98 protein-coding genes and 1 riboswitch (1 of these 99 running past the window's edge) are annotated in these 115,343 nt (G+C 42.1%); of the genes, 62 read left to right on the forward strand and 36 right to left on the reverse strand.

Annotated elements, in window-relative coordinates; all coding sequences use genetic code 11:
• Nucleotides 1-6: 6 nt before the first annotated feature.
• The 5 genes from OCU30_RS12405 to pdxH all read left to right on the forward strand — a co-directional run bounded on the left by OCU30_RS12405 (nucleotide 7) and on the right by pdxH (nucleotide 7,030).
• A complete protein-coding gene (locus OCU30_RS12405) occupies nucleotides 7-1,224 on the forward strand; it encodes a ParA family protein (protein ID WP_077314729.1) in 1,218 nt (405 codons plus the stop codon).
• A 6-nt stretch (nucleotides 1,225-1,230) separates the two neighbouring features.
• Entirely contained in the window at nucleotides 1,231-2,202 is a 972-nt protein-coding gene (locus OCU30_RS12410; protein WP_077314728.1) for a ParB/RepB/Spo0J family partition protein, read from the forward strand.
• Between the two features lie 145 nt (nucleotides 2,203-2,347).
• On the forward strand, nucleotides 2,348-4,363 hold the full coding sequence (locus OCU30_RS12415) for a GNAT family N-acetyltransferase (protein WP_159439139.1): 2,016 nt from the start codon (nucleotides 2,348-2,350) through the stop codon (nucleotides 4,361-4,363).
• 222 nt (nucleotides 4,364-4,585) lie between these two features.
• Nucleotides 4,586-6,277 (forward strand): DUF342 domain-containing protein, encoded by a 1,692-nt coding sequence (locus OCU30_RS12420; RefSeq protein WP_077314726.1) that lies wholly within the window; start codon nucleotides 4,586-4,588, stop codon nucleotides 6,275-6,277.
• A gap of 117 nt (nucleotides 6,278-6,394) precedes the next feature.
• Nucleotides 6,395-7,030, forward strand: a complete 636-nt coding sequence (gene pdxH, locus OCU30_RS12425) for a pyridoxamine 5'-phosphate oxidase (RefSeq protein WP_077314725.1) — start codon at nucleotides 6,395-6,397, stop codon at nucleotides 7,028-7,030.
• 293 nt (nucleotides 7,031-7,323) lie between these two features.
• Here the strand turns inward: pdxH and OCU30_RS12430 are convergent, their stop codons facing one another.
• A complete protein-coding gene (locus OCU30_RS12430; protein WP_077314724.1) occupies nucleotides 7,324-9,150 on the reverse strand; it encodes a formylglycine-generating enzyme family protein in 1,827 nt (608 codons plus the stop codon).
• 149 nt (nucleotides 9,151-9,299) lie between these two features.
• Nucleotides 9,300-10,406, reverse strand: coding sequence for a PEGA domain-containing protein (locus tag OCU30_RS12435; RefSeq protein WP_077314723.1), 1,107 nt, complete (start codon nucleotides 10,404-10,406; stop codon nucleotides 9,300-9,302).
• A gap of 443 nt (nucleotides 10,407-10,849) precedes the next feature.
• Between OCU30_RS12435 and OCU30_RS12440 the strand changes: the two genes are divergently transcribed.
• From OCU30_RS12440 to ribB, 6 genes are all read left to right on the forward strand, one after another.
• Nucleotides 10,850-11,665, forward strand: a complete 816-nt coding sequence (locus OCU30_RS12440; RefSeq protein WP_077314722.1) for an AraC family transcriptional regulator — start codon at nucleotides 10,850-10,852, stop codon at nucleotides 11,663-11,665.
• 180 nt (nucleotides 11,666-11,845) lie between these two features.
• Nucleotides 11,846-14,965, forward strand: a complete 3,120-nt coding sequence (putA, locus tag OCU30_RS12445) for a bifunctional proline dehydrogenase/L-glutamate gamma-semialdehyde dehydrogenase PutA (RefSeq protein WP_077314721.1) — start codon at nucleotides 11,846-11,848, stop codon at nucleotides 14,963-14,965.
• 12 nt (nucleotides 14,966-14,977) lie between these two features.
• Nucleotides 14,978-15,679: a 1-pyrroline-5-carboxylate dehydrogenase gene (locus OCU30_RS12450; RefSeq protein ID WP_077314720.1), complete on the forward strand. Its 702-nt coding sequence runs from the start codon at nucleotides 14,978-14,980 to the stop codon at nucleotides 15,677-15,679.
• Between the two features lie 74 nt (nucleotides 15,680-15,753).
• Nucleotides 15,754-17,253: a sodium/proline symporter PutP gene (gene putP / locus OCU30_RS12455; RefSeq protein ID WP_077314719.1), complete on the forward strand. Its 1,500-nt coding sequence runs from the start codon at nucleotides 15,754-15,756 to the stop codon at nucleotides 17,251-17,253.
• A gap of 317 nt (nucleotides 17,254-17,570) precedes the next feature.
• A complete protein-coding gene (locus OCU30_RS12460) occupies nucleotides 17,571-19,460 on the forward strand; it encodes a methyl-accepting chemotaxis protein (RefSeq protein ID WP_077314718.1) in 1,890 nt (629 codons plus the stop codon).
• Between the two features lie 193 nt (nucleotides 19,461-19,653).
• Nucleotides 19,654-19,792: riboswitch (FMN riboswitch) on the forward strand.
• A gap of 89 nt (nucleotides 19,793-19,881) precedes the next feature.
• Entirely contained in the window at nucleotides 19,882-20,538 is a 657-nt protein-coding gene (ribB, locus tag OCU30_RS12465; protein WP_077314717.1) for a 3,4-dihydroxy-2-butanone-4-phosphate synthase, read from the forward strand.
• Between the two features lie 95 nt (nucleotides 20,539-20,633).
• On the opposite strand, the gene phaC is transcribed toward ribB, so the two are convergent.
• The 4 genes from phaC to OCU30_RS12485 form a co-directional block, all read right to left on the reverse strand.
• Nucleotides 20,634-22,430, reverse strand: coding sequence for a class I poly(R)-hydroxyalkanoic acid synthase (gene phaC, locus OCU30_RS12470; protein WP_077314716.1), 1,797 nt, complete (start codon nucleotides 22,428-22,430; stop codon nucleotides 20,634-20,636).
• A gap of 78 nt (nucleotides 22,431-22,508) precedes the next feature.
• Nucleotides 22,509-22,859 carry a phasin family protein gene (locus OCU30_RS12475; RefSeq protein ID WP_077314715.1) on the reverse strand — a complete coding sequence of 117 codons (351 nt, stop codon included), beginning with the start codon at nucleotides 22,857-22,859 and terminating at the stop codon, nucleotides 22,509-22,511.
• A 36-nt stretch (nucleotides 22,860-22,895) separates the two neighbouring features.
• Nucleotides 22,896-24,104: an acetyl-CoA C-acetyltransferase gene (locus tag OCU30_RS12480; RefSeq protein WP_077314714.1), complete on the reverse strand. Its 1,209-nt coding sequence runs from the start codon at nucleotides 24,102-24,104 to the stop codon at nucleotides 22,896-22,898.
• Between the two features lie 13 nt (nucleotides 24,105-24,117).
• Complete coding sequence (locus OCU30_RS12485; RefSeq protein WP_077314713.1) at nucleotides 24,118-24,858, reverse strand: SDR family oxidoreductase; 741 nt, start codon at nucleotides 24,856-24,858, stop codon at nucleotides 24,118-24,120.
• 825 nt (nucleotides 24,859-25,683) lie between these two features.
• Between OCU30_RS12485 and OCU30_RS12490 the strand changes: the two genes are divergently transcribed.
• Complete coding sequence (locus OCU30_RS12490; protein WP_077314712.1) at nucleotides 25,684-26,634, forward strand: M23 family metallopeptidase; 951 nt, start codon at nucleotides 25,684-25,686, stop codon at nucleotides 26,632-26,634.
• A gap of 8 nt (nucleotides 26,635-26,642) precedes the next feature.
• Nucleotides 26,643-26,975, forward strand: coding sequence for a bactofilin family protein (locus tag OCU30_RS12495; protein ID WP_235861872.1), 333 nt, complete (start codon nucleotides 26,643-26,645; stop codon nucleotides 26,973-26,975).
• Nucleotides 26,976-26,997: 22 nt separating this feature from the next.
• Here OCU30_RS12495 and nagB read toward each other — a convergent pair whose 3' ends face one another.
• Complete coding sequence (gene nagB, locus OCU30_RS12500) at nucleotides 26,998-27,798, reverse strand: glucosamine-6-phosphate deaminase (RefSeq protein ID WP_077314710.1); 801 nt, start codon at nucleotides 27,796-27,798, stop codon at nucleotides 26,998-27,000.
• Nucleotides 27,799-28,020: 222 nt separating this feature from the next.
• Here nagB and OCU30_RS12505 point away from each other — a divergent pair, with 222 nt between their 5' ends.
• Entirely contained in the window at nucleotides 28,021-28,278 is a 258-nt protein-coding gene (locus OCU30_RS12505) for a DUF3081 domain-containing protein (protein ID WP_077314709.1), read from the forward strand.
• Between the two features lie 75 nt (nucleotides 28,279-28,353).
• Here OCU30_RS12505 and OCU30_RS12510 read toward each other — a convergent pair whose 3' ends face one another.
• Nucleotides 28,354-28,731 (reverse strand): MaoP family protein, encoded by a 378-nt coding sequence (locus OCU30_RS12510; protein WP_077314708.1) that lies wholly within the window; start codon nucleotides 28,729-28,731, stop codon nucleotides 28,354-28,356.
• A 144-nt stretch (nucleotides 28,732-28,875) separates the two neighbouring features.
• Here OCU30_RS12510 and OCU30_RS12515 point away from each other — a divergent pair, with 144 nt between their 5' ends.
• Nucleotides 28,876-29,775, forward strand: a complete 900-nt coding sequence (locus OCU30_RS12515; RefSeq protein ID WP_077314707.1) for a LysR family transcriptional regulator — start codon at nucleotides 28,876-28,878, stop codon at nucleotides 29,773-29,775.
• A gap of 40 nt (nucleotides 29,776-29,815) precedes the next feature.
• On the opposite strand, the gene OCU30_RS12520 is transcribed toward OCU30_RS12515, so the two are convergent.
• Both OCU30_RS12520 and nhaD read right to left on the reverse strand, forming a co-directional pair.
• A complete protein-coding gene (locus tag OCU30_RS12520) occupies nucleotides 29,816-30,253 on the reverse strand; it encodes a DoxX family protein (RefSeq protein ID WP_077314706.1) in 438 nt (145 codons plus the stop codon).
• A gap of 334 nt (nucleotides 30,254-30,587) precedes the next feature.
• Entirely contained in the window at nucleotides 30,588-32,024 is a 1,437-nt protein-coding gene (nhaD, locus tag OCU30_RS12525) for a sodium:proton antiporter NhaD (protein ID WP_077314705.1), read from the reverse strand.
• Between the two features lie 298 nt (nucleotides 32,025-32,322).
• On the opposite strand from nhaD, the gene poxB reads away from it, so the two are divergent.
• From poxB to OCU30_RS12560, 7 genes are all read left to right on the forward strand, one after another.
• Complete coding sequence (gene poxB / locus OCU30_RS12530; RefSeq protein WP_077314704.1) at nucleotides 32,323-34,050, forward strand: ubiquinone-dependent pyruvate dehydrogenase; 1,728 nt, start codon at nucleotides 32,323-32,325, stop codon at nucleotides 34,048-34,050.
• A gap of 78 nt (nucleotides 34,051-34,128) precedes the next feature.
• Entirely contained in the window at nucleotides 34,129-34,746 is a 618-nt protein-coding gene (locus OCU30_RS12535; protein ID WP_077314703.1) for an esterase/lipase family protein, read from the forward strand.
• Nucleotides 34,747-34,898: 152 nt separating this feature from the next.
• Nucleotides 34,899-36,404 (forward strand): EAL domain-containing protein, encoded by a 1,506-nt coding sequence (locus OCU30_RS12540; RefSeq protein ID WP_077314702.1) that lies wholly within the window; start codon nucleotides 34,899-34,901, stop codon nucleotides 36,402-36,404.
• A gap of 118 nt (nucleotides 36,405-36,522) precedes the next feature.
• Nucleotides 36,523-36,978 carry a transcriptional regulator SlyA gene (gene slyA, locus OCU30_RS12545; RefSeq protein WP_077314701.1) on the forward strand — a complete coding sequence of 152 codons (456 nt, stop codon included), beginning with the start codon at nucleotides 36,523-36,525 and terminating at the stop codon, nucleotides 36,976-36,978.
• Nucleotides 36,979-37,006: 28 nt separating this feature from the next.
• Entirely contained in the window at nucleotides 37,007-38,068 is a 1,062-nt protein-coding gene (locus tag OCU30_RS12550) for an HlyD family secretion protein (protein ID WP_077314700.1), read from the forward strand.
• Nucleotides 38,069-38,080: 12 nt separating this feature from the next.
• Complete coding sequence (locus OCU30_RS12555; protein ID WP_077314699.1) at nucleotides 38,081-39,118, forward strand: DUF2955 domain-containing protein; 1,038 nt, start codon at nucleotides 38,081-38,083, stop codon at nucleotides 39,116-39,118.
• Nucleotides 39,119-39,244: 126 nt separating this feature from the next.
• Nucleotides 39,245-40,555, forward strand: coding sequence for an alpha/beta fold hydrolase (locus OCU30_RS12560; RefSeq protein WP_077314698.1), 1,311 nt, complete (start codon nucleotides 39,245-39,247; stop codon nucleotides 40,553-40,555).
• 87 nt (nucleotides 40,556-40,642) lie between these two features.
• Here OCU30_RS12560 and OCU30_RS12565 read toward each other — a convergent pair whose 3' ends face one another.
• The 5 genes from OCU30_RS12565 to OCU30_RS12585 form a co-directional block, all read right to left on the reverse strand.
• The gene (locus tag OCU30_RS12565; RefSeq protein ID WP_077314697.1) at nucleotides 40,643-40,963 is read right to left on the reverse strand and encodes a hypothetical protein; all 321 of its coding nucleotides are present in this window, start codon (nucleotides 40,961-40,963) and stop codon (nucleotides 40,643-40,645) included.
• A gap of 359 nt (nucleotides 40,964-41,322) precedes the next feature.
• Nucleotides 41,323-41,652 (reverse strand): hypothetical protein, encoded by a 330-nt coding sequence (locus tag OCU30_RS12570; RefSeq protein WP_077314696.1) that lies wholly within the window; start codon nucleotides 41,650-41,652, stop codon nucleotides 41,323-41,325.
• A gap of 46 nt (nucleotides 41,653-41,698) precedes the next feature.
• The gene (locus OCU30_RS12575; RefSeq protein ID WP_077314695.1) at nucleotides 41,699-42,034 is read right to left on the reverse strand and encodes a hypothetical protein; all 336 of its coding nucleotides are present in this window, start codon (nucleotides 42,032-42,034) and stop codon (nucleotides 41,699-41,701) included.
• Nucleotides 42,035-42,594: 560 nt separating this feature from the next.
• A complete protein-coding gene (locus OCU30_RS12580) occupies nucleotides 42,595-43,890 on the reverse strand; it encodes a hypothetical protein (RefSeq protein WP_077314694.1) in 1,296 nt (431 codons plus the stop codon).
• Between the two features lie 151 nt (nucleotides 43,891-44,041).
• Complete coding sequence (locus OCU30_RS12585; protein ID WP_077314693.1) at nucleotides 44,042-44,758, reverse strand: NUDIX hydrolase; 717 nt, start codon at nucleotides 44,756-44,758, stop codon at nucleotides 44,042-44,044.
• Between the two features lie 294 nt (nucleotides 44,759-45,052).
• On the opposite strand from OCU30_RS12585, the gene pncB reads away from it, so the two are divergent.
• Nucleotides 45,053-46,360 (forward strand): nicotinate phosphoribosyltransferase, encoded by a 1,308-nt coding sequence (gene pncB / locus OCU30_RS12590; RefSeq protein WP_077314692.1) that lies wholly within the window; start codon nucleotides 45,053-45,055, stop codon nucleotides 46,358-46,360.
• Between the two features lie 221 nt (nucleotides 46,361-46,581).
• The gene (locus OCU30_RS12595) at nucleotides 46,582-47,619 is read left to right on the forward strand and encodes an oxidoreductase (RefSeq protein ID WP_077314691.1); all 1,038 of its coding nucleotides are present in this window, start codon (nucleotides 46,582-46,584) and stop codon (nucleotides 47,617-47,619) included.
• 69 nt (nucleotides 47,620-47,688) lie between these two features.
• Here the strand turns inward: OCU30_RS12595 and OCU30_RS12600 are convergent, their stop codons facing one another.
• The 5 genes from OCU30_RS12600 to OCU30_RS12620 all read right to left on the reverse strand — a co-directional run bounded on the left by OCU30_RS12600 (nucleotide 47,689) and on the right by OCU30_RS12620 (nucleotide 52,577).
• Nucleotides 47,689-48,342 (reverse strand): HAD family hydrolase, encoded by a 654-nt coding sequence (locus OCU30_RS12600; protein WP_077314690.1) that lies wholly within the window; start codon nucleotides 48,340-48,342, stop codon nucleotides 47,689-47,691.
• 125 nt (nucleotides 48,343-48,467) lie between these two features.
• Complete coding sequence (locus OCU30_RS12605) at nucleotides 48,468-49,088, reverse strand: glutathione S-transferase family protein (protein WP_077314689.1); 621 nt, start codon at nucleotides 49,086-49,088, stop codon at nucleotides 48,468-48,470.
• Nucleotides 49,089-49,090: 2 nt separating this feature from the next.
• The gene (locus OCU30_RS12610) at nucleotides 49,091-50,128 is read right to left on the reverse strand and encodes an NADP-dependent oxidoreductase (protein WP_077314688.1); all 1,038 of its coding nucleotides are present in this window, start codon (nucleotides 50,126-50,128) and stop codon (nucleotides 49,091-49,093) included.
• An 83-nt stretch (nucleotides 50,129-50,211) separates the two neighbouring features.
• Nucleotides 50,212-50,808 carry a TetR/AcrR family transcriptional regulator gene (locus tag OCU30_RS12615; RefSeq protein WP_077314687.1) on the reverse strand — a complete coding sequence of 199 codons (597 nt, stop codon included), beginning with the start codon at nucleotides 50,806-50,808 and terminating at the stop codon, nucleotides 50,212-50,214.
• An 80-nt stretch (nucleotides 50,809-50,888) separates the two neighbouring features.
• Complete coding sequence (locus OCU30_RS12620) at nucleotides 50,889-52,577, reverse strand: RluA family pseudouridine synthase (RefSeq protein ID WP_077314686.1); 1,689 nt, start codon at nucleotides 52,575-52,577, stop codon at nucleotides 50,889-50,891.
• A 1,028-nt stretch (nucleotides 52,578-53,605) separates the two neighbouring features.
• On the opposite strand from OCU30_RS12620, the gene OCU30_RS12625 reads away from it, so the two are divergent.
• The 21 genes from OCU30_RS12625 to OCU30_RS12725 all read left to right on the forward strand — a co-directional run bounded on the left by OCU30_RS12625 (nucleotide 53,606) and on the right by OCU30_RS12725 (nucleotide 84,661).
• Nucleotides 53,606-54,640, forward strand: a complete 1,035-nt coding sequence (locus OCU30_RS12625; RefSeq protein WP_235861871.1) for an SEL1-like repeat protein — start codon at nucleotides 53,606-53,608, stop codon at nucleotides 54,638-54,640.
• Between the two features lie 197 nt (nucleotides 54,641-54,837).
• On the forward strand, nucleotides 54,838-55,335 hold the full coding sequence (tssB, locus tag OCU30_RS12630; protein WP_077314685.1) for a type VI secretion system contractile sheath small subunit: 498 nt from the start codon (nucleotides 54,838-54,840) through the stop codon (nucleotides 55,333-55,335).
• Between the two features lie 58 nt (nucleotides 55,336-55,393).
• Nucleotides 55,394-56,869, forward strand: a complete 1,476-nt coding sequence (tssC, locus tag OCU30_RS12635; RefSeq protein WP_077314684.1) for a type VI secretion system contractile sheath large subunit — start codon at nucleotides 55,394-55,396, stop codon at nucleotides 56,867-56,869.
• Nucleotides 56,870-56,871: 2 nt separating this feature from the next.
• Entirely contained in the window at nucleotides 56,872-57,309 is a 438-nt protein-coding gene (tssE, locus tag OCU30_RS12640) for a type VI secretion system baseplate subunit TssE (RefSeq protein ID WP_077314683.1), read from the forward strand.
• Nucleotides 57,310-57,314: 5 nt separating this feature from the next.
• Nucleotides 57,315-59,084 carry a type VI secretion system baseplate subunit TssF gene (gene tssF, locus OCU30_RS12645; RefSeq protein WP_077314682.1) on the forward strand — a complete coding sequence of 590 codons (1,770 nt, stop codon included), beginning with the start codon at nucleotides 57,315-57,317 and terminating at the stop codon, nucleotides 59,082-59,084.
• The gene (tssG, locus tag OCU30_RS12650; protein ID WP_077314681.1) at nucleotides 59,048-60,064 is read left to right on the forward strand and encodes a type VI secretion system baseplate subunit TssG; all 1,017 of its coding nucleotides are present in this window, start codon (nucleotides 59,048-59,050) and stop codon (nucleotides 60,062-60,064) included. The genes tssF and tssG overlap by 37 nt, the downstream gene beginning before the upstream one ends.
• 2 nt (nucleotides 60,065-60,066) lie before the next feature.
• Nucleotides 60,067-61,560, forward strand: a complete 1,494-nt coding sequence (gene tagH, locus OCU30_RS12655) for a type VI secretion system-associated FHA domain protein TagH (RefSeq protein WP_077314680.1) — start codon at nucleotides 60,067-60,069, stop codon at nucleotides 61,558-61,560.
• A 2-nt stretch (nucleotides 61,561-61,562) separates the two neighbouring features.
• Nucleotides 61,563-62,060, forward strand: a complete 498-nt coding sequence (gene tssJ, locus OCU30_RS12660; RefSeq protein WP_077314679.1) for a type VI secretion system lipoprotein TssJ — start codon at nucleotides 61,563-61,565, stop codon at nucleotides 62,058-62,060.
• A gap of 6 nt (nucleotides 62,061-62,066) precedes the next feature.
• On the forward strand, nucleotides 62,067-63,401 hold the full coding sequence (tssK, locus tag OCU30_RS12665; RefSeq protein ID WP_077314678.1) for a type VI secretion system baseplate subunit TssK: 1,335 nt from the start codon (nucleotides 62,067-62,069) through the stop codon (nucleotides 63,399-63,401).
• A 2-nt stretch (nucleotides 63,402-63,403) separates the two neighbouring features.
• The gene (icmH, locus tag OCU30_RS12670; RefSeq protein ID WP_077314677.1) at nucleotides 63,404-64,177 is read left to right on the forward strand and encodes a type IVB secretion system protein IcmH/DotU; all 774 of its coding nucleotides are present in this window, start codon (nucleotides 63,404-63,406) and stop codon (nucleotides 64,175-64,177) included.
• A 26-nt stretch (nucleotides 64,178-64,203) separates the two neighbouring features.
• Nucleotides 64,204-66,816: a type VI secretion system ATPase TssH gene (tssH, locus tag OCU30_RS12675; protein ID WP_077314676.1), complete on the forward strand. Its 2,613-nt coding sequence runs from the start codon at nucleotides 64,204-64,206 to the stop codon at nucleotides 66,814-66,816.
• A 2-nt stretch (nucleotides 66,817-66,818) separates the two neighbouring features.
• The gene (locus OCU30_RS12680) at nucleotides 66,819-68,405 is read left to right on the forward strand and encodes a sigma-54 interaction domain-containing protein (RefSeq protein ID WP_077314675.1); all 1,587 of its coding nucleotides are present in this window, start codon (nucleotides 66,819-66,821) and stop codon (nucleotides 68,403-68,405) included.
• Nucleotides 68,405-69,088 carry a type VI secretion system-associated protein VasI gene (vasI, locus tag OCU30_RS12685; protein ID WP_235861870.1) on the forward strand — a complete coding sequence of 228 codons (684 nt, stop codon included), beginning with the start codon at nucleotides 68,405-68,407 and terminating at the stop codon, nucleotides 69,086-69,088. Before OCU30_RS12680 ends, vasI begins: the two co-directional genes overlap by 1 nt.
• Nucleotides 69,089-69,096: 8 nt before the next feature.
• Nucleotides 69,097-70,509 (forward strand): type VI secretion system protein TssA, encoded by a 1,413-nt coding sequence (gene tssA / locus OCU30_RS12690; RefSeq protein WP_077314673.1) that lies wholly within the window; start codon nucleotides 69,097-69,099, stop codon nucleotides 70,507-70,509.
• Between the two features lie 16 nt (nucleotides 70,510-70,525).
• The gene (gene tssM, locus OCU30_RS12695) at nucleotides 70,526-74,068 is read left to right on the forward strand and encodes a type VI secretion system membrane subunit TssM (RefSeq protein ID WP_077314672.1); all 3,543 of its coding nucleotides are present in this window, start codon (nucleotides 70,526-70,528) and stop codon (nucleotides 74,066-74,068) included.
• 51 nt (nucleotides 74,069-74,119) lie between these two features.
• Nucleotides 74,120-75,412: a type VI secretion system ImpA family N-terminal domain-containing protein gene (locus OCU30_RS12700; RefSeq protein WP_077314671.1), complete on the forward strand. Its 1,293-nt coding sequence runs from the start codon at nucleotides 74,120-74,122 to the stop codon at nucleotides 75,410-75,412.
• A 268-nt stretch (nucleotides 75,413-75,680) separates the two neighbouring features.
• Entirely contained in the window at nucleotides 75,681-77,753 is a 2,073-nt protein-coding gene (locus OCU30_RS12705) for a type VI secretion system Vgr family protein (RefSeq protein ID WP_077314670.1), read from the forward strand.
• A complete protein-coding gene (locus tag OCU30_RS12710) occupies nucleotides 77,741-78,466 on the forward strand; it encodes a DUF4123 domain-containing protein (RefSeq protein WP_077314669.1) in 726 nt (241 codons plus the stop codon). Before OCU30_RS12705 ends, OCU30_RS12710 begins: the two co-directional genes overlap by 13 nt.
• Entirely contained in the window at nucleotides 78,466-83,346 is a 4,881-nt protein-coding gene (locus tag OCU30_RS12715; protein ID WP_077314668.1) for an RHS repeat-associated core domain-containing protein, read from the forward strand. The genes OCU30_RS12710 and OCU30_RS12715 overlap by 1 nt, the downstream gene beginning before the upstream one ends.
• Nucleotides 83,347-83,348: 2 nt before the next feature.
• Nucleotides 83,349-84,137, forward strand: coding sequence for a hypothetical protein (locus tag OCU30_RS12720; RefSeq protein ID WP_077314667.1), 789 nt, complete (start codon nucleotides 83,349-83,351; stop codon nucleotides 84,135-84,137).
• Between the two features lie 8 nt (nucleotides 84,138-84,145).
• The gene (locus OCU30_RS12725; RefSeq protein ID WP_077314666.1) at nucleotides 84,146-84,661 is read left to right on the forward strand and encodes an endonuclease V; all 516 of its coding nucleotides are present in this window, start codon (nucleotides 84,146-84,148) and stop codon (nucleotides 84,659-84,661) included.
• A gap of 100 nt (nucleotides 84,662-84,761) precedes the next feature.
• Here the strand turns inward: OCU30_RS12725 and OCU30_RS12730 are convergent, their stop codons facing one another.
• Complete coding sequence (locus tag OCU30_RS12730; RefSeq protein ID WP_235861869.1) at nucleotides 84,762-84,980, reverse strand: hypothetical protein; 219 nt, start codon at nucleotides 84,978-84,980, stop codon at nucleotides 84,762-84,764.
• 15 nt (nucleotides 84,981-84,995) lie between these two features.
• Between OCU30_RS12730 and OCU30_RS12735 the strand changes: the two genes are divergently transcribed.
• The 8 genes from OCU30_RS12735 to OCU30_RS12770 all read left to right on the forward strand — a co-directional run bounded on the left by OCU30_RS12735 (nucleotide 84,996) and on the right by OCU30_RS12770 (nucleotide 91,084).
• Complete coding sequence (locus tag OCU30_RS12735; protein ID WP_476756245.1) at nucleotides 84,996-85,301, forward strand: hypothetical protein; 306 nt, start codon at nucleotides 84,996-84,998, stop codon at nucleotides 85,299-85,301.
• Between the two features lie 129 nt (nucleotides 85,302-85,430).
• On the forward strand, nucleotides 85,431-85,679 hold the full coding sequence (locus tag OCU30_RS12740; RefSeq protein WP_159439138.1) for an RHS repeat domain-containing protein: 249 nt from the start codon (nucleotides 85,431-85,433) through the stop codon (nucleotides 85,677-85,679).
• A 108-nt stretch (nucleotides 85,680-85,787) separates the two neighbouring features.
• Complete coding sequence (locus OCU30_RS12745; RefSeq protein ID WP_077314663.1) at nucleotides 85,788-85,946, forward strand: hypothetical protein; 159 nt, start codon at nucleotides 85,788-85,790, stop codon at nucleotides 85,944-85,946.
• 490 nt (nucleotides 85,947-86,436) lie between these two features.
• A complete protein-coding gene (gene kduI / locus OCU30_RS12750) occupies nucleotides 86,437-87,276 on the forward strand; it encodes a 5-dehydro-4-deoxy-D-glucuronate isomerase (protein WP_077314662.1) in 840 nt (279 codons plus the stop codon).
• A 22-nt stretch (nucleotides 87,277-87,298) separates the two neighbouring features.
• A complete protein-coding gene (locus OCU30_RS12755; RefSeq protein WP_077314661.1) occupies nucleotides 87,299-88,288 on the forward strand; it encodes a TRAP transporter substrate-binding protein in 990 nt (329 codons plus the stop codon).
• A gap of 59 nt (nucleotides 88,289-88,347) precedes the next feature.
• Entirely contained in the window at nucleotides 88,348-88,881 is a 534-nt protein-coding gene (locus tag OCU30_RS12760) for a TRAP transporter small permease (protein WP_077314660.1), read from the forward strand.
• 2 nt (nucleotides 88,882-88,883) lie between these two features.
• Nucleotides 88,884-90,191 (forward strand): TRAP transporter large permease, encoded by a 1,308-nt coding sequence (locus OCU30_RS12765; RefSeq protein ID WP_077314659.1) that lies wholly within the window; start codon nucleotides 88,884-88,886, stop codon nucleotides 90,189-90,191.
• Nucleotides 90,192-90,319: 128 nt separating this feature from the next.
• Nucleotides 90,320-91,084, forward strand: coding sequence for an IclR family transcriptional regulator (locus tag OCU30_RS12770; RefSeq protein ID WP_077314658.1), 765 nt, complete (start codon nucleotides 90,320-90,322; stop codon nucleotides 91,082-91,084).
• A gap of 571 nt (nucleotides 91,085-91,655) precedes the next feature.
• On the opposite strand, the gene OCU30_RS12775 is transcribed toward OCU30_RS12770, so the two are convergent.
• The 5 genes from OCU30_RS12775 to OCU30_RS12795 form a co-directional block, all read right to left on the reverse strand.
• Nucleotides 91,656-92,450 carry a hypothetical protein gene (locus OCU30_RS12775; RefSeq protein ID WP_077314657.1) on the reverse strand — a complete coding sequence of 265 codons (795 nt, stop codon included), beginning with the start codon at nucleotides 92,448-92,450 and terminating at the stop codon, nucleotides 91,656-91,658.
• Nucleotides 92,451-92,723: 273 nt separating this feature from the next.
• Nucleotides 92,724-93,047, reverse strand: coding sequence for a hypothetical protein (locus OCU30_RS12780; protein ID WP_077314656.1), 324 nt, complete (start codon nucleotides 93,045-93,047; stop codon nucleotides 92,724-92,726).
• Between the two features lie 213 nt (nucleotides 93,048-93,260).
• Nucleotides 93,261-93,845, reverse strand: coding sequence for a tetratricopeptide repeat protein (locus OCU30_RS12785; protein WP_077314655.1), 585 nt, complete (start codon nucleotides 93,843-93,845; stop codon nucleotides 93,261-93,263).
• Between the two features lie 240 nt (nucleotides 93,846-94,085).
• Nucleotides 94,086-94,946 carry a toxin-antitoxin system YwqK family antitoxin gene (locus OCU30_RS12790; protein ID WP_077314654.1) on the reverse strand — a complete coding sequence of 287 codons (861 nt, stop codon included), beginning with the start codon at nucleotides 94,944-94,946 and terminating at the stop codon, nucleotides 94,086-94,088.
• Nucleotides 94,895-95,446 (reverse strand): hypothetical protein, encoded by a 552-nt coding sequence (locus OCU30_RS12795; protein WP_077314653.1) that lies wholly within the window; start codon nucleotides 95,444-95,446, stop codon nucleotides 94,895-94,897. Before OCU30_RS12795 ends, OCU30_RS12790 begins: the two co-directional genes overlap by 52 nt.
• Nucleotides 95,447-96,052: 606 nt before the next feature.
• Between OCU30_RS12795 and OCU30_RS12800 the strand changes: the two genes are divergently transcribed.
• Nucleotides 96,053-97,252, forward strand: a complete 1,200-nt coding sequence (locus OCU30_RS12800; protein ID WP_077314652.1) for an aldose 1-epimerase family protein — start codon at nucleotides 96,053-96,055, stop codon at nucleotides 97,250-97,252.
• A gap of 118 nt (nucleotides 97,253-97,370) precedes the next feature.
• Here the strand turns inward: OCU30_RS12800 and OCU30_RS12805 are convergent, their stop codons facing one another.
• From OCU30_RS12805 to OCU30_RS12815, 3 genes are all read right to left on the reverse strand, one after another.
• On the reverse strand, nucleotides 97,371-97,715 hold the full coding sequence (locus OCU30_RS12805; RefSeq protein WP_077314651.1) for a carboxymuconolactone decarboxylase family protein: 345 nt from the start codon (nucleotides 97,713-97,715) through the stop codon (nucleotides 97,371-97,373).
• Between the two features lie 201 nt (nucleotides 97,716-97,916).
• Nucleotides 97,917-99,083 carry an oligogalacturonate lyase family protein gene (locus OCU30_RS12810; RefSeq protein WP_077314650.1) on the reverse strand — a complete coding sequence of 389 codons (1,167 nt, stop codon included), beginning with the start codon at nucleotides 99,081-99,083 and terminating at the stop codon, nucleotides 97,917-97,919.
• A gap of 92 nt (nucleotides 99,084-99,175) precedes the next feature.
• Complete coding sequence (locus OCU30_RS12815; protein ID WP_077314649.1) at nucleotides 99,176-100,942, reverse strand: sodium:solute symporter family transporter; 1,767 nt, start codon at nucleotides 100,940-100,942, stop codon at nucleotides 99,176-99,178.
• 602 nt (nucleotides 100,943-101,544) lie between these two features.
• Between OCU30_RS12815 and OCU30_RS12820 the strand changes: the two genes are divergently transcribed.
• The 3 genes from OCU30_RS12820 to OCU30_RS12830 all read left to right on the forward strand — a co-directional run bounded on the left by OCU30_RS12820 (nucleotide 101,545) and on the right by OCU30_RS12830 (nucleotide 105,083).
• Nucleotides 101,545-102,288 carry an oligogalacturonate-specific porin KdgM family protein gene (locus tag OCU30_RS12820; RefSeq protein ID WP_077314648.1) on the forward strand — a complete coding sequence of 248 codons (744 nt, stop codon included), beginning with the start codon at nucleotides 101,545-101,547 and terminating at the stop codon, nucleotides 102,286-102,288.
• A 73-nt stretch (nucleotides 102,289-102,361) separates the two neighbouring features.
• The gene (locus OCU30_RS12825) at nucleotides 102,362-104,593 is read left to right on the forward strand and encodes a right-handed parallel beta-helix repeat-containing protein (RefSeq protein WP_077314647.1); all 2,232 of its coding nucleotides are present in this window, start codon (nucleotides 102,362-102,364) and stop codon (nucleotides 104,591-104,593) included.
• A gap of 154 nt (nucleotides 104,594-104,747) precedes the next feature.
• Nucleotides 104,748-105,083, forward strand: a complete 336-nt coding sequence (locus tag OCU30_RS12830) for a zinc ribbon domain-containing protein YjdM (RefSeq protein ID WP_077314646.1) — start codon at nucleotides 104,748-104,750, stop codon at nucleotides 105,081-105,083.
• Nucleotides 105,084-105,169: 86 nt separating this feature from the next.
• On the opposite strand, the gene OCU30_RS12835 is transcribed toward OCU30_RS12830, so the two are convergent.
• The 6 genes from OCU30_RS12835 to kduD all read right to left on the reverse strand — a co-directional run bounded on the left by OCU30_RS12835 (nucleotide 105,170) and on the right by kduD (nucleotide 109,300).
• Nucleotides 105,170-105,793 carry a bifunctional 4-hydroxy-2-oxoglutarate aldolase/2-dehydro-3-deoxy-phosphogluconate aldolase gene (locus OCU30_RS12835; protein WP_077314645.1) on the reverse strand — a complete coding sequence of 208 codons (624 nt, stop codon included), beginning with the start codon at nucleotides 105,791-105,793 and terminating at the stop codon, nucleotides 105,170-105,172.
• A gap of 12 nt (nucleotides 105,794-105,805) precedes the next feature.
• Complete coding sequence (kdgK, locus tag OCU30_RS12840; protein ID WP_077314644.1) at nucleotides 105,806-106,732, reverse strand: 2-dehydro-3-deoxygluconokinase; 927 nt, start codon at nucleotides 106,730-106,732, stop codon at nucleotides 105,806-105,808.
• A 239-nt stretch (nucleotides 106,733-106,971) separates the two neighbouring features.
• The gene (locus OCU30_RS12845) at nucleotides 106,972-107,610 is read right to left on the reverse strand and encodes an RpiB/LacA/LacB family sugar-phosphate isomerase (protein ID WP_077314643.1); all 639 of its coding nucleotides are present in this window, start codon (nucleotides 107,608-107,610) and stop codon (nucleotides 106,972-106,974) included.
• Between the two features lie 50 nt (nucleotides 107,611-107,660).
• Nucleotides 107,661-107,984: a cupin domain-containing protein gene (locus tag OCU30_RS12850; protein ID WP_077314642.1), complete on the reverse strand. Its 324-nt coding sequence runs from the start codon at nucleotides 107,982-107,984 to the stop codon at nucleotides 107,661-107,663.
• 19 nt (nucleotides 107,985-108,003) lie between these two features.
• Nucleotides 108,004-108,561 carry a YgjV family protein gene (locus tag OCU30_RS12855; protein WP_077314641.1) on the reverse strand — a complete coding sequence of 186 codons (558 nt, stop codon included), beginning with the start codon at nucleotides 108,559-108,561 and terminating at the stop codon, nucleotides 108,004-108,006.
• Nucleotides 108,539-109,300: a 2-dehydro-3-deoxy-D-gluconate 5-dehydrogenase KduD gene (kduD, locus tag OCU30_RS12860; RefSeq protein WP_077314640.1), complete on the reverse strand. Its 762-nt coding sequence runs from the start codon at nucleotides 109,298-109,300 to the stop codon at nucleotides 108,539-108,541. Before kduD ends, OCU30_RS12855 begins: the two co-directional genes overlap by 23 nt.
• A gap of 241 nt (nucleotides 109,301-109,541) precedes the next feature.
• Between kduD and kdgR the strand changes: the two genes are divergently transcribed.
• The 4 genes from kdgR (at nucleotide 109,542) to OCU30_RS12880 (ending at nucleotide 113,393) form a co-directional block, all read left to right on the forward strand.
• On the forward strand, nucleotides 109,542-110,324 hold the full coding sequence (gene kdgR / locus OCU30_RS12865; protein ID WP_077314639.1) for a DNA-binding transcriptional regulator KdgR: 783 nt from the start codon (nucleotides 109,542-109,544) through the stop codon (nucleotides 110,322-110,324).
• Between the two features lie 86 nt (nucleotides 110,325-110,410).
• Nucleotides 110,411-112,285: a DUF294 nucleotidyltransferase-like domain-containing protein gene (locus OCU30_RS12870; RefSeq protein ID WP_077315101.1), complete on the forward strand. Its 1,875-nt coding sequence runs from the start codon at nucleotides 110,411-110,413 to the stop codon at nucleotides 112,283-112,285.
• A 5-nt stretch (nucleotides 112,286-112,290) separates the two neighbouring features.
• Complete coding sequence (locus OCU30_RS12875; protein WP_077314638.1) at nucleotides 112,291-113,001, forward strand: exonuclease domain-containing protein; 711 nt, start codon at nucleotides 112,291-112,293, stop codon at nucleotides 112,999-113,001.
• Between the two features lie 95 nt (nucleotides 113,002-113,096).
• Nucleotides 113,097-113,393, forward strand: coding sequence for a hypothetical protein (locus OCU30_RS12880; RefSeq protein WP_077314637.1), 297 nt, complete (start codon nucleotides 113,097-113,099; stop codon nucleotides 113,391-113,393).
• Between the two features lie 25 nt (nucleotides 113,394-113,418).
• Here OCU30_RS12880 and OCU30_RS12885 read toward each other — a convergent pair whose 3' ends face one another.
• A complete protein-coding gene (locus OCU30_RS12885) occupies nucleotides 113,419-114,327 on the reverse strand; it encodes a LysR family transcriptional regulator (protein ID WP_077314636.1) in 909 nt (302 codons plus the stop codon).
• A 123-nt stretch (nucleotides 114,328-114,450) separates the two neighbouring features.
• Here OCU30_RS12885 and OCU30_RS12890 point away from each other — a divergent pair, with 123 nt between their 5' ends.
• Nucleotides 114,451-115,343, forward strand: partial view of a M20 family metallopeptidase gene (locus OCU30_RS12890; protein WP_077314635.1) — the 5' portion only. 502 nt of this gene lie beyond the right edge of the window; only the first 893 of its 1,395 coding nucleotides appear in the window; its start codon is at nucleotides 114,451-114,453; its stop codon lies beyond the right edge, outside the window.

Consider the following 115,343-nt stretch of genomic DNA (forward strand, 5'->3'; position numbering starts at 1 on the left):
CTGGCAATGAAACGAGAAAACACGATTGAAAATCTCTACCAGCTCGCAGAGCAAACTCAGCAAGTACAAGCTGATCGAATTGAGATAGTTTTAGAAGAGCGACGTGATGAACACTTTCCTCCGATGTCTAAGGCATTAATGGAGACCCGTTCGGGACTAACACGGCGTAAACTTGATGATGCGATAGCTAAGCTAGAAGCGGCTGGGCATCAATTTACTAAAAATAATGCCAATCATTATTCGATTTCTCTTGCCGAAGCTCACATGCTTATGGATGCAGCTGGCGTCCCTAAATTTCATGAACGTAAAAAAAGTGGTGATAACAAGCCTTGGATTGTTAACGTTCAGAACCAGAAGGGTGGTACTGGTAAGTCGATGACTGCTGTGCATTTAGCTGCGTGTCTTGCGTTGAATTTAGATAAGCGTTATCGCATTTGTTTGATAGATTTGGATCCTCAAGGGTCATTGCGTTTGTTCTTGAACCCGCAAGTTAGCTTAAGTGAAAATGCAAACATTTACTCAGCGGTTGACGTTATGCTAGATAATGTGCCTGAAGGCACGGTTGTGGATAGCGAGTTTTTAGATAAAAACGTTTTGTTGCCGACTCAGTACCCTAATTTACGGACAATTTCAGCGTTCCCAGAAGATGCGATGTTTAATGCCGAAGCATGGCAGCACTTATCGCAAAATCAATCGTTAGATATTGTACGTTTATTGAAGCAAAAGCTTATTGATAAGATTTCAGACGATTTCGATATAATTATGATAGATACTGGCCCACATGTGGACCCGTTGGTATGGAATGCGATGTATGCATCTAACGCGTTGTTGATTCCATGTGCAGCTAAGCGGTTGGATTGGGCGTCAACAGTCAACTTTTTCCAACACTTACCGACCGTTTATGAGATGTTCCCTGACGACTGGCAAGGGCTTGAATTCGTACGTTTGATGCCAACCATGTTTGAAGATGATAATAAAAAGCAGGTGTCCGTCTTAACGGAGATGAACTATTTATTAGGGGACCAAGTGATGATGGCAACTATTCCCCGTAGTCGTGCTTTTGAAACGTGTGCCGATACGTATAGTACCGTATTTGATCTCACTTCTGCTGATTTTGAAGGTGGTAAGAAGACGCTAGCCACGGCTCAGGATGCAGTACAAAAAAGCTCGTTAGAATTAGAGCGTGTTCTTCATAGTAATTGGTCTTCCTTGAATCTGGGGTAATAGAAAATGGCATTAAAAACATCTGAGCTAAATGCTAAGTTATTTGGTAAGGCTGACAAACGTCGTGCGACAACGCCGATGGAGGCACATACGGCTGCGAAAGAGCAAGCTCAAATGATTGAATTAGCGGTTGCTGGTGAGCAACAAGTAATATTTGAATTGATGAGTATTCCGGCTGAAGAAGTTCAAACTGCGACGGTCGTATTTGCTGAAAATGCCCGAGAACAAGCGTTTTTAAATGAGCATGCTTTATCAGACGTCCTCACCACTTTACGTGACAAAGGGCAGCAATATCCAGCGGTCGGTCGTAGAACATCAGACGGAAAAATAGAAGTTCTCGATGGTAGTCGTCGTCGTATGTCTTGTATTTTGGCCAATAAGCCGTTTCTTATTTATGTCGCTAACGACATCAATACAGAGCACGCGAAGTTTCTTTCTGATGTCGCTAACGCTCACAAACCCTTATCACTATATGAACGTGGTAAAGAAATGCAGGCGAAAATAGACGCTGGTGAAGCGGACGATCAAAAAGCGTTAGCACGTATGTTCCAATGTAGCGAAGCATTAGTGAGTGGGGCATTGAAAGCCGCCGCATTACCGCTAGAATTGTTAAAAGCGTACCCAAATGTGGTTGAGCTTGGCAGACCTACGATCGTCAAACTACATAAGCAGTTTAGCGAACTTGATAGTGACAAACAGCAACAGTTGGTTGCTCGTTGTCATGATAATGGTATGTATGTATGGCAGCGCTGTGATGCTCAAGGTGTTTCTCGTATAACAAAAGAAGTTACCGAAACGTTAGAAGGCTGGATTAAAGAATTAGAGCCTCCAAAACAAAAAGACAGTGCAAGAGTCGATCTTATCAAAGGTCGTGCTAGTTATGTTCGCAAAGGGTCTAACTTGTCATTGAACATGAAAAAAGTTGATGATGACATGATGCAAGACATACTGGCGTTTATTGAGAATAAGTTGCAGTAGCTCGGATAAATCAGAACCAAAACCCGCTTAGGCGGGTTTTTTTATATCTGTAGAACGTTGGCAATGATGATTGGATTCAGTAATCACAACGCGTTACTTTCTGTCTGTGTTAACATAAATGTGTATATTCGGACGAAAGAACACTATGAATACTGACATTACATTTTTACAAAAACTACATGGTATTGCTAAACAGCAGTATTGTCGCTTCGGCATTGTGGCAAGTGGGTCGACTCAATGGGAAACGTATTTTTGTCAAGATAGCATTGATTACTGGCCTACATATCAACGTATTTTTTGCTTTGGTTTTGATGGCGGAGAGCGGTGTCAGAATCTGATGACACATCAAGGTCAACAAGTGTTAGGACAAGAATGTCATCTTTTGATTTGGAATTTATCCGAGCCTTGGGACGCGAATAGTTTTAGTGCCGCTATTGGGACATTGTCCGGTGGAGGAGTGCTAATCTTTGTCGGTCAATTACAAGAATCACACGCGGCGAATCAATGGTTGAACGACAAGCTCGCCCAGCTTTTGATAGTAACTCCTGATAATCATTCACCTCTACCAGTTGTTCCGTGTTCTGATAGTGATGAATCGTCTTTCACTGAACAGTTGATGGCAATCGATGCAATTAAACATGTTGTTACTGGCCATCGTAAGCGACCTTTAATTTTGACGGCTGAGCGTGGAAGAGGAAAAACCAGCGCATTAGGTATTGCTAGCGCAGATTTGATGTACGCAAATAACAAAATTAATATCGCGGTAACGGCTCCCTCAAAGCGAGCATTACAACCGCTTTATTCTCATTTACTCCGTTGTTTACCTCAGGCCTCACAAGAAAAAGACACCGTTTATTTTGGTAATGCGACACTCCGTTTTGTAGCGTTGGATTGCTTATTACGTACTGACGAAAAGTGGGATCTCGTATTAGTCGATGAGGCAGCTGCATTTCCTGTGCCTATGTTGCAATCTTTAGTTGAGCGCTGTCATCGTACGATATTTTCAACCACGATTAACGGTTATGAAGGGTGTGGCCGAGGATTTACCTTAACGTTTCAAAACTGGCTCATGGCACACAGACCAGGCACTCGCCATATGCATATGTCTCTGCCGATTCGCTGGCAGAAAAATGATCCATTAGAAAAGTGGTACCGCGAAGCACTATTACTCAATCACCATCTCCCGAATCTCATGTCTCATTCGTATCATAAGATTCGCTTATTAACGCCTAAACAGTTGGTCGCAGAGCCTAATTTATTGCAACAATTATTTACTTTACTCGTCAGTGCTCATTATCAAACGTCACCGAATGATGTCTTTCAAATTCTTAATGACAGTGCGATTCAGATAGTCGCGACGTTTCGTGAGGATGATATCGTCGGCTGCGCATTATTAGTGGCGGAAGGGGAGCTTAGTAACGAACTGATTCAAGATATTTGTTTAGGGAAACGACGCCCGAAAGGGCAGCTCGGCACGATCACGTTAGCTAACCAACTTGGTATTACTTGCGCTGCACGCCAACGAAGTTTACGTATTATGCGTATTGCGGTTCATCCGGATGTTCAGGGGCTGGGCATTGGTAGTGAGATGATAAAATTCGTCAATGAGCATTTGGTGTTTGATTTCCTATCGACGAGTTTTGGCTGCACACCTTCATTATTGGCTTTTTGGAAGAAGAGTGGCTTTGTTGCTATAAAGCTCGGTTCAAAGCGCGACCAATCGAGTGGTTGTCATTCTGCGTTTATGGTTCACGCGCAAAGTTGCAGCTGGTTAGAAGACGCTTTAGAGCAGTTTCGTACACAGTTATTGTTCGAGTTGAATGATGCGTTCTGTAATACGGATGTTGATATTCTCAAGTTACTTGTCGCTGAGTCGTTACTCACTATTGAGATTACAGTTTCTGCTAGAACTGTATCATTGGTAGAATATTACGCATTAGGCGGAAGTAATTATGAGTCGGTAGCTGCGAACCTTCACCAGGTTGTATTACGTAGATTGGTATGTTGTCAGTCAGTATCTGGTTTACTATTTAGTAAAGTGGTTCAAAAGTTATCTTGGTCAGAATGTGCGGTGCGCTATAAATGTTCTGGTAAAAAGCAAGTTGAAAAAGCACTACGTGAAGAAGTGTTATCATGGTTACGAGATTTACAGTGTAAATAACAGTATTGTCTTTGGTCAATTTACACTGTAAATACCATATAACAGTATATTAGTTTACAGTGTAAATTAAGGTGCTAAATCCAGTAATTGTTGGATTTACACTGTAAATAGAAAGAACCCAATGGATTAGCGATCTATTCGCGTTTTTGTGGTTAACCAGCTTTGTTAGAGCATTAAAGTTAGGTAAACTGAATATCTATAAATTACTTCAGGTTAGGTTATATGTGGAAAGACTTTATCAAGCTTGATAATGAAAATTCAAAAGTAATTGCAAGAATGAGCGAAGAGCAAACATTCGATTCGGCTTTAGATAAACGAGCACTAAAAGATGCATTGCAGGAACTTGAAGTTGCCGATTATTGCCCATTAGATGACGGCATTGAAAAGTTTATTAACGCTGGCCTAGCCGGAGATGCAGGTGTCTACCAAGGATTTGTTGTTGCAGAAAAACGCAATGCTACTTTTGAAATTACAATCTCACCTAATCAGATGCAAGCGAGTATGACAGTGACAGGTGCATACGGTGGAAGTGCATTAGTTGCAGATGAAATGGTTAAAGCTATTTCTGCAGTAGGCATAAAAAAAGGAATTCACAAACCAAGTCTAAAAAAAATTCTTATCGCGAGTAAGTCCCTTAAACCCGGGGCTACATTTACTCAACCTTTTGCCCAAGGCAAGAAAGTAGAAGATGGGAAAAATGCCTACTTAAAACCATTAATTAAAGACGTCATGAAGCGGGTACTTGCCCCAAAAGATAATGATGCCTTTAAAATCGATATGCGCGATTTTGGCAGTACGATTACCGTGGAAGAAAATGATCCTGTTATGGAACGTTTATCTGCAACGCCTGGTCATGAGGGGTTTAATGTATTAGGTGAGATTCTCTCACCAACCCCTGGTGACGATGTAATATTAGAAGCGGGTAACGGTACACACATCTCTCCTGATAATCCCAATATCTTACTTGCGAGTACATCGGGCATGCCAATTATTCGCAATAATACGGTCGATGTTGAACAAGCCTTATGCTTGAACAATGTGAGTGTAGCAACAGGTCACGTTAAGTTTAAAGGTTCGGTCATTGTCGCTGGCGATGTAGAACCAGGGATGATTGTACGAGCAACAGGGGATGTGACGATAGGTGGATTTATCGAGTCTGCTGATGTTCAAGCGCAAGGCAGTATTACCGTCGTGAAAGGTATCATTGGTCATTCTGATAAAGACGATGGCAGTAAAACATGTGTGGTTAAAGCTGGCGGCGCCATAAAAGCTAATTACGCACAATATGCAGAATTACAAGCGAACCATGATATTTACTTAACGGTTCACTCAATGGGTAATGATATAAAATGTGGTGATAATCTCTATGTAACCGATGAACAAGGTACGCAAGGTACATTAAGTGGTGGAGTTGCAAAAGTGGGCGGAAAAGTCGTTTGCTATCAACTTGGCGTTGAAGGTGATACGGCGACAGCGCTAGAAGCATATGCAAAATTTTCTGTGCAGAAAGCTCGTCTCGCAAAGCAGAAGGCTATGTACGTTAAAGCTCAAGAGGCGACGATGGAAGCCGTTCGCAAAGAATTAGTTGTAAAAAAGCGTGATAAGAGTGAACGTTCCCAAGAAGAAGTAGAACGAATAGAGCACGAGAAAAAAATCGCGAATGAACAAATGGAAAAAGCAAAATTAGCGGTTGATACCACGAATGAACAACTCGATGCGTTATTAAAAGAGAATACCGTAGAGATCACCAATAAAGTGTTTACTCATGTGACGATCTATTTTGGTGGTGAAAAAGTAACGACTAAGCGTGTTCATGGCCCCTCTATTTTTTACTTTAATCAATATGAAATACAATGCGAAGCAAAAATGAATACCGATGATATCCCTGAGGGTGAAGAGAGTATTTCTATCTAGAATAGATACTAAGATAATGTCGTCGTTTGCTGAGGTATAGTAAGAAGCGATTATTAGGTACGACAATTCTTCGATTTTAAAGAGAGTGGAGCGTTGATAGATAAAGCGAGAGATAAAATGGAACTTTCAGATATACGCCGTGAATATACTCGAGGCGGTTTAAGACGAGATAACTTACTTAGTGATCCTATTGAGCAGTTTAATCTTTGGTTATCTCAGGCGGTAGAAGCGAAGTTAATAGACCCGACGGCAATGACTGTAGCCACTGTGGACCAGTATGGTCAGCCTTTTCAACGGATTGTGCTGCTTAAAAATGTTGAAAAAAATGGGTTTGTTTTTTACACCAATTTAGGCAGCCGTAAAGCCCAGCATATTGAGCACAATCACCGAGTCAGTTTGCATTTCCCTTGGCACAATTTAGAGCGACAAGTGCATATTACGGGCGTTGCCGAAAAACTGACTGCGACAGAAAACATGAAGTATTTCACCTCGCGGCCCAAAGAAAGTCAGATCGCGGCGATCGCAAGTCATCAAAGTAGCCGAATTTCTGCACGCGGTATTCTGGAAGGAAAGTTTTTAGAATTAAAACAAAAGTTCGCTAATGGCGAAATTCCGGTTCCAAGCTTTTGGGGTGGCTACCGTATTCGACCAACAAGTATTGAATTTTGGCAAGGCGGAGAAAATAGACTGCATGATCGCTTTATCTATTTAAAAGAGAGCGATGAATGGTCAATAGACCGTTTGGCTCCTTAATAAGCTTGCTGTTAGAAGCGAAACAGTGGTGTTGTGCTTAGCTAGTGCCTTTAATCCTCCTGTAGGCTTTTTTAAGGAGTGTTTTATTGTAATTGATAGCGAAGGCTAGGTGATTAGCTTTGTGTTGCTTATCGTGGCTTACAGGAAGTCAATTTTGACATGACGATCTCAAAATTACCGTGAAATATTGAAAAATTGACCGATGCAATCGCGACTAAGGCATTAATGAGAAAAATTTCAGGTAAGATGAATCAATTATAAATAATAAAAAAGGGAGCAATCGCTCCCTTTTTTTACTTATGAATCTCTCTAACTACTCTAAAGCCGACATAGTTGGCTGCAGTATCTGGCGCAATAAACAGATGATTATCAGCTTTAGCTGCACTTGGAGAAAAACTCCATGCTCCGCCACGGGCCATACCGCGTTCATCATTTGTCCATTCCCAAACATTCCCTATGACGTCATAAAAACCTAAATTATTCGCATCAAATGACTTCACCGGCGAGGTACTTTTGTTGGACCACTGACTACCAGACCAACCAGTATTGGCATTATCAGCGCCAAAGTCGTCTCCCCATGGGTAATCACTTTGACTACCAGAGCGAGCGGCTATTTCCCACTCATTAGGTGTTGGTAAGCGATACGTGAAGCCGGTTTGTTTTGATAGCCACGCTGCATAAGCTTTAGCATCATTTTGGCTGACACAGGTAACAGGATGCGTTGCTGTTTGTTTAAATCCTGGATTACGCCAATAGCTATCTGAAATAGGGGTGATTTCGGTGTCGTGAACCGCAATACACAGATGTTTCAGTTCGGCATCTGTTTGATAGTTGGTTTGATTAATAAAGGTTGCAAACTGTCCGACTGTCACAGGTGTCGCGCCTAACGCGAAAGCATGATCAAGGCTGATCTTGTGACTGGCGTGTTCTCCAATCAAATATTCTCCACGGATCATGGTAATCATTTCAGGTGCTTTTACGCCACCTTTCAATGAATCGGCAAATTTGTGTCCTGCTTTTAGTATATTGGCTTGTTCTTTCAAAACCGCACGAAAGGTGTAATTAGAACGAATATTAACGGTTTTAGTAAAATCGTGATAACCCTCTTTGGTTACGGTAATCTCGTGTTTGCCAACGGGAAGCATGATATCGATGGGTGTACTGCCATAATTGACGTCATCCACTTTGATATGATCATGATATTTGTTGGAATGAACAGTAAGGCTGACCCAAGCGACTTCTTTATTTTTTTGTTTTTGTGCTGCTTTTTGTGGATCAACGCAATCTGATTTATTCAGGCTTAGCAATTGGCAAGCCACGACGTCATCTGGACGAGCTTCGAGCTTGGCCAAAATAACCGATTGGTACTGGTTATTATTGTTAAACCCTGATTTAAGCATGCGATGCTTCAATAAGTGGATGTTTAAAGAGGCGTTATCGGCATGCTGTTTGATCAATTTGCTTTCCGTGGCATTACTTAACAACCATTGTTGATATTGATTGACCGCTTTTTGTAAACCCAGCTCTTTGGTTTGCTCGGCACATTGGGCGATAGTCATCGTATTGCTACAACGGTTCGTGAAACTGATTTTTTGTTCATGGGTCTGCGAGAGTTCACGTTGTAATCGCTGTGCACGTGCTTGACGTTTTTCGATATTAAGTTCATTCACCGCACGGGTCAGTAGCTCGACGTGCTGTTGCTGTTGCTCTAATGTCGTTTTCTGTTCGTCTAGCGCTTGTTGAGCGTTTAAGCGTGCGGTCTGGTTCGCTTTGACTTTTGCCCACGCTTGCTGATATTCCGCTTTTACTGAGCTGATATCCGTATCAGGGCTTGTCAACATCGAATCATAAGACTTATCCAAAGCAACTTTCGCCGCTTTTAACTGCTGAGACAGCTCGTTCGCTTTCTTTTCGAGTTGACGCAGTGCTTCCTGCTTCACTTGGTAAGCATCTTTTTGAGTCTGTGTCTTTGTTTGTGCATCCTGCAACTCTGTCTTTTTATTCAATAGAGCGTCATTGATGGCGCTGACAGAAGACAAATTGTCGTCTGCTGCATCAGCCGTTGTGACGACTAAACAAGGAGAGAGTGCTAATAACAGAGCGGGGAAACCGTATCGCATTATTATCTACTTTAATTAGCTAATGAAAATGTTCTCGCTATTGTAAACGAAAACGTCATCTTGTAAGAAGCCATCTTTCAATAACTTAGTAACAAAATGACGTCTAGCGAGCAGTGTATGAGCCAAAAAGTTTAATGTTTATGACTTAATTAAGATTCACTCTTTTTGTTCGGGTGTAATTTAACCCAAACTGTGTCATTACCATTTATCGTGATAACCCTATTATAGGTTTCAAACCCTTTTTTGGCGACAGTGACTTGATGGCGGCCTACCGGGAGTACGATCTCGATCGGCGTACTGCCATAGTTAATACCATTAATTGTCACAGAGTCAGCATATTGATCTGAGCGTACAGTGACCGTTGCCCATTGTTTATCATGACGCTTTTGTTTATTCGTGGAGCCCTTCAAACAATAACGAGTCGATACGTTTAACAGTTTACATGCCGCTACGGTTTCTGGCTTCGCTTGTATTTGAGCGCGAATTTGTGTGAAGTAATCATTGCTACCTTCAAACCCACTACGAATGACTTGTGAATCTTGAACCGTAATATTGAGCTCAACTCCCTTCGTATATTGTTTTGCTAACGAAGACTCAGTCAGTTGATTGAGTAATTGAGACCGAAATGTTTTGACCGCTTTTTGTTTCGTTAGATGTTTACCTTGGCTTGCGCATTCGCCGAGCGTCATCGTAGTTGAACAATTGGTTTTATAGCTCGTTTCAATCGCGCTACTTTCTCGAAGTTCTGCTTCTAAACGCTTAACGCGCGCATCAATGCGGCTTTCTTGAAGGTTAGAAAACTCAGTTTTAACCCGCGCAAGCTTTTGTTTCTTGCGAGATAACGCCATTTCATTTTCAGTAATAGCTTGCTGTTTATCAAGTTGTGCGGATTGGTTGGATTTAACCGCATCCCAAGCCTTTTGGTAAGCTTTTTGAAAGCTAACCAAATCTGTATCTGGATCTTCTAATAATATCTGATACTGCTTATCAAGCGCTGACTTGGCTCTATTCTTTTTCGTTTGTAGCTCTTCTCCTTCGCGCTTTAGCTTGGCCAATTCATTTTTTTGTTGCTGTAGTTGACTGGCTTGCTGATTATACTCAGAAGAGAGTGCATCAATATCACTCTGTTTGTTTGTTAATTTTTTATCGATAGACGCTACTTGATCAACGGGTTTGACCTCATTAGCTTGTACCGATGTGGTTACCCAAATTGGGCTTAGCGCAAGTAATAGCGCTGGGATGCGATGTTTGATCATAGGTCCCTGCAACAATTTTACGTTTTACCACCGAAATAGTGGGAAAGACAATCTTATGACAGCATAAATACAACGCTGACTCTTATAGTAACTATTCACCTGAACTAGGCTATAAAAATATTTTTATAAACTAGATCACTGATTTTTTAACTTTTATAAATATGCAATTTTACATTTTGAGCTGTTAAATAAAATATGCAAGCTTATTATGACATATACGACCGTATTTTAGAATTGAATAGACATTGACCGTAATTAATGTGCACTTGATCATTGTTCCGAGTCGAGTAATTCGTGTTCAGTAATGAATATAGCAGAGTTTTCAGGGGGCTGTGATCTGGTTGCATCGCTTTCTAAGTTCATTGTGATAGACTCAGGATGGTTTGGCTTTGCTGACGAGTTTGTTATCGTATCAAAGGTGTTTAACGAAGGAACGTTACGGTATGGAAGGTTTTTACACACAATCTTGGCTTGATGAAGGCCAGGGGGATACAGCGTTTTTAAAGCCGGCGGAATTGGTCAGCTTACCGGCTGAAATGGCTCGCCATGAACATGAACATACACAAATTGTGATTGGTTTAAATGGTCAAATGGAATTTGAAGTGAGCGGCATTGGTAACATTGTGCATCCGGGACAAGGGTGTGTGGTGACCTGCGGAGCGGGTCATGCCTTTGGCGGCATTAGTCAGCAATCGGATATTTTAGTCCTTAATATGCCCACGCCACAAGATAACGAACCTTTATTGATGACTCAACTCAATGAACTTGCCAACCATGATACTTATTTTCAGTTAGATAGCCAAATCCAAAAATTGATTCAGATTTTAACTCATGAAATGCAAGCGAATCCTGAGAGTTGGCAATTGAAGCGAGCATGCAATGATACTTTGCTGGCTGTATTGCAACGTCATGTTTGCGCATTTCAACTGCAATGGCGAGAGTCTCGCTTCGATATTGATGTAATCGATCGTTATATCGAAAAGCATATTGCCTATCCAATCACCGTCGCCCAATTAGCAGGCGCAGTATTTCTGGGTGAAAGTCAGTTTTATGAACGATTTAAACAAGCAACTAAGATAACGCCCCACCAGTATCTTGTGAAAAAACGCCTTGATAAAGCCAAGAAAATGCTAGAAGAAGGGCGGTTTACCATTAGTCAAATTTCTGACGCTACGGGCTTTTCAAGCGCTAGTGTATTTAGCCATATATTCTCTCGCCAAGTTGGGTGCTCTCCTTCTCAGTACCGTAAACGTAGTTAATCATTGTGACTGTCAGGGATGTTACTCGTGATCCCTACAGGTGTATCAAATCTGTTAATAAGCCGAGTTTTTAACAAAAAACTCGGAGTTTTTAACAAGTATTCTTCTCATACTCAAAATACACTGCCAAGCTAATGTATGGAATTTCCGGAAACGAACACCGGACATGGAGGATAATGCATGTTTAACGCTATGGATGTATTACAACCTGAGTATATCGATCAACCGCTCGAGACACTTTGGGCTGAAATCTCACCTTTGTATATGGTTGATGAGTCACAATGGCTACAGCAACTCTTACCGCTTGCTACCCCAACCGAGCAAGAAAAAGCCCAAATTAGTACCAATACAACTGAGTTGATCCGCGCTATCCGTGATGACAAACGATCAGTACAAATGATTGATGCGCTATTGCTTGAGTATAGTTTAGACACTCAAGAAGGGATCTTATTGATGTGTTTAGCGGAAGCATTGATGCGTATTCCGGATACAGAAACGGCCGATGCTTTCATTCGAGATCGTTTGAGTGTCGCGGATTGGAAGTCACATCTTAATCATTCCGAATCGGTATTTGTAAATGCTTCTACTTGGGGATTAATGCTAACTGGAAAAGTTGTCGGATTGAAAAATCCCGATAAAACCAGCCCTAATCAAGCGTTAAATCGTTTAGTTAATAAGTTATCTGAGCCGGTTATTCGTAAAGCGATGCAGCAAGCCATGAAGATTATGGGACACCAGTTTGTTCTGGGACGTTCCATGAAAGAAGCACAAAAGAATGGCAAGCCTCTAAGAGAAAAAGGCTTTACTTATTCGTTTGATATGCTTGGAGAAGCGGCGTTAACATCGGCAGATTCTAATGTGTATTACCAAGATTATCTCATGGCGATTGAAGCGGTTGGCAAGAATCAATCTGATAGTACAGTCAGTCCAGCTGCTTCAGTATCGATTAAGTTATCCGCTATTCATCCTCGTTATGAAGTTGCTAATTATGATCGCGTCGTCGATGAATTATATCAGCGTATGTTGTCTTTACTCGAGTATGCCATTCAATACGATGTCGCGATTACCATTGATGCTGAAGAAGCCGATCGCCTAGAGATATCGTTGCAGCTCTTCGAGAAGTTGTATCGTCATGAAAGTGTCCGCGGCTGGGGTAAGTTTGGCTTAGTTATCCAAGCGTATTCAAAACGTGCGTTGCCGACACTCGTGTGGTTAACCGCATTAGCAAAAGAACTTGGTGATGTTATTCCGATGCGTCTGGTAAAAGGTGCTTACTGGGATAGCGAGATTAAATGGTCGCAGCAAAGTGGTTATGACAATTATCCAGTGTTTACGCGTAAAGAAGCAACCGATGTTTCTTATTTAGCGTGTGCCCGTTTTCTATTAAGCGAACATGTGAAAGGGCATTTATACCCTCAATTTGCAGGGCATAACGCGCAAACGGTCAGTTCTATTGCTGTTATGGCAGCCCACCAAGAATTTGAATTTCAACGCTTGCACGGTATGGGCGAAGCACTTTTTAATCAAGTACTTAAGAAATATGGGCAAGATGTTCGTATTTATGCACCAGTCGGCAGTCATAAAGATCTCTTGCCTTATTTGGTCCGCCGTTTACTTGAAAACGGCGCGAATAGCTCTTTCGTTCATCGCCTCATTGATGCGCGCTGTCCGATTGAAGAGCTCACTCAACACCCTGTTGATATGCTACTTGCACAGCCTTCATTACATAATGAGCGTATAACACTACCTCCTAATATTTACCCCCAGCGGCGTAATTCTCGCGGCGTGAATGTGGATATTGAAAGCGAAGCACTTCCTTTTAATCAAGCGGTTAATCAATGGCTAAGTCATCAGTGGTCGGGAGCTCCTGTGATCACTGATGGAGAAACTAACGAAAGCATGATCATCCATGATCATGCTTCCGAAACTGTAACCGCACCGTTTGATCGTCGCATTACTGTTGGTCATATGATTTACGCTGACCTTGATCATGTTTCCAAAGCGATTGCGGGAGCTCAAGCCGCTTTACCTAATTGGCAAGCACTGGCATACCGAGAGCGTGCTAATAAGTTAGATGCATTAGCTGATTGTTTGGAAGAAAATCTTGTTGAACTGGTGGCTCTTTGCCATATGGAAGCGGGAAAAACGATTCACGATAGTATTGATGAAGTTCGTGAAGCGGTCGATTTTTGTCGCTTTTATGCGAAGCAATCAGAGGTATTTAATCCGCAAACCTTGACAGATTTTAACGGTCAGTCGTTTACTTATCAGAGAGGCGGGCTGGGAGTTATTGCTTGTATTAGCCCTTGGAACTTTCCACTCGCTATATTCTTAGGCCAAATTGTTGCTGCTGCGGTAAGTGGTAATACGGTCGTGGCGAAACCGGCGGAGCAAACGTCTCTTATTGCTTGTCGAGCGGTGGAGCTTATCAAAGAATCTGGATTTCCAGCAGGAGTTGTACAGCTTGTGCCGGGTATTGGTGCTGATATTGGACAGAAACTAACCAGTGATGAGCGCATTGCAGGCGTCGCCTTTACTGGCTCAACACTCACAGCACAGAAGATCAACCAAACGTTAGCTTATCGTGATAGTGATCCCGTTCCGATGATCGCAGAGACGGGTGGGCAAAACACGATGATCGTCGATAGTACCGCGCTTCCAGAGCAGGTGGTTAGAGATGTGTTACGCTCGGCTTTTGCTTCCGCTGGGCAGCGCTGTTCTGCATTACGGGTATTGTTTGTTCAAGAGGATGTTGCTGATCGAATCATTACTTTGATTAAAGGGGCGATGCAGGAATTACGTTTGGGTTTACCATACGAACATTCGACGGATGTTGGTCCTGTGATTGATACAAAAGCACGCGATAAACTGAATGCTCATATCGCTCATATGAAAGCCACACAGACGCTTGTTACTGAGTTAGCCATCCCGGAATCGTGTCAACATGGAGATTTTGTGCCGCCATGCGCATTTGAAATCGACTCAATTAACGTGTTACAAGAAGAACACTTCGGGCCGATATTGCATATTGTGCGTTATCAAGCGAGTGATTTGCCACAAGTTCTAAAAAGTATTAACGATACTGGGTTTGGCTTAACTTTGGGTGTACACAGTCGAAATGAAACGACTTATCGTTGGATTGAAGCGCATGCTCGTGTGGGGAACTGTTATATCAACCGTGATCAAGTTGGCGCGGTGGTAGGCGTGCAGCCATTTGGTGGTCAAGGATTATCAGGAACTGGCCCTAAAGCTGGCGGGCCTCATTATTTATACCGTTTTACTCAAGCACAGTACGATTAGAGGGGAATGTCGATGGTAGTACATCCGAGTGCGCGTTTTGCAGATGCTGAATCTGCTTGGGATAATTGGCAACAAACGCGCTTTGATTATAAAAAAGAAGCCTTACTCTCTTGGCAACAACAGCTTTATCCATTTAGGATCGAGCTTGCTCAAGTTATGCAATATCAATTGACGCACAGCGAAAACACAGTCGCCAAAATTCACCACTTAGTCGGACCAACAGGTGAAACGAACGAATTATATACAACTGGTCGTGGCGTTACCCTATTGATTCAAAAAGATGTGAGTGAAAATGCGCAAAAAGCGACGGTTGCTCAGTGTACTGCAGCGTTAAGTGCCGGGAATTGTGTCATTATATGCAGCGATGACATTGAGTTTCTTAACCAACTAAATGAAACTTATGAGCAATCGATGTTACCGTCCAATTTGCTGATCACTCTACCGTTTGAGAGCTATGATTCGGTACTCGAATCGGATGTCCGTAACGTTGGATTGATTGGGAATAAAGAGATGGAAGTGGCACTAAATCGAGCGCTTGCAGAGCGTTCTGGTGCGATGGTGAGTTTAGTCTGTGAAACCGATCTAACCGAGTTACCAGTGACTCGAGATCCCAATTTAGTTTTGCGCTTCATTACTGAACGTACACGCACCATTAATATTACCGCAGTGGGTGGTAATGCTAATCTTTTAGAGCTTGGCAGTAGCACACACTAAATGAACTACTCCGTTAGTCTCCTCGCAAGTTCGACAAGACAGGGAAAAACGTGAGTTATAAAGAGGATATGTATATGGATACAAGTAGCATAGCGATAACAGGCACTTTCGTTGTCTATTTGGTTCTGATGTTAGCGATAGGATTATACGCGTATCAACGAACCAAAAGCTCATCGGATTATTTTTTAGGTGGACGCTCGCTAGGCCCTTGGCCATCTGCGTTATCGGCAGGTGCATCTGATATGAGTGGTTGGTTACTGCTTGGCTTACCTGGTTACGCGTATGCATCGGGTTTTGAAGCGACCTGGTTAGCGGGAGGTTTGCTGTTCGGCTCCTGGTTGAACTGGCTGATTGCTGCCAAGCGTTTACGTACCTATAGTATTACGACCGACTCACTGACATTACCGCAATTTTTTGCCCGTCGGTTTAATGATAATTCATCTATGCTTCAGAGTATTTCTGCCTTTTTCATCTTGCTGTTTTTCTTATTTTATACCAGTGCAGGCTTGGTAGCCGGCGGCAAGCTGTTTGAGACCGTGTTTGGCTTAGACTACCGTTATGCTGTTGTCATAGGTACCGCGTGTGTGGTGTCTTACACTTTGTTTGGTGGTTTTTTAGCGGTTGCATGGACTGATTTAGTCCAGGGTCTGTTAATGTCGGCGGCATTAATTGCGGTGCCACTCGTGGCGTTAGACGGTGAAGGTGGTATTAGTACCTTTCAAGCGCAAATGACCGATATTAACCCAGAATTATTAACGTTTTGGAACTCGATAGACGGTAAACCACTTGGTGCTATTGCCATCATATCGTTGGTCGCTTGGGGATTAGGTTATTTTGGCCAGCCACATATTTTGGCACGTTTCAAAGCAACACGCTCAAATAAAGACATTAAAACGGCTCGCCGTATTGCTTTGGTTTGGACTGCACTGTCTATGTGTGGTGCTTTACTTGCCGGTATGGTGGGATTGCTTTATGTACAAAACAACCCGGGTATTGCACTCGATGATGGTGAAAAAGTCTTCATGTTACTGGTCAACGCGATGTTCCACCCAGTGGTTGCGGGTATTTTGTTAGCGGCGATATTAGCCGCGATTATGAGTACAGCTGACTCTCAGTTATTAGTGTCGTCATCGGCATTTTCTGAAGATCTCTATAAACAAATAATCAATAAAGACGCGACATCGAAGCAAGTGGTGATGATGGGACGTGTAGGTGTCATTGTTATTTCTCTCATTGCATTGAGCTTGGCGATGAATCCAGATAGCTCGGTATTAGGATTGGTTTCCTATGCATGGGCGGGCTTTGGCGCAGCATTTGGTCCAGCTTTGCTAATTAGCTTGTATTGGTCGAAAATGACGCGTTATGGCGCTCTAGCCGGTATTATTGTCGGTGGTGCGACTATTGTTTGGTGGAAACAGCAAACTGGCGGCTTGTTTGATGTGTATGAGTTGGTTCCTGGATTTATTTTCTCGACAATCGCGATTATTGTAGTGAGTAAATTGGGGGATGGGCCGGAAGAGTCTGTTGCCCAGCAGCATAAAACCTACTTAAATCAATTAGAAACGCTGGATTAATCCACGTGTTTTCCTAAAGAAGCCTCGCACAACGCGAGGCTTTTTTGATTGTACTAACATTCTTACAATATAAAGTTTTCCCAAATCAGTGTGCGTAGATAATTGTATGCTTCGATTGAATCTTCCTATCCTTTCCTGTTTGCACCAATGCATAACTGATTTTTGTGTTGTAAGTCACGATTTTATCTATTTTTTTAAACAAGTTTAACAGTTAGCCGTTATATAGAGCGGAGTTATACGTTCTCATAATAAGCCAACATATGTGCAAAAAACTGAGTATCAACTTACAACAAGAATGAGTTCCAAGGAGCATATAAATGCAACTTACCTTAAAGAGAAAAATGGTTTTCTCTGTCGTTTTAGCGATCACTTTGACGGCAGGCGCGTTGTTAATCGCGGGTTATCAAGCTTTTAAAGCTGAAACTTGGCGTTATATTGAAAGTGAAAGTATTAATACACTTAACGCTCATGCGAAGGGAATTAGTGATTGGATTGAAACGAAGCAAGCGACGATTCATGGCCTAGCACAAGAGGTAGCATCTAACCCTGAGGCGGACGTGGTTCCTTTTTTACGCCAAGCTTATACGTCTGGTGCCTTTGGGTTAACATATTATGGTGAAGAAAACGGCGACATGCATCGTCAAGATCCTTCACTTAATAAAGCTGGTTATGATCCCCGAGCTCGTGGGTGGTATAAATTAGCGAAAGCACAAGGCAAAGCGGTGACGACTGAACCTTATGTAAGTGTGACTATGCAAGCGTTAGTCGTCACTTTGGCAGAGCCGATAATGGAGAATGGACAACTGATTGGTGTGGCGGCCTCGAATTTGTCTCTCGATAAAATTATTCGTGATGTACTGGCCATTAAAGTGCCTGGTAACGGTTATGCCATTTTGGTGAGTGATAACGGCACTATTATCGCTCATCCAAATAAAGATATGATTCTTAAAAATATCAATGATATTGCTCCTCAGCTGACCATGCAAAAGTTAGCAATGGCCATTCAAGACCACGATCAGCTTGAGGAAAATATTGGTGGGAAGTCATCAATTATGATGGCAAGTGATATTTCGAATACCGATTGGAATCTCGTTATGGTGATGAATAAATCGGTATTAGAGCAGCCTTTGAATCAGATGCTTATCACCCAGTTATTGATAGGATTCGCGATTCTCGTCATTATGGGGGTTGTAACGTCGTGGTTTGTGGCACTTCAGCTACGTGGATTGACTAATATTACCAATGCTTTAACAGATATTGCCGAAGGTGATGGCGATTTAACTCGTCGTTTAGAGGTGAATAGTTCTGATGAGGTAGGGATTCTTGCTGATAAATTCAATAAATTTGTTAGTCGCTTACATAACATGGTGGTGAATGTAAAAGCGGTCAGTACACACTTAAATGAAGGGGCAAATAGTTCGGCCACCGCTGCTAACCAGCGTCGAGAACGTATTCAGCAACAGCAAAATGAAATTACAATGGTTGCTACTGCCGTAACGGAAATGGCCTCGGCAACGGCAGAGATCGCTGGTAATGCGGATAATACGGCAAGTAATGCCAATCAATCCGTAGAATTGGGAGATCAAAGTTATCAACAAATGCAGCAAAGCAAACAATCGATTGATCAGCTCGCGGCAGAGTTAACCAGTGCGGTTGCGATTATTGGTGAACTTGAAGTCAACGCAAACGAAATCTCAACAATTCTTTCGACCATTCGTGGTATTGCAGAGCAGACCAATTTGCTCGCGCTGAATGCAGCGATCGAAGCGGCGCGCGCCGGGGAGCAAGGACGCGGATTTGCAGTAGTAGCGGATGAGGTGCGCGTGTTGTCACAACGAACTCATGCGTCAACCGAAGAGATCCAAACCAAGATTTCTAGCTTACAAAGTGTCACAAAAAATGCAGTGACGGCAATGACGGACAGCCATAACTTAGTGGAAACCAGCGTAGGTGATGTCAACCAAACCGCGGAAAGTTTACAAGCGATTAGTAATGCGATCCGTTCTATTAGTGATATGGCGACGCAAATAGCAGCAGCGGCAGAAGAGCAGTCATTAGTGACCTCCGATATTAATACTAATACTGAATCTGTTCGTGAAGTCAGTGAACAACTTGCAAGTGATGCGGTTGCGGCAGTGGATAAAGCGAAAGAGTTGCATGAGTTGGCAAATCAATTAGAGCAAGAGATATCACGCTTTAAGTTATAGCTGATCTCGGTACGTATTTTGTTTGTCTTAACAACGAGCACCGGAAGGTGCTCTTTTTTATGCCGGGTGATTATTCAACGTTGTGTTTTTTTATTGCCATGACTTTTTTCTATTCAAATTGAGAGGATTGCAGCTTTTCATTATCGCAAGGAAGCGCTAATATTGGCTCTCATTTTATATCTAAATATACAAATTTTATTCTCAGGGCGGGGTGTAATTCCCCACCGGTGGTAGGCCGCAAGGTAAGCCCACGAGCGCTCGATACGTCGAGGTCAGCAGATCTGGTCAAAGTCCAGAGCCGACGGTAATAGTCCGGATGAGAGAGAATGATAAACAGGCTGCACTTCGATTTTTTCGATGTGCGGCTTTGTGATTTTTGTCCCTCAAAGCCCTGGTTCTGGTATTCGTTAGGAGTTTAACCATGAATCAGTCATCATTACTTGCCGGTTTCGGCGATTCTTTTACCCGTGTCGATAACGCACTCACAGCATTGCGTGAAGGACGTGGCGTACTATTACTAGACGATGAACATCGTGAAAATGAAGGCGATCTGATCTATTCTGTCGACCATTTAACTGATGCGCAAATGGCTCTCATGATTCGTGAGGGGAGTGGTATTGTGTGTGTTTGTATGAGTGATGAACATGCCACGAAGTTAAATTTAACCCCGATGGTAGCGATGAATGACAGCGCTAATCAAACCGCGTTTACCATTTCTATAGAAGCAAAACATGGGGTTACCACCGGTGTTTCTGCGAAAGATCGCGTGACGACTATCAAAGCAGCAGGGCGTTTAGATGCGAAACCTGAAGACTTATGTCACCCAGGACATGTTTTCCCTCTGAGAGCCCGTACAGGTGGTGTAATGACCCGCCGTGGACATACTGAAGGTACCGTTGATTTAATGCAAATGGCAGGTTTATCGCCGTTTGGCGTATTGTGTGAAGTCACTAATGAAGATGGTACGATGGCGACGACGCCAGAGATTGTTAAATTTGGCTATGCTCATGACATGCCAGTATTGACGATTGAAGATTTAGTTATTTATCGTCAAGAAAAAATGCAGCAACTTGCTTAAGATGTAAGGGTGATTAACGTGGCCCATATTTACAGTGTAAACGAGATAAAAAAGCGGCTTCAGCCGCTTTTTTTTATCTGCAAAGATTGATTAAGTTACGCTTCTTTTTCCACTTCTTTTTCCGCTTCTACAGGAAGAGTGACTTTGACATACTCTCCAGGTGCTTCCATCAAGATTGGATACTGCTCTGAGCCGGTAGTATAAGGTATAACTTGCTCGTCCTGGTTATGTTGTGCAACCCAATCATTCCAGTGTGTCCACCAAGACCCGTTTTCATGGTTGGCCTCCTTGAGCCAAGTATTGGCATCATCACTCAACGTATCATTGACCCAAAAGCCATATTTATTTCTCGAAGGATGATTGACAATACCCGCAATATGACCGGATTCACCAAGTACAAAGGTTTTATTACCACCAATATGTACCGCGCCTTTATAGGTTCCTTGCCATAGAGCAATGTGGTCTTCTTTCGTTGATACAAAATAGGTTGGAATATTGATCTTTTTCAAATCAATCCAAACTCCACCGACCTTTACGCCTTTATTCTGTACTAGTTTATTATTGAGGTACAAATCTCTCAGCATAAAGTTGCTGGTGGCTGCGCTTAAGTTGGTACCATCACTGTTCCAGTATAAAAGATCAAAATCGACAGGGTCATTACCTTTTAAGTAATGCTCTACATAGTAATTCCAGTACAATGAATTCTCTCTCAGCAAGCTGAAAGTCACATTCATCAATCGACCATCCATGTAACCACGAAGGTTATTTTGAATTTCGACGGCATCAATAATGGGCTTATTGATGTATACCCCGATATCTCCCGGCTGTTCAAAGTCGAGGATAGTCGTTAGAAATGTTGCAGATTTTATGCGTTTTTTCATTCGCTTAGCTGCGTAATATGCAACTGTGGATGCGAGTACAGTCCCACCGATACAATAGCCAATCGCATTGACCTGTTCTCGGCCAGTAATGCCTTCAATCGCGCTGACCGCTTTCATAACACCGTCAGTGACATAGTCACCAAATTCAACACCACTTTGTTCTTGGCCTGGATTTCTCCACGACATCATAAACACGGTATGGCCTTGCTCAACAAGCCAACGAACCATAGAGTTTTTTTCTCTTAAATCAAGAATATAGTATTTATTAATGTAAGGTGGAACGATAAGCAGCGGCGTTGCATTTACTTGTTCGGTCATGGGCTTATATTGAATAAGCTCGAAAAGATCATTGCGATAAACAACATCACCAGGCGTCGTTGCAATGTCTTGCCCAATGCGGAAAGCTTTTTGATTCGTCATCCGAATTTTCAAGATTTCAGCGCTCGACTCAACATCCTGTTTTAATTGCTCTAACCCTACCATCAGATTAGCGCCATTTTTATCTATGGTGAGCTGGCGTAATTCAGGGTTAGTGGCAATGAAATTTGATGGCGAAAGTGCGTTAATCGTTTGTCTTGAGAAGAACATTAAACGTTCTTTTGCTTTGTCATCCAAACCTTCAATTGAATTAATGGTGTCTAAATATGTTTTACTAAACAACATGTACGATTGTTTAATAAAATTGGATACCATGTCGGATTGCCAAGCTTCATTTGCAAAGCGTTTATCGCCTTTCTCTGGTTCAATACTGCCTGCGTTTTGCGGATCGAGAAATACATTTTGCCAAATCTCTAACTGTTTTTCCCACCACTGGGATTGCAGCTTTACAATTGCTTGAGGTTGGTTTGCCGCATGTTCTAGCAGTTTCGCTGTATCATCAAAGTTGACTTCTCGTAACGCATTATTAACTGGTGAGTTTAATACTTGTTTATTCGTTTCTAAACTTTTCCACCAATGGGCATTGGCTTCTTGTACTTTAACTAAGTACTCAGAAAAAAAGTTTTGATACATGTTAAGACTCCTGTCTTCAGAAAATACGCCGCCTCCCTTAGGACGGCGGCGTGAACTCTAGCTAGGTGTGATTTTTCCTTAACTTGCCGGAGTTGCTGTTTTTAAGTTTTCTGTAGAAAGTTTGTCAAAGTCGTCTTTAAACTCTTTAGCAATCGCTTGGATTTTATTACTGTCATCCGTCATTTGCTGAGAGAGTTTAGAAAATACTGACATTTGTTCACTGTTGAACTTGGTCATAGTAGTGACGTCTTTTACTTCACTGGCTGCTTTTACTTGATTCAAACCCATTTCGCTGTATGTTTTAATCGCGTTAAGTTGCATTTCAGTCAGTGTTTCTACGTTTTTTGCCATTAATTGGTTAAATTTTACGTAAGGTTCAAGACCTTTTTCTGCTTGATCGGTAAATGTTTTGAAAAACTCGGTATACATAGTTACTCTCCTAATCGTGAATGATTTTCCGTTAATTTATTCGATTGATTTGACTATCACTGCAGTGCCCATGCCTCCACCAACACATAGTGATGCCACACCATATTGACTTGAGCGCTTGCGCATCTCATAAATCAAGCTCACCAAAATTCGGTTGCCTGATGCTCCTAATGGGTGTCCTAATGCGATTGCACCTCCGTTTACATTTGCTTTTTCAACGATGTTAGATGCCGGTAGTTGATGTTTATCTGATAACTGCTTAATCACGCCTAATGCTTGTGCTGCAAAAGCTTCATTAAGTTCAAATAAATCGATGTCGCTGAGTTTTAATCTGGCTTTTGTTAGTGCTTTAGTCACCGCACCAACAGGTCCTAACCCCATAACTTTGGGGTCGACACCATCTTGTGCATAGCCGACCACTTCAACTAAGGGAGTTAAGTTATATTGTTTAATCGCTGATTCTGAGGCGAGCATAACGGCACTGGAACCATCGTTAATGCCTGAGGCATTACCCGCTGTTACAGTTCCCTCTCGATCGAAAGCTGGACGCAACTTCGATAGGCTTTCTATCGTAGTATTTGCTTTTGGGTATTCGTCGGTATCAAAAACAATTGTTTCTTTACGGCTTTTAATTTCAACAGGTGTAATTTCATCTTTGAATCGTCCTGCTTCTATAGCCGCGATCGCTTTACGTTGGCTGTTTAATGCAAATTCATCTTGAGTTTGACGTGGAATACCCATTTCTTTTGCGATATTTTCGGCTGTCACGCCCATATGATATTGATTAAATACATCCGTGAGGCCGTCATGAATCATCAGATCGGTAAGCTCGGTATGACCCATTTTATGCCCATTACGGATTGACCCAGAAATGGTATAAGGTATGGCCGACATGACCTCTACACCACCTGCGATGACGACTTGCGCGTCGCCACTCAGGATATGTGAAACCCCATCCATAACAGTTTTCATACCACTACCACAGACCATATTTACGGTATAAGCAGGGGTGGTGACAGGTAGTCCAGCATGCAACGCATTTTGACGCCCAATATTCATGCCTTGTCCTGCACCAATCACATTGCCCATAATGACTTCATCAACGTGAGCACCGTTTAATTGTGTCTCATCTAAAAGCGCACGAATAGCGTAGGCACCGAGATCACCAGCTGTTATATTTTTCAATGATCCACCGAACGAGCCTAATGCGGTACGTTTTGCTGCAACAATAAACACTTTTTCCATAACGTTAAGTCCCTTAATGCATGTGCAAACCGCCGTTGACAGACAAGGTTTCGCCCGTGATGTACCCGCCAGATTCACCGACAAGGTACGATACAGCTCCTGCAATATCTTCAGGGGTCGCCAAACGTTTCATCGGAATTTGTGCTTTAATGGCATCTAATACTTCTTCACGCATTTGTGAGACCATGGGAGTTGCAGTATAACCAGGAGCAACAGCATTGACGGTGACACCAGCTTTTGCTCCTTCCAGTGCCAATGCTTTGGTAAAGCCAATCATGCCGGCTTTAGCTGCAGAATAATTAGTTTGACCAAATTGACCTTTTATACCGTTGACGGAAGTGATATTAACGATACGGCCGCTGCCTCGTTCTAGCATAGATGGAAAGATAGGATGAGTGACGTTGAAAACACTATTTAAGTTTGTGTTAATCACCGCATTCCAGTCGGCTGCTGTCATTTTCTTAAATACAGCATCACGGGTTATACCGGCTGTATTGACGATGACATCAATGTGTTTCTCCTCGTCTAACAATTTTGTCAGTACTTCTTGGCAATGCTCAGTTTTCGTTACATCTAATTCCAATAACCGAATTTCGTCTTCGCTTAATCCTTTTTCTTTTACCCAGTCGAGAGTTTGCTGACCAGTGTCGTTTAAATATGTACCGATGACTTTAAACCCATCTTTGATTAATTGCATAGTGATAGCAGAACCGATGCCGCCTGACGCGCCCGTAATTAAAGCGACTTTTTTCATAAAAAAGACTCCGTTAAATCCATTAACTGGTGATGTGAAAAAGATGACTACGACATATACGTTTAGTTTAGGTGCAATATGAAATAAGTCATCGTCTTTTGAGCGGATGAATTCCCAAAAGTATGATAATAGTCATTAATTAGATAAATCATAACATTACTTTAAATATATGAAATTTACTGGGTATTTCAAATTCAAAACGATTTTTTTAGTGTTTTTTTTAAACTTATGATTTATATAGGATTTATTTATTAATTACATTTAAAGTGTATATAAAAATAAGTCTATTTTTATATAACTATAAGTGATAATGATTATGCTTTTAAATTCTTATTGTCAATATTTTTATGTTTTTATGATAATTGGCAATTAAAAATTAATTTTTAATTGCCAATTATCATAATAAGTAAGTGTTTGGTTTTAATTTGGCAATGTTTTTTTATTTTTAAAATAAACTTACTTGTTATAAAAATACTCAAAATCAATAGGTTGTATTTTTAATGCGCTCACTATTAGGATTGTAAAACATGATGAGTGAATTTTATTCGATGATTTTACAGTTATGAGGCAAGTATTAGAATAAAATAGTATTAGACAAAAACGTATTTTAGGCTATGTAAAGCCTTATGTTATCGTGGGAATATTTTTCGAAGAGCAACGAAAATAGGGGGAAGTGTGGAGGTGCCTATAGGTGTAGGAACAAGATTTCTAACGGTTTCATGTACCTCTAATGAGTTATTTATTATAAATACTCTGTCTGTGAGTTTTTTGCTAAGTAGTAAACTGATACTATCGTGAGTAGAGGACAAATGGTTTTGTGAACGAATGAAAGAAAGCTTAGTAATTTCAATATCCACTATCGGTGGAACTCGACATTTTCATGTCGGTAAATGGTATCGTCATTTTTGGAAAGGATTTAGTTATTTTTTTGTTTTTGGGTTGCTCACTTTAGCCGGCGTTATTTACTACTTATCAAGTGAAGTTGATTTTGCCAAACTCAAACAAAAAGAACTAGAGACCGAATCACTGTCTTTAAATGAAGAGGTCACTTCTCTAAAAGCACTGCAAGAAGAATTACAGAATGATGTTCTAGAACGTGAAGAAAAAATGCAGATTGTTTCTGACCGTTTAGGCGATTTAGAAAAAGTACTTGGAGTCGATGATTCCCAGCAAACAGCGCTTGAAGATCGCCTTGATATTGCCGCCATTAATTCTTCAGTGAGAGTTGTGATGTTAAACTCTATTCCTAATGGCCGACCGGTAAAAGTGGGTCGTCTGTCTTCAGAGTATGGGAAACGCGTTCACCCTATTACTGGAAAAGTTAAATTTCATCGTGGACAAGATTTCGCTGTGAAAAAAGGGACGCCGATTTATGCTCCGGCTGATGGGGTTGTCGAGGTGACTCGTCCAAGTCATAAAGGGTCGGGTAATTATATGCGGCTAGAACATGCGTTTGGGTTTACTAGTTCATACTCTCATATGAGTAAATTTAATCTTCGTATGGGAGATTTTGTACAAAAAGGGGATATCATTGGTTATTCAGGTAATACCGGTTTATCTTCTGGACCACATTTACACTATGAAGTGCGGTTTGTTGGTCGCTCACTAAACCCTAAACCATTTGTTGAATGGGGTTTAAATGATTTTGATACCATATTTACGAAAATAGAGGGTATACGATGGGAATCTTTAGTCAACAACGTAGAACAGCGAGTCAGCGCTCAATTACAACTCTCATTGCAAAAGGATGCGCAATCAGTGGACAAATCAAAGTAGAAAATAACATGCAGGTTGATGGTGATATTGATGGCCATACGCATGTGGACAAGAAATTAGTGATAAGTGAAACTGGTTGTGTAAAAGGTGATGTTTATGCTGAGCACTTTATCGTTAACGGCGAATTTGATGGAACATGTTACGCGGATAAGGTGGAAATTTTAGCAAAAGGTGATGTCACGGGCACTATTTATAGTGACGATTTAAGTATAGAGGCTGGTGGGCGATTTAATGGCTCTACTGCTCCTGCTCCAGAAAAGCAAGTAGTTGAACTAAGCGATATTAAAGAAACGAAAACCTCTGCTGAACGCCAAAAAGTTCAGCAGAGTAGTAGCAAATAATTTGACACGCTAAGGGGTTGAATTAGTACCCAGCGATATTCGGTGCTTCAAGTTGCGAGAAATATTTAACCGTTTTTACTTTGAGCTCTTGTGTTGCTGGTTCATCACAAATAATAATCGCTTTATTATGCAATTGCAGAGCTGATACCGTCCACATATGATTAACAGGACCTTCGACAGCCGCTTGTAACGCTAATGCTTTATTATGACCCACAACCAACGTCATGACTTCTTTGGCATCAAGTAAAGTGCCGACACCAATCGTCAAGGCATACTTAGGTACCTGTGCTACGTCCCCACCAAAGAATCGAGAATTAGCGATTCTCGTATCTTCTGTTAGCGTTTTAATGCGCGTTCGAGAAGATAAAGAAGACGCAGGTTCATTAAATGCGATATGCCCATCCGTACCGACTCCACCCATGAACAAATGGATTTTACCGTAAGAGGCAATTTTATCTTCATAACGTTGGCATTCAGCGTCATGGTCGTTGGTCGAGCCATCCAATAAATTAATATTATGTTCTTGGATATCGATATGATCAAAAAAGTGGCTATACATAAATGAGCGATAAGATTCAGGGTGCTCTGCTGGGATACCGACGTATTCATCCATATTGAATGTCACGACATGCTTAAAACTGACTTCTTGGTTTTGATATCGCTTTATCAATGCCTTATACGTCGCAAGCGGTGTGCCTCCTGTTGGTAATCCTAAAACAAAAGGGCGTATTTCACTTGGTGCAAAGGCATTAATACGACGTACAATATGGTCGGCAGCCCATTCGCCAACTTGCTCAGCATTGTGTAAGGGAATCAGTCTCATCAATTTTTCCTCAGTAGTAACAGGATAGCATTTATTTTTTAGTGTAAAATAAGATGCCATTATAAGCGAGTTTTTTGTGATAAAAATTAGATTTAATGAGTTTCTATAAGCGTTTTATGAGTTGTTATTTTTTTTTGTAAAATAAGTGAGATTATTCTGCCCCTTGTTGTCTTATAGGTTGGCCCCCATACTAATACTAAACTCAACTGAGGAGTCGTTCAGATGAAAAACGATATTGAACAAATGAAAATATTACATGTTTACGAGAGTATCATGGAACATGGAACTCCCACGGAGTTTGGTAAAATCTATGAAGGTATCGAAGCGTATTCTGATTATGACGGCTACAGTGTCTATCTAAGAGGGAATGGGGTGGAGCTATCAATTGGCTTTCATAACACTTATAACCTCGATTACCAACAAGAGCATCAGAAGGAAGCATTTCTCAAGAAGATTGATGCGATACTAGCAAAAGAGTAGAAATAGGAAAGACCAAAGCCTTAAATCCATAGAGAGTTTAAGGCTTTTCTTTATTTTGAATTCATTAAGCAGGCTTTAGCTTGCTTCTTGATGAGATAAGATAGCATCATTATCGGCATCAGTATCGACATAATCACTGGCATCATCAGGTTTATTGTGACCATGTAGTGTGTGGAAGCTTTTACGGCCTCTTGCCAATCTTACGTATTTTATCCAAACTTTTTCTAGCTTGGTTTTAGCAAGATCTGGGTTTATTAATACATTGATAAATTGAGCTTCTTCTTGTGTTTCTGCTGTTAATGTTCCCAGTTCTAAGCCAAGCATTGTTTCACCATAAACTGTTAGGATATTCTCCTCAGCTAGGGTAAAGTCTCCGGATTTTGCGAATCCACGAGAGAATTTTTTGTTGTCGTAAAAATGTTTCTTTCCTTGACGAAATGCAGTCTCTAACATATCAACCTCGTTAATGATGCTATTGGTGTGTGCCATTGCTTAAGGCGAAAATTAGGCGTAATTTCGGTAAAAGGAAAACAAAATTTTTTTGTTGTTGTGATTAATTGTGTTAATTAATCGTATTAAATAGCGTTGAGATTGTCTATGGATGTCAAAGTGTTTCGCACTTTCTTAGAACTAGCGAAAGTCCGCCATTTTGGGCGTGCGGCTGAAAATTTGTACTTAACTCAAGCTGCTGTTAGTGCTCGTATTAAACAGCTCGAGAGCTTTTTTGATACGCAATTATTTACCCGTGACCGTAATAATATTAAATTAACTTCTGCTGGTGAACGGTTGATTAGCTATGCTGAAGTGATGGTCAATACCTTGCAGCAGGCAAAGTATGAACTCACATTGGAAGATGCTAAAGCATTACAATTGACATTAAGTGGCACGCCTAATATTTGGGATGGCTATTTGCAGCATTGCTTGAGCATGGTCACCGATGCCTTCGAAGGTTATGGCTTTATGGCCGAAGTGATGCCAAGAGAGCATTTGGTGCGGCAGTTATCTGAACGTACTTTGGATATGGCCTTTGCTTTTGATCCTATCAAAAGTGATGAATTCGAATGTAAGCAAGTAGCAGAAATGCAGTTAGTACTCGTTTCTACCCGACCATTGCCACTCAGTCAGGTTTTTTCTCATCACTATGTTTATGTCGACTGGGGAGCTCGTTTTTCCTCTGAGCATGCGTCGAGACATCCAAATGTACCTGCGCCGTATTTACGAACATCGACGGCTCGTATTGCATTAGATTTTATATTGGAGAAATCAGGCGCGGCTTACTTACCCGTATCAGTAGTCGAGCCATTTTTGGCGACGTCTCAGTTATATGCTGTTGAAGGAGTTGATGATTGGATGAGACCCGTATTTTTGAGCTACCGAAAAAACAGTTCGTCATTAGAGGCAATTACACAGGTTGAAGAATTAGTGAAAAGTATTGATCCGCTGACGGCTTACAGTTTACAGAAAGCAGGTGAATTAACCCAAAAGAGACAAGCTTGATGCTTGTCTCTTTTGCTACTTAGACTAGGCAGAGCTTAGTTTATTTGGTTGCGCTAAGTGTATTATCAAGGGCACATTTACCGCCACCGCTGATTATCAATGAGATGGATGCCGCGAAAAGTGCGAGGGCGTATTCAAAACCACCGTTTGACAAAAATAGTCCATGTTGAATATGAACACTAAAAATAGCAACGAGCATAGTGAACGCGGTCACTGTCGCTGCTGGGCGGGTAAGCAGTCCAAGTAGTACCAATAATCCACCAAAGAACTCACCGCCACCAGCTAGAGCTGCCATGAGCATACCAGGCTCCAATCCCATTGATGCCATGAACTTACCTGTTCCTTCTAACCCGTAACCGCCGAACCAGCCGAAAAGTTTTTGGCTACCATGAGCCATAAAAATGATTCCTACGGGGATACGAAGCGCTAAAGGTGCGAAGTTTTGATGGGTTGCTAATAGTCGTTTTACTAGGCTCATAGTATGTGTTTCCTGATTGATTCATTAGACGCACAATGCGTGTTAGGCGCTTAGTTTATGGGATATGAATTTTATTCGTAATGAGTTAATTCTGATATACTTGTTCAATATTTTCGAACTTGTTTTTTATGGGACATCGTAATTAACAGAAGGATATGAGTGAAAATAAATCAATTATCATTAAAATTTAAAGGTTTATTTGCTTATTTTTTTGTTTAGTCTTTACTTAATAAGAATATTTTAATTTTAATGTTCAATATATTAAAATGACATATAACACTCATTGTCATGCCTTCATTTCAGTCGGGGCGTGGACATAAAGAAGGCGTGTTGTTTAGAAAACGGATTGATTAAGCAACATATGGCAAGCAATACTTGCAAAGTAGCCGAGCAGTATGACTGGCGTCCATTTTAAATGCCCCCCAAAGGTATAACGTCCCTGAGAGGCGCCCATCAATGCGACGCCTGCTGCAGAGCCAATAGATAGCAAACTCCCTCCGACACCTGCGGTTAATGTCACTAATAGCCAATGACCGAGAGGCATTATGGGATCCATAGTGAGCACCGCATACATGACAGGAATATTATCGACAATCGACGATAAGACACCGACCATGATGTTGGCAGAGGTTGGATCCCATTGAGAATACATGATGTTAGAAGCTAGAGATAAGTAGCCGAGTAAGCTTAATCCGCCGACGCACATCACGACGCCATAAAAGAATAAGAGAGTGTCCCATTCAGAGCGCGCAATGCGTTGAAATACATCAAATGGCACGAGTGTGCCCATAGAATCGAGCGTGACTTGGTCTTGTTCTTGTTGTGCTTGGCTTTTACGTTTAGCAACGGCGCGATTAAAGGTGATTCTGAGATAAAAACCGTAAAACTGCAGATAAGCGAGGCCTAACATCATGCCAATGACAGGGGGGAAGCTAAATAAAGAATGAAAAGTGACTGATGTCAGTACCGTTAATAAAAATAAACCGACAATGACTAAGCCGCCTCGCTTAACCTCATAGGTATGATGCTGCGTTATTGGATGTTCGTTGGGAAGGAAAAAAGTCATGATAATTGCAGGTATTAAAAAGTTGATCAATGAGGGAATAAATAACATAAAGAACTGACTAAATTGAACATCGCCAGCTTGCCAAACCATTAATGTGGTGATATCTCCAAATGGACTGAATGCCCCACCAGCATTGGCGGCAACCACAATGTTAATACACGATAAATTAATGAAACGTGGGTTATTACTGCCTAATTTCATGACAACAGCGCACATTAATAGTGCGGTGGTTAAATTATCGGCGATAGGCGAAATAATAAAGGCGAGCCCACCGGTGACCCAAAATAGAGTTCTCAAACGAAAGTGTTTTTTTAACATCCAAGATTGTAAACCATCGAAGACACCACGTTCTTCCATTGCGTTAATGTAGGTCATGGCGACGAGCAGAAACAGTAAGAGCTCTGCATATTCGAGTAGGTTATGTTCGATCGCTTGTTCGACAACGTCTGATTGACCATATTGCGTATATACCCAACCAATCATTCCCCAAATTAATCCAGCTGCGAGTAAAACGGGCTTGGATTTATGTAACTTGAGCTTTTCTTCACACATAACCGCAGCGTAAGCGATTACAAAAATAGCAATAGCAATATATCCATAGAAACTATGAGTAAGCGGTGGGATCGGCGTAGAGTCGGCGGCATAGCAATACTGGGGGAGTAATGCGCCGATAATAATGCTTATTCGATAAGTCTTTAGCGTCATCGATTTAACTCCATTATTTCATATTTACTAGAAATATTAGGAGCTTTCTTTGATGGGTAACCTGAACTAAATCAATTAAAGCGATCTTTTTTGGGTGATTATTTGCCATTCATTGATTGCATTTATGGACTTCAGTAGAAATAGGGCAGAATAAGGAGGGGCAAAACTTTCTGAGTCGTGTGGCTTGAAGGTCGTCTTGTGTAAGCGCAATATACGAGTTTGTTAGGCGACAAAATAAGCAAAGATACGCTTATTCTGTGGTTATATACCTAGAGAAGCAAAAAGTGGAGAGCGATCGATGAGTAATCAAACCATTGCATCTTTTGTGGCAGATACATTGCGCCAAGCAGGAGTTCAACGAATTTGGGGAGTCACAGGAGATTCTTTAAATGGGATCAGTGATAGCTTACGTAAGGTGGATGAAATTGAGTGGTTAGGAACACGTCATGAGGAAGCGGCTGCTTTTGCTGCCGGCGCTGAATCACATATGTCTGGGAAGCTTTCGGTGTGCGCTGGATCGTGTGGGCCTGGCAATATGCATTTGATTAATGGGCTTTATGACTGCCATCGTAATAAGGTTCCTGTACTCGCCATTGCCGCTCATATTCCATCAGCAGAAATTGGCTCTCACTTTTTCCAAGAGACTCACCCACAGGAATTATTTAAGGATTGCAGTGTTTTCTGTGAGTTAGTTTCAAACCCAGAGCAAATGCCGTATATGTTGGAAACTGCGATGCGCCAGGCGATATTACACAATGATGTCGCGGTTTTGGTATTGCCTGGTGATATAGCGCTACAACCAATGCCTGAGGGGGGTGAGCGTCAATGGACAGTACCACGCCCTGCAATTCAGTATCCGCAGCAACCTGATGTACAGCAGCTAGCAGCGCTGCTCAATAAGGGTAAAAAAGTGACTCTTTTGTGTGGGGCCGGTGTAAAAGGGGCTCACGACGACATTGTTGAGCTGGCGAAAGTATTACAAGCGCCTATTGTGCATGCGTTACGCGGCAAAGAATACCTAGAATATGATAACCCTTATGATGTGGGTATGACGGGGTTAATTGGATTTGCTTCTGGTTATTATGCGATGGAAGAAGCGGACACGTTACTGATGGTAGGGACGAGTTTTCCTTATCGAGCATTTTATCCAAGTGAAGCAAAGATTTTACAGATTGATAATAATCCCTCTTCATTCGGGCGTCATACTCAAATAGATTTTGGTGTGATGGGAGATACGCAACCGACCATCCAAGCTTTGATGCCTTTACTGGAGGGTGAGCGCTCTGCTACGCACCTTAATCGTTGCCTCGATAATTATAAAGAGGCACGCCAAACGCTTGACGATAAGGCTACGGGAAATTCAAAGCAAGGTCTTATCCACCCTCAGTATCTTACTCGTTTAATCAGTGAGATGGCTGCGGAAGACGCCATTTTTACTTGTGATGTCGGTACTCCAACAGTATGGGCGGCTCGTTACCTCAAAATGAATGGTCAGCGACGACTCATTGGATCTTTTAGTCATGGTTCAATGGCAAATGCCATGTCTCAAGCGATGGGAGCTCAGGCAATTGATCGGCAACGACAAGTTGTCGCTATGTGCGGTGATGGTGGATTTTCCATGCTGATGGGAGATTTACTGTCCTTGAAACAACTAAACTTACCCATAAAAATCATTGTATTTAATAACCGCTCCCTAGGATTTGTAGCTATGGAGATGAAATCAGCAGGTTATTTATCTGACGACACCGATCTGGATAACCCCAGCTTCGCTAATATTGCCAAAGCATGTGGTCTCAAAGGCATTCATGTGACGGATCCAGAGGAGCTGAGAGATGCACTTCACGACACCTTCAATAGTAATGGGCCGGTGATATTAGAAGTCGATACGGCGAAACAAGAGCTGGCGATGCCGCCTAAAGTACAATTAGAGCAAGCGAAAGGTTTTAGCTTATATATGCTTAAAGCGATCATTAATGGCCAGGGTAATGAAATTATTGAGTTAAGCAAAACCAATTGGTTACGCTAAACTTAGGCGTAATGTATATAGCGTCTCCTTGTGTGGAGGCGCTTTCATAGAAGAGCGATCAGCACTGTCGGAGTTTAAATGAATATTGTGATTTTACATGGGCTATATATGAGCTCGATGGTGATGAAGCCGTTGGGAGAGCGCCTATCTGCATTAGGTCATACCACGCATTTAATGAATTACAGTACGACGAATATCGATGCTGATAAATTGTTCAGAGAAATGGATGATGCTTTACAAGAGACTCACAATGTATTGGTTGGACATAGTCTAGGTGGATTAATGATTCAGCGTTACTTGCTTTCTCGCGATATTAGCGCTGAGCAAGCGTCGCACGTTGTGACTCTCGGCTCTCCAATGCAGGGTGCTTCTATTGTAAAGATTATAGAAAAAATCGGAATGCGCGGCATTCTTGGTAATTCTGTCGATTTTGGTTTAGAGCCTATGGACAATATTTGGGGACTCCCACAAAAGTTAGGTTGCATCGCGGGTAAGATAAAAGTTGGGTTCTTGCCGCTGTTTCATGGCTTAAAAGAAGCATCTGATGGCACGGTTTCCGTTGATGAAACTCGCATTCAAGGTATGCAAGATCATGTAATTACGTCAAATACCCATTTAAGCTTATTATACAGTGATGACGTTGTTTCTTGTATAGACTACTTTATTAATCATGATCATTTTGAACACCCAGAATAAACGACCACTCAGGTAGGTCAGCTGTCCACACTCTAGTAGCGAGAATTAGTGCTCGTTTTGTTTTAGCATAATTCATCCCCTTTTTTGTAGGCTATAATAGGTTAAGAATCTCATGACTTTTCTTAGCTTATCTATATACTTGGAGGCTTTCTTTGGGCAGAGCGTTAAACACTCAATATAAGATAATTATAGGAGTTATTTCATTTATTTTATCGATTAATGCGGTGGGTGGCTTACTTCTTGTTGCTCGCTCTCATTATATGCTCAATCAATACGCTGCCTCTCATTCTCGTGCTATATCATTAGATGTTAATTTACTATTTGAAAATATTCTTACCGACTACTATATCAAATTAGATAATTATCGAGTCACATGTCGAGATTTTTTACCTAGAGCACAGCAATTTGTACTGTCTAACCCCTATATTCGCTCTGTTTCGCTAACGAATCAAGAGTCTATTTATTGCAGTACAATCAGCCAAAATAAAAAAATCCCCTATACACCTAATCACGTTGGGCAGAGGGTGTCGATTGAATATATTAATTCGAGTCCATTAGTAAAAAATTCCGATGTTTTTCTGCTTAGCTTGAAAACATGGAAGGATAGTGTGAAATTCGGAATTAATAGTCTGATTATTCAAGATCTTCTGCACACAGAAATGAATTACTACACGCCAACATTTGTACTAGGTGAGTATCAAGTGTCTCTTTCGGGGATAAAAAAGGTAGGAGATTTAAATCCGGATGGATACTATATATCTAATAATCAGTATCTTAAAGTTTATTATACCATCAGTTCAAATAACTATAACAACTACTTTTTAATTCATTATTCGTATTATTTTATCTTTCTACTGATTCTATCTTTTGTATTAGGATTGATGATTTATGGGTACTTGATGCGGATTGATTGGATAGTCATTGGGCTCAAAGGTGGATTAAAGCGCGATGAATTTGTGCCTTTTTTACAACCTATTTTCCATCAAGATGGTCGACTTGCTGGTTCTGAAGTTCTCGTACGCTGGAAACATCATAAAAAAGGTTTAATTCCGCCGAATGAATTCATCTATAGCGCAGAAAAAAGTGGGCAAATTAATGCCATATTTAATCGCTTAGTGCATAAGCTAGTGCCACCATTGTGTTTGTGCCAACGTCAATTACCTGAAGATTTCCATATTGCATTTAATGTCTGTGCACCGCAATTGATTGATCCCAGTTTGCTGCGTGATTGTTCTTTCGTCCAAGCTCGCTTAAAACATTGTAAGTTAGTCATTGAACTAACCGAGCGTGTGCAAATTCCAGATGATGAAAGATTCTTTGATGAGATTGATAGATTGAAAGCAATGGGTATTAAAGTGGCTTTAGATGATTTTGGTATTGGTCACTCCTCATTGTCGTATCTTAAAAGTATTCAATTTGACGTATTAAAAATTGATAAAAGCTTTATTGATATGATCGATGAAAATTATTCTAACGCCCATATTGTGGCGAATGTTTTAGATCTCGCGCAACGTATCGGCGTGCCCACCGTCGCCGAGGGGATAGAGTCTGATTTTCAAGCTCAGTACTTGAAAGAGCATAATGTTGAATTTTTCCAAGGTTACTATTTTGGACAACCTATGCCTGTTGATGAGTTCATTTCTCAATACTGTCGTTAAATGCTTTCATTGTTTACTCTCTGATCTAAAGGTGAGGTTGTGATTTTGCTCACAACTTATTTACTTAGCATGCTAACCAATTTATACTAATGGTTCACTAAGCTAATAGGGCACACCAATGATTCATGACTCTGATGTTTTTCTCCAACTCTCTCTTGCCGAACAATTACTTAAGGTGTCGCGAGTATGGAAAATGGCGGCAGATAAAGAGTTAGCACCTTTGGGATTGACTCATCCGCGCTGGACCGCATTGTGGAAGATTCGTCGGCTGGGCGATAGTGTGGGACAAAAGCGGTTGGCATGTGCATTAGAAATTGAATTACCTTCTTTAATGAGAACATTAAGTCATCTAGAGGAGCAGTCTTTGATTGTTCGTCATCCGTGTGAACATGATAAACGCAGTCGCTTGGTTTGTTTAACTGACGAAGGCAAACAACTTCTCACAAAAATGGAAGCTCGAATACTACAAGTTCGCAGCGATATATTGGCGGGTATTTCGGCTAAAGAAGTGGAAAAATTATCTCTCCTATTAAATACCATGACTGGTAACGCTCTAAACACGCTTAGTGAATAAGTCAACTTTTCCAACATGAGAGACGGTTATGACCCCTGATCAGAAATTTGCGCGCTGGATTAAAATATCTAGCGCGATATTTGTCGTTATTTTTGCCTATTTTTTAATTGCGGACTTTACAATCCCTTTAACGCCGCAGTCTATGGTTACACGTGTCGTTACTAAAGTATCAACACAAGTGAATGGGCAGATTACTTCAATTAATGTCCACAATAACCAAGTAGTACAGAAAGGTGATGTATTATTCGAGGTGGATCCTCAGCCTTATGAGTTAGCAGTAGAAAAAGCCAAAATTAACTTAGACTTGGTCAAACAGAAAAATGCGCAACTCGACTCTTCGATTATGGCATCTAAAGCAACCGTTAAAGCGCAACGTGTTGTTATGGAGCAAAAACAACGTGAAGCTGACAGGCTAAGTCGTTTATTTAAGCGCAGTGGCACATCTCGTCAGCAATTTGATGATGCGAATAGTGTTGCTATTGCGGCGCAAGCTAACCTACAAGTCGCTCAATCTAACCTTAAAGAGCTACAAGTATCGCGTGGTGCATTAGATGACGATAAAAATGTCAGTATCCTTGCTGCGCGTAATCAGTTAGAACAAGCCCAATTGAATTTAAAATATACCACTGTCGTCGCCGATCATGATGGTGTTGTGACTAACTTACAGCTAGAACCAGGCACTTATGCGACAGTCGGAACACCGTTGATAGCGTTAGTTGCGGACAAAATGGATATAATTGCAGACTTTCGCGAGAAAAGTTTACGTCATTATGCCGTTGGCGATAAAGCCGAAGTATCATTTGATAGTAAACCTGGGCAAATATTCAAAGCGCGGATTGTTTCTATTGACGCAGGTGTAAGCGCTGGACAATTTGATGCTAATGGTCGTCTTGCCACACCAAGCTCTTCCAATCGTTGGGTTCGCGATGCGCAAAGAATGCGAATACATTTAGCGCTTGTTGATAACAATAATATGCACTTCAATACGGGGGCAAAAGCAACCGTGCAGTTAGTTCCGGATAATAGTTTGGTGGCGTTGTTAGCTAGAGCACAAATCCGCTTTATTAGTGTTCTTCACTATATCTATTAATTGGGTGATGTGATGAAGCTATGGGATCACTCAATGTCTGAAAATGATTTCAGGCAGTGTTTAAGAATCGCCACTGGAGCCAGCCTAGGTTTTACCTTTTGCAAAGTGTTTGGGTGGAGTAACGGCGTCTTTTTTACTGTCACCCCAGTACTGTTATTAGGTATGTTGCCAACGATGACGATGCATGCTGCGAGACAAATGGTGGCGTCTGCTGTGGTATGTGCGCTCGAAGTCGGGTTGATTGCAGGTTTTTTTGGTAGTCATCCTGGTATGATGACCATACTGGCGTTCTTAATGTTTTTGTTTAACTTTGCCTGTATGTCTCGAGGTAAGTTGTTCCTGTTTGGCGCAAATAGCGTTCTAAGCTTAAGTGTTATGTTACACTTTGCTAGTTTTCAAACGACAGATATAAACGGTTTTATCATCAGTTTAATTGTGGCCAATATTACCTCGGTCATGATTGCCTTTTTGATGATGTGGTTGATCCCGGATGTCGAGGTTAGAAATCCGCCTCCTCCTCCAGGTGTTGCTAAAAAATCCCATCGTATGCGTCATGAAGCGCTACTTGGCGCAACCATTGCGACTCTGTCTTTTTTAGTGTTCCAAACAATGGATTTAAAAGACTCGATGTCAGCGCAGGCAACGACCATTTTGCTGATGTTTCCTATGCATTGGAATGGTGCAATGGGGTATGCCCGTAAGCGTGCTATGGGAACAATTATGGGCGTCACATTTGGTATTTTGGTTCAAGTAATTCTTTATGATTGGTCTGATATGCTGATCTTTGTCGTGCCTTTACTCTGGATTGGCGCGATGATTTTTGGATTTATGCATGTCAAAGAATCGAGTGGTTCTGGCGCTGGATTTGGTGGATTGACCACGTTAGGAATTCTCTTTGGTCAATATTTAACACCAGGTGGTGATTTGATATTTAGCGCGTTATATCGCGTTAGCAGTATTTTAGGCGCTATTGTGATTACGTTGTTACTGACCTACGTGGTTCATGTGATATTAAATCGGTTTGAAGCGACCCGCTTTACTAACGAGTAATCATAAAAAGGTCTTCCATGAAGGCCTTTTTTATTATGTATTTCATCATGTCTTGAGCTTAACCCAGTATATGATAACTTAAGTGTTTTGATTTGATGTGGCTCTTGCCAAGGAAGTACAAAACCAATGACTACTGACAGCTTTGTAAATGATGGAATTCGCTATACAGGCTACTATTTCTCTCTCCCATTAGATTATCAAGCCCCTAAGCACGGCACTGTGCAAGTATTCGCTAGAGCAGTAGAATTTGCAGCAGAGACGGAATCGAATAAACCGTGGTTGGTATTTTTTCAAGGCGGGCCAGGTTTTCCATCGCCTCGCATGGATGCCAACCAAGGTTGGATGAAACGTGCATTACAACAATTTCGTATTTTACTTCTTGACCAGCGCGGTACTGGCCTCAGTACACCGATTACTCATGAAACGTTGAGCCCATTGACAAGTGAGCAGCAGGCAACGTATCTAAGCCATTTTCGAGCTGACAATATTGTACGCGACGCAGAGTCCATTCGTCAGCAGTGGGGCGTTAAACAGTGGGCAATATTAGGGCAAAGCTTTGGGGGCTTTTGTTCATTAACGTATTTATCGATGTTCCCTGATTCTTTGTTACGTAGCTATATCACTGGTGGCGTTCCCTCTATATATCGTGATGCTGATGATGTCTATCGAGCAACTTATAAGAACACTCAACGTAAAAACCAAGCCTTCTTTCAACGCTTTCCACAAGCTCAACGTCTGTGCCAGAAAATTGCTGATCATTTGTTATCGAATGCAGTTTATTTACCTAATGGGCAACGCTTTACCGTTGAGCAGTTTCAACAGATTGGCATATGTTTTGGGGTAAGTGACAGCTTTTTACCTACGTACTATATGTTAGAAAGTGCCTTTGTTACTATCGATGAACAACCCGTATTGAGCTACGCATTTCTCAACCACATGCTGATGGCACAAGCTTATCAACCGAATCCAATTTACGCGATTTTGCATGAATCTATTTATTGCCAGCATACTGCTTCACGTTGGTCTGCTCATCGTATACGCGATGAATACCCACAATTCCATTATCAGCCTGGGCAGCAATTTTTGTTTACAGGGGAAATGGTGTATCCGTGGATGTTTGAACAATACGCATGTTTACAGCCTTTGCAGAAAGCGGCTGAGCAATTAGCTAAAAAGACTGACTGGCCAAGTCTATATTCAGAAGAAGTACTGAAACGTAATCGCGTTCCTGTAAGTTGTGCTGTCTATGCCGATGATATGTTCGTCGATATGGAGTTAACCAAAGAGACTCTTGATGTGATGGCGAATGCAAAAGCGTGGATAACTAATGAGTATGAACATAATGGATTGAGAGCGGATGGTGAAAGAGTATTAGAGACTCTGATTAACCTCGGGGAGCAAACTGCAGCCGAGTTAGGTCAAACGTTACTGAAATAGCGTCTAACTAATCCGGCTTAACGTATGGTTAAGCCGGTTGAAATACCACTAAATAAAGTGAGAAAACTTGTATTATTTATTAAATATTTACTCGTTATATCCTAAAAAAATGTTACTTTTAACTTCTTCGCCATTTTCATCTTTCACAATAAAAGTTACAGTTTTTGATGTACTGTCGTTATTGTAGATAGTGACAGAACCATCCTGCCCCGTTTTGTTTTCTTTAACCATTAAGCCTTTGACTGAAAAAGGATAATCTTTAAGTGGTTTTCCACCTTCAGTCACTGTGATATTTGCTTGATTAGCATGAGATGTTACATCGATGGAGATATCTGACGCTTGTGCTGCAGATGCAGTAGCACTAATAAATAAAGCTGCGGTCGTTAGAACTGTTAAAATAAATTTCATGATATTGATTCCTATTAAGTTCGATGATTTCTAAGTATAGATAAATATTAGTAGATCTGTCTTCTTTTATCGAGTTTATTATTTAAATGAGATCAACAAATAATTTGAATGAGTGTTATAAAAAATAGCGGATCTTAATTATCGTAACTAATTTTGTGCCGATTTTTACTGCTAGCGTGTATAAAGAAATACTGGTTTACTCGTTATGAGTATTGAGGAAGATGTTTTTGTGTATTTTTATAAAATGGTCGAGAAAAATTTATTTTTAAATAAAAATGGCTTAACAGTAAGTTAAGCCATTTACATATCTACAGCGGAATCCATTTCCATAATCACAGTCCTTAAATGTCGATTCCGGCTTAGCTTTCACGCGCTATAAAGCGTTGCTTGACTATAGTTTTTCCATGAGTATCTTCAACAATAAATGACACTCTTTCTGGCTGACTCGTGCGATTCTGTATCGTAAAAGAGCCTTGATCAGATGTGACTTTATTCATTGTATTGTTGATGCCTTTAACTTTTACAGGATAGCCTTTGGCTGGATCTCCATTCTTCGTTAAGGTTACGGTTGCTCTGTTTGCAACAGTAGTAATATTTAATTTCATATTGTCACTGTCTGTGTTTGCAGCTGATGCGGCAGCGGATGCCGTTAATAGCGTAGCCGCAAGTATTGCTGTTAGTTTTTTCATGTTTCCTCCAAATTCTGCAATTACTAGTGATTTATGGTTTATGAGTCTAGCTCTGACGACCGATAAAACGTTGTGTAGTCAATTTTTCACCATTTTTACCTTCGACTACAATCGTCATTGTCTGAGAATGACTGCTGCGGTTATGAAATGTCAACGAGCCATCATCTGAGGTTTGTAGGTGATTGGTACGTAAACTCTTCACTGTCACAGGATAGTTTTTCAACGGTTGACCCGATTCGGTTAGCTGGATAGTTGCCTCGTTAGCGTGAGACGACACTTTCATTGATATATCTGATGCATTAACTTCTGAGGTATTGGCTGCTGAAGCCGTAAAGCTCATTGATAGTGCGGCAGCTGCGATAGCGGTAGCGATATATTTCATATGTTTTTCCTCATTATTGCTAAATCGTTATGTTGTTAACTTGGAAACAATAATAAACCTTGTTTTATGTGAACTCGATCATGTTTTTTAAATCAAAATCATCAAAAAAATTGAAGGATAAGATATTCAACGGCTTCTGATGTTGTTTAGGTCGAGTACATTTACACAAAATGTCACATGTTTTAACCATATTATTGCAACGTATTCTGGTGATCACGACACGACGTGACCAAGTCGTTATCCCTAACTAGGTCGGTGTTGTTACTCCATTACTCCCTGTGCGAATACGACGTTTAATATCGATCACCAAGCTATTGGCGAAAACTATATCACTGTGATGCTTATCACGTTTGAAAAATCATATAAATTCATATTTTTATATCTTTATATTTATTTAATATTAATAATCATGTGGTTATATAAATAATATAGTCGATAGTAGAAGAGTGATTTGATAACTTTAGATTTTATGATTGAGTCGTATATTCAATTTGGCATGAGTGATAGTCACTAAGATACGAAACTTGCGTGGTATGAAGCTAGGTAGTTAGGCGAGTAAACTAAGCGTTAAGGTGGGCGTAAACCGATAGCGTCATGACACAGACGCCATACATGAATAAAACATAACGCCAATTATGTTTAAACAATTCGTAACTAGAAATGTGGTAGCGGGATTGAATACTGAGTTGAACGCCAGAAAACGGGGATAGCGTAATACCGAGCGACCAGCCCATGAGCAATGTGAGCCCTAGTAAGTTAGGATCGGTGACTGATGGGGCAAGAATACTACCTGCAATGACGACACTCGTGACAGGATGCATACCAGTGACGGCCAGAATAATCAGTATCAAGAGAGTGATGACTGCTGCCATCGCACCAAAATGCTGTGGAGCTAGTTTTAAATCTAAAGAGGATAACAAAGTGGCAACGCCTGCGGCTAGCATAGCGGCAGAGGCAAATAACGTCACTTCACCAGCAGAGCGAGCTATCCCTGAATGAATATGATCTTTGGTGATAGTTATCGCCTGTCTGCCTTCGTTTAATGCCAGCCAAAGACCAATAAAAACGAGAGATGTCAGCGAGACTAACGATAATACACTAATGTTTGGCCAAATAAGGTGAGCAACAATGACAATGGTTGCAAGCAGGGCAGGCATCCACAGAGAATAAATATTAATAGGGTAACCTGCTAATTTATCAACATTGGGTTGCCGGACTATATCCCACGCACTGAGAAACAACGCAGCAATGCTGGTTGGAATTCCATACATTATTAGGGTACTTAATTGTGCGCCAGGTGCATTAGTCAGCGCCATCCCCATCGCAGCAAAGAAGGGCGACCAGAATGCACAAATGGCAAAACCACGTAATAATGTGACTCCTTGAGTCACCGTAACTGGGCCGCGATGAGCTAATTTGTCACCCACAATCAGAACTGATGACATATTGAGTACAGAGCCGAACAAATGAACACCGACTAAGGTTTTTATTAGTGAGCGCTTACCAATTGGTAAAGGCTTTTCTGTCATTGTTGGCTCGGTTGCAAATAACTTTAAAAACCCTACACCGACTAACATGGTAACGACCATTTGATTGGCGGCTATCGCGCGCAATACGTACTCAGTATTAAGCTGATGGAAGCTGCCATATACAAGGCCGATAATGCCAAGAGACAACAGTAAAATGACTTGTTTTTTTTGTGAAGATTTGAGATGAGGAAAGAAGAGAAACGTTGCGAGCCAGATGGGAATGCCGGCCCAATAGCTGTCGAATAAGTGACCTATTGCAGACAATAAAGACATTGCCAAACTCAATAATAATAGGTATCCACTAAACGTCGCGGTCAGCCGTTTCATAATTGTCCATGATTCGAATCAGTGAGAAACAGAGTAAACAAGGAGCGCTTGCTTGCAACTATTCATACCATCTTTCCTTGTTAGTGTAACCGAATAAAAACGATGCAAGCAAGATGAGCGTGTACGCAAACGACGCATCGAATTAAGGTGGTTAACCACGCAAGCAGGTCTGGAAGTAAGTCACTTGATTTTTTGCTAACCGATAGACATTAGCCGGTTTTCCTCCGCGGCCTTTACTCGAAGAGGCCAATTTATTGGCACTGACAATAACGCCTGTTTCGATTAAACGGCGTTTAACTGTCATTCGACTCACCTCAACGCCAAATTTTGCGTATGCATCGATGATATCTGCAACCAAAAATTCTTTTTCTAATGAAAACAAAACGACCGAGGTATATTCCACAGCTGCACGTAGTTTGCTCCACGCATGTTTTATTTGTGAAGTGTGGTCAAATGCTAGACTCATACTCCCTTGCATAAGATCGGTCAGCGCAAACCAATCAGCGCGTTCTGCGTCCATACCAGACTCTTCAATTTGCTTAACATTAGATGGATTCAATAACGCATAGTGAGAAATACTAATACTCCAACCATCAGGATCGCGCTTAGGGTTACCATTGACAATCGGGTCACTGATAAAATTAGGAAACGTATGTACTTTTTGACGACAAATTCTCCTGCGTGCGGATTCAAAATCGTCGTCTGCGGGCTCTCCGCCTGAATTTGACCAGTCCTCATCATAGACTAAGCCCCCAGGAATAGCCCACTTTCCACAATCGGGACGGTTAGGATTTTGGCGTTTTACGAGTAGTACTTTTATTCCTTGTGAAGTAAGACGTAAACAGACTAAATCAATCGAGACAATCATAGAGTATTCCTAATTAATGATGGGCTCATTCTAGGCAAGCTGTTCATTATGGTCAATTGTAAATAACAGATTGTGACAAACTAAATTTATCTTACTGTTTATAAAGTAATTGCTTAAAGAATGGTTTGAAAGTGTTGTGAAGCTTGGAGGCGAGTGTAGGAGATATCCGTAAATAAGTTAGGAAATTGGTTTGTCACATAAGTTGACAAACTAATAAACATCTTTTATTGTCCCCTTAAAGTTAGCAACATAATGTTACTAACGAGACTTTACCTGTTATGAAGGAAGGCATTTATGAACTCTGGCCTGTTTTCCCCAACAATTATTCGCAGTTTGCTAGATTTAGATGCATATAAGATCAGCATGATGCAGGCGATACATTCATTGTATCCTGATGTCCAAGTTCGCTATGAGCTGATTGTTCGTAGCGATGAAGACATATCTGAATTGTTAGATGAAATCCGCCACGAAATTTCGCAGCTTGGCTCTTTGCGTTTCTCTGACGCTGATATGGTGTACTTGGGGGAAAGTTCACCTCACTTAACCTCTGCCTTTCTTCAATCTCTGCGGTATTTCCATTTTCAACCTGAGCGCCAAGTGCATTTAGGCGTGATTAAGCATGACGGTAAAAAACAACTGCGTATTGGTATTGAAGGCACATGGCGTGACACCATTCTTTATGAAACTATTATTATGTCGATTGTGTCAGAAGTACGCAGTCGCTTATGTTGGAATGATGTGCCAGAATCGTTACCTCAAACGGTTCTACGCCAGAACGTGGCGCACTTAAAAGCAGAAATCGCTCGTCGTGGTATTACTAATTTTACCCTTACGGAAATGGGGACTCGCCGTCGTTTTTCAGGACAAATCCAGCGCGATGTTATTGCTTACTTACACGAAACCATGCCAGAACTGTTGCTCGGCACTAGCAACTATCATTTTGCGCGTGAATTTGGTTTGCGTCCTATTGGTACCATCGCCCATGAATGGTTTATGGGGCACCAAGCCCTGGTTAATACCAAGGACTCACAGCGTGTGGCACTAGAGCAATGGTTGAAAGTATTTGGTGGTAAATTGTCTATCGCCCCGACGGATACACTAACCTTAGATGCCTTTCAGACTGACTTTAATCATCATCTTGCTAAAGCTTATGATGGTATTCGCCATGATTCAGGTAACCCTTACGTTTGGGGTGACCGAATGATTGAGCATTATCAAGCAATGGGCGTCGATCCAAAAGAAAAAGTATTTATTTTCTCTGATGGGTTAGATTTTGATGAAGCGCTGGATATTTGTGAGTATTTTGAAGGTCGTATTCAAGTCTCATTCGGAATTGGAACGTTTTTGACCAATAATCTATCGGGTTGGCAAAATGAGCAGGGTATTGAATATAAGCCCCTTTCTATTGTCATTAAACTTACCGAGTGTAATGGTCTTCCGGTGGCAAAAATCAGTGATGAACCTGAAAAAGCGATGTGTGAAGATCCGATTTTTTTAGCGAACTTAAAGCGACGTTTTGATATTGATATTGATATTGAGGCATTGATTTCTGAATTAAAGCGTATAAAAAAAAGTAAGCGCCAATATATCGCTGCCGCGTAAATTAAGATAGACCTCATAAATGACCGTTATTAGCCTTGATCTTCTTGATTAAGGCTTTTTTCGTTTTGTACTTACAAAGTCTTAATTATCATTCTCTATGTTGTCCATTTAAGTGAGCTCACAGAATCCGAGACCTTCTCTTGCTGATGAGAGGAGGAAAGTCATAATAGGTATACCGTTGATACTGCATTGAGTATCATTGTATTTTAAGGAATGATTTGATGTCGAGTATCCCTATTAAAGTTGCCATTGTGGGTTATGGCTATTCAGCAAAAACCTTTCACTTGCCTTTTATTTTGTCTCTTTCTCAGTTTGAATGGGTCGCAGTCAGCTCAAGCCAATCGGCATATCTGAATCAGCATTATCCTAAAGTGGAATGTTACTCCGACCCTTACGAGATGTTAGCGCAAACAGAAGCTGAATTAGTCATTATTACCTCTCCCAATAATGTGCACTTTGCGTTAGCAAAAGCCGCTTTAGAGAATGGTAAGCATGTTATTTTAGAGAAGCCCTTTGTCACAAAGAGCACAGAAGGCGAGGCTCTTATAGAAATCGCAGAGCAAGTAGGGTGCTTGTTAAGTGTCTTTCAAAATCGTCGTTGGGATGGTGACTTTATGACGCTAAGGGACGTGATCGCCACAGGGCAACTGGGCGAGGTTAAATATTTTGAATCACACTTTGATCGTTATCGACCCGAAGTACGCCAGCGCTGGCGTGAATTGGCTCAAGATGGTGGTGGCATATTATTTGATTTAGGGCCTCATTTACTCGATCAAGCTCTGTGCTTATTTGGCATGCCAAACGCGGTAACAGCCCAGTGCCGAATCATGAGACCAAACGCAACGACTATCGATTACGTCAATATCGTTCTCGATTATAAAGAGACAATAGTGAACTTACATGCCAACCTCTATAGCCCGGAGCCTAATATACGTTTTAACGTATTGGGAACCAAAGCAAAATACGTAAAATATGGTCTAGACGATCAAGAACGCCATTTAAAAGCAGGTGTGATACCACTCAGTGAGCACTGGTATAGTAGCTTAGTTGAGCAAGCTGGAATCGTATATCAAGAGGGAGAGAAGCCTTACGAGGTTATAGGTCAGCAAGGAACCTACCAAGCTTACTTTGAGCAAGTCGCGGCTGCGATCCATGGAGACCGAGCCATACCGGTGCCTGCGCATGAGGCATTAGAATCTATCCGCCTGATTGAAGCAGCATTGGAAAGTAGCCAGTTGGGGCAACGAATTACACTGTAAATTATCGGTAGCATACCGAATAAAAGAAGCTTTCATGCTTCTTTTATTCGGGTACGACAGCCGACTCGTTTATTGTGTTTTCAGATGGCGTAAAACATCATGTAGGCTCGGCAGTATTGTGTGTCCCAACTGTTTTACGTCGTTACTTGGTTCAACAAGATCGGGAATTTGATAAGTTTGCATATGCGCGGCAATAGCGGAGCGGACACCGTTATTAGAATCTTCAAAAGCTAGGCAGTCTTTAGGGTGTTGGTTCAGCCTTTGCGCAGCGAGGAGGTAAATTTCTGGATCTGGTTTGCCATTAGTTACTTCACAGCCAGTTGCATAGCAATCGAAAAAGCGATCTAATCCAGATAAGCGTAGTTTAATCTCGGCAATATCACGTTGGGTGGACGTTGCTACCGCAATGGGAACATTCTGTTCATTAAGCCAAGTTAAAAGTTCGACCACCCCTTCTTTGACGGGAATCGCTTGTTGTGTCACAACTGCGTTATAACGCGAGCGCCAAGCATCATGAAGCATTGGATAATCAAGTGTATTACCATAACCAGCTTTCAAAGCCTCTTCTATCCCTGCGGCATTACGTCCAATAATACCTAAATATACGTCCTTCAAAAACGGGATATTGACGGCCTGACAGGCTTGTTCAAAAATGGACATACATACGCGTTCGGTATCGAGTAGCAATCCATCCATATCAAATATAGCGGCTTTAAAATTCATAAATACCATTAAAAACTATTGGAATGAAAGGCTATTGAAGCACAATCTCTCAATTGGGAACAAGGTTTATCGGTAACAAAAAGCCCTAACTATGATTCGTCATACATAGGGCTCATTACGCTAGGCTAAGCGGTTTGGTGTGCTTTTTCTAACTCATTGGCTTTTTGAAAAGCAGGGTGAGTTAGTAGTGTTTGATAGTAGCGCTTAATATTTGGATAAGTCTCTAGCTGTTGTAGCATCGCGAGAACTTCAGGGATAAACGACATCATGATATCGGCCCCTGATAGCTGTTCATCGATAAGGTAGGTTTTATCGCTAAGCACATCATCAAAGTAAGACATCACTTTCGTTAACTCGGCACCTGCATATGAGGCTAAAAACTCAGTATTTACTGGCTCCTTACTAACAAATAAAGTCAGCAGCGCCGGCAGCATGGCAGAGCTTTCCGCAAAATGCAGCCACTGTAAATATTCGGCATAGCTGGCGGACTCTTTTGCAGGCATGAGATGTAAGCCATGACGTTCAATCAAATATTCAGTGATCGCACCAGATTCGGTAATGACTTGCCCGTTGTCTTCAATGACTGGCGATTTACCTAATGGATGAATTTCTTTCAGTTCCGGTGGCGCTAGATTAGTTACGGCATCGCGCTGATAAGCATGAATACGGTAGTCCAAACTAAGTTCTTCTAATAGCCAAATAATTCGTTTAGAACGCGATTGGTTTAGATGGTGTAGAGTAATCATATTTATTGCTCCAATGGGTCATTAATATGCACAACAAGCTTACCGAAGTTCTTACCTTCTAAGAGCCCTTTAAAGGCATCTGGAGCGCTTTCAAGGCCTTCTACCATTTGTTCACGATATTGAATTTTATCTTCAGATACCCACTGCGCCATTTGGTCTGCAAACTCGTGGTAACGATGGCCATAATCATCAAAGATAATAAAGCCTTGCATGCGAATACGTTTGGTTAAACAAAGTCCCATCAATTGAGAAAGGCGATCAGGCCCGTCTGGTAAAGCCGTATTATTGTATTGAGAAACCAATCCACAGACAGGAATACGCGCACTTGAATTAAGTAGAGGCATCATAGCGTCAAATACTTTGCCACCGACATTTTCGAAATAGACATCCACACCGTCTGGACATGCTTTCGCGAGTTGCTCGGCAAAGTTATCCGATTTGTGGTCGATACAAGCATCAAAGCCCAGAGTGTCTACCGCATAACGACATTTTTCTTCGCCGCCAGCAATACCAACGACTCGGCAACCTTTGATTTTACCTATTTGTCCGACAGTTGCGCCTACTGGCCCAGTCGCTGCTGCCACGGCGATAGTTTCACCTGGCTGAGGGTTACCAATATCGAGTAATCCCATATAGGCGGTAAAACCAGGCATGCCTGATACGCCGAGCGCGTGAGAAGGCTTATCAGGGTTCATGCCTAACTTCAGTAATCCTTCACCATCAGAAATGGCATAGCTTTGCCAGCCAGTAAAGCCAACAACCCACTCTCCGACTTTAAAATCGGGATTGGAGGATTGCTCTACTTGCGATACTGTTCCGCCTACCATCACATCGTCGATTTCAACCGATGCCGCGTAAGATTTCGCTGCACTCATGCGTCCGCGCATGTAAGGGTCAAGAGACAAATAAATGGTTCTCAGTAATATTTCGCCGTCTTTTAATGATGGCATAGCTACAGTTTCTAAACGAAAGTTCTCTTGAGTTGGCGCGCCGTGTGGGCGAGAAGCTAACACAAAACGTTGATTTTGAATTGTTGTCATGGAAGGTCTCCTTTTTATTAGACCGGTCGTCTAGTCGTTTGTGATAAAAAACCGCTCGCCGAGCGGGTATTTCTATCATCTTATTAAATGGTGCTATTGCCTTTTAGCAGCTGCTCCGTTCTTGCAAGCGCTCGCTGCAAGCTGACATCGTCTTGGCGAATCTTATTCATTAAACATGAGCCCAACCAATATTCGTATAGATATTCAGCCAGAGCTTGACTGTCATTGACTTGAATATCTCCAGCTTGTTTGCCCTTCTCAATACAAGCAGCAATTAATTGTATTGCTTGGTGAGTCCCGTTAACCATGACTTGCCGCATTGCTTCGGAAAGATCACTTACCTCGCTTGCAAGTTTGACTACCAAACATTGCCCAGACTCACAAAGATAACGGTTGTTTTCAACCCAATATTGCCAGAATCGCATCAAATTTTGGTAATAATTACCGTCACTACTCTTAAATAAGGACTCTACTCTGGCTAAATAGTCGTCAAAATATCGTTGTAGTAAGGTTTCACCAAATTGTTCTTTTGATTGGAAATAATGGTAAAATGATCCCTTGGGTATACCTGCAGCCTTTAATAGCTCAGACAATCCCATTCCGGTAAATCCTTTCTTTGCAACAATTTGATAACCCACATCTAAGATGTGCTGTTTAGTATCTAAAGATTTCATATTTATTAAACTAACTTAAATTAGACCAGTCGTCTAGCGGTGGTGTGAGCTCATTATTATTTGTGTGAGCGTATCCGATTGAGCCACTAAAAAGGCGCAGACACTTCAAAGCATAGCTTTTCATGCGTATATGGGTGCTCAAAGCTTAACTGTTCGGCATGAAGGTGAAGGCGCTGGTTTTGCTTGCCATACAGATCATCGCCTTTTATTGCCAAGTTTAATCCATCATGATGGGCGCAATGAACGCGTAATTGATGGGTTCGGCCCGTATGAGGATAAAGGTAAATACGGCTTTCACCTTGTGCATTGGTTGATATGTTTGTCCATGTGGTTTTGGCACTTTTACCATCGATATGACAGACACACTGCCTAGGTCGATCTTCTAAGTCGGCTCTTAGAGGTAAACGTATCTCACCAGAGTCAGCGCTTACTTTTCCTTCAAGGACAGCCACGTAACGTTTTTCAATTTGACGAGTGATAAATTGTTTCTGTAGATTTTTATTAGCCCGTCGCGTAAACGCGAACACGAGTAAACCTGATGTCGACATATCTAAGCGATGTAGCACAAAGACACCCTCACGATCTTGATACTCGGTTTGTAAGCGTGTTAATACGGAGTCTTTTACATGAACACCAGGAACTGATAAGAGTTCTGAGGGTTTATTGATAACGATGATGGCCTCATCTTGATATACCACTTCAATATTAAGGTGTTCGGCTTGATTCACTTGCAGCGGATTATTATCCATAGGGATGTCAGCGAGCATATAATTAAGAATCGGATAGCATTTGGCTTGGCACGCCGGATAATACTTCTTATGTTGACGAATTGATGATTTTAATGATTTTCCCCACCAAAATTCTGCCATGCATACTGGCTTAAGATTATGTTGGAATGCATATTGTAACATTTTAGGCGCTGCACATTCACCGGAACCCGCAGGTGGTACGCTATCAGGGTAAGCGCTAAAAATATCGATTAGTGAGCGCGACTCACCGTGACAGTTAAGCATGTGATAGTGGTTAAATAGAAAACGTTGCACTTCTGCCGAGTGCTCACGACGTTCTTCTTTGAGTTGTGTAATACGTTGTTCAAACGTTTCGATTTGTGCGTCGACTTGCGCTTGTTGTGTTAGCCAGTGTTGCTTTAATGCTTTTTGATCGCGTTTTTCTTTGACACTTTGTTGCCCGAGCTCGTATAAACGTTTGTCGATCTCTTCACTGGAGTATAGTGTTTGCAGTAGACGTTGTCTTTCTGCTTTGCGCCACTGCCTTTGTTCAATGATTGTTTGTCGTAGCGCACCTTGTTCCTCTGATGATTGTTGACTGAGCCGATCTTTTTGTTTGTGTAATTGAGCTAACTCTGCAGAGTTTTCTAACTGATTCACCTGCGCATTAAGTGATGCAATATAATCAGATTTTTGCTTAAAGGTGGCCGAGTATCCGACACGATCAAAGACAGGAGGCACAAATCCTGGTTGGTGTAGAGAGCCTGCGAGCAAACCTGAAAAACCACACAGATAACCAAGTTCATCTGCGGAGTTTTTGACTACAAGCACACCAAACATCTTACCATGGTCGCCGTCGGTCGTGTGTTCAATACCAAACGGATGATGCCAATCTGTTTGGTCTGTTAAATGGGCTTGCAAGTCTTGCACGGCCGCTTCACATAATGGATGAGGCTCATAACAGAAGGGATAAGTAAACGTATCCGGCACTGATAAGCCATCAATACAAGTCTGGAAGTAATGAAAATAAGCCGCCGAGTCTAACATGTGTGAGTATACCTGATATGTAATGTGCTGAGGATTGTACTCATGGCTAGCCGTGATGTCAGCAGTAGACTAAAGACAAAGGTTATATTTGCCCTATAAATCTAGTGTGGAGTAGATACCCACTTAGGTAGGATTGACGACTCAGAGTTGGTAACAATGTATGAAATAGTATTTATGCCATCGACTTTATATAAAATGATAGACGGTATCTTGTCATGGTCGAATAAAGTCTTACTATTTTTAAGTGATTATTTATACATGGGTTCTTATATCGTCTCTAATACCGTATAAATTGTCTTAATTTATTTAACGAATGTTTCTGATATTAAATTTACATAAAGAAAATTTTTGTGATATTGCTCCAATAATGTTGGGGGTTTATGTCAAGGAAAAGTTAGCAGTGTGAATTTGTGTCAAAAGATTTCGCGTGTTGAAGACATCATTCAAACTATCCTTTAGTATCATTGCTATTGGCAGTGAATTATTGCGATGATAACGAATAATTTGGAAACAGTCAGGATAATGAAGATTGTAGTTAAAACAATCATTTCTGACATAACCATAACAAAGTCAGTAAAATGTAATAATTTAGGGTTTAAGTATTTTTGGAATCTCTATCTCAAAAGCACTAAGAATAGCTTACTGATAAGATTATTTTGAATACACTCTTTGTCACGAATTATAAGTCATTGATGACTGAGGTTGGCTAGGCTTCAGTGATCTCAAAAATTAGTTACCTTTTTAGATAATGCTTAGATTACAGGCTCGGATATTTATAATGAAGGCTTACGGAGTATGGAAATGAGCATTAATAATCAACAAGATAACCTAAAAAGTAATATTTTTTTACTTATATAAAGTCAGAAAATAATGAGTTTGACGTTTTACCTAAGGTAATTTTGCAGGGTGAATCAGCAAACCTTTAGATACTAGCCTAATGCTCTGTTTGAGTGATGTAATTGTTTCGAGCACGTCTGTTGTCGTGTTAGAGAAAAATGTCAGTTCGGTGGTTTATCTAAGGGGTTGCAGTGTTTAATTCAGCGAAAAAAGCAGCATCAATCAGTATGTTCATTGCAATGGTAACTTTGCCGTGTGGAGTGCATGCAGCAGACAACGACAGCAATGATCTAAACGCTTATGATTTACAAAAACTCACTGCTCATCAAGCATATATTGAGGGGCGAAATCTTCGTGCTCAATTCAAAAATAACCGAGCGCGTACCTATCTGAAATATGCAGCAGACAAAGGCGATACACAAGCGGCTTACTTGTACGCAATGGAACTGTCCAATTATAAAACCACTATTCGAACCCCGGCAAAAGCACGTGATTATCTTTTATTAGCTGCTCATAATGGCAACATTCGAGCAATGAAAAGCCTTTATCAAGGTGGAGAATGGTTACGCTTACGTGAAAGGCAGTATTGGGAAAGAGAGTATTTCAATGCCGTTGTCACTTTAGGGCAAAGCCATCCAACGCGTGCGCTGTTTGAATTATCTGAATATTATAAAAAATCCAAACCAGAGCTATCAGATTACTATCTAGATCAGGCTGTTGAACGTCATTATCCGCGAGCCTTAATGGTAAAAGCACAACAAATTAGCCAAGGTAAGGGAAGCTATTGGGCGCCTGGTAGCCGAGAAAAAGCTGAATATCAATTGTACACCGATGCGGCCAAACAAGGATACATTCCAGCGATTCGAAAATATATTCAACTACTTGAAAATGAAGGTAAGTTTAAACAAGCTCTGCAATGGCGTAAGCAAGCAATTAAAGAGGGCGATTTAACCTCTTTGGCCGCTGTCGCTATGATTTTAAGTGGTTATAGTTCTAATTATCAGTTTGTTGAAAAAGATTTGGCGACTGCGAAAGCCTATTTTGATGTGTACTTAGATACCGCAGGGAATGATCGCTTGGACGAGCTGTATAAAAATATTGAGCAGCATTATTCAGACGTAATGAAAATTATTTCACCGGATGAATTAAAAGCATCAAAAAATATTGAAAAAAAATTAAAAGAAAAACAGCGATTTTATAATCACGACTTATATTGGGATGTGTGATTATTTATTTTAAATATAGATTTATCTCGACTTAATGCGAGCGAGTAAGTCTTAGGCAATGTTAGTGAAGAAATTGTTTTTTGTAGAGTAAACGTATTTTTCTACATGAAAATAATTAATTAGGTAACAGTAAAGTAGTATTTTTAATGATTATTTTTACTGTTTACAATAATCGGCATAGGTAGTGGAGACAGATCATGTCTAAAGAAGGAAGTGTCGCTCCAAAAGAGCGTATTAATATCAAATATGTACCCGCCACTGGCGATCAGCAGGCAGAAATTGAATTACCGTTGAAAACCCTTGTAGTCGGTGATTTTAAAGGTCATGCAGAAGACACACCATTAGAAGAGCGCGGCACAGTTTCTGTTGATAAAAACAACTTTGAATCTGTGATGCGTGAAAGCAATCTGCAACTGAGCACAACAGTTAAAAACAAGCTGTCTGATGAAGAAAACGCAGAGATGGCGGTGGATCTCAATTTTGCTTCTTTAGCTGATTTTTCCCCAGATTCTGTTGCATCACAAGTCCCTGAATTAAAGAAGCTTGTCGAGCTGCGTGAAGCACTCGTTGCTCTTAAAGGTCCACTAGGCAATATTCCAGCATTCCGTGATCGTCTTCAAGAGTTACTGACTTCTGAAGATTCGCGCGAGAAACTGCTTGCGGAACTGAACCTAGTTAATCCAGATAACGAGTGATAGCCACTCGGCTAACTTGACGATTTTGCCAAAACATAAATAATTAGGAACAAAGCTGATGTCTACAACTGAATCTTTGCAAGAGAACACACAACTCGCTGAAGGCGGCCTTCTAGATGAAATCATGTCGCAAACTCGTATTGCGCCAAGTGAAGAAGGCTATGATGTGGCGAAAAAAGGTGTGGCTGCCTTTATCGAGAATCTAATAGGTTCCGATCAAACTGAAGAACCGGTTAATAAATCTCTCGTTGATCAAATGTTGGTTGAGCTAGATAAAAAAATCAGTTCACAGATGGATGAGATTCTTCATGATGAATCATATCAACAAATGGAATCTTCTTGGCGTGGTCTAAAGTTGTTTGTTGATCGCACTGATTTCCGCGAGAATAACAAAGTAGACATCCTACATGTGACTAAAGATGAGCTATTAGACGATTTTGAATTTGCTCCAGAGACATCTCAATCAGGTCTCTACAAGCATGTTTATTCATCTGGTTATGGTCAGTTTGGTGGTGAGCCAACAGGCGCAATCATTGGTAACTATGCATTTACGCCATCAACACCGGACATGAAACTCCTTCAATATATGGGTGCATTGGGTGCAATGGCACACGCTCCATTTATTTCTAGTGTTGGTCCAGAATTTTTTGGTATTGACTCATTTGAAGAATTACCAAACATCAAAGATGTTAAATCTATTTTCGAAAGCCCTAAGTACACAAAATGGCGTGCATTGCGTGATTCAGAAGATGCTCGTTATCTTGGCCTAACTGCGCCGCGTTTCTTGCTGCGTGTGCCTTATGACCCAACAGAAAACCCGATTAAAACGTTTAACTATTCAGAGAACGTTAGCGATTCTCATGAGCATTACTTATGGGGTAATACTGCCTTTGCTTTTGCTACTCGTCTGACAGATAGCTTTGCGAAATACCGTTGGTGTCCAAACATTATTGGCCCACAAAGCGGTGGTGCAGTCGAAGATCTACCGGTTCACGTATTTGAATCTATGGGTACGCTACAATCGAAAATTCCTACTGAAGTGCTAGTCACCGACCGTAAAGAATTTGAACTCGCTGAAGAAGGTTTCATTGCTCTAACAATGCGTAAAGGTAGCGATAACGCTGCGTTCTTCTCTGCAAACTCAATTCAAAAGCCAAAAGTATTCCCTAATACGAAAGAAGGCAAAGAAGCGGAAACGAACTATAAGTTGGGTACTCAGTTACCGTACATGATGATCATCAACCGTCTTGCTCACTACGTTAAAGTACTGCAGCGTGAACAGATTGGCTCTTGGAAAGAGCGTCAAGATCTTGAGCGTGAGTTGAATGGTTGGATTAAGCAATATGTTGCCGATCAAGAAAACCCACCAGCAGACGTACGTAGCCGTCGTCCTTTACGCGCCGCTAAAATCGAAGTAACGGATGTTGAAGGCAATCCTGGTTGGTACCAAGTCTCTCTTGCTGTTCGTCCTCACTTTAAATATATGGGTGCGAACTTCGAGTTGTCATTAGTTGGCCGTCTGGATCAAGCATAATTATGACTTATATTGCACCTGAAGAGAGTGCATTTGGCGTCGGCTTCTTTGAACGTTTAGAAGCCGGTTCCAAGCCCATGTCTCTGACCCAAGGGCCAGAGGCATGGGATGTGCTCGAGTCTGTAAAGCGTAACGTCTCTAATATTTTAAATTCCCGAGTTGGTGGTGCAGAAAGTTCACCAAAATTAGGGCTCATTGATTTTAATGACGCGACGTTAGAAACCATGGACTTATCATTACGAATTCGTTTGGCTATTCAGCACTGTTTGAAAACATACGAACCGCGTTTGGTCAATATTCAGGTACGCTCAGAGATGAATGAGCATGATCCACTGACACTACGATTTCATATTGTAGCCACACTGAATAGCGAAGCATTACATGACAAGATTCAGTTCAATTTATTGCTGGATCAGAATCGACAATACCGAGTGTACTAATTTATATGACTCAAGATAAGTACTTCAGAGAAGAACTCGCCTTTCTTAAAGAGCAAGGACAAGAATTTACTGAAATTCATCCGCAGCTTGCAAGGTTTCTGCACGGTCGTAATACCGACCCAGATGTTGAGCGCTTACTAGAAGGTTTTGCTTTTTTAACGGGACGTCTACGTGAAAAAGTGGAAGATGAATTTCCTGAGTTAACTCACTCAATTATTAATATGCTGTGGCCGAACTATTTGCGCCCAGTTCCTAGCATGAGTGTCGTTGCTTTCGATCCAGACAAAAGTGTCAGCGAAAAGCAAACAGTTGAACGTGATACTCAGCTTGATAGTAAACCTGTCTTTGGGACTAAATGTCATTTTCGTACTTGTCGTGATGTTAATTTATATCCACTCCAAATGACGGATATCAATGCCGAGCATTCACGCCAAGCCAGTGTTATCCGGCTTGATATGTGCCTAAACGGTGACATCAGTGCGGGAGAAGCCGGACTCGATGATTTACGTTTTTATCTTGGTGGTGATAAATACAGCTCTCAGATGTTGTACTTATGGCTAAACCACTACTTACACAAAATTAGTGTTGAGGTAAATGGTGTTGAATTTGCGCTGCCACACGATGCTTTTTCAACAGTAGGTTTTGATGCCAATCAGTCGTTGCTGCCATATCCTAAAAACGTGTATGAAGGCTATCGTATATTACAAGAATACTTGTCATTCCCAGAGGCCTTTCATTTCATCGATGTAGCAGGGCTAGATAAAGCGTTGCCGAAGTCAGTACACGGCGATTTTACGCTGAAGATCAGTTTTTCGAAAACGCTGCCAACCGATGTACGTGTCCGTCGTGATAACTTTCAGCTGTACTGTACACCGGTGATCAACTTATTCGAACATGATGCTGATCCTATTGACTTAACTGGTAAAAAATCTGAATACCGAATTATGCCATCAAGCCGCTACCCCTCTCATTACGAGGTGTTCAGTGTTGACTCAGTGACAGGTTGGCAAGATTCAACTCAAGCGGGACGTCGAGTGCGTGGTGAAAAGCGAGTGTATTCAGCATTTGAAAGTTTTCAACATGAAGTGGAACGGGTACGTGGACGTAAAGCATTGTATTTCCGTACACGCACTAAAGATAGTATCCGTGGTGATGGGTTCGATACTTTCGTCTCCTTTGTACGCAGCGATGAAACGGTATCGACAGATGTGGATGAAGCCGTGTCGGTCAAGTTAACGTGTACCAATCGTTTACTGCCATTAGAGCTGGGTGTTGGTGATATCTGTGAGCCTACGGATACCTCTCCACCTTATGCGACGTTTCGTAACATTACTGTACCCACTCAGTCGCTTCGCCCAGTACTTGATGGCAGTTTGTTATGGACTTTAATCTCTAACTTATCGTTAAACTATTTATCACTGCTATCTAAAGATGCATTGAGCAGTGTATTACGCGCTTATGATTTTAGGGCGTTGGTTGATCGCCAAGCAGAGCGAGTAGGGAAGCAGCGTTTGGAAGGCATCCAACGCATTGACTCTAAGCCAGTGGATAAAATATTACGGGGATTACCCGTAAGAGGCTTACAAAGCACGATGCATATCGATCAAGATAAGTTTGGCTCAGAAGGAGACCTGTTTTTGTTTGGAACGGTCTTGAGTCATTTCTTTTCATTGTATGCCAGCATTAACTCATTTCATGAGTTAATCATTCTCAATGTTACTAACCAAGAGAAATACACATGGGGAACACAGACCGGAATGCAACCGTTGATTTAGAAGTCAACCACGAGCAGGCATCCCCAGTGAAATTACCGGACAATGTGCGCTCTTACAACTTTTATCAATTGGTTGAGTTGCTACAAAAAGTTAAAGGTATTAATCCTGAATCGGAAGATTGGGAGCGTCAATGTCGGCTGGTTTTTAGCGCTAACCCAAGTTTGGGGTTCTCACCATCCGATGTGTCTGCATTAGATGATCGTGATGATGACCGTTTGGTGATGTTGACCAATTTTTTTGGTCTTTCGGGCGCTCAATCCCCACTGCCGGGATTTATTACAGAGCAACTCGCGACGGAAGAACCGGGTGGTTTTAAGCAGCCGTTCTTTGATTTTTTTAGTAATCGTTTAATCAATTTAGTGTATCGAGTGTGGCGTAAATATCGTTATCACATTCGTTTTCAGCCAGATGCGCAAGATGATTTTTCTGCGCAACTGTTTGCCTTGGTTGGCTTGGGTGATCCTGACCTACGTGGTGATACACCGATTAACTGGTGCAAGATGCTGGCGTATGCCGGCACACTAGCAGGTCGAAGTCGTTCGCCTCAGGTTGTCGCAGGTATTATTGCTCACTGTTTTGATTTGCCTGACGTCAGTATTCAACAATGGGTAAGACGTAAGGTCGATATTGACCCTGGACAGCAAATGGCATTGGGTATGCAAAACGCTCAGCTTGGTGTCAATACAATGGTTGGTGAGACGGTGATGGATTGCAACGGTAAGTTCATTATCAAAATAGGCCAGTTAAGTCGTGCTCGGTTTGCTGATTTCTTACCGTCAGGTAAAGAGCATCAATCACTGATTAAATTAGTCGAATTTATTTTAAGAGAACAAATGGCTTACGACTTAGAGCTTACTATGGCTGAGGACGAAGCCCCACCAATGCAATTGAACTCGCAAAGTTCGGTAGCACTCGGTTGGACCTCTTTTCTTGGAGAGGATGTTCAAGATCAACATGTATTAATTCAAGTGAGGCAATAACCATGATTTCAGCAAACGACACCTCGCTCACGCTACTTGTGACCAATGTTCAATTACTTGAATCAGGCTTGACGGCCCAATCTAAGTGGACATCAGAAGGTGGAACAATCGGTGCTGATAGCTTCTCAACTTGGCATCTGAAAGACACGCAAGGCAAAGTCCATCCCGTACATTGTGAAGTCGTGACCATCGATGGCGCTTATTGCTTACGCGATCGTTGTGGTGAAACTTATGTCAATGGGTCGCACATGCCATTGGGCATGAATCAATTAGCGCAGTTAGAGCATAAAGATGAAATCAGTGTCGGGCCATATCGTATACGAGTACTGGTTGGCGCAGCAGAGGACGACCCATCTAATGGTCCTTTAGAGCTCATGTTTTCATCGAATCAAGTGGATTTGCTCGCCGATGCGTCTGACGAAGAAAAAGATGAACACCATAATGATGATGTCAAAATTGATGCGGATCCATTACTGGCTTTAGACGCGTCTGCCGGTACTGGAGAAGACACAGAATCTTTGATTGACGATCCAATCACGAACGTACTGGAAGAGCCTAGCTCTCTTGTACCAGAAGACAATTTAGTACTGAATGATTTGGATTATACCCCCCAAGCTGACAGTGAGTACGAAATGACATCATCTATCCGTTTAAAGCGCATTTTGGGCTTTGGAAGTAAGAAAAAACACAGTGAAGAGACGCAAGCGGTATCGCAGCCATCGTCTCAAGCACCACGCTATACACATAATAACGACACGACGACAAACAACGTATCAGAGGGCACTCCAATGGATGAAAAAGTATTAGATTTGCTTGAAGAAGAAGTGGCGAAAAGTATTCAGCCTGAGCAGGCTGATGACTATTCTGCACAAAGTACACCCCAATCCGGCTCGGGAAGTCAGCACTTACTAACTGGACCTATGCTGCAAGGGTTAGGCGTCGATATCTCTGATGATAGTGACATGCAACGTATGCATCTCTTATCGCAAGAACTCGGTGAGTCACTACAAGCATGTATTAAGGGGCTACTTGAGCTTAACCAACAAGCCAGTGATGGTCGCTTTAGCACGATGAACCGTAACTTACAGCCGATTGAAGACAACCCGCTGCGTTTAGGTATGTCGTATGAAGACACAATCCATACTATGTATGACGCCAAGAAAAGTTTGGTGCATTTGTCTGCCCCAGCTGCAATTGCAGAAAGCTTAAAAAATGTCAGTGATCATAACGAAGCGATGCAATTTGCAACGTCAGAAGCTTTAGCGCAAATTCTTGCCGCTTTTTCTCCCCAAGTCCTGCTACGCCGTTTTCAGCATTACAAACGCAATACAGATAATAATCATGGCGATAATGATCAAGCGTGGGCGTGGGACATGTATTGCAATTACTATGATGAATTAACGTCTAATCGTCAGCGTGGCTTTGAAAAACTGTTCTGGGAAATTTTTGAACAAGCTTACGATAAAAAAATTCGTGAAAAACAAATGGAGTTGTAATCGTGAAAAAACTGCTGTTGTTGCTGTTTCCATTGCTGGTGCTGACCGCGTGTAGTAGTGGCTCTTCTGAAAGTGAATCAGAACAAGCTAACAACCCAGCGAAACAGCAAACCAAAGTCACGTTTAGCTTAGTTGCAGACGAAGGGGTTAACCCAAGTATTTGGGGTGAAGCCTCACCTATAGAGATTCAAGTCTTTGAATTACAAGATGATTCAATGTTTATGTCGGCCGATTACGACCAGTTAAAAAATGACTATGAAGATGCTCTGAAAAGCAACTATGTGAAAAGCTATGACTATGTACTCATGCCGGGGCAATTTAAGTTTGTGGATTCCATCCCAATCAGTAAAGAGACGCACTATATTGGTGTCGTTGCACACTTTGCAGACCCAGAGCTGAGTGAGTGGAAGAAAGCGGTAAAAGTCATCAATAAAGGTCGTGTATACCATTTATTGATGTTGTTTAAAGACTATAACGTCAAATTAAAACGGGTGGAATAATAGACCATGTTTGCACGTAATCGCGTTATTTGGAATGAAGGGCTGTTTATTAAGCCACAACATTTCCAGCAACAACAACGCTACACGGAATATTACATTGATGAGCGCATCAGCGCGGCGAGTCGTTACTTATACGGCGTGGCCGAGTTATCGCTTAACCCAGAATATTTGTCTTTTGGTCGTATCGCGATCGAACGAGCTGTCGGTATTATGCCTGATGGTACAGCGTTCCGTATTCCTCAAGAAGACAATCTGCCAGATGCGCTAGAAATTGAGGATGCGTCGCTTGCTAACCAGTTAATCTATTTGGCTGTACCGCTACGCAGTGAGTCGTTGATGGAAGTGAACTGGCCAGAAGAGAAAGGGACCGGACGTTATGAAAGTCGTCGTTTAGATGTGCGTGATGTTCATACTCCGCAAGGGGATACCACCACGTTAGACGTGTCGCCGATTAAAATGCAGCTCATGCTAGAGCGTGATGACCGTAGTGCCTATGCATCGATTGCTATCGCACGTATTTTGGAAAAGCGTCCAGATGGGAGTGTAGTTCTCGACCCAGATTTTATGCCTTGTCATTACAATGTGGTTGGGCATACCAATTTGCACCGTTTCATCAATGAAATGTCGGGGTTAATGAGAGAGCGTGCAAAAAATATCGCACAACGCATTTCTGCGCCTTCACAAGGTGGGGTTGCGGATGTGTCGGATTTCATGCTGCTGCAATCACTTAACCGTTTGCAACCACAGATGCAACATTTAGCCGAGCTACGTAGTTTACATCCTGAGCGTTTGTTTGAATGTTTGTCATCAGTGTGTGGTGAGTTGTCGACCTTTACGTCTGAAAGTCGTATCCCGCCAACCTTACCCACTTACAATCATGACATGCCTGGTGAGTCGTTTGGTCCATTGATCCGCAACTTACGCCAGAGCTTAAGTGTGGTATTGGAACCTCGAGCGGTTGCTATCCAGTTAGATAAACGTAAATTTGGTCTGATGGTGGCCCCTGTACACGATCCGCAATTGATGGACAGTGCAGAATTTATTATTGCCGTCAAAGCGCGGATGCCACAAGAAGAATTGCGTCGTTTATTTACTCAGCAAACCAAAGTCTCTTCAGTTGAGAAAATACGCGAGCTCATTTCATTACAGTTACCAGGTATCCCTTTGATATCCCTACCTGTGGCACCTCGTCAGTTGCCATATCACGCCGGTTATACCTACTACCAGTTGGATAAATCGAGCCAAGCGTGGGGAATGTTGAAAAATTCTAGTGGATTCGCTTTCCACGTTGCAGCGGCATTTGAAGACCTTGATCTGCAATTTTGGGCAATTAGGAGCTAAGCATGGCGTCAGGAAAAAGAGACCAAAAATACAGTGACTTATTGTTTGATGACGTTGATCAAATTAACTACGACCAAGATTATTGGTTTCAGTTACGTGGGGATAACCCGAATGCTTTGATTGACGCAGCAACACCATTATTTGGTCTGTCGTTACGAGTTCGTTCTTTAACGGACTGCGACAATATTGAACAAATCTATCAACAAACGATTGAAGAGATTAAGGCCATTGAAATTGAACTCTCAGAGCAAGGCTATGAGCATGCAATTTTGATGGCTTATCGTTACATCCTGTGTGCGTTTTTAGATGAAGCCGTGATGGGAACAGAGTGGGGAGCATCCAGTGTTTGGGCTGAACATTCGATGTTGTCACGTTTTCATAATGAAACTTGGGGTGGTGAAAAAGTCTTTACGATTTTGGGGCGTCTTGAAGACGAACCAAAGCGTTACAAAACGCTACTTGAGTTCATTTATCACTGTTTAGTGCTGGGATTTGAAGGTAAATATCGAGTCATGGAGGGTGGGCATGTAGAACGTGAGCGTGTGATCACTCGTCTTTATGAATTGATTCAAGGCTTAGATGACAAGCCAGCTGGGGCGCTAACCAGTGCCACCGACCATGTGGTGCAATCGCGGTATAAGTTGAGTCATCAACTGCCCATCTGGTCAATATTCGTCGGTTTTGCGCTACTTTGGGTTGGCGTGTTTTTAGGCTATACCGTCGTACTTCATGAAAAAACGTCAGATGTTGTTAATCAACTCAATCAATTACTTTAATAATAACTATAGGCTAGGGGTTCGCTGTGATCCGAATTGAATTACCCACTCTCATCGCAAAATTAAACGCGCAAAGCAAACTTGCGCTTGAGCAGGCTGCATCACTCTGTATTGAACGCCAACACCCAGAAGTGACACTAGAGCATTATCTGGATGTGTTGACGGATAATCCGTTATCAGATGTGCGTTTAATCTTGAAGCAAGCTGGTATTGAACTCGATAGTGTGAAGCAAGCGTTGGCAGCAAGTTATGCACGCGAACAAAGTTTAGACACCTATCCTGCGTTCTCACCATTGCTCGTTGAAGTATTACAAGAAGCGTGGCTGCTCTCAACCACAACGTTAGAACAGACAGAGCTGCGCTCTGGCGCGGTATTTTTGGCGGCTCTCACTCGTTCAGACCGCTATTTACCACTAAAACTGATTAAGCTGCTTGAAGGTATTAATCGTGAAAATTTAACTAAGCATTTCGCGACCATTTTGTCAGAGTCAGCAGAAACGGCGGTTGAGAAAGAGGCAAAAGCGTCAGGCCAAGCGTCGGTACTTAATGGTGACTCATCACCACTACATAAATACTGTACCAATATCACTCAGCAAGCACGTGATGGTGAGTTAGACCCTGTACTAAGCCGTGAAACGGAACTTAATCAAATGATCGACATTCTATGTCGTCGTCGTAAAAACAATCCGATTGTGGTCGGTGATGCTGGTGTCGGTAAAAGTGCGATTGTTGAAGGTTTGGCTTTGCGAGTTGTGGCGGGCAATGTACCAACGCAATTGAGCAATATCGACTTATACTCTCTTGATCTGGGCTTGCTTCAAGCTGGAGCCTCAGTAAAAGGTGAATTTGAAAAACGCCTGAAAGGCGTCATTGATGGCATCAAAAATTCTCCTAAGCCTATTATTCTCTTTATTGATGAAGCGCATACCTTGATTGGTTCAGGTAATCAAGAAGGCGGAAGCGATGCGGCAAACTTGTTAAAACCTGCGTTAGCGCGAGGTGAATTAAGTACAATTGCGGCAACGACTTGGAAAGAATATAAAAAGTACTTTGAAAAAGATCCGGCATTAACGCGTCGCTTCCAGTTAGTGAAGCTGGACGAGCCGAGTATCAACCAAGCGGTTGATATTCTGCGTGGATTGAACAGTGTGTATGAAAAAGCCCATAACGTATTGATTTCTGATGACGCATTGAAAGCGGCAGCAGAGCTATCTGCACGCTATATCTCAGGCCGTCAATTGCCAGACAAAGCCATCGATGTATTGGATACGGCTTGTGCGCGTATTGCTATTAATATGACCACACCACCGACGCGTATTAGCTTGTTGGAAACAGAATGCCATCAGCGCAAGCTTGAGATCAATATGTTAGAGCGTGCGACGTATCTTGGACAAGACGTTAATACAACTCGCCTTGAAGAGTTACGCGAACTCGAAGATCACGCTGAAACAGAAGCGGCGACGTTAACTGATGCTTGGAACATGCAGCGCGGTGTGGTTGAAGCGATTGTGGACTTACGCGCTGAGCTTATGGAAGCGGCCGATGCTGAGGAAGTTGATGCAGAGAAAATCGAAACATTGACAGCGGATTTGAAAGCAAAATATGTAGAGCTAGAAGCGGTTCCTCATAAAGAACGCTTAATGTACCCGCAAGTGGATGCCGAACAAATTGCCGATGTGATTGCTGATTGGACTGGCGTGCCAGTTGATCAAATGAACTCTGACGAACTGCATAAGATTACCCATTTAACTGAAATCTTGGGTAAATCAATCAAAGGCCAAGATACTGCGATTCAACGTGTTCATCGTCATCTATTGACTGCCCGTGCCGACTTACGTCGACCTGGCCGTCCGAAAGGTGCATTTCTATTAGTGGGTCCAAGTGGTGTGGGTAAAACAGAAACCGTCGTACAGCTTGCTGAGCAGTTGTATGGTGGACAGCAGTTTTTAACCACTATCAATATGTCTGAATACCAAGAGAAGCATACCGTATCTCGTCTTATTGGTTCACCTCCAGGTTATGTTGGTTATGGTGAAGGTGGGGTTCTAACCGAGGCTATTCGCAAAATGCCTTACTCGGTTGTCTTGCTCGATGAAGTCGAAAAAGCGCACCCAGAAGTATTAAATATCTTTTATCAAGCGTTTGATAAAGGTGAACTAAATGATGGTGAAGGTCGTAAGATTGATTGTCAAAATGTAGTGTTTTTCCTGACGTCGAATCTAGGTTTTCAGACGATTGTCGACCATGCTGACAATATTCCAGAGCTTGATGATGCATTGTATCCAGAGCTGGCTGATTTCTTTAAACCTGCGCTGTTGGCACGTATGGAAGTCATTCCTTACATGCCATTAGATAGTGATGTTCTTAAAGAAATCGTCAAAGGTAAGTTAACTCGCCTAGAAACGTTATTTACGCAACGCTATGGTGCCGAAGTGGTAGTCGAAGAGGCGCTGATCGAAGAAATTCTGAGCCGAGCGACGCGCGCGGAAAACGGCGCACGGATGCTAGAAGCGATTATTGAAGGGCAGATGTTACCGCCGATTTCTTTAGCATTACTCAATAAACTTGCAGCTCAAGAACCGGTTACCCGGATTGTGCTATCGGCGTCCGACGGTGAATTCATCGGAGAGGTTGAATAACCATGAGTAACTGGCTAGCTTTCGCGACCGATCTTGTAGGATTGAGAAAGCCCCAACAGCTTGTGACACGCTTTGTCGATTTAGTGTCACAAGAACTCGGACTCTCAAACTGCATGTTGCTGGTGCCGTCATCGGACGGACGCCAGCTTATTTCGCAGAATGCGACTGCATCGTATGCGTGGGCAGTAACGGATTTTGATAACCCGTTTGCTCATGTACTGCAATCGTCTAATGCGATGCACTTAGGGGCAGATGAGCTTATTTTTTGGCAATCAAATCGCGCATTTGCCAAACTGACTGCGCAAGTGGGTATGTTTGATTCTGTCTTGATTCAGCCATTACCATTGGGAGAAAAGCAGGTTCAATCTCTGTTGGTGATGGTTGGTGAAAGTCAGGTCGTTACTGGTGCTTTTGATGATGCAGCGTTCATGCGTTTTGTCGCGGTATTTTCTCATCAGTGGGCACTACTAAGTGATATGGAGCGTGAAGAGAAAGATCGCCAAGCGTTATCAGAGTCGTTATCCGATTTCAGACGTAGCTCGGTTCAGCAATCTCTGGCCAATATCCTATCTAGTCAATTGATTGGTACGAGTGAGGCAATGCAACGCTTGCGTGAACAAATCGCTAGTGCGGCACAATCACAGCTTTCTGTCATGGTCCAAGGTGAAACTGGTACGGGTAAAGAGTTAGCGGCGCAAGCCGTGCATGATTTATCTTCACGGAAAAATCAGCCGTTTATTGCAATTAACTGTGCAGCCATTCCGGAAAACTTACTAGAAAGTGAGTTATTTGGTTATGCCAAGGGAGCCTTTTCTGGTGCCGATAGTGACAAGCAAGGATTGATTGCACAAGCCAATGGCGGAACGTTATTTCTTGATGAAATTGGCGATATGCCGCTGGCTTTACAAGCGAAGTTATTACGAGTGTTAGAGTCTCATACGTTCCGTCCGGTTGGAGGAAAAGAAGAGCAGTCTTCAGATTTTCGTTTAGTTTCCGCCACGCACGTTAATCTCATTGAGCAAGTGCGTAATAAAGCATTTCGACAGGATTTATATTACCGTTTATTCCAATACCCCATCACGTTACCGAGCTTAGCGTCGCGTTTGGAGGATATTGAACAATTGAGCCAACATTTTGTGGATTTATTTAATCAACAAAACGGCAAAAATGTACGTGGCCTAGATTTTAGAGCGATTGATTGTCTCAAACAGCATAATTTCCCTGGTAACGTACGTGAATTGAAACACCTTATTGAATTTGGATGTGCTCAAACCGCTGATGGTACGCAAGTGACTGAGGTGTGCTTTGCTCATCGCCTTCACTCGTTATCACAAATAACTGAGCCATCTTCATCCAGTGTCACCTCTGCGTCCATACCAACGCCTTCGGACCCTGCTGCTCAGGCAGATGACATGCATGATTACGGCGTTGTAAATGATCTTAAACAGGCGTTGAATGAATTTGAAGCAAGCATTATAAAACAGCGTTTATCGCTATTCGAAGGGGATCGAGCTAAAGCCGCAGAGAGCTTAGGGATCCCTAAACGCACGCTTGCGTATAAATGCCAAAAATTGGAGATCAAACCTTAATGAATAAACGAAATCTGAGTGTTCATCTCCGTTCTATTGTCACAGCCTCATGTCTCTTGACCGCTTTGTCTGCGGTGGCTGCTCAAGAGAAAGGCGATGATGCGAGTAATGTATTAACCCAGGCACAGCAATGCCGTAATATTACTGGTCGTCTAGAAAGACTCGATTGCTTTGATAAAGTATTTAATACCCCTATCAATGTTGAACAAAGTAAAGGACAAGCCTTTCCGAGTGCCTGGCAACGAGCGATGAAAGCCGCTCATGAAGCGAGTGATAAACCGCGTGCTCTAGTGACAAAAGGCGAAGGACGCGGCAGCAGTGCGTGGATCGCTTTGACCGCCACTAATACCCAGACGAAGTTCAAAGGTAATGCGAAACCCGTTTTATTAATGAGCTGTATGCATAATCTTAGCCGCGTAGAAATTGCGTTGCCACAACCAGTGAAAGACGGACGTATTCGTATTGCGGTTGCAGGCGGCCAAGAGCAATACTGGCGCAGTGATGATATTGGTGTATTGATGTCGTCTGCTCGTGGGTTGCCGGCTATTCGTATGATGAAAGCGATGACCCAAGGGCCAAGCTTAACGTTACGCTCTAATGCGGCATTTGTAGATGGTCTGCGCTTTAACACTCGTGATATGACAACTCAACTGTCCGCATTACGCGACCGTTGCGGCTGGTAGGAGGCGAGATGGAATTATCAGATTACCGCCGCTGCATTACACAACCGATCCCCGGTGATTCACCTGTCGGTGAGCGACTGTTCGATGATCCACTATTCGACTTTGTTGAAGATCAAATGATGAAGGTTGGCTCATTGTCACATGGTAGTGTGCAGTGGGAAGAAGTGGAACACAGCACAATTAAGCTGCTCGAAGAGAAAAGTAAAGATATCAAACTGTTGGTGTATTTACTGCAATGCTTACATCATGAAACCAGTCCATCACGATTCAAGACGTCGTTTGATGTCATGACAGATTTTATGAGCCATTACTGGGAAGAGAGCTTTCCGGCGCCAGGTAAGCGCGGTAACTTGCCACGCCGTAAGTTTTTCAGTCAGATGGTGCAGCGGTTTGCACTCTTACTCGATAAAATGGAGTTTGGCCGTTACGATAGCGCGGCGCGCGAGGCCTTGTTAGAAAGCCTAGAAGCCTGGGAAAAGGTCATTGAAGAGAAAGGCTTAAGTTCTGAGAGCGTAGAAGCCGTAGGGACGAAAATTCGCACCGAGTTACGTCGGATTGAAGATCGTCAAGCGGTTGAAAAAAATCAACCACAAACTCAGGAAACAACTGAGCCTGCGCGCGCCACCACCACGACCTCGACCAGTTCGATATCGGTGGATAACTCGAGTGATAAAGCGGCCAAGCAGACGTTACTTAAGGTAGCAGACTTTTTAGCTGAACAAGATTTTGGTACTGCGCTATCGATTCGTTTGCGTCGTTATGCGGTGTGGGGCGGAATCACGTCCTTGCCGGATCATAAATCTGATGGTGAAACGATGCTGCGTGGTATGCAGCAAGACCGCGTGAAAGATTATCAAGATCAAATGCGCCACCCCGACCTCGCCTTATGGCGTAAAGTTGAACAGAGTTTGACTCTCGCACCTTATTGGTTTGAAGGGCATTTGATGAGTTTTCATATCGCAGAGGCGTTAGGACAAAAAGAATGGTGTAAAGCCATTGTCGAAGAAACTGAGCAGTTTCTGGCTCGTTTACCGTCTTTGTATGATTTGAAATTCAAAGGGGGGGAGCCGTTCGTGACTGATTTAGTGAAGGATTGGCTAGCCGCACAACGTCAGTCATCAGGCGCACAATCTTCAGGCGGAGATTGGCAGGAAAAACGCCAAGAAGCGTTTACTATGGCAAAAGAAGGCGGTATAGCCGTTGCACTTAATATGCTAAATGAAGGACTCGTTAATGCTTCCGAGCCAAGGGATAAATTCTATTGGCGCTTATTATCAGCAGATTTAATGCAGGCGAATCACTTAGATGCCATGGCTCAAGAGCAATACCAAACCTTACATAATCAGGTGACAACCATGAGCGTTACCCAATGGGAACCGTCACTCATTGAACAACTAGAAAGAAATACAACGTCAGAATAAACGAAGGGTGTAATCCATGTTGAAATATATTTTCGGAATAGCAAAAAAGTTGAAACCAGGTATGGTTTCTGCTTTTCCTATTTTGCTCTTCACTACCTTCATTTTATTGAATGTAGCGATTTGGTGGGCCGGTCCATGGCTAGAGGTTTTTGGCGTAAAACCGCTTGAATCAGTTACACAGCGTGCAATCGCAAGCAGCTTATTCACCCTTGGCTGTTTTGGTTTATGGGGATTATGGCAAGCCCGTAAGCTGAAAGTGTTTGAAGCTCAGCAGCAACGTGATGAGCAATTACGTGAAGACCCTATCAAGGTTTACGAAGAGCGTCAGCAAGTTGAGCTCGACCAAGTGATGGTCGATATGAAGCAAAACCTGAATAAGCATAACTATCTTTATGCGCTGCCTTGGTATTTAGTCATGGGGCTTGAAAACGCAGGTAAAACCAGCTTAATCAATCGATCTGGACAAAATTTTGTCTTTTCATCTGTGCGCCGAGCTTCGGGTAAGAAAAGCGAGAATCCTTACTCGTTTGACTGGTGGATTGGTGATGAGTCAGTTTTAATTGATCCGGATGGTGAATTGCTAACGCAAGGCCATCATGACATGGATAATGATGGTGAATTAGAGCGTCGTTTATGGCAACACTTTGTTCATTGGCTTGATAATACGCGTAGCCGTCGTCCGTTGAATGGTATTGTGTTAGCGCTAGATGTATCACAATTAACCAGCGCAACGGCGAGTGAGCGCAAAGCCTATGCAAACTTATTGCGTGCTCGCCTCCGTGAGCTGATGGAAACGTTATCGACGCGTTTACCGGTTTATATCACACTCACTAAGCTCGATTTATTGTACGGTTTTGAACCCTTCTTTAAGCAATACTCGAAGCAAGAACGCGAAGAAGTCTTAGGTTTTACGTTCTCACTGGATTCAATAGAAGATTTAGACCATTGGCTACAAGAGTTCTCGGCCGATTACGCAAAATTTGTCGAACGTATTCATGATCTATTGCCAAGTGCCGTCTCTGAAACTATGCCACTTGAAGAGCGTAATGCGATTTATAGCTTTACGCGCCAAATGGCAGGGCTAAAAGATATCCTGACGCAATTTTTTGAAGAAGCGTTGGCAAGCGATCAGTTTTCTACGTCGGCATTAGTCCGTGGTGCATATTTCACCTCAGTTTATCAGCAAGGGGTACCGACCAATGCGTTTGATGACGCAGCCTCGCGTCGCTATGGGCTTTCCCATGCGATAAACCGAGCGCAACATGCGAAAAACTCAACGGTTTACTTCACGCAAAAATTATTTACCAATATTATTTATCCAGAAGCGGGATTAGCGTCTGACAACTTCCGAGTGACTCGTCAAAAACGCCGCTTAATCGGACTTTCTGTGTTGACGTGTAGTATTGCGTCTGTATTGTTGATTGGTACTTGGCAACAATACTATCGCGCCAATATTAACCACGCAGACGCCGTCTTGACGAAAGTGAATCAGTACAAAAAAGAGTTTCCAGCTAACGCAAGTATGGCATCTCAACGTGAAGTTTTAGAACCACTGAATAAAATCCGTCAGGCCACTTTAGAGTTTGGTTTCTTCCGAGATAAGGCGAAATATGTTTCTGATTTTGGTTTATATCAAGGTCATACGATTGGCCCTCGCGTAGAAGCGACCTATCTGAATTTACTGGAAACGCGTTTCTTGCCGTTGTTGATGTCGGATGTGATGGTGGATTTGCGAAAAGCGCAAACCGATGAAGACAAGCTCGCTATGCTGCGTGTCTATCGCATGATGACAGATAAGAGTGGTCGTTATAATGATTATGTTATGGACTACTTTTCTAAACATTGGCAACAAGAGTTTTCTGGTCAGCGTGAAACCCAAAATGAGTTACTTGAGCATTTAGATTATGCAATGCGTCATACCGATTTAACGTCTGATCGCAAGCATGGTGATAAAGCGGCCGATAAAATCATGCGTCCTTACGACAAAACCATTGCACGTGTACAGCAACAACTTGGCTCAATGCCGAATGAGCAGCGTGTATATCGTAACTTGAAACTGAATGCACAAACGGTATTAGGTCCTGCTATTAATTTACGCAGTTTGATTGGACCTGTGTTTGATGAAGTGTTTGAAGAACGTACTGTGAACAGCAGTGATCTTTATATTCCACAAATGCTGACTAAACATGGATTTAAAGATTATTTTATGCCGAAGTCTGAATCAGTATCGCAATTGGCACTGATTGATAGCTGGGTATTAGGTCAAACCAAATCTGCCAACTTTAGTGAAGCGGATAAGCAAGCGTTGCGTGATCGCATTCGTCAGTTGTATGTGTCCGATTACACCAGTACGTGGAATTCAGCGCTCAATGAAATTGATGTGAAATACTTTAGTGATATTAACGATGCGGTGACCGTATTAGATAAAATCACCAGTAATGTTGAGCCTTTGCAGCGCATGCTACGAACTTTGGATAACAACACAGAGATCTATCCATCATTAGACGATGATGATGCGAACGAAGCCTTAGTCAAAACATCGAAGTATAAAGTTGCATCGACTATTGCCGCGCCTTTCTCTGAGCTCAATGGCATGTTAAAACCAGTGGGCAACAAGCCAGCTTATTTCCAGGAAGTATTAGCATCGATTAGCGAGCTGAAAAACTATCTGAAAGGCATCCAAGATGCACCAGATGAAGGTGCAGCAGCATTAGATGCCACCAAGTCTCGCTTGAAACTGGTAAATTCTGATCCGATTTATACCTTGAAGCGAATTGCATCAGGCTTACCTAAGCCACTGAATAGCATGATGACGAAGTTGGCGAATGAAAGCTGGTATGTGGTAAAACAAGCAGCGATCAAGCATCTTGAAACGCGTTGGCATGATGATGTTTATCGGGTTTACCAGCAAAAGTTAGCGAACCGTTATCCATTCAACCCTAACTCACGCAAAGATGTATCTCTAGAAGATTTTGAATCGTTCTTTGCGCCAGGTGGTACGCTAGACAGCTTCTATAACAATCAGTTGAAAATGTTCATTGATGAAAAAGTGAATCTTGGTGATGGTGATAGCAGTAAGAGTATTGTTCGCCAGCAAGTGCTAGACGAAATCAAACAAGCGGAGAAAATTCGTGATGCGTTCTTCAACCGTAAAGGTGTGTTGGATGTGAGCTTCTCGGTGGAACCATTGCGCTTAACGGGTAACAAACGTCGCAGTGTGATGAACGTGGACGGCCAATACCTTACGTATAGCCATGGCCCTCGTGAAAACGTTGAGTTTATCTGGCCAAATACACTACGTGATTCAGCGGTATCTAAAGTGACATTAGTACCGACAAAACGTAATGTGTCACCGCGCAGCTTGAGTATTCAAGGGCCTTGGGCGTTCTTCCGCTTATTGGATCACGGTGATGTAGTGTCAGCAAGTGCGACATCAGTGGATTACAAATTCGATGTTGATGGTGGTGAAATGATTTACCGCATTAATGCCGAAGGCAACGTCAATCCATTTACTGAGCGTGTCTTCAAGTCATTCAACTTGTCGAAATCTTTGTACTAACCACATCAGGAGCGAGGTGACTCGCTCCTTTTTTTTCAGAGCGATCACCGAATGCAGAATACGATTTTTCTGGACAATCACTATTATCACCTCACCGATGACCCCCATAAAATTCGCGACTTAGCCGATTATGAAACGGTACGAGAACAACTTAATCGTGGCTATAACCCGCTAGCTGGTGGTCCCAATTGGGAAGAGGTTCATACCTGCTGTATGCGCTTAGCGAAAGGGCCGGGTCTCGATTTTCTTATGACAGCGTATTTTACGTTGGCCAGCCTTAAGGTGCAGGGTTTGTCGGGCTATGCTAATGGGCTAGAGTTACTGACCGCACATGTTAGTCAGCGAGGGGAACCAAGCTCAAAACAAGCGAGCGCGCACAAAGATATTATAGACTGGGTCAATACACGTGTGGCGAAAGAGCTGAAAGAATTAAAGCCAGATTATGCAGCGCTGCGCGATTTATACCGTGCTGAGCGCTATTGTGAGCGTTTGCACCAGTTACTTGAGCAGCAACAGCCGAGCCAAATCGTGGATTTTGAAAGTGTTGGCTTCGCGCTCTTTGAGCATATTGACCGCATTGAAGCGCGTTATCACACGTTAATGAAGCGTCAAGATAAAGAAGTGCAAGCTCAGCAAGCGACAATATCACGCCAGCGCTACTATTGGAGCTTAATTGTTGCATGTATTGTTGGGGGTTTATTAGTAATTGGTGCTTGGTATGGCTATCAGAATCTCGCATGGTTCCATAAAAATGATTATGCCATTTCACAATCGGTACCGATATTACAGTCGTCAGCTCAAGCTAAACGTTATCAAAAACAGGTATCAAAAACGCAGCTAGAACGTTGGAAACCCGATGTTGTGCCGCTGTATTCAACATCGATTAAACAGCATATGAGAGCGTCGATGCTCAGCCATCCATGGCGAGCCCAGCAAGAAATGGCGGTACTCAACACCTTGTATCCTGGCTCGTCACAAGTTGCTGAATTAAATAATGAGTTGCATAAAACTCAACAAGACGCTTTAGCACAAACAGAACGCTTTATTGAACGTTTTAAGCAGATCCGGACTACGATGGCGAATGTGTCGTTAATGGCGAAGAAGGGCCATTTACATGCTTTACAGCAACATACGCAAGATCTAGAAAACTTTGCCGTCAGTTTGTCGCCGATTTATGGCCGCGTAGATTATGTACAAACCTTGATTAAGCGAGGGGAAATGGATAAGGCGAATAAAGAGTTTCTTGTGTTAAAGCAACGACTCACTAGCTTATCTTGGCAAATGCTCCAACTACGCCAAAGGCTTAGACCTGAGGCACAAACTAAGGCTCTCATTGGGCAATAAGTTGTGGTTTGAAGCAAGAAATTGCTCAATCTGAGCAATTTCTTGCCTTAATGTGTTTTATATGAATCTAGCTCATTGATTATTAGTACGATTTAGTTGGCATTGACTTTGCTGTTTAATGAGGTTGGCGACAAAACGGTAGTGCTTTATTCACTAGGCCCTCACTCATAAGGTTTAGTGACTAGAGCGATACATTCAAAAATGAATACACACTGCACGTTCATAGCAGGGTAAACACCCATAATGATGGGTAGAAGGAATTGGCAGAATGGCAACGTTAGGCTTTAAATTACAAGTAGAAGGGCTTGAAGACGATGCGCTTCGCGTACATAGTTTTGAAGGGCTTGAGTCACTCTCTGACGATGGCGTGCAAGGTGACGCGTGTATCGGGTTTCGTTATGCGTTGGAGTTGGCAAGCCGCCAATCGACTTTTACACCGGAACAACTGATTGATAAAACAGCAGAGTTAACGTTTTATCGTGATGGTGAATTAGTACAACGTGTACATGGCATTGTCCGGCATTTTGGTCAAAAAGACATTGGCCATCATTTTACTTATTACTCACTGACGCTTGTTCCTGCTTTAGAGCGCTTATCGCTGCGCCAGAATAGCCGTATTTTTCAGTTAAAAACCGTGCCGGAAATTCTCTCGATCATCATGCAAGAAATGGGCATTAATGATTATGCGTTTTCTGTCAAACGGAGCTGCGCACAACGTGAATTTTGTGTGCAATACCGCGAAACCGATCTTGAGTTTTTGCATCGCCTCGCCGCAGAAGAAGGCCTGATCTACAGCTTTATTCATGAAGAAGGCAAACATACCGTTCTCTTTACCGACAGTACGGAAAGTTTACCCAAGATCAATGGTGAAATCGCCTACAACTCGCTGTCAGGCGGGGCAGTCGATGTACCGTATGTATCGCACCTGACGGTTAATACCCAAATGGGTGTCAGTACCACTACGCTGGAAGACTACAGCTTTAAAAAACCGACCTATACCTTTCCTCAACACGCTGATGGCGTGAATATGGACTATCAACAGGCTCAATATGAGCATTTTGATTTTCCTGGCCGCTTTAAAGATGATGCTACAGGTGAAGCGTTTACTAAAATTCGCACCGAGTATCTGCGCCGTAATGCGCGCACCGCACAAGGAAAAAGTAACCAACCGAAACTGCGCGCCGGTTATCAATTTACCTTAAGCGAGCACCTCAACGACGATGTCAACGGTGACTACTTAGTGGTGGCCATTCGCCATCAAGGCAAACAGCCACAAGCGTTGGAAGAAGATGCGGGCGGCGGTGCAACCTTATACGCGAACCAATTTACGCTGGTTCCGGCGGCGGTGACTTGGCAAGCGAAGCCTCAGCCAAAGCCACAAGTGGATGGCCCAATGATTGGCGTGGTGGTTGGCCCTGATGGCGAAGAGATTTTCTGTGACAAATATGGCCGTGTGAAAGTGCATTTCCCTTGGGATCGCTACTCCAACAGTGATGAACAAAGCTCGTGCTGGGTTCGCGTATCGCAAGGTTGGGCTGGCAGCCAGTACGGCATGATGGCACTACCACGTATCGGTCATGAGGTTATTGTGACGTTTTTAAACGGCGACCCAGATCAGCCGATCATTACCGGGCGTACCTATCATGAAACCAATACGACGCCATACCCGCTGCCGGATCATAAAACCAAAACTGTAATGCGCACCGCCACTCATCAAGGTGAAGGTTATAACGAACTGAGTTTTGAAGATCAGGCGGACAGTGAAAAAATTTATTTACACGCGCAAAAAGATTACGAAGCGATCGTCAATAACGATCACACTGAAATGATCCACCACGATAAACATAACACGGTGGACCATGACAGTTTTACCAAGATTGGTAAAAATCAGCACACCACCATCATGGGTGAAAACCGCAGCTCGGTGACGAAAGATTGCTTTGAAGAAGTGGGCACCATCACGGGGGCCGAAGCGCAGAACCAATATAAAGTCGGCAACTTATTGGCAGTCGATGCCGGCCAAGAAATTTCGCTAAAAGCCGGCGCCAAATTAGTGGTCGAAGCTGGCGCTGAGCTGACACTCACTACGGGTGGCAGTTTCGTCAAGATTGATAGTGCCGGTGTCGCTTTATCTGGTCCTGCTGTGACATTAAATGCGGGCGGCAGCGCCAGCTCTGGCTCTGCGTATACCGGTAAGCGAGCAATTCAACCCGGTAAAGTGGATGCGCCGCCTGCCGATCCGAAACCGATCCTCACTCCCGCGCAAGTCGCGACCATGAAATCTTCAGCGCCCTTCTGTGAAGAATGTGAAAAATGTAAGGAAGGCGCATGCTCAGCATAATTGAAGAAAACTCCAACTTGCAGTGGTATGTGGTTCTCAATACCACCAGTGATGCGCCTGTGCTGCAAGCGTTTCACGAGCATGGTGGTCACGATGTACTGGGCCTGTGGCTCGGCACCCAATATGAAGATTGGAAAGAAGTCATGCCACGCATTGCTGCGGTGGATGCCAAGCACCCGTTTTTGGAGTGGGTGCAAAGTGATGACGCGCCTAATGATTGGGGTATGCTGGTGGGCTCACAGCAGCCTTACGCCTTAGTTCGAGAGCATCTACAGGGACTAACCCAAGTGTGGATGCCCAACGGTGAGTATGTGTTTTTCCGCTTTTTTGACCCCCGCTTTGGTATTCAAGTGGCGACGTTATGTGACGACGCGCAGCGCAGCAAACTGATGGGGCCGATGGCTGTGTGGGCTTCTGCCAGTGACGCGGTTCATAACACCGACGTGAAAGACACCAGTAAAAAAGATTTCCCGTGGTGGAGCGTGCCGCAAGAGGTCGTTGAACAGTTAGCAAACGATCCTTCTGTGTTAATTACCAATTTGCTTAAGGGACTCAGTGATTATAGCCAAGCCCTTCACGATGCCTATAACGAGTCGGTATTACATAAAAAAGCCCATCGCTTTGTAATAAAAAATAAGCACCTCGAAGGTCAGTATTTACAAGGCTTTATTGAATTTATCGAACAAGAACAACGTCGGCTAGGAAATCTGTAATGAGTGAACAACAAGAATTTTATGCTTACATTGATAAGCAAATCGACGGCATTCCCGATCTTCTGCCCAAATATCGTGAAATGACGAAAAAATGGTACTTCCGTGCAGCCGATACCGCGTCTGAAGCGGTGGATTTACCGACGTTGTTTTCTATGGATAAAATGCTCACTGTGGGGGCCCAGTCTAAAGTCGTCGGTAAAGATGATGATAATGTGTCGACCTCCGTCACTTGTCCATTATCGGGTGAGTTGAACGTAACCAGTGCGTATCAATCTATTTATACCGTCCCCATTGGCTCAGTGCCCGTTTTGCTAAAAGCGGACGATGGCAGTGTTGTCAAAAGCCAGGTGTTAAACCCTCAAGGTGAAACCAAATTTAAAGACCTAGAGCCGGGCAAAAAATACACCGTTGAAATCAATCATGAGCCGAGTGAAGATGAACTCGATGCGTTGTTCGCTCATTATGACGCGTTAAGTGCGGATTTAGTGAAGTGGCTCACTAAGAAATGGGAGGGATTCAAACCACGGTGGGAAGTCGAGTTTCGTCGGTCATTCTCTGATGACATTGTTGCTATTTTAGGTCAATTTGCCGAGGGGTTATGGGACGGTCTGGTCGATTTCTGGAAAGGGATCGGTGATATCTATGATTTACTTAAAGATCCTGAAAGCGCATTACAAGACATGAAAGAAGGCGCTGCGGATATTATAGCCTCCATAAAAGAAGCGGCCGAAAGTGCACCAGAAAAGCTAGAAAAATTAATGCTGTTTGCCTCTGATGAAGCGGCCATGTTCTTATTCATTAATGCCATTATGGCCTATATTTCGATGGCACCCATGATGCCGTTTTTCGAAGAATTAGCCAAACTTGGCGGCAGTGTCATTGTAGGGGTGCTCATTGGATTATTGGGCGGTGTGATTGTTTCATTCATCGCCACGCCAGCTATGGGGGTTGCATACGCGACCTTTAAAATCGCGAAAAATGTGTCCAAAGCTGCTTGGACGGCGCTCGAGCCCTTCCTCAATATCTTCTCCGAATTACTAGAGTATGCCAAGAAATTGATCACTAACGCTGGACTTCAATATAAGCGTTTAGCCTTAAACAAAGGTGGCACTCAAGAGTACCGTAATGGCACAGTGATGGTTAAGGCGGACAATCAAACGAACTCCGTGCTAGAAGGGCGTGAATCGAAACTGGTTGATGACAGTGAAGCGTCTAAAACAGAAACAGACAAACCGACGCAAAAAGAAGACAACACAGTTTGTGATGAAGACCCAATTTCCATGGTGACCGGAGAAGAGCTCTTATCCATTGTCGATGGTGAATTAATTGGTTTATTACCGTTTGAATGGAAGCGCCTATACCGCACCAGTGCCGTGGAACATAATAATGGCTTAGGGTTTGGTTGGACCCATCCTTTGGCTCACTCATTACGAGTCGACGGCGATGACATCATTTGGAAAGACAGTGAAAGTAAGCTCACTCGTTATCCTAGGCCGACACGCCAATTGCCTGCCGTAACCAATACGATGGCGGGCTCAGCGGCTTTTCTTAATCAAGACGATAATATTGTTATTCTTTCCGATGACAAGCACTACATTTTCGAATTGGATGGTGACGTAGGTAAGTTACTGACGATTAAAGATAAGTACGATCATCAGCTGCATATTAAGTACGATAATAATCAGCGTCCGGTTGAAGTGAGTACGGATACCAACGTTAAATATGTTCTGACCTATAATGACCAGTCTCTGATTAAGAACGTTGATCTTTATGCTCGGCAAGCTAACTCTCAAGAATGGCAATTAGCGCAAACCCAAGTTCGTTACGCCTATAATGAGCGTCAACAGTTAATCGCGGCAAGCAATGCTAATGGTGAAGTAGAAAAATACACCTATGACGAGCTGCATGTGATTCAATCTCGCGAATTAGCCGGTGGTGCTATTTTCTACTGGGATTGGGAAGGGAGCGGCAAAGAGGTTCGTGCCATCCGTCAATACAGTAACCTCGACAATGTCGATACTACTTATGAGTGGGACGATGCGGCCAACACGGTGACGCTGACTAGCAGTAATGGCACACAGCAGGTTTACCAACACGATGAGAACGCGCGGTTAGTTCGTGAAGTCGATGCCTCTGGCGGTGAATACCTCAAAGAATATGATGATAAAGGTCGCCTGACGGCAGAAATTGACGCCTTAGGTAATAAAACCGAGTATCGTTTTAATGATCGTGGCGAAATGATCGCCAAAACTGAGCCCAATGGGGTCATTACTGAGTTTCGCTATCATAAAAATCTGCTCACGGATGTTATTCAAGATAGCGCCACATGGCGTTATCGCTATGATGATTTCGGCAATATTGCAGAGCAAGTCAATCCGCTTGGGCACACCACGCGCTATCGTTATAACGATCATGGGTTAATCGATAAAATTACCTATGCCGATGGCAGTGCGCATCAATTGCATTGGAACCTCAATGGCCAGCTGATTGAAGAAGTCACCCCACAAGGGGAAAAAATTCGTTACCGCTATGATGTGATGGGGCGCTTACGTTACCGTCAAGATTCACTGGGTGTCACCGAGCTGCATTACGACCCAGTTGGCCGCTTAATCAAGCATGTGCTTCCGGGCGGCTATGTCCGTACCTATCAATATAACGCGTACAGTAAAGTCACGCAGCAGACCGATGAGCAAGGGCGTAAAACCCAATTTGAATACGCGTGGCCAAACCACCAAGTGACTCGCCGCATTAATCCCGATGGCACATCACTCCAATACGCGTATCACAACCGTTTTAATTTCTTAAGTGAAATCATTAATGAACGGGGTGAGCGTTACGAGATTGAATACGCGCCCACCGGCCATGTGAGCCGTGAAGTGACCTTTGATGGGCGTGAGTTTCGCTATGAATACGATGCCCATACGCAGTTGATTGCAAAAACCGAGGTAGGTAGCCAAGGGACTGAGTTGGTGACTCAGTATCAATATGATGCGTTGGGGAATGTGATTGCTAAAATTTTGCCTGATGAGAGCGAAGTGCATTATGAATATGATGCGCGCGGTCAATTGACGCAGGTGGATGATGGTCATTGGCCTTTGGTGTATCGCTATAACGTATTGGGTCAGTTGCAAGAAGAGCATCAAGGCTGGGCGAGCCAAGGCTATACTTATGATGCGATGGGGCAACTGACGAGTATGACCTTGCCGGATGGGCAAGTGGTCGATTATCAGTTTTCTAAGGGCCGAGTTCAGCATGTCTCGCTCAATGGCGAGCGCCTCACCACCCACCAATACAAAGCCAATGGGCTCGAAACCGATCGTCAACATGGTAGCTTAAAAAGCCAGTATTTGTATGACGAGATGGGACGCTTACTTGAGCACACCTCGCGTCAGCAAGCGCAGCTTAAACTGCGTCGCCGTTATGAATACAGCCAAGCGGGCAACCTCACGTCAATTGATGATGCGCAGCGCGGTCAAACTCAATACGACTATGACCCGCTCGATCGCTTAACCACCGTCCGTGGTGTCGTTGATGAAAGCTTTTTGCACGATCCAGCGGGGAACTTATTGCTCGATCGTAAAGCTAATGTGGAAGGCAACCAACTGCGCTTTCAAGGGGATAAACATTATACCTATGATGAGTTCGGTAACCTTGCCCGTGAAAGCCGCGGCCGGGCGGGTAAGTTAGTCACCGATTATGAATACGATGTGCAGCATCGCTTGATTAAGGTGACCAAACCGGATGGCAGTGTGGCCACGTATCAATACGATGCGTTTGGTCGTCGGATTGAGAAATCGGTGACCGATAAAATCGGTCAAACCTTTACTACTGAGTTTTTATGGCAAGGTAATAAACTGCTGGCTGAATCGTCCGATTCCCATTATCAGACGTATCTGTACGAATACGGCAGCTTCCGCCCACTGGCGATGATCACCGGTGAAGGCCCAGACAATGCGCAGGCGTATTTCTATCACGTTGACCAAATCGGCACCCCGTTAGAAATCACCGATGCCGAGGGCACCATCGCGTGGGCGGTGGATTACCATGCTTACGGGAATGTGGCGAGAGAGCGCGTTAAGGTAGTCAACAGCCCACTGCGTTTTCAAGGGCAATACCATGATGAAGAAACTGGGTTGCATTACAACCGCCATCGCTATTATAGTCCCGATACAGGGCGCTTTATCACGGTGGACCCCATTGGTCTGGCCGGTGGGTTAAATAACTATCAGTACGTGAAAAACCCGACGGGTTGGGTGGATCCGTTGGGGTTGTGTCAAGGGCCAGCGGCTTATAGTAATTCATTAAAAGAAAGATCTGCTCAGAGAGCTAAATTTCTTAAAGATAATTCATCTAAGAATAAGTTGAAGCAATTAGCCGCAACTTCTAGGGCTGGTATAAATGGTAAATATGAAACACCAGATTTTGAAAATTTGGGTGGACCCAATCCTTTATCTGATAGAAATAAACCCGATAGTGTAATAAAATTAGGCGATGGAGAGTTAATAAAAATACCTGATGTTAACGAGTATGTTAATGAATATCTTACAAAATCATATGCTGCATCTACTGATGCAGGCTTACACCCGGTTACGGCTGATTGGATAAAACAACACTTAACTGCACATAATGGAGAGTGGCCATTGAAAAATAATGGGTTACCAGGTACTCATGCTGAAGTTAGGGCCATGAATGATATAAATCATTATTTGACAGATATGGGGATTGACCATAATTCCTTCGATTATAGCCAAGTCGATGTTGCGACACACAAACTATCACCAGATAGACATGGTGGCCAAGGCTCCCCATTTTCCGCTTGCCTCCATTGTAGCGGTATAATCCCTAGGCAAGTAAATGTTATTACAGGTAGGACTAATTAATAATGTTGAGAGTTGATCATAACCTATTAGAGGTAGAGGGAGATTATACTTATTTTAATAAAGCTCTGTTTACAGGAATAGCTTTTATAATTAAAGATTCTCAGGTTACTGATTCTTTTAAATATAGTGACGGTATAAAGTATGATAGTTATCACAATTACTTTGAGTATGATAATCATGCTTTGAGATATTTAAGAGATTCTTTAGAAGAAGATGATACTGATTTTTCTTGTGAACCTATTTTATTAGATGGTAAAAGATTTAGCGGAATTATATATGACTTTGATGATGGTTATTGTATAGAAGAAGCTATAGTAGATAATGGTTCAATATTAGAAAGTGTAAATTTCTATAAAAATGGAAATATTGAAGAGTATGATGTTATATCGTCCGGTGATTATTATCAATCTTACTGTTTTGATATGTATAATAATATAGAGTTTTTTTCTATAAAGAAAAAACCATATTTTGTTTTTGAATATAAATTAGAATCTAATACTATTAGGTCTCTAATTATGTATGGTGATCTTAATAAATATTATCATTCATTAAATCAGCAATGTATTTTTTTTAAATCATTAGATGTTTCTTTCTTAATAAAAAAGAAGTTTAATTGTTTTTTTTATATGGAAGGAGACTATATAGATAATAAGTTTTTCTCTTTTTTGATAGAACAAGGTTGTTTTGATCAAGTACATTTTTTGACTTTGAGCAGTACGAACATAAGTGAGGAAGAAATACAAAAAACCCTTTTAATTAATAATAAAAGTATGAAATATAAATTCATATAAGAGTGAGTATGATTTTAGCTATAGATGTGCAATATACAGGCCATAAAGCGGATGTCGCTGGTGTTCTTTTTGAAAACTGGTCTTCGTTAGATACGACGCAATGTTACTTAACTGAAGTTGAACAGGTTGCTGAATATGAGCCGGGGAGTTTTTATAAAAGGGAATTACCTTGTATCTTGCAGTTGCTTCAAGAGCATAAGCTACAGCCAGATGTCATCGTTGTTGATGGCTATGTTTATTTAGATGGCGTCGCCAAAAGTGGTTTAGGTAAGCACCTTTATGACAGTTTAGGCGGCGAGGTGGAAATTATTGGCGTGGCGAAAAAGCCGTTTGTCGATATCAGTGCAAAATTTGCTGTGTATCGCGGTGGTAGTCAAAAACCGCTGTATGTGACATCAACGGGAGATGTAGAGCAAGCCAAAGGTGCGATTCGCTCTATGGCGGGTGAACATCGTAATCCAGTTTTGCTTAAAAAAGTTGACCAGCTCTGCCGCGAAGCGGCTAAAAAGCGCTCTCAACTTTGAGGTTGTTTTAACTCTTTCTTACCTTGCCTTGCAAATTTAACAAGGACACCCACCGTTAAATAAGCAAGGTAACTTATCTCTCGGAAACCAAAAAAACACCTCAGGTAATAAAACCGAGTATCGTTTTAATGATCGCGGCGAAACGATCGCCAAAACTGAGCCCAATGGCGTCATCACTGAGTTTCGCTATCATAAAAATCTGCTCACGGATGTTATTCAAGATAGCGCCACATGGCGTTATCGCTATGATGATTTCGGCAATATTGCTGAACAAGTCAATCCGCTTGGGCACACCACGCGCTATCGTTATAACGATCATGGGTTAATCGATAAAATTACCTATGCCGATGGCAGTGCGCATCAATTGCATTGGAATCTCAATGGCCAGCTGATTGAAGAAGTCACCCCACAAGGTGAAAAAATTCGTTACCGCTATGATGTGATGGGGCGCTTACGTTACCGTCAAGATTCACTAGGTGTCACCGAGCTGCATTACGACCCAGTTGGCCGCTTAATCAAGCATGTGCTTCCGGGCGGCTATGTCCGTACCTATCAATACAACGCGTACAGTAAAGTCACGCGGCAGGCCGATGAACAAGGGCGTCAAACCCAATTTGAATACGCGTGGCCAAACCACTAAGTAACTCGCCGCATTAATCCCGATGGCACGTCACTCCAATACGCGTATCACAACCGTTTTAATTTCTTAAGTGAGATTATTAATGAACGAGGGGAACGTTACGAGATTGAATACGCGCCCACCGGCCATGTGAGCCGTGAAGTGACCTTTGATGGGCGTGAGTTTCGCTATGAATACGATGCGCGCGGTCAATTGACTCAGGTGGATGATGGTCATTGGCCTTTGGTGTATCGTTATAACGTATTGGGTCAGTTGCAAGAAGAGCATCAAGGTTGGGCAAGCCAAGGCTATGCGTACGATGCGATGGGGCAACTGACCAGTATGACCTTGCCGGATGGGCAAGCCGTCGATTATCAGTTTTCTAAAGGCCGAGTTTAGCATGTTTCACTGAATGGCGAGCGCCGCACCACCCACCAATACAAAGTCAATGGGCTCGAAACCGACCGCCAACATGGCAGTTTAAAAATCCAGTATTTGTATGACGAGATGGGGCGCTTACTTGAGCACACCTCGCGTCAGCAAGCGCAGCTTAAATTGCGTCGACGTTATGAATACAGCCAAGCGGGCAACCTCACGACAATTGATGATGCGCAGCGCGGTCAAACTCAATACGATGCGTTTGGTCGTCTATTGAAGTGTTGGTGAGTTACCTTACCAACTTATCCATCATCGATTTTACTGTTTAAACAACAGAGTATTTTTTATAGAGAGCCAATTGTATTGCGTCAAGTTTGAACTCCACACCAAAAGTTCATCTAGTACGCTTGGTCACAATTTTATCTGTCGTGCTATTAGGAGTCTCTTAACACCAATAATCAGGTGGCAACGTTCACTATGCCAATATAATGCATATCCGTTAGTTCTGAGCGGTTTGTATAACACCCTTATTTATCTATGTCTTTAATTTTTAACTTCTTTATTACCCGAAAATCCCTTCCCATAGCTTTAATAATTATTGGTACCTTTCATCTTATTCAATGTATTCGAAAAATGATTAATATGATTGACCTCAAAAAAAGAAACGTTGTTTCAATAAAGTTGATGCCATAGTTCACATTTACATATATTCGTATATGAACATTATTGATCATATATGAATAACAGTTAATCTCTTACTATTACTAAGGAGAAATCAATGTTTATCAATTACAACAGTAACCCAACGGATGCCAAAAGTTATGATACTTCTCGACTAAGAGAAGAATTTCTTACTGAAGACCTATTTAAAGTCAATCAAGTTAAGGTTGTGTATAGCCACATTGATCGAATAGTTGCTATGGGAGTTTGTCCAACTGAAAAAATTCTAAAGCTTGATGATGTAATAGATAAGAAAGCTTTCGGCACCGATTTCTTTTTAGAGCGCCGTGAGTTAGGGATCTTGAATTTGGGACCAAAAGGTGAAGTTCGTTGTAAGGGCGAAACTTATGTATTGGAATATCTCGACGTCTTGTATCTTGGTAAAGGCGAAGAAAATATTGAATTCGAATCATGTGATGCAGCTGAACCTACATCATTCTATTGTCTAAGCGCTCCTGCACATCATACTTATCCATCTCATATTATTCGATGTAAAGATGCCAAGAGAGTTGAGCTAGGCTCACAAGAAAATGCCAATTATCGAGTTATTACTCAATACTTGCATCCCGAGGTCGTATCAACGTGCCAATTATGTATGGGCGTGACTCATCTTAAATCTGGAAGTGTTTGGAATACGATGCCAGCTCATACTCATGAGCGTCGGATGGAAGCTTACCTTTATTTCAATATTAAGCCTGCACAAGTTGTTTTTCATTTCATGGGAGAGCCACAAGAAACCCGTCATATTATTGTGCATGACAAGCAGTTAGTGCTGTCACCAAGTTGGTCTATTCACTCTGGTTGTGGAACACAAAATTACAGCTTTGTCTGGGGAATGGTTGGAGAAAACCAAACCTTTGAAGATATGGATTTTGTCGATATGAATTCAATTAAATAATAAATTATATGGAGATAATGACATGTTTATTCGTACCTCATTAAAAAAAGCAACATTGGTAGCGGTTATTGGTAGCGCGCTAGCTATGTCTTCATTCGTTAATGCTGCAACAGAAATTAAAGTGGCATTCAACCAATCAGATCAACATCCCCAGTATGTTGCACTACAAGATGTAGCTGAAAAACTCGAAAGTAAAACAGAAGGTCGTTATAAGATTTCGATTTTTCCCAACGAACTACTTGGTGATCAACGTGCAGCGCTAGAACTAATACAAATGGGCTCAGTACAAATGGCCGTCGTAGCAAATCCATTAGTTGAAAACTACGACAAAACGTTCCGTGTGATCGGTATGCCATATATTTATACTGGTCCAGAACACCAAGAAAACGTCTTTACTTCGGGCATGCTTAATGATCTTTTTTCTTCAACTAGGAAATTTGGTTTTGAAGTCTTGACTGCTTATACCGCAGGTGCTCGAAGCATGTACACCAAACAAGGCCCTATTAATACGATTGATGACATGAAGGGTGAAAAAATTCGCGTAATGCAGTCTGACACTATGATCAAAATGCTTTCTTGTATGGGCGGGACAGGCGTAGCGATGGGTCAAGGCGAGGTATACAGTGCTATTCAGCAGGGAGTTCTTGACGGTGCAGAAAATAACGAAATTACTTATGCTGATTTAAAGCAATATGAAGTTGCGCCCTACTTCTCTTCAACTCGTCATTTAATGGTGCCAGATTTGGTCGTAATGAGTACAGATTTCCTTTCTTCCATGTCAAAAGTAGACCGAGATATTTTGGTTAACTTAGTCAAAGAAAGTACCAAAATTGAATTTGAATTATGGAAAAACCAAATTTCAGAAGCGAAAGCTATTGCTCAATCTAAAGGTGCCAAATTTAACGACGTTGATATTAAGCCGTTCCAAAAGAATTGTAAGCGCTTGCAAGAGAGCCTAATAAAAACGGTAGCTCAAAAAGAACTATTTAAAAAAATCACAGAGCTCAGATAAAAACAATATGGCGGGATATGGGATATGGGATATCTCAGATTTGTTTAAGGTAGAGAGATATGTTACGTAGGAATGAATCTAAATTAATGTCAGTGATGAATAAGCTTAAACTCTTCGTCGATCGACTGATTTCTTGGATATGCATCACGATCATTGGCGTCATGACAGTATTGGTGACATATCAAGTTATTTCTCGATATTTATTTGATAGTCCTAGTGGTGTAAGTGAGGTTTTGTCTAGGTACTTATTTATTTGGTTGATTTTTTTAGGGAGTGCATATGTTTTTGGTTTACGTGAACATATGAGTATTACTTTTGTTAAAGATAAATTTTCGGAAAAAACTAAAGTCTACCTCGATATGTTTATTGAGCTAATCATCTTAGTCTTTGGTTGTTCTATTATGATTTTTGGTGGTTACAATACGGCAATAAGACAAATGTGGCAGCAAGATTCAGCATTGCAAATCCCAATGGGGATGATTTATTCGATTATCCCAATCGGTGGTGTGATTATTTTATTTTATTTCTTATATCATGAGATTGAGTTTATTTCTCGCCTTAAATCATTACAAAACAATAATATAAGGAAATAGCAATGGATATGGCACTTATTGCCGCTTTAATCATGTTTGGTGGTGTAATATTTTTTCTTGTAGTCGGCACACCTATCAGTGTCGCAGTAGGTATTTCATCTTTTGCGGCTATGCTGATTATTCTACCAACGAAAGGTGCAATGCTGACATCTGCTCAGCGAATGTTTGTTGGTTTAGACTCTTTTGCTTTACTAGCAATTCCATTTTTTATACTTGCTGGCAACATAATGAATAATGGGGGGATCGCGATAAGATTAATTAATTTTTCTAAGATCATTAGTGGTTTTTTTCCTGGTTCTTTAGCGCAAACCAACGTGGTATCAAACATGTTGTTTGGTTCAATCAGTGGTTCTGGTGTGGCTTCTGCGGCGGCAGTTGGTGGTATTATGTCACCAATTCAGAAAAAAGAGGGTTATGATCCTGCATTTGCCACCGCGGTTAATATTGCTTCAGCACCTACAGGAATGTTAATCCCGCCAAGTAATACACTGATTGTTTATGCAACGGTTGCTGGTAGTGTATCAATTTCTGCTTTATTCATGGGCGGGTACTTACCGGGTGTTTTATGGGGTTTAACTGTCATGATTATGGTTGGCTTTATGGCAAAACGCCGTGGCTATATCGCCAAACATAGCATGACATTAGCTGATTGCTGCAAAGTAACTGTTGATGCGATTCCAAGTCTATCTCTTATTGTTGTAGTGATTGGCGGGATTCTCGCAGGGGTATTTACCGCAACAGAAGCTTCAGCAATTGCAGTCGTTTACTCGCTGATTTTAAGTCTAGGCTATCGCTCTCTTGATATCAAAAAACTGCCTGAGATATTTTTAAGTGCGGCGAAAATGTCTTCAATAGTTATCTTTATGCTAGCAACGTCGTCGATCATGTCTTGGGTTATGGCATTTACTCAAATTCCAGCCTTGATTGCTGATAATTTACTATCAGTAACTGATAATCCAATTATCATTTTATTGATTATTAATGTGATACTTTTATTTGTTGGAACTTTTATGGATCCGACGCCAGCGGTACTTATTTTTACTCCAATTTTCTTGCCAATCTGTATGGCATTAGGAATGGATCCGGTTCAGTTTGGTATCTTATTAGTATTTAACTTATCATTAGGAACGATCACTCCCCCTGTAGGACCGATTCTTTTTACTGGCTGTAAAGTGAGTGGGATTAGTATCGATAGCGTGGTACGTACATTATTGCCATTTTTCTTTGCTATATTGCTTATCTTGATGCTAGTAACTTATGTCCCTGCCATATCAATGGCTATCCCTGAAATAATGGGGTTGATTGGGTAAATATCGCTACACTTAATTAATAACAAGCTATGTTATTTGGAGCTTTCTTTTTGTGTGCTTTAAAATTTGTTTATGAATAAATGAAATGATTACAAACCGATGCATACGCACGAGTAGGTGGTAAAAATTTGGAACCGATACAGAGAAAAGAATACCGAGCGCCAGCATTAGAAAAAGGTCTCGAGATACTTGAACTACTTGCATGCCAAACGGAGTCTTTGACTAAAAAACAGATTGCTACACAACTAAATCGTAGTGTGAATGAAATCTTTCGTATGCTGATTGTGTTGGTCGAAAAGCAATATCTTGAGTTCGATGCGGATACCGCGACTTATGCTTTAACATTAAAGATGTTCGCTTTATCTAATCAAGCTCCACCAATAGAGCGATTACTTAAAAAAGCACGTCCCCTTATGGAAACTCTGAGCTATTTGGTCAATCAATCATGTCATATTAGTCGATATAGTAACGGAAAGTTGATTGTCATCGCTGGTCAAGAGAGCCCTTATAAAATGGGATTTAGTTTACGCATTGGCGCCGAATTAGATATCGGTGCCTCTGGCTCTGGTTTAGTTTTACTCAGTTTTAGTGAGCCAACTAAAAGGTCAGAAATCTTAGCGCAGCAAGATGACTTTACATCGCAAAACTTGGATTTCATTAGAAAAAAAGTAGAGACTATAGAGGAGCAGGGGTATTACGTTGGAGATAGCCCTCAAATATCCGGCGTTACTAACATTTCAGTACCAATCTTTGGCGTACTTGATGAAATTGTAGCTGTTATTACTGTGCCTTATATAACGCTAAACTCAAAAACAGTTAGCCATGATATTGCTGACATTGAAAAGACTCGCGATGAATTATTGAAAATGGCTGAGATACTTCATCAAAGATAAGTAAGCTTTAAATAACTCGCGCTAATTTGGGTTAGCAGGGGAGTGCGGGTTGTTGATGTACTAGAAGGTTAGCTAGATTTGGTGTGATGATTTCATCGCGCTTTAGGCTACGTAATCGCGCTTGAATTGAGGTGTGATCTGATTGCTCAGTTGATTCTCCTATTTTTGTTCTTATTATCCAACAATTAAATACACCTATAGGCAAACATGTCCATTGTGTCTGGAGCTGAAGTAATATTGATTATGATGCCCAGCACAACTGGAACTACGACGAACACAGTGTAAACATTGTATACCCTGATGGCAGTACTAAGGTCTATCAATACGGTGATAATGCTAAGTGGCGCTTTTTCAAGTCAGCAGATAAGTAGCGCGTTGATACATTTTATGATTGTGACCCACTGTCTCGTTTAACTGCAGTGCGGAGTAACTTGAATGATCTCTTTACTCACGATGCGACTAGCAACCTAATGCCAGATCATACGAACCTGCAATACAGAGACCTGTATGACACTGGCCCGAACAACGATAAAGGCCGTAAGTCGCGATCGTTTAGTTGTTGAGCTGGAAATTATTTTTGCGTGTGTCTAGGGTGTGTGCTCGAAGTGAGCTTAAGTTTCCTAAGAGTGGATTCAGGCGCGCTCAATTGCTGACCATTGATGCTGGCTCGTAAGAGTGTTTGCGTGAAATTGGTTTTATGATCATATAATTTTACCAATATCCCTCGTTTATTGTCGTACCACCTGTCGACTGCAACGCGGCTTTTTTCAGGGTGAGGACCTTGTTGTCTTTGACTAATAGTTTTGACATGGCATGTCGTGAACTGACCTGCAGGTGTTGTAATGCTTTCTTGACCGATATATTGGCTCGTCAGAGTGATGTCATTGCTAAAGTGAGATTTATCTGATGGAGAAAAGAACGTGCTGTTAAGCGTGTATTCGTTGGTATGTTTTTCTTCGGCGGTTTCAAAATCAAACCGCTGTGGCATATTAGGTGTATATATGTGCTGCGCGCCATATCCATCGTCAAATGCTGACTGAGTCTGGATAACGCTATATGCTCCTTTAGCGAGATTTAGCCTGAACGTACGATCAAGGGTCGAGCGACTTGATTCCTCGTTTAGTTTATAAGTAACACTTTGTTCTTTAATCAAAGGGATATTATCATCCGTTTGGCTGATGATGTTGACGGTTTGATTTGCATAGTGCTTACCATCTTGATAGAGCGCATAACTATACTGATTACCTGTTAGATACGCATCGGCATTAAAGCATGGCAGGGAGTTGTGCGATGACTCTGAGGACTCGGGTGTACAACCGTTACATAATACGGCACTGCTGATCAGTATGAATACGGTAGTTTTCATTATATTTCCTCTATCGATGGGATGTTTTATGATGATGTAATGTGAATGAAGCAAAGATACACGGCGAGAATATACTTATTACTTAATTTAATTCTTTGTATTGGTTTTTTTATCATTATTTTCGAGAGATGAACTTGATTGCTTATTCTATAAGAGAGCGCTAAATATTATGGTATGGATGCTTTGATAGTATGATGAGGTCGGGCACGAGGTTTATTTGGGTTATCAATCTATCACCGTATACTCGTGCCCTGACTTATTGACTAACTTTTATTAGGCGATCATAAATAAAAGACCAAGAATTGCTAAAGGTATCGCCCAGTATTCAAATTTTATAAAAAATAATGAATGAGAGCTTTTCATGATGACTTTTTGCCCAGTTTTTTCATCTAGTAGCTCGCGCCCTTGTCCGCCATTAAGCTTGCGTCCAGTAAACCAGACTGCAATCGCACTTAATAAGGTTGCTACAGCATGGTAATACTGCGCATGAATCGCATAACCTTGATGAAATATTGACTCCCCCAAAAAAATAACGGCCATATACATTACCATGGTAATTAATACGACTAAAATTCCCCAACCACGCCAAATGATCATAGTTTCTCCTTTATTATGTCTAGTTGTTTTTTAATTTAATTTAAAACAAATAATATACTATATTTACTTTTTAGATGATTAGAATTTTCACAGGTTTTGTTGATTGATGTTATAATAATTTTTACTGATATACTATAGCTTGATACTTATTGATAAACTCTATTGATTTAAGCAATAAGACGCCTTTTTATACAGGCGTCTTTATTGTTAGCGTTAGTTTTCGAGTTGGTTAATAAGTTGAGCAGAAAGCTTTGGCATTGTCTTCTGCAGCTGCAAATAATACTCTTTTGCTTTGTCTGATGAAGCGGTAGTACCCATTCCATATTGATACATCATTCCAGAAGCAAAGATAGCCCGTGTACTGCCTTGTCGCGCCGCTTTTTCAAATAGACCTAACGATTTCGTTGGATTAGGGGAAACATAACCGTCTTGCTTCCAATCATCAAACAGGTAATTAGCGAAATCAGTTGGAAGGTATTCAAAACCCACATCAAGCTGGTAATCAACTGAACCGAGTTTTGCCGCTTGCTCTTTATATGGCCAGCCTTTTTTGCGGTCTTTGACTGAAGCAAACATGCCGTCACCCGATTGATAAATCGTAATTAGCTTATTAATTGCTTGAAGGTTGTTATTATGGGCGGCTTTTTTATACCATTTCATAGTTTGCTCGACCGCCGTACAACCTTGGTAAAACTGACCCAGTTTAAATTGAGCGTACCCGTCACCGTTTTGTGCTTTACGGCGCTTCTCGTCAGGGTCGTAAAGTGGGGTATTATAACCGCACCTTTCTGATGTCACTTTACCATGGTTATATCGTTTCTCTGACGCTTCACCATCGACTAAGTGTTTTAATAGTTTTCCATGATGATCGAGGTATTCAACAACGTTAAGCTCACCTGTTTTACCGTCATATTGCTTGCGTGCTGAAGCAGGGATTCCGTTTTTATACGTTACCTCTTTAATCAGCTTTCCAGTATCAGTGTCCCATTCTCTCTGTAAGCCATTCAGCTTGCCGAGTTTATACTGTTTTTCTTCGATTCACTGACCGGTTCTATCATCCCAACGCTTTGTTTTACCGTTCAATTTTCCCTGCTGATACGTTTTCTCTATGACCGGTTTCCCTTCCATCGTCCAGCTTTTTTCTGAAACGGGCACTCCGTGTTTGAACACGTTTTGTTTACGCAATTGTCCATGTTTAAACCAAGCGTTGAATGTTCCATTTTTGACGTTACCGGGGTCGTAATATTCGGTGGTGCGTGGTTGTCCATTGTCATACCACAGTTCACGCTCCGCCATATGAGATCGATTTTTTTTATAGATTTCTAGAACACGCTTTGTTTTCACGCCTTGTTCATTGAAATGCTCGGATAAACTCTCGCCATTTTTTTTGACGTAGGTGCTCTGTACTTTGCCATCGGTATAATACTTTGTGCGCTTCAAGACCCTACCATTAGCATAGGTTGCGACTGTTTTTTTATTACCGTTAGAATAATAATCAATATATTCGCCGTCGTAGGTTCCATTTTTATAAGTATGAATCCGAGAGAGTTTACCGTGAGCATCGAAGTGCTTGCATATTCCATCTTTATGCTTGCCTAAGATATAGAATTCTTCATTCTCTAATTGACCATTTTTATGGAAGGTGGTGACTTTGCCATCAATGACATTGTTGGTGTAATGAACCGTTTGATGAACCTGACCATTCGTGAAATATTGAGTAGTCATGCCATCTAATTCGCTTTTTTTGTTGTAATGACTTGTTTTTTTTATGCTTCCGTTATGAAAATAGGCGATTTGTTTACCCACAAAACTGAATGTGGTGAGTGTGTCTGTGCTGGTATAGCCTTCTACTGCTTTTTGCTTTGTGAGTTTGCCATCTTTGATGTAGTAACCAACCACATGCCAGAGCTTTTTTTATCATCATAAGGAAGTGTTTGTTTCACACCGATAACTGCAGAGCTCTTGTAACTAGGTTCTAAGCTTTCGTTAAACCAGGCAACGCTGTGGTCTGAAACATATTTAGCACCGCAAAGATCCGCTGTGCATGGTGTAATTTGGGTAATTAAATCGCTACCAGGACCATCGCAAGACGTTGTTTTGATGTAAAAGTATTCTTCATCTTCTGCTAGTGCCCAAGTTTTTTGCAAAAAATGTTTATATTCCTTTTTTGAGACACCAACCGAATCGGGCGTCATGTATGTTGCCGTGTTTCCACAGTTAGTCAGTTGATTAAACCTCACACGTTCTGCCCGAATAAGCTTACGATCAGCGCCTATAGTCGAACGATTAGTCTGGATAGACGAGAGTTGACCAATGAAAAAGTCAGGTTTTTGGGATTGTGCGAAGGTACTCGTCGTAGTGAGCAACGCTAATGCGATGCCCGGTAGAGCGTATTTCATATGCAATTTACCTAGCCATTATTATTTCAGTTTATTTTTATAGGTTGCTGTCTTCAGCAGCGCTGTAACTATACTGATGATAGTCGATGGTACAATCTCAGCGAGCTAGAAATTGTATGACATGGCTTCCGAAATATAGAAAAATATTCAGAGGAGTTAGGTGGCGAGAGTATGTTCTGATATCGCATTATTGAATATGAGTGACACCCTATCGTTAATGTCATTATTTCAGCCGTTGATGATTATGAAAATACGTTATTGAAGAGTTGTATTCCTTAGATATTTAATATAATCCTCTGTGGTAAAAACGAAAAATATATATGTTATATATTTTCGTTTTTGCTAACTATAAATGAACTTATTCTAATTTTAGTTATTTATTATAAATAATTTACTAATTATGGAATAAATACAGGCGTATATTTATGAAATGTGATTTAAATCTGATCGTGACTGAATAATTTTTATCATGATTTATTTGGTGACTCACTTCAAGTTTTAATTTTCCTAAAATCAATAGGGTATAAAGAAACGCAATCGCGTTGAATTGTAGTTGCTAGCTGAATCGATTCAGCTTGTGATTTATGACAAAACTTGGAGCTCTTTATGAAGACATTTTCCGTTGTTACTTCTGGTTTGCTTTTTGCGCTCGCGAGCACATCGACCCTTGCTGCCCAATATGATATTACCAATCAAGATCACTGGGTACTGACCAATAAGGATGTGGGTGGCGCTCAGCCATTTAAGATTGAACAAACGGTATTACATGGTGGTAAACAGGATGGGGTCAAAGTTTTGACCGTTGATAATGGGGTGATGACGATCACTTTGATTCCCACGCGTGGCATGGATATCTATCAAGTGAAAAGTGGCGATATTACCTTAGGTTGGAAATCGCCAGTAAAACAACATGTTAATCCTAAATTTATTAACTTAGAAGATCGTAATGGACTTGGCTGGTTGGAAGGTTTCAATGAAATGATGGTTCGCTGTGGCTTCGAGTGGACGGGCCACCCGGGGGAGGACAAAGGCGTCATGTTGACGTTGCATGGCCGTGCGGACTATACCCCAGCCTCTCAAGTGCTCGTGACGGTGGATGAAAAAGCGCCTTATGCTATTCATATTAGGGGCGAGCTTTTAGAGCAACTGTTTAAAAAAGTGAATTTCCAAACGTGGACAGAGCTGAGTGTTATTCCCGGTAAAAAAGAGTTTAAAATCCATGACCAGTTGACCAATAAAGGCGACTATCCTCACGAGTATCAAGTGATTTACCACAGTAACTTTGCTCAACCCTTACTTGAAGCTGGAGCAAAAATAGAAGCCCCTGTGAAACAAATTTCTCCCTTTAATGATTATGCGAAGCAAGGTTTGCAGGATTGGCAAACTTATCTAGGACCAACGCGTGGTTTCGATGAAATGGTGTATAACATTTATCCTTATGCGAATAAAAAAGGCAACACGCTGGCTGTTTTGCATAACCGTAAAGCCACGAAAGGGATGGCGATTCACTACAATGTTCATGAACTGCCGGTTTTAGGCTTGTGGAAAAATACGGACACGATCGGGCAAGGCTATGTCACTGGCATCGAACCTGGCACGAGTTTCTCGTATAACCGTAGCTATCAGCGCGACCTCGATTTAGTGCCAACGATCGGCGCTCATCAGAAAAAAGACTTTCATTTGACCTATCAAATCCTGGATGGAAAACACGCTGTGACCGAGCAAGTTAACACGGTGAAATCGATTCAAGGACAACAAAAAACAGAGCTGCGTAAAGATCCTCTCGTCAAAGGTGAAAATCTATAATTATCTGATTCTAAAGCCGGATACTGTCCGGCTTTAGAAGCAACGAATAACGGCCTCTTGTGATGTATTTATACACAATATAGAGGCTGTTTGGCGTGCAAATCACTCTATGATGTGACTATGCACTGATTAATTCTTCAACCGCCGCGTACGCTTCTGAGCCGTATACAATCGATGGGCCGCCGCCCATTAATAACGCAATATCAATGGTTTCAACCAGTTCTTGCTTAGTTGCCCCGTGCTGAATCGCGCCTGCGACATGAGCGCCAATACAACCGTCACATCGCACGGCAATCGCAATACCTAACGCAATGAGCTCTTTTTGTTTAATATCTAATGCGCCTTCTTTGAGCGCCGCTTGCTGCAGTTTTCTAAACCCAGCCATGACGTCAGGGCTAGCTTTTTCATAGGCTGCGGTGAGTTGCTTTTTATGGCGATTAAATTCTGTATACGATTGTTCCATCTTATTTACCTGTGCGGTTACTTTGTTAAAAACACTAAAGCAATTGGGCAAACAAATCTAGATAAGTAAGAAAGAAAACAATCTGTATTGAGAAATGATACGGGGTAAAACTAGGGCACAGGCGTCATGTTCATACTCAATCAATGTGAGTATGAACATGTTGGTCCAGTGAGATGATAAAGAGGATAGAATAGGGGACATTTAAGCTTGAAATTGCTCAGGCACGTCAACCAGGTATAATGCTGGCAGACCTTCAAAATCACTGGTATATAATACCGATTTGTCTTGAGGCGAAAATGAAGGATGGGGATGCGTGATTTGACGATCTCCATCTAAGACTTGCCATGAACTATTGTGTTTAGCGAGGCGGATAGCTTGCTGTTTTTTGGTGTCCATAATGTAGAGAAACGGATCATTATCTATGTGGTAATTTGACTCATCTTCAACATCAACGGGCGTACCACATCCATCTCCAACCATCAGCGAACCATCAAAATTACTCATTAAGTGGGAACAATTGGGCATTATCATGACTTGCTCATTGTGTAAGGTATGCGGATCGGCTCGATAGATCACTCGATCAGGTTGTCCCTTGAAATAAGACACATACACCATAGCACTACCATCTGGAATCCAAAATTCGTGGGTACATGATTCTCCATCTGCATGTGATTTTACTTTACGTAAGTGCGTCCCATCATTATTAATTAACCACATACGAGCATCGACTAAGTCATGAGGCCCTTCATGACAGAAACCAATTGTTGTATCGTCATAAGGTCGATAGATAGGATGCCCTAACCACTCATCCGCTTGGTGGATGACGGTTAATTGTCCCGTGTTTATATCAATATTGATCAAGCGACAGGTTGGCTTTGTGAAGTAAAAATCATGAAATTTTTGCCAGTCGGTCAGTGGTTGCCAGCAGCGTTTAAGAATTTCTATCCCAACTAGTTGAGTGCATTCTGTATTGGCTACCCATGTTCCATAGCCTTTCCACTCGTCGGTTACGGTATATACGATTGATTCTTCAAGTGTACTTAAATCCACCTTCATCAGAAAGCGTTCATTTTTGACATAGAATAAAGAGGTGTCATCGGTTGAAAGAAAGCCACCAAAGGTATTATCACCGGCACCTTCAGTGAGCTGTTGTGCAGTTTGTGTATCAAAATTAAGTAAGTAATAGTTACGTTGACCATCAAAGTCGCCAGCAAACAATAACTGATGACCGTCTTGGGTAAAACATTTTTGATAAAAATAGTTGCGGTGACAAATCACCTCTTTTGGCGTCAACCGAGTCACTTTGGCTTGGGTATCCTCATCGGTAAACGTTTCAAACGTCAATTGAACGACGTCGCCTTTTGCCATCATTATTCTCCTATACTGCTCAAATGGAAATCGTTGTTTAAGTCTCAAATATAGATATGGCGGTGCCATCGTGACTGGCACCGCCCGACTGTTTAGTTCACGATCGGTTTTTGTTTAACGGCTTGATTGATTTTGGCACTCCGTTTGAGCGCATAGCCAATGAAACATATCACCAACGAGCAGCATAAAAATAATACTCGTCCCCACATAGGGTTCGGGATTAATACCATGAAGAGCAGCCCGACTGACATCATCATGACCAATGTGCCTAATTTATCTCGTTGCTGGCGATCGACAATGTCTTGACCTTCTTCTTCTATACATGGCGTGTTCACGTCTTCGAAGAAGGATTTGGTCGTTTCAACATAGGGGTCATTTTCTTCCTTATAAAACAACGTCGTACACAGGAAGAAGCCAATGGTGAAGAATAAGTGTGCGGCAATAGTTGTCATGATTTTTATGTCACTTGCTTCACGACCGGTTAAGTTGTTCATGCCAAACCAGCTACCGACCACATCTGGCGTCCAGACTTTCACCACCATGAGCGATACACCCAATCCAAAGATGACGGTAGACCATGGCGCCCAGGTTGGTGTTTTACGAATTAATATTGCCATGAATAGCGGAACCAGAATTGGAGATTGTAATAAAGTTGCTACTTGCATCATGAGATCAAATAAACTGAGACCACGCAGCGACACATAGAATTGCGCGCAGAAAATCACTAGCAAGCCATTCACGGTGCTTGCAATCATACCTGCTCGTAATTGTTCTTTATCAGTGGATTTACCACGGCGTAAAATCGGCGCGTAGAAACTACGAACGAAGATCCCAGAGTTGCGGTTTAACGCGGAATCCATGGAAGACATCGTTGCAGCAAAGAGGCCAGCCATTAACAGGCCAACGGTTCCGGTTGGCATGTAGTCTCGAGCGAAAACTAAATAAACTGCATCGCCGGCTTTTTTGCCAAGTTCTGAATACGCTAACGCCGCATTGGGATCTAAGATACGAATTGCCCAAGGTGGAATAAACCAAATCACGGCACCAACAACCATCATACCGAGTGCGAGTAGAGCGGCTTTGGATGCATTGTTGGAATCTTTAGCGTTCAAAAAACGATATGACTCTTGCATGTTATTGATACTTTGCAATTGCTTTACAATGAAAAATAAGAATGAGCCAACAATTAATAATGGATAATTCATATCTGGACCGACAATGAAACCACCGGGAAATTTATCGATAATTTCGGTCGGTCCGCCGACGGCAAATAGAGCTACGATGGCACAAGCGACCGAGATCACTGCGACGACTAGGGTTTGAATAAAGTCTGAAGCAACCACACCCCATGCACCACTAATTAAAGAGACAATAAGTACTGCCGCACCAGTGGCATAAATAGTTAAGTTAATATCAGTATCAAATACAGCGGAGGCAAAGACGCCCAAGCCATTTAGCCATACACCGGCGTTTAACACGCTTAGAGGAATAATGATCCAAGTAAAAAATTGTTCGTTCCCCTTACCAAACCGGCGGCGGACGCCCTCTGTTGGTGTATCTACACGCGTTTGGCGAAACCGTTTCGCAAAATATAAATAAGCAAAAATGTAGGCTACCATATTGCCCACAAATACTCCGAGGATCTCAAATCCAGAGCTAAAGGCTTTTCCTGCTGCTCCCGTGAATGTCCATGCTGAAAATTGTGTCATAAAAGCGGTTGCACCAACCATCCACCATAGCATTTTACCTCCGCCTCGAAAGTAATCGCTGGTACTTTTACTCGCCATTTTTTTGAATAATACACTAATCGTAATCATTAATGTGAAGTAACCTGCCATCACTAGATAATCGTATTCCATAACAAGCCTCAGAGTGAGTTTTAATTTTCACTAAGTGTATTTTAAGAAACCACTTTTAAATGTGATTAAAATCGAAACATCGGTTCATTTTTAATTTATTCGAACTGATATGTGATGGGTTTCACGAAAATTATCAATATAAAACTTATCATTAAAACTGTTTTTTATTTATTGCATCGTTATTATTTTATTATGTGTAATAAATGATTTTTTGTGGTTTTTATCTAAATTGGAAAATTAAACACTAAAAAACAATAAGTTATGTTTTTTTCTTTGAGGTGGGGAAATCTAGAATTTACTCCGTTAATCTGTAGTTATTGCCTTCTTGCTGTAAGATTTTTTCGATTAATTATATAAGTTTAATATTAAATCGTTGTTTTTAATAGATTAATTTTTATTAACTAAAGATATTGACCTGTTTGGATGAATGGTTAATTGTTGTTAATAAAAAATGAAATATTGGTTCATTTGTTGTTTTTGAAAATTTTATTTTATATAAATCATGCTTATTGAGTCACAAAATTTGTATTTTATACTTTTTAAAATTTTATATAGTCGTAATTTATTAAGGTGATTAATTAAAAATAAAACGGTATTTCAAAATGAAAATAAAGCAACTTGCGCCTGCAGTTATCTTTACCATGGTCAGTGTTAGTGCACAGGCCTCATATATCAATTTTCGCCATGAGTTTGTTCCGCGTTATGACGGCCAATCGGCACAGCAGGCCGATCGTATTGCTGTGGGTAATCGTTTTGATAATGGCATTGGCTTTGAAGTTGAAGCGAAATGGAAAAGCCAAAATGAGGATGCATTTGGTATGCAAACGGGTAATGGTAATCAAGTCAACATCAGTTACCTATACCATTTCAATGAGAAGTGGAGCTTAAAGCCTCAATATAAATGGGAATCGAAATCTGACAGCGTCGGACATCAATTTAACGTAACGCTTGGTTATCAAGTTGATAAGAATTGGGGCGTATCATTCCGCCATCGTTATCACTATGAAAATAAACAAATGATGGGCGATGATACAGGATCGGACAATAGCCATTATAACCGTTGGACATTCAGTGTGAGTTATAAAGGTATTGAAAACTTTAAATTCACCACAGATGTTGATTACACCTTTAACCCCGAGGCATCTGGACCACGTTGGAAAGATCACCAAGCCTGGTTTTCTGAGATTAATGTGAAAGGTGCATACACCGGTTTCGAAGGGAATTGGTCACCCTTTATGGAGCTAGGGATTAAGCCTTATGCGTCAGGAGATTATATTTATCACGGCAAAGCGAGCGCTGATAGCTGGCGTCCACGCATTCGTATCGGTATGAAATATAGCTTCTAAATTCGCAATAACACTTTAAAAGCTTATTTGGCACTTGGTATCAAAATGAGTTTTTTAATGAAAGGAATAGGATATGAAAACTACGCCAGTTGCTATGGCCCTCGTGGCTGTATTCATCTTAGGAGGCTGTTCATCGCAGTCTCGTGACGACATCATCGCCAATAGTGATACGTTAACATGGCATGCCATTACATTTGGTCAATCAACCGATTTGAATTTTGGTTCAACGATTTTACCTGAAAAAGTGGGTATTAACCAAGTGACTGTCGATGGACGACAAGTTTCATCTGGGCCCGTTGCACCTCAATTTATGATAGAAAGTCGTGGCGGTAAATTAGCGAATTCTCACGAAGGGGGTACTTTTTACTACACGCAATTGCCGACCGATGTCAATTTCACTTTATCTGCAAATGTTGTTTTAAACCAATTAGGACCAGAAACAGGGGCATTACCTAATCGTCAAGAAGGGGCTGGGCTAATGGTACGTGATGTGATTGGTAAACCGCGCATGGATCCGCAGCCACAAGGACAAGAAGAGTTTCCGGCTGCCTCAAATATGGTGATGAACATTATTCGCGCCAATGAAAAAGGAGATAATGGTCTGGTCAATATTGGTGGTAACTATCGGGAAGGGATTTATGAGCCTTGGGGGACAGCCGGAAATAGAATGAGTCGCACCGAATATATCCAAGGCGTACCTTTTGGTAGCGAGCAAACCTATCGTATGACGCTATCTCGCTCTGATAATGGTTACACCGTCAGTTATGCTAATGGCCAAACACATAAGGTTTTTTCGTTGAGTGGAGCCAACGCCAATATCGTTGAGATGCAAGATCCCAAACATCAATATGTCGGATTTTTTGCATCGCGGAACGCGAAGATAACAGTCAGTGATGTTCAGTTAACTTTGACGCCTGCTGCAACGCCAGATGCGCCTCGTTACCATGCCCAGCTTGTGCAGCCCATCGTGCAGCCAGCGTCACCGGATATCTCTGTACGTGATAATTATACGCTACAAGCACGAGCGAATTACTCTGGCGTATATCGCGTCACCCAAGATGGCAGTGGATCCAGTGACGCACAGCAAGTCAATGCTGGCGATATGTTCGATTACAACGCGACTTTAGCCAACCGCCAAACGCAGTTTACGGTTGTGTTTACGCCTACTGAAGGGCCTGATTTGACACCATTAACCTATCAACAGACGGTTATCAAGCAAGCGATGGCTAATCGGAAAGAAATTGTCGTCAATCCTCACGGGACCAATGGACATTTAACACTGCAACAAGCGGTTAATATACTGCCAGCTGGTGGAACGATTGTATTGCAAGATGGCGATTACCCAGCGTTGACCATTCCGGTTAAAGCAAGTGGTACACCCGAGCACCGTAAAACATTGCGTTCGCAAGGTCAGCATGCGCGTATAGCGGGTCAATATTTACATGAAGCCAGTTATTGGCGCATTGCCAACATAGAAGTGGATGGCGGACAGCTCATTGTTCATGGTAGCCATAACGAATTTGACAAGATGGTCACGCATGATGCGCCTGACACAGGCTTTCAAATTTCGTCACCCAGCAATATTGGCCGCGCTTTATGGGCCAGTTATAACATCGTAAAAGACAGTGAAAGTTATAACAATATGGATAAAGGACAAATTAATGCGGATGGTTTTGCAGTAAAAATGCGTGTCGGCGATGGCAATACACTGATTAGCTGTGTGTCTCATCATAATATTGACGATGGTTATGATTTGTTCAATAAAGTTGAGGATGGACCGAATGGTGCGGTTACGATCATTGATTCTGTTGCGTATATGAATGGACAAACATTGCATGTAAAAGCAATCGGAGGAACCCGTGGTAATGGGTTTAAATTGGGTGGTGAGGGATTGCCAGTACCACATACGGTGACGAATAGCCTTGCATTCCACAATAATATGGATGGCTTTACGGATAATTTTAATCCGGGAGCTTTAACCTTGCAAAATAATGTGGCTATTGATAATAAACGATTCAATTACTTGTTTCGTAAAAGCCCATATACCGATGATGTAAAACAAGGCGCCTTTACCAGTAATGAATCCTATCGTTTTTATGTGAGTAGTCAGTATAACGATGTGGTCAATGGTGAGACATTACATCACAATCGTTTTATTCAAGATGGCAAGACGCGAGATGAAGCCGGTAACGTGGTGACAGGCGATAGAACGGACTCGTTGAGAAAGGCGTCACAAGTTCAGCAGCAGGCCAATATTCCTGGGCAACAAGCGGTACAGCAGATTCGAGCGATCGTTTCCCAATAAACTGTCATTTATCGTGTTCATGACGCTCTGCTCATATAACAGCAGAGCTTCATCGTTAGATAACGCTCACGATTATTTCACTCGCGTACCTGTGTTGAGGTCAGTATCATAGCGTGTTATTGATGTATGACTGAATCAACAATGAGAACGTGTAATGCAATACCCACTATGTCCACAGTGTGGCTCTGAATATGTGTATGCGGATGTCGCCCATCTTGTCTGCCCAGAGTGTGCGTATGAGTGGAACCCTAATGAGAGTGACGCGCAACAAGCCGTGATGATCAAAGATGCTAACGGCACGGTGTTGTCGGAAGGGGACAAAGTTACTGTTGCCAAAGATTTAAAGATAAAAGGCAGTTCGCAGGTATTAAAAATTGGAACAAAAGCAGTGGTAAGGCGCATTATTGATGGCAAGGATCATCAGTTAGATTGTAAAGTTGCAGGGGGAGGTGAAATGATGATCACCGCACATTTTGTTAAGAAAGCCTAGCGTATAGGGATAGCTTATAAAAGCCCATCCTGAAGTATCAGGGATGGGCTTTAGTGATTTTATTACTAGGCGATGACAAAATGAGATTATTGAATCACGCCTGCGACTTCTTGAACGAGCTTGGCCAATTCATCCCATTGCTCATTATCAATGAGATTATTTGGAATCATCCATGTCCCTCCGCATGCGACTACATTAGGCAGTGCAAGATAGTCTTTGACATTACTTGGCTTTACGCCACCAGTGGGCATAAAAGAAACGGGATACACCGCACTGAGCGCTTTTAACATACCCACACCACCGGATGGTTCGGCCGGGAAGAATTTTAATGTTGTGAGTCCCATTTCCATCGCTTGTTCAACTAAGCTTGGGTTATTCACTCCCGGTACGATAGCGATATTGCGCTGCTGGCAATATTTAACCGTGGTGGGATTAAAACCAGGGCTCACAATAAAGTCCACACCCGCTTCAATGGCTTGATCCACCTGATGAGTGGTTAACACAGTGCCAGCCCCAATCAGCATATCAGGATAGGCGTCACGAATACGTTGAATCGCCTCTACCGCGGCGCTCGTACGGAAAGTGATTTCAGCGCATGGTAGTCCATTTTCCATGAGCACTTGTGCCAGTTTTACTGCTTTCGTGGCATCATTAATCGCGATAACAGGGACGACTTTAATCGCGCTAAGTTTTTTATCTAACTCACACATTACTGATTTCCTTTACATATTAGGCATGAATTCGCGCGCAATCACAGCGCCACGATGTTGAATAACATTCCCAGCAAGCTGGTGGCCAAGTTGAGCCGCGGCTTGAGGAGAGCCTCCCGTGATTCTTTTGGCAAGATATCCGGCACTAAATGAGTCGCCGGCCGCAGTGGTGTCAACAACATGGTCGATCTGATTCGCCGCAACGCTGGTTCGTTGCTTTGCATCAATAATCAAACAAGGTTGCGAGCCGCGTTTGATGATGACTTCTTGAATGCCACATTGTTGGGCACGGGTAATCGCTTGATCCTCTTGGGTATCGCCCCAAAGCATCATCTCATCATCAAAGGTGAGGAAGGCTAAATCCGTGAGCGCCATGAATTTCTGATAAATCTCACGAGCTTTCGCAGTGGAGTCCCACAACGCCGGTCGATAGTTATTATCAAAGGCGATATGAACGCCGTTGTCGCGACACAAAACGAGTGCCTCATACAATGTCTCTAAACAATCTGTTGGTAAAATGGCTAGGCTGATACCACTTAAATAGATCCACTTAAACTCAGAGAGCTCATCACTAAGACTGTGCGCATCACAACCACGAAGCCAATATTTTGCCGCTGAATCATTACGCCAATAATAGAAGCTACGTTCTCCATCTTCGGCGGTCTCAATGGCGTACATCCCCGGTAATTTTGTTTCTGAAATACGGACATGCTGCGTATTGATAGCCTCTGATTGCCACGACGTGAGCATGGCTTTACTGAATGGGTCACGTCCTAGCCCTGTAAAATATGCGGTTTCGATACCATGTGGCGCAGTGAGCCGAGCTAGGTATAGTGCAGTATTGAGGGTGTCACCGCCAAAGCTTGGCTTATATAGTTCGCCTGCCTGTTGCAGCTCTACCATGCACTCGCCAATAATAGCGATGTTGTTTTTTTTCATGGTATATCTCCTAAAGTATCTACTGCGAGTTAGTATCTTACAAACGAAATCATAGAACAATATAATTAAAACTGTGGTTTATTTATTTGTGATTAAAGTCTAAGTACAAACCAAGTAAAGAAAAAGTTATTTGATGGGCATAGGTGTGGAGGTTAGTCAGCATACATTTGGTTATAAAATAAAAGCCAGCGATTTGCTGGCTTTGAAAAATAAGAACATAAAGGTGATTTTATTACAGCTTAATCAAGTAACGATTTCACATAGTCAGCAATATCGGTTTTTTGACAGTGATTGAAAAAGCACTCCTGGAAGCGAGGCCCTGAGACAGCTGTTCTAACCAGCTCTTGATCGATAGAGCGTAACGTATCGAGATAATTATCTTTGACTACAGCTTGTTTTACATCGTTTAAGATGCTGGCATTGCGTTGTTGAGGCTCGGCACGTTCTTTTGGATAGCCTTCACCACGACTACCTGTAAACGCTTTCTCAAAAATATAACGTACATTCAGTTCTGCTCCCCAGCCGAAACCTTTGGCAAACGCTAATGCTAATGCATTACCGTTATTGATTTGATTAAACAAGAATGCATCCGACGGATCTAAACAATAGCCACATACCACACCTGGATGAACGTTCAGCGACATCATGGCGCCTTGACCTGTCCCGCAACCAGCGACAACAAAATCAACGGCTTGGGAATTTAATAGTAAGCTTGCCATAATACCTAAGTGAATATATGTTAGGTGATGATCATGTTCATCACACATACCGACGTTGTACACCTCATGGTGTAATGGTTCAGTCACAGAGGTCAGTTCTTTTAAAATGGTTGGATTTTTTGCGGCTTGGCTATTTTCCATCATCAATGCAATTTTCATCGTATTTCTCCTGCGGATTAAACCGCGTTATTACTCAATAGCGGGGGTGTTTATTCGATAAAATCTCTGCGCATCGGCGTAAAGTTATCGAGTAATACGCCTTTTTCTAGGCATACGCAGCCGTGTTCGACATTGGGCTGCTTATAAAGGACATCACCTTGGTTAACAATTTTCTTTTCATCACCAATGGTAAATTCGAACGATCCGGATAATACATAGGTTAGTTGTTCATGCGGATGATGGTGCAACGCACCAATGGCTCCTGTTTCAAAGTACACTTCACAGGACATAATATTGTCGCTATACGCGAGAATTTTTCGGCTGACACCGCCGCCTAAATCGCTTAACTCTACATCTTTGTTATATACAAACATGTTGTCCTCTCTTTAGATGTCACAATGCTTGGCGCGGAAGTGTCTTTTTCTTCTCACGAAAAAGGCGAAATATCGTCAAGCAATTAATGGAAAGTAACGTTGCTTCCAATAAGGTTCCGCCGATGGATCCGACGATGATGTTATTAATTAGCCAGCATATGGCGCCAAGTAAAAACGCCACTCGCATAGCAATACCTTGCAAGGTAAAGATGGCTATCGTGCCTATTGTCATGCCAGAAATCGACCATAAGTCGTACCAGTGTTCGGCGTTGAACCCACCCAACACTAGACCTATCATGACAAAGCCCGCCGCAACCCATTTAGACGAGGTATAAATCGAACTTGCGGTACGGCAAGCGGACAATCCGGTACTGAGCGCCGACACCATTGAACCTAACAAAGCAAAGTGAATAAGATGGTTCAGGTTGAACAGGAGCATCACCAATTTGAGTCTACCGTCATTTTTTTGATAGAACGTAGAAATGCCCAAAGCAAAGCTAATAAAACCGAGCAATTGTGCCCATTCATATACCGTCACAAGCTTATTCCTAGTGTTAGCGGGCGAGCCACCCACCATCTACTGCGATGGTATAGCCATTCACATAGTCTGAAGCTTGGGACGCTAAGAACACACAGGGGCCAGCAAGATCCTCGGGTAACCCCCAACGTCCAGCAGGAATGCGATCGAGTATTTCTTTGCTGCGTTCTTCATCTGCGCGTAACGCTTGTGTGTTGTTGGTCGCCATATAGCCAGGCGCAATCGCATTCACGTTGATGTGATGCTGTGCCCACTCATTTGCCATTAAGCGGGTGATCCCCATCACACCACTTTTCGCTGCAGTATAAGACGGCACGCGTACGCCACCTTGAAAAGATAGCATTGAGGCAATGTTGATGATTTTTCCGCCATTCCCCTGTGCAATGAATTGTTTTGCTGCCGCTTGTGACATGAAAAACACCGATTTCACATTGATATCCATGACGTCATCCCAGTCTTTTTCAGAAAAGTCGATAGCATCGTTGCGACGGATTATACCTGCGTTATTAATCAGGATATCGATATGACCAAATTCAGTAACAGCGCGATCAATTATGGATGGAATATCGTCCAGAGTGATGAGATTGGCGCGAATATCGAGAAATTTTACGCCCGCCTCTTCGATTTTTTGCTGAGTTTCTGTTGGCTCAGAAAGATTAACTCCAACAATATGGCAGCCTGCTTTGGCAAGGCCTAATGCCATCCCTTGCCCAAGACCCGTATCGCAACCAGTGACGATGGCGACTTTGTCTTTTAGATTGAATGATTCAAGACTCATAATTATTTCCTTACTAACGGGTGAAGAGACGTGGACTCAATCTCGATTTGTTGATTTATCTTGTTCCAAAAAAAAACGCTTGGCAATTTTTTTTGAAAAGCCGTTTCAAAAATCTTGATTTGGATCGGGTTTCTTTCCCATTGGATGTGTGAGGTTTCAAAATTATAAAATGGCTTTTTAAAAATACTGGTACGTAAAGAACAATTAGATATAATAACGATAAAATTGAAGAGGATTGTGCATGGAAAAATCAACTCAACCTGAAGCGGTATCATCGGTATTAAAAGTTTTCAGTATTTTACAAGCGCTTGGTGAGCAGAAGGAGATTGGTGTCTCTGAGCTATCACAGCGGTTGATGATGTCAAAAGCCACCACATATCGCTTCTTACAGACCATGAAAACGTTAGGGTATGTTTCACAAGAAGGGGAAGCCGATAAATATTCATTGACGCTTAAGCTGTTTGAATTAGGCTCTAAATCGTTGGAATATATTGATCTATCCGCGCTTGCGAATAAAGAAATGCAGCATATCAATGATCAAACTAACGAAGCGTTGCATTTGGGATCCTTAGATGAAAACGCGATTATCTATCTGCATAAGATCGACTCTGGCTATAATTTACGCATGTATTCGCGCATTGGTCGGCGTAATCCTTTGTACAGTACCGCTATTGGTAAAGTGTTATTAGCTGAGCGTGAAGAGTCGTTTGTGCGTAATACTTTGAAAGGAGTAGAATTTGTACAACATACAGAAAATACCGTGCGGGACATCGAACAGTTATTATCAGAATTAGAGTTAGTTCGTGAACAACATTATGCTGAAGATAACGAAGAACAAGAGCAAGGCTTGCGATGCATTGCAACTCCTATCTATGATCGATTTGGTCATGTTGTGGCGGCGATCTCAATGTCGTTTCCAACTATTCGTTTTGAAGAATCCCGTAAGCACGATTATGTCGCTATGCTGCATACGGCGTGTCGTAATATTTCTGAAAGCCTAGGTTTTTACGAGTATCCAGTATAGAAAAAGTGTGAAAAAGCCAGCATCTATCGTGCTGGCTTTTTTATATGATACCTATATTAAAACGCCGTTTTAAATTGGGGGTGCGCTTGGGTTCTTTAATAACGCCAAATATTTATGATTTTTTAATTCGTCTTGATCCATTCGATAAAATCCCTGCTGACATTGTTATGTCGTTGGCTGAACACGTAAAAGTGCGTTATTTAGCCATAGGTGAGCGCATAGAATTCAATGCGCTGTGTATGGATAAGTTCCTTTATATCATTCGAACTGGAGCTATTGAGCAACGGCATCCTAATGGACAACTGCGAGCACGTTTGGGGGCGGAGGATCAATTTGGTTTTACATTTTTAGCACCGCTGAGTCACGCAGAAGATGGCTATCAAGCTACCGCAATTGAAGATTCGCTTTTGTATCTCGTTCCGCATCATCAAGTGCAAAAAGTCTGTGCGGAGCATCCCGAGTTTGCCGATTACTTTGCTGGACAAGCGAAACGGCGCCTAAACTCCGCCGTTAGCTTTGGTGATGAGGAAGGTGATAAGGGGCTGTTTTATCGCCGAGTCTCTGAAGTGGCAAGCGATAATATTACTATTGTTGATTTGGGCACATCGATTCGTCAAGTAGCGGAGCTGATGAGTGGCTGTGATAAGTCTGTGCATAGTTCCTGCGCAGTAGTACAGTCAGCGGGAGAAGTCATCGGTATTTTCACCGATCGCGATATGACACGCACAGTCGTTGCAACAGGGGTTGATATACATCGACCTATTGAAGAAGTCATGACGAAAAACCCGCAACTTATCCAAGCTGACGATAACGTTATTCAAGCTATTTCCCTCATGCTTGAACAAAATATTCGTTGTTTACCCGTCATGCGTGAGGAGCATGTTGTTGGTTTATTGACGACATCACACCTTGTTCATAATCATAAAACTCAGGCGCTTTTCTTGGTAGAGAAAATTAAATATGCCAGTTCAGAGCAAGCCTTGTTCGCGTTGAAAGATGAAAAGTATGTAATTTTTCAGGCATTAGTTGAGAGTGGTGTGAGTGCGGAAGTACAAGGGCGAGTGATGTCTATGATTATGGATGCGTTCACTCGGCGTCTTATTCAAATGAGTGAGGCTTTACTCGGACCGCCACCTTGTCGATATGCTTGGGTGGTTGCAGGCTCTCATGCTAGAAACGAAGTACATATGTTGTCGGATCAAGATAGTGCATTGGTCTTAGCCGATGATGCTAAACCTGAGTATCAATTATATTTTCGACATCTCGCGATACGAGTCTGCAATGGGCTTGCCGCTTGTGGTTATCCATTATGTGACGGTAAATATATGGCGGCGTCACCGAAATGGTGTCAACCATTGCCAATGTGGAAAGCGTATTATAGTAAATGGGTGGCTAGTCCTGAATATAATAAATTATTAAGTATCAGTGTCTTTCTTGAAGTCCGAGGAATTTATGGCGATCTTGATATGGTTGCTGATATGCAGCAGCATTTACATCAATGTATTCAGAATAACTCAAGCTTTTTACCGGCTTTAGTACGTGATGCTATTGAAACTCAGCCACCACTGGGTATTTTCAATAATTTAGTTTTAGAAAAAGGTGGCGAAAATAGTAATACGCTGAATATCAAAAAGTATGCGTTAAATTTGATTATCGATCTGGCGCGTATTTTTTCACTGTCTGCAGGTGGGAGTATGACCAGTACCGAGGCGCGCTTTAAGTATGCCGCCCAGCAGGGGACGATGTCCGAAGATAGCTGCCAAAACATCATTGGCGCTTATAAATTTATTACGCAAGTTCGTTTTCAGCACCAATTACACGCCATTAAACAAAATAAAACTCCTGATAATCATATTGAACCGGATTGTTTCAGTAGCTTCGAACGCAAACATTTAAAAGACGCCTTTAAAATTATTAGTGAGTTGCAGGATGTCGCTAAACTGAGATTTATCAAGGGGTAATAGGGATGTTTAAGTTCTTTACACAGCGGTTTAGCTCGGTTCACCGGATTGAAAAAATCCATCAACATCTCTGTCAACGGACAGATTTAGCCCCAGGAATGGCAAAATTTGCCAGTGTGCCGTTACCTGATATTCATCATTTCGTGAGTGAGAGCTATTTATTAGCGTTTGATTTTGAAACATCCGGAATGGATGCAAAGCACGATCAAATATTGAGTGTCGGCTGGGTACCGATGAGCGATCAAGTCATGGATACTAACGCCAGTGAAGAGCATTACATCCATTATCATTGCTATGTGAATGCTCGCTCAGCGGAGGTACACCAATTAATGCCTAACCTATTAGCTCAAGGGCAAGACTTGGATAGTGTTATGGATATGCTCTTTGCCCAATTAGCCGGAAAAGTTGCCTTAGTCCATGGTGCATGTATAGAAAAAGCTTTTATCGATGCGTATGTTCAGCGTCGTTATCAGTTACCAGAGTTCCCTTGTTGGTGGATAGACACATTATGTATTGAAAAGCGTCATACGTTTCATGGTCGCACAGACACTACCACGCAGTTACAGTTAAATGAGGTAAGGCAACGCTATAAGCTACCCGATTATGCGGCGCATTCCGCTTCTATTGATGCATTGGCGACGGCCGAATTATTGAGTGCTCAATTGCGCGCATTGTTTAAAAGTCATATGCCACGGTTATCGGCGGTGATTCTTTGAGGGTTGTTTATCCCATATTCTGTTAAGTCTTTCGCATTTTCGGTTTACAATCTCGTTATAATAACCTCTTTAATATTGTGACTATTGAGGTGGTTATGGCAAACAAGCCCGATCGTATTACAGCGATGCATGACATTATCGAAGCGGTAAAAGCTGAGTTTCCTTTATACCAAGCTGATACATTTGTATGTGGTCCAGATAATGAATGTCAAGGATGCCCGAAAAAGTTAATGGAGTTGGTCGATACCGAGCTCAGTTACTGGGAACACGCAATAAGTTGTGGTATTACGCCGACCTTTGATGAACTGCGCCGGTTTGGAAAAATGTGTAAAAATGTGCGGCGTGGCTTAGTAAAAAATCAGCGTATTCCTGCTAAGTCACACCATTATTAATATCGCTTTCACTGGCGATGGTTACCTATGAACTTTCCCTGCCATCTCTCAGCATATTCCCGAGAAAACTCAAAAACTCGTTTACGATAGTGGGCGGAGTTCGATGTGACATTACTTGCAGTTGAATACTGCGTTGTGATAACGATGGCTCTTGCATCGGTATTAATACTAACCCATCTTGCTTGGCCAACCGGCTAGCACTTAGATCACTACATAGTGCAATGGCATCACTATTCTCTCTTGCATAGGTATACAGTGCTCCCATAGAGTTAGTCGTCAGCGCGGGCACAATACTAATGCCTTCTAAATGGCAAGCAATATCAAATAAATAATTTAGAGTGGTCCCTGGCTCCGACATAACCAGTGGATACTTGGCTAAATCACGAACACTGAGTTGCGTGTTGTGGGCCAAAGGATGTCGCGCGTTAAGTAAGGCGGAAATGGGCGAGGGCGATTGTAGGGCGACGGCTACCCCTTGCTCAACTTGCAAGCTGAAAGTGAGCGCTGCATCGACCACTCCTTCTTTGACGAGCTTAGTCGCGTCTGCTGAATCAACGACTTTTAGGGAAAATATTGCATTTGGATAGTGCTCGCGAAAACGTGCCATCACGTAAGGTAAAAAATCCCAGGCCATACCTTCAGGGCTCGCCAACGCAATAGATTGCATCTTGATGCTGTCCAATTCCTGCATTTCCGAAATGACATTGCTCAGTTCTACCGTATTGCGTAGTGAGTAGGTATACAAAATCTCGCCTGCAGGCGTTAATGCCATACCTCGGGGCTTTCTGTCGAATAGCGAGACATCAAGCTGCGCTTCCAACTGACTGATTTGTCGACTGATGGCAGATATGGCGACGTGCATTTGTGACGATGCTGCTGAAAGAGAGCCAGTTTGTGCTACGGAGTGAAAATATTTTAATGATAAATCATGCATAATCACGCTTTCTATTTTTGATAACAATTTTTTGCTTAATTGATAATTGTGGCAAAGATTTAGTCATCATATGCTAATTGGTATGAATAAATCGAGCGTTTTACGCAAAAACAGGGATAAAAGATGCCACAATTGAGCGACCGTGCCAGTGCGATTACGCAGGCTAAAGACAATATCAATAATGGTGAGTTTTACCAAACGCTTGCACGACGTGTGGCGATGGAAACGGAAAGCCAGAACCCAGATGCCGCAGAGGTATTATCCGCTTATCTCAAGCAAGAGATCCAGCCTTACATGACTCAATTGGGCTTTGAGTGTGAACAATTCGATAACCCAGTGGCAGGCAAACCGCCCTTGATGATCGCAACACGTATTGAATCTGCATCGAGTAAAACATTATTGTTATACGGGCATGGTGATGTTACCGATGGTCAAGCTGAATTGTGGATGGAAGGTACCCACCCTTGGAAGATGGCGCAGATCGGCGACAAGTTATTTGGCCGCGGTACGGCGGATAATAAAGGCCAACATACCATCAATTTAATGGCATTAGCCACGGTGCTTAAGCAACGTGACGGGCACTTAGGTTATAACGTTAAAGTGCTATTTGAAATGAGTGAAGAAGTGGGGTCAACTGGCTTAGAGCAGTTTTGTCGTGAACATAAAGACGCGCTGCACGCTGATTTATTTTTGGCTTCCGATGGGCCGCGTTTAAACGCAGCGACACCGACTATTTTCTTAGGATCTCGTGGTGTATGCCAATTCCGGCTACGTTGTCAAACTGGCAATGGTGCACGCCATTCCGGAAACTGGGGGGGCGTGATTACTAATGCGGCTATCCGGCTTAATCATGCGTTAGCCACGTTAGTTTCTAAAACAGGCCAAGTGCTACCTGCTTCGCTCAAAGCACCAGCGCCACAAGGTTTAGCGGCCAGTATAATGCAAGCGTTACCAGTGGGCGGCAATGCAGGCGATCCAAATTTGAATAATGACTGGGGCGAAACCCACCTGACTAA

Source organism: Vibrio palustris (assembly GCF_024346995.1).
Classification (GTDB): Bacteria; Pseudomonadota; Gammaproteobacteria; order Enterobacterales; family Vibrionaceae; genus Vibrio; species Vibrio palustris.

Excerpts from the sequence above, each read along its gene's own strand:
- OCU30_RS12610 (WP_077314688.1), bottom strand. The coding sequence starts at position 50,128 with ATGACAACAATTCAAAATCAACGTTTTGTGTTAGCTTCTCGCCCACAC.
- OCU30_RS12800 (WP_077314652.1), top strand. The coding sequence starts at position 96,053 with ATGAAGACATTTTCCGTTGTTACTTCTGGTTTGCTTTTTGCGCTCGCG.
- OCU30_RS12795 (WP_077314653.1), bottom strand. The coding sequence starts at position 95,446 with ATGAAATACGCTCTACCGGGCATCGCATTAGCGTTGCTCACTACGACG.
- slyA (WP_077314701.1), top strand. The coding sequence starts at position 36,523 with ATGATTCATGACTCTGATGTTTTTCTCCAACTCTCTCTTGCCGAACAA.
- OCU30_RS12490 (WP_077314712.1), top strand. The coding sequence starts at position 25,684 with ATGAAAGAAAGCTTAGTAATTTCAATATCCACTATCGGTGGAACTCGA.
- OCU30_RS12415 (WP_159439139.1), top strand. The coding sequence starts at position 2,348 with ATGAATACTGACATTACATTTTTACAAAAACTACATGGTATTGCTAAA.
- OCU30_RS12475 (WP_077314715.1), bottom strand. The coding sequence starts at position 22,859 with ATGTATACCGAGTTTTTCAAAACATTTACCGATCAAGCAGAAAAAGGT.
- OCU30_RS12680 (WP_077314675.1), top strand. The coding sequence starts at position 66,819 with ATGAGTAACTGGCTAGCTTTCGCGACCGATCTTGTAGGATTGAGAAAG.
- OCU30_RS12845 (WP_077314643.1), bottom strand. The coding sequence starts at position 107,610 with ATGAAAATTGCATTGATGATGGAAAATAGCCAAGCCGCAAAAAATCCA.
- kduI (WP_077314662.1), top strand. The coding sequence starts at position 86,437 with ATGTTTATCAATTACAACAGTAACCCAACGGATGCCAAAAGTTATGAT.
- OCU30_RS12435 (WP_077314723.1), bottom strand. The coding sequence starts at position 10,406 with ATGATCAAACATCGCATCCCAGCGCTATTACTTGCGCTAAGCCCAATT.
- OCU30_RS12560 (WP_077314698.1), top strand. The coding sequence starts at position 39,245 with ATGACTACTGACAGCTTTGTAAATGATGGAATTCGCTATACAGGCTAC.
- tssM (WP_077314672.1), top strand. The coding sequence starts at position 70,526 with ATGTTGAAATATATTTTCGGAATAGCAAAAAAGTTGAAACCAGGTATG.
- OCU30_RS12850 (WP_077314642.1), bottom strand. The coding sequence starts at position 107,984 with ATGTTTGTATATAACAAAGATGTAGAGTTAAGCGATTTAGGCGGCGGT.
- tssB (WP_077314685.1), top strand. The coding sequence starts at position 54,838 with ATGTCTAAAGAAGGAAGTGTCGCTCCAAAAGAGCGTATTAATATCAAA.
- tssE (WP_077314683.1), top strand. The coding sequence starts at position 56,872 with ATGACTTATATTGCACCTGAAGAGAGTGCATTTGGCGTCGGCTTCTTT.
- pncB (WP_077314692.1), top strand. The coding sequence starts at position 45,053 with ATGAACTCTGGCCTGTTTTCCCCAACAATTATTCGCAGTTTGCTAGAT.
- OCU30_RS12720 (WP_077314667.1), top strand. The coding sequence starts at position 83,349 with ATGTTGAGAGTTGATCATAACCTATTAGAGGTAGAGGGAGATTATACT.
- tssG (WP_077314681.1), top strand. The coding sequence starts at position 59,048 with ATGGGGAACACAGACCGGAATGCAACCGTTGATTTAGAAGTCAACCAC.
- OCU30_RS12835 (WP_077314645.1), bottom strand. The coding sequence starts at position 105,793 with ATGTGTGAGTTAGATAAAAAACTTAGCGCGATTAAAGTCGTCCCTGTT.
- OCU30_RS12555 (WP_077314699.1), top strand. The coding sequence starts at position 38,081 with ATGAAGCTATGGGATCACTCAATGTCTGAAAATGATTTCAGGCAGTGT.
- OCU30_RS12830 (WP_077314646.1), top strand. The coding sequence starts at position 104,748 with ATGCAATACCCACTATGTCCACAGTGTGGCTCTGAATATGTGTATGCG.
- poxB (WP_077314704.1), top strand. The coding sequence starts at position 32,323 with ATGAGTAATCAAACCATTGCATCTTTTGTGGCAGATACATTGCGCCAA.
- OCU30_RS12535 (WP_077314703.1), top strand. The coding sequence starts at position 34,129 with ATGAATATTGTGATTTTACATGGGCTATATATGAGCTCGATGGTGATG.
- tssC (WP_077314684.1), top strand. The coding sequence starts at position 55,394 with ATGTCTACAACTGAATCTTTGCAAGAGAACACACAACTCGCTGAAGGC.
- OCU30_RS12730 (WP_235861869.1), bottom strand. The coding sequence starts at position 84,980 with ATGATCGTTATAACGATAGCGCGTGGTGTGCCCAAGCGGATTGACTTG.
- OCU30_RS12760 (WP_077314660.1), top strand. The coding sequence starts at position 88,348 with ATGTTACGTAGGAATGAATCTAAATTAATGTCAGTGATGAATAAGCTT.
- tagH (WP_077314680.1), top strand. The coding sequence starts at position 60,067 with ATGATTTCAGCAAACGACACCTCGCTCACGCTACTTGTGACCAATGTT.
- OCU30_RS12450 (WP_077314720.1), top strand. The coding sequence starts at position 14,978 with ATGGTAGTACATCCGAGTGCGCGTTTTGCAGATGCTGAATCTGCTTGG.
- OCU30_RS12710 (WP_077314669.1), top strand. The coding sequence starts at position 77,741 with ATGCTCAGCATAATTGAAGAAAACTCCAACTTGCAGTGGTATGTGGTT.
- OCU30_RS12485 (WP_077314713.1), bottom strand. The coding sequence starts at position 24,858 with ATGAAAAAAGTCGCTTTAATTACGGGCGCGTCAGGCGGCATCGGTTCT.
- OCU30_RS12410 (WP_077314728.1), top strand. The coding sequence starts at position 1,231 with ATGGCATTAAAAACATCTGAGCTAAATGCTAAGTTATTTGGTAAGGCT.
- OCU30_RS12600 (WP_077314690.1), bottom strand. The coding sequence starts at position 48,342 with ATGAATTTTAAAGCCGCTATATTTGATATGGATGGATTGCTACTCGAT.
- kdgR (WP_077314639.1), top strand. The coding sequence starts at position 109,542 with ATGGAAAAATCAACTCAACCTGAAGCGGTATCATCGGTATTAAAAGTT.
- OCU30_RS12755 (WP_077314661.1), top strand. The coding sequence starts at position 87,299 with ATGTTTATTCGTACCTCATTAAAAAAAGCAACATTGGTAGCGGTTATT.
- OCU30_RS12420 (WP_077314726.1), top strand. The coding sequence starts at position 4,586 with ATGTGGAAAGACTTTATCAAGCTTGATAATGAAAATTCAAAAGTAATT.
- putP (WP_077314719.1), top strand. The coding sequence starts at position 15,754 with ATGGATACAAGTAGCATAGCGATAACAGGCACTTTCGTTGTCTATTTG.
- OCU30_RS12700 (WP_077314671.1), top strand. The coding sequence starts at position 74,120 with ATGCAGAATACGATTTTTCTGGACAATCACTATTATCACCTCACCGAT.
- OCU30_RS12495 (WP_235861872.1), top strand. The coding sequence starts at position 26,643 with ATGCAGGTTGATGGTGATATTGATGGCCATACGCATGTGGACAAGAAA.
- vasI (WP_235861870.1), top strand. The coding sequence starts at position 68,405 with ATGAATAAACGAAATCTGAGTGTTCATCTCCGTTCTATTGTCACAGCC.
- ribB (WP_077314717.1), top strand. The coding sequence starts at position 19,882 with ATGAATCAGTCATCATTACTTGCCGGTTTCGGCGATTCTTTTACCCGT.
- OCU30_RS12880 (WP_077314637.1), top strand. The coding sequence starts at position 113,097 with ATGGCAAACAAGCCCGATCGTATTACAGCGATGCATGACATTATCGAA.
- OCU30_RS12605 (WP_077314689.1), bottom strand. The coding sequence starts at position 49,088 with ATGATTACTCTACACCATCTAAACCAATCGCGTTCTAAACGAATTATT.
- OCU30_RS12505 (WP_077314709.1), top strand. The coding sequence starts at position 28,021 with ATGAAAAACGATATTGAACAAATGAAAATATTACATGTTTACGAGAGT.
- OCU30_RS12705 (WP_077314670.1), top strand. The coding sequence starts at position 75,681 with ATGGCAACGTTAGGCTTTAAATTACAAGTAGAAGGGCTTGAAGACGAT.
- nagB (WP_077314710.1), bottom strand. The coding sequence starts at position 27,798 with ATGAGACTGATTCCCTTACACAATGCTGAGCAAGTTGGCGAATGGGCT.
- OCU30_RS12565 (WP_077314697.1), bottom strand. The coding sequence starts at position 40,963 with ATGAAATTTATTTTAACAGTTCTAACGACCGCAGCTTTATTTATTAGT.
- putA (WP_077314721.1), top strand. The coding sequence starts at position 11,846 with ATGTTTAACGCTATGGATGTATTACAACCTGAGTATATCGATCAACCG.
- OCU30_RS12430 (WP_077314724.1), bottom strand. The coding sequence starts at position 9,150 with ATGCGATACGGTTTCCCCGCTCTGTTATTAGCACTCTCTCCTTGTTTA.
- OCU30_RS12725 (WP_077314666.1), top strand. The coding sequence starts at position 84,146 with ATGATTTTAGCTATAGATGTGCAATATACAGGCCATAAAGCGGATGTC.
- tssK (WP_077314678.1), top strand. The coding sequence starts at position 62,067 with ATGTTTGCACGTAATCGCGTTATTTGGAATGAAGGGCTGTTTATTAAG.
- OCU30_RS12780 (WP_077314656.1), bottom strand. The coding sequence starts at position 93,047 with ATGATCATTTGGCGTGGTTGGGGAATTTTAGTCGTATTAATTACCATG.
- OCU30_RS12765 (WP_077314659.1), top strand. The coding sequence starts at position 88,884 with ATGGATATGGCACTTATTGCCGCTTTAATCATGTTTGGTGGTGTAATA.
- OCU30_RS12855 (WP_077314641.1), bottom strand. The coding sequence starts at position 108,561 with ATGGTGGGTGGCTCGCCCGCTAACACTAGGAATAAGCTTGTGACGGTA.
- OCU30_RS12815 (WP_077314649.1), bottom strand. The coding sequence starts at position 100,942 with ATGGAATACGATTATCTAGTGATGGCAGGTTACTTCACATTAATGATT.
- OCU30_RS12745 (WP_077314663.1), top strand. The coding sequence starts at position 85,788 with ATGGGGCGCTTACTTGAGCACACCTCGCGTCAGCAAGCGCAGCTTAAA.
- kdgK (WP_077314644.1), bottom strand. The coding sequence starts at position 106,732 with ATGAAAAAAAACAACATCGCTATTATTGGCGAGTGCATGGTAGAGCTG.
- tssA (WP_077314673.1), top strand. The coding sequence starts at position 69,097 with ATGGAATTATCAGATTACCGCCGCTGCATTACACAACCGATCCCCGGT.
- kduD (WP_077314640.1), bottom strand. The coding sequence starts at position 109,300 with ATGAGTCTTGAATCATTCAATCTAAAAGACAAAGTCGCCATCGTCACT.
- OCU30_RS12775 (WP_077314657.1), bottom strand. The coding sequence starts at position 92,450 with ATGAAAACTACCGTATTCATACTGATCAGCAGTGCCGTATTATGTAAC.
- tssF (WP_077314682.1), top strand. The coding sequence starts at position 57,315 with ATGACTCAAGATAAGTACTTCAGAGAAGAACTCGCCTTTCTTAAAGAG.
- OCU30_RS12875 (WP_077314638.1), top strand. The coding sequence starts at position 112,291 with ATGTTTAAGTTCTTTACACAGCGGTTTAGCTCGGTTCACCGGATTGAA.
- OCU30_RS12575 (WP_077314695.1), bottom strand. The coding sequence starts at position 42,034 with ATGAAATATATCGCTACCGCTATCGCAGCTGCCGCACTATCAATGAGC.
- icmH (WP_077314677.1), top strand. The coding sequence starts at position 63,404 with ATGGCGTCAGGAAAAAGAGACCAAAAATACAGTGACTTATTGTTTGAT.
- OCU30_RS12510 (WP_077314708.1), bottom strand. The coding sequence starts at position 28,731 with ATGTTAGAGACTGCATTTCGTCAAGGAAAGAAACATTTTTACGACAAC.
- OCU30_RS12570 (WP_077314696.1), bottom strand. The coding sequence starts at position 41,652 with ATGAAAAAACTAACAGCAATACTTGCGGCTACGCTATTAACGGCATCC.
- OCU30_RS12480 (WP_077314714.1), bottom strand. The coding sequence starts at position 24,104 with ATGGAAAAAGTGTTTATTGTTGCAGCAAAACGTACCGCATTAGGCTCG.
- OCU30_RS12405 (WP_077314729.1), top strand. The coding sequence starts at position 7 with ATGAAACGAGAAAACACGATTGAAAATCTCTACCAGCTCGCAGAGCAA.
- OCU30_RS12580 (WP_077314694.1), bottom strand. The coding sequence starts at position 43,890 with ATGAAACGGCTGACCGCGACGTTTAGTGGATACCTATTATTATTGAGT.
- pdxH (WP_077314725.1), top strand. The coding sequence starts at position 6,395 with ATGGAACTTTCAGATATACGCCGTGAATATACTCGAGGCGGTTTAAGA.
- OCU30_RS12810 (WP_077314650.1), bottom strand. The coding sequence starts at position 99,083 with ATGGCAAAAGGCGACGTCGTTCAATTGACGTTTGAAACGTTTACCGAT.
- OCU30_RS12550 (WP_077314700.1), top strand. The coding sequence starts at position 37,007 with ATGACCCCTGATCAGAAATTTGCGCGCTGGATTAAAATATCTAGCGCG.
- OCU30_RS12820 (WP_077314648.1), top strand. The coding sequence starts at position 101,545 with ATGAAAATAAAGCAACTTGCGCCTGCAGTTATCTTTACCATGGTCAGT.
- OCU30_RS12885 (WP_077314636.1), bottom strand. The coding sequence starts at position 114,327 with ATGCATGATTTATCATTAAAATATTTTCACTCCGTAGCACAAACTGGC.
- nhaD (WP_077314705.1), bottom strand. The coding sequence starts at position 32,024 with ATGACGCTAAAGACTTATCGAATAAGCATTATTATCGGCGCATTACTC.
- OCU30_RS12585 (WP_077314693.1), bottom strand. The coding sequence starts at position 44,758 with ATGATTGTCTCGATTGATTTAGTCTGTTTACGTCTTACTTCACAAGGA.
- OCU30_RS12520 (WP_077314706.1), bottom strand. The coding sequence starts at position 30,253 with ATGAGCCTAGTAAAACGACTATTAGCAACCCATCAAAACTTCGCACCT.
- OCU30_RS12440 (WP_077314722.1), top strand. The coding sequence starts at position 10,850 with ATGGAAGGTTTTTACACACAATCTTGGCTTGATGAAGGCCAGGGGGAT.
- OCU30_RS12460 (WP_077314718.1), top strand. The coding sequence starts at position 17,571 with ATGCAACTTACCTTAAAGAGAAAAATGGTTTTCTCTGTCGTTTTAGCG.
- OCU30_RS12825 (WP_077314647.1), top strand. The coding sequence starts at position 102,362 with ATGAAAACTACGCCAGTTGCTATGGCCCTCGTGGCTGTATTCATCTTA.
- OCU30_RS12805 (WP_077314651.1), bottom strand. The coding sequence starts at position 97,715 with ATGGAACAATCGTATACAGAATTTAATCGCCATAAAAAGCAACTCACC.
- OCU30_RS12595 (WP_077314691.1), top strand. The coding sequence starts at position 46,582 with ATGTCGAGTATCCCTATTAAAGTTGCCATTGTGGGTTATGGCTATTCA.
- phaC (WP_077314716.1), bottom strand. The coding sequence starts at position 22,430 with ATGTATCAAAACTTTTTTTCTGAGTACTTAGTTAAAGTACAAGAAGCC.
- OCU30_RS12715 (WP_077314668.1), top strand. The coding sequence starts at position 78,466 with ATGAGTGAACAACAAGAATTTTATGCTTACATTGATAAGCAAATCGAC.
- OCU30_RS12620 (WP_077314686.1), bottom strand. The coding sequence starts at position 52,577 with ATGTTAGACTCGGCGGCTTATTTTCATTACTTCCAGACTTGTATTGAT.
- OCU30_RS12515 (WP_077314707.1), top strand. The coding sequence starts at position 28,876 with ATGGATGTCAAAGTGTTTCGCACTTTCTTAGAACTAGCGAAAGTCCGC.